This is a genomic window from Arthrobacter sp. ov118, assembly GCF_900116495.1.
In the GTDB taxonomy this organism is placed as follows: Bacteria; Actinomycetota; Actinomycetes; order Actinomycetales; family Micrococcaceae; genus Arthrobacter.
In genome coordinates, this window is record NZ_FPAY01000002.1 from 230,687 (window position 1) to 344,270 (window position 113,584).

Annotated in this window: 104 protein-coding genes, 1 pseudogene and 1 riboswitch (1 of these 106 only partly in view); of the genes and pseudogenes, 51 read left to right on the forward strand and 54 right to left on the reverse strand. The window is 66.1% G+C overall.

The features are described 5' to 3' along the window. Window positions 1–164: 164 nt before the first annotated feature. The 3 genes from BM372_RS06490 (at window position 165) to BM372_RS06500 (ending at window position 4,461) form a co-directional block, all read left to right on the forward strand. Window positions 165–1,769 (forward strand): LGFP repeat-containing protein, encoded by a 1,605-nt coding sequence (locus BM372_RS06490; RefSeq protein ID WP_090953355.1) that lies wholly within the window; start codon window positions 165–167, stop codon window positions 1,767–1,769. Between the two features lie 169 nt (window positions 1,770–1,938). Then, the gene (locus BM372_RS06495; RefSeq protein ID WP_090953357.1) at window positions 1,939–3,123 is read left to right on the forward strand and encodes a class I SAM-dependent methyltransferase; all 1,185 of its coding nucleotides are present in this window, start codon (window positions 1,939–1,941) and stop codon (window positions 3,121–3,123) included. A gap of 135 nt (window positions 3,124–3,258) precedes the next feature. Beyond that, on the forward strand, window positions 3,259–4,461 hold the full coding sequence (locus BM372_RS06500; protein WP_090953359.1) for an ROK family transcriptional regulator: 1,203 nt from the start codon (window positions 3,259–3,261) through the stop codon (window positions 4,459–4,461). 42 nt (window positions 4,462–4,503) lie between these two features. Here BM372_RS06500 and BM372_RS06505 read toward each other — a convergent pair whose 3' ends face one another. Next, window positions 4,504–4,701 (reverse strand): hypothetical protein, encoded by a 198-nt coding sequence (locus BM372_RS06505; protein WP_090953757.1) that lies wholly within the window; start codon window positions 4,699–4,701, stop codon window positions 4,504–4,506. 426 nt (window positions 4,702–5,127) lie between these two features. Here BM372_RS06505 and BM372_RS06510 point away from each other — a divergent pair, with 426 nt between their 5' ends. Both BM372_RS06510 and metE read left to right on the forward strand, forming a co-directional pair. Then, the gene (locus BM372_RS06510) at window positions 5,128–6,126 is read left to right on the forward strand and encodes a methylenetetrahydrofolate reductase (protein WP_090953361.1); all 999 of its coding nucleotides are present in this window, start codon (window positions 5,128–5,130) and stop codon (window positions 6,124–6,126) included. 49 nt (window positions 6,127–6,175) lie between these two features. Continuing rightward, the gene (metE, locus tag BM372_RS06515) at window positions 6,176–8,539 is read left to right on the forward strand and encodes a 5-methyltetrahydropteroyltriglutamate--homocysteine S-methyltransferase (RefSeq protein ID WP_090953363.1); all 2,364 of its coding nucleotides are present in this window, start codon (window positions 6,176–6,178) and stop codon (window positions 8,537–8,539) included. 171 nt (window positions 8,540–8,710) lie between these two features. On the opposite strand, the gene BM372_RS06520 is transcribed toward metE, so the two are convergent. The 3 genes from BM372_RS06520 to BM372_RS06530 form a co-directional block, all read right to left on the reverse strand. Further along, on the reverse strand, window positions 8,711–9,217 hold the full coding sequence (locus BM372_RS06520) for a DUF2004 domain-containing protein (RefSeq protein WP_090953759.1): 507 nt from the start codon (window positions 9,215–9,217) through the stop codon (window positions 8,711–8,713). Between the two features lie 113 nt (window positions 9,218–9,330). Further along, a complete protein-coding gene (locus BM372_RS06525) occupies window positions 9,331–9,552 on the reverse strand; it encodes a hypothetical protein (RefSeq protein WP_090953365.1) in 222 nt (73 codons plus the stop codon). Between the two features lie 85 nt (window positions 9,553–9,637). Then, the gene (locus tag BM372_RS06530) at window positions 9,638–10,558 is read right to left on the reverse strand and encodes a LysR family transcriptional regulator (RefSeq protein WP_090953367.1); all 921 of its coding nucleotides are present in this window, start codon (window positions 10,556–10,558) and stop codon (window positions 9,638–9,640) included. A 197-nt stretch (window positions 10,559–10,755) separates the two neighbouring features. Between BM372_RS06530 and BM372_RS06535 the strand changes: the two genes are divergently transcribed. The 9 genes from BM372_RS06535 (at window position 10,756) to nrdF (ending at window position 20,215) form a co-directional block, all read left to right on the forward strand. Next, window positions 10,756–12,168 carry an NAD(P)/FAD-dependent oxidoreductase gene (locus tag BM372_RS06535; protein ID WP_090953369.1) on the forward strand — a complete coding sequence of 471 codons (1,413 nt, stop codon included), beginning with the start codon at window positions 10,756–10,758 and terminating at the stop codon, window positions 12,166–12,168. Continuing rightward, on the forward strand, window positions 12,165–12,908 hold the full coding sequence (locus tag BM372_RS06540) for a DUF1365 domain-containing protein (RefSeq protein ID WP_090953371.1): 744 nt from the start codon (window positions 12,165–12,167) through the stop codon (window positions 12,906–12,908). The genes BM372_RS06535 and BM372_RS06540 overlap by 4 nt, the downstream gene beginning before the upstream one ends. Window positions 12,909–12,910: 2 nt before the next feature. After that, complete coding sequence (locus tag BM372_RS06545) at window positions 12,911–14,425, forward strand: class I SAM-dependent methyltransferase (protein WP_256214103.1); 1,515 nt, start codon at window positions 12,911–12,913, stop codon at window positions 14,423–14,425. Beyond that, on the forward strand, window positions 14,422–15,540 hold the full coding sequence (locus BM372_RS06550) for an SAM-dependent methyltransferase (protein WP_371261706.1): 1,119 nt from the start codon (window positions 14,422–14,424) through the stop codon (window positions 15,538–15,540). The genes BM372_RS06545 and BM372_RS06550 overlap by 4 nt, the downstream gene beginning before the upstream one ends. Further along, the gene (locus tag BM372_RS21230; protein WP_371261707.1) at window positions 15,537–15,659 is read left to right on the forward strand and encodes a hypothetical protein; all 123 of its coding nucleotides are present in this window, start codon (window positions 15,537–15,539) and stop codon (window positions 15,657–15,659) included. Before BM372_RS06550 ends, BM372_RS21230 begins: the two co-directional genes overlap by 4 nt. Window positions 15,660–16,107: 448 nt before the next feature. After that, the gene (nrdH, locus tag BM372_RS06555; protein WP_018773329.1) at window positions 16,108–16,353 is read left to right on the forward strand and encodes a glutaredoxin-like protein NrdH; all 246 of its coding nucleotides are present in this window, start codon (window positions 16,108–16,110) and stop codon (window positions 16,351–16,353) included. A gap of 74 nt (window positions 16,354–16,427) precedes the next feature. Beyond that, window positions 16,428–16,961, forward strand: coding sequence for a class Ib ribonucleoside-diphosphate reductase assembly flavoprotein NrdI (nrdI, locus tag BM372_RS06560; protein WP_177235918.1), 534 nt, complete (start codon window positions 16,428–16,430; stop codon window positions 16,959–16,961). Window positions 16,962–17,029: 68 nt separating this feature from the next. Beyond that, entirely contained in the window at window positions 17,030–19,150 is a 2,121-nt protein-coding gene (gene nrdE, locus BM372_RS06565; protein ID WP_090953763.1) for a class 1b ribonucleoside-diphosphate reductase subunit alpha, read from the forward strand. Window positions 19,151–19,240: 90 nt separating this feature from the next. Next, window positions 19,241–20,215, forward strand: a complete 975-nt coding sequence (nrdF, locus tag BM372_RS06570; RefSeq protein ID WP_090953373.1) for a class 1b ribonucleoside-diphosphate reductase subunit beta — start codon at window positions 19,241–19,243, stop codon at window positions 20,213–20,215. Window positions 20,216–20,356: 141 nt separating this feature from the next. Here the strand turns inward: nrdF and BM372_RS06575 are convergent, their stop codons facing one another. Further along, window positions 20,357–20,830: a DUF4230 domain-containing protein gene (locus tag BM372_RS06575; RefSeq protein ID WP_090953375.1), complete on the reverse strand. Its 474-nt coding sequence runs from the start codon at window positions 20,828–20,830 to the stop codon at window positions 20,357–20,359. A 691-nt stretch (window positions 20,831–21,521) separates the two neighbouring features. Here BM372_RS06575 and BM372_RS06580 point away from each other — a divergent pair. Further along, entirely contained in the window at window positions 21,522–22,274 is a 753-nt protein-coding gene (locus tag BM372_RS06580) for a CPBP family intramembrane glutamic endopeptidase (RefSeq protein WP_090953379.1), read from the forward strand. 60 nt (window positions 22,275–22,334) lie between these two features. Here BM372_RS06580 and BM372_RS06585 read toward each other — a convergent pair whose 3' ends face one another. Further along, complete coding sequence (locus BM372_RS06585) at window positions 22,335–23,399, reverse strand: spore photoproduct lyase family protein (protein ID WP_090953381.1); 1,065 nt, start codon at window positions 23,397–23,399, stop codon at window positions 22,335–22,337. A 330-nt stretch (window positions 23,400–23,729) separates the two neighbouring features. Between BM372_RS06585 and BM372_RS06590 the strand changes: the two genes are divergently transcribed. Beyond that, window positions 23,730–24,830, forward strand: a complete 1,101-nt coding sequence (locus BM372_RS06590) for a protein kinase family protein (RefSeq protein ID WP_090953383.1) — start codon at window positions 23,730–23,732, stop codon at window positions 24,828–24,830. A gap of 23 nt (window positions 24,831–24,853) precedes the next feature. Here the strand turns inward: BM372_RS06590 and BM372_RS06595 are convergent, their stop codons facing one another. Continuing rightward, window positions 24,854–24,991: a DUF2087 domain-containing protein gene (locus BM372_RS06595; protein ID WP_090953385.1), complete on the reverse strand. Its 138-nt coding sequence runs from the start codon at window positions 24,989–24,991 to the stop codon at window positions 24,854–24,856. Window positions 24,992–25,093: 102 nt separating this feature from the next. On the opposite strand from BM372_RS06595, the gene BM372_RS06600 reads away from it, so the two are divergent. Beyond that, window positions 25,094–26,149, forward strand: coding sequence for a DNA polymerase IV (locus tag BM372_RS06600; RefSeq protein ID WP_090953388.1), 1,056 nt, complete (start codon window positions 25,094–25,096; stop codon window positions 26,147–26,149). Between the two features lie 105 nt (window positions 26,150–26,254). On the opposite strand, the gene BM372_RS06605 is transcribed toward BM372_RS06600, so the two are convergent. The 3 genes from BM372_RS06605 to BM372_RS06615 all read right to left on the reverse strand — a co-directional run bounded on the left by BM372_RS06605 (window position 26,255) and on the right by BM372_RS06615 (window position 29,324). Beyond that, a complete protein-coding gene (locus BM372_RS06605; RefSeq protein ID WP_090953390.1) occupies window positions 26,255–26,713 on the reverse strand; it encodes a hypothetical protein in 459 nt (152 codons plus the stop codon). Window positions 26,714–26,872: 159 nt separating this feature from the next. Further along, window positions 26,873–28,114: an NAD(P)/FAD-dependent oxidoreductase gene (locus tag BM372_RS06610; protein WP_090953392.1), complete on the reverse strand. Its 1,242-nt coding sequence runs from the start codon at window positions 28,112–28,114 to the stop codon at window positions 26,873–26,875. Between the two features lie 124 nt (window positions 28,115–28,238). Further along, on the reverse strand, window positions 28,239–29,324 hold the full coding sequence (locus tag BM372_RS06615) for an SDR family oxidoreductase (protein WP_090953394.1): 1,086 nt from the start codon (window positions 29,322–29,324) through the stop codon (window positions 28,239–28,241). A 329-nt stretch (window positions 29,325–29,653) separates the two neighbouring features. Here BM372_RS06615 and ggt point away from each other — a divergent pair, with 329 nt between their 5' ends. Then, on the forward strand, window positions 29,654–31,483 hold the full coding sequence (ggt, locus tag BM372_RS06620; RefSeq protein WP_090953397.1) for a gamma-glutamyltransferase: 1,830 nt from the start codon (window positions 29,654–29,656) through the stop codon (window positions 31,481–31,483). A gap of 120 nt (window positions 31,484–31,603) precedes the next feature. Here the strand turns inward: ggt and BM372_RS06625 are convergent, their stop codons facing one another. The 5 genes from BM372_RS06625 to BM372_RS06645 all read right to left on the reverse strand — a co-directional run bounded on the left by BM372_RS06625 (window position 31,604) and on the right by BM372_RS06645 (window position 36,523). Next, on the reverse strand, window positions 31,604–31,975 hold the full coding sequence (locus BM372_RS06625; RefSeq protein ID WP_090953399.1) for a hypothetical protein: 372 nt from the start codon (window positions 31,973–31,975) through the stop codon (window positions 31,604–31,606). Between the two features lie 452 nt (window positions 31,976–32,427). Beyond that, window positions 32,428–34,131, reverse strand: coding sequence for an HNH endonuclease signature motif containing protein (locus BM372_RS06630; RefSeq protein ID WP_256214077.1), 1,704 nt, complete (start codon window positions 34,129–34,131; stop codon window positions 32,428–32,430). Window positions 34,132–34,316: 185 nt separating this feature from the next. Beyond that, window positions 34,317–35,084, reverse strand: coding sequence for a DUF2182 domain-containing protein (locus tag BM372_RS06635; protein WP_090953403.1), 768 nt, complete (start codon window positions 35,082–35,084; stop codon window positions 34,317–34,319). Between the two features lies 1 nt (window position 35,085). After that, window positions 35,086–35,691, reverse strand: a complete 606-nt coding sequence (locus tag BM372_RS06640) for a DUF1326 domain-containing protein (RefSeq protein ID WP_090953405.1) — start codon at window positions 35,689–35,691, stop codon at window positions 35,086–35,088. Between the two features lie 307 nt (window positions 35,692–35,998). Beyond that, the gene (locus BM372_RS06645) at window positions 35,999–36,523 is read right to left on the reverse strand and encodes a DUF2087 domain-containing protein (RefSeq protein ID WP_090953407.1); all 525 of its coding nucleotides are present in this window, start codon (window positions 36,521–36,523) and stop codon (window positions 35,999–36,001) included. Window positions 36,524–36,644: 121 nt separating this feature from the next. On the opposite strand from BM372_RS06645, the gene BM372_RS06650 reads away from it, so the two are divergent. Next, complete coding sequence (locus tag BM372_RS06650) at window positions 36,645–38,582, forward strand: alpha-amylase family glycosyl hydrolase (RefSeq protein WP_218160852.1); 1,938 nt, start codon at window positions 36,645–36,647, stop codon at window positions 38,580–38,582. A 30-nt stretch (window positions 38,583–38,612) separates the two neighbouring features. On the opposite strand, the gene BM372_RS06655 is transcribed toward BM372_RS06650, so the two are convergent. The 3 genes from BM372_RS06655 to BM372_RS06665 form a co-directional block, all read right to left on the reverse strand. Beyond that, window positions 38,613–40,085 carry a M1 family metallopeptidase gene (locus tag BM372_RS06655; protein WP_256214078.1) on the reverse strand — a complete coding sequence of 491 codons (1,473 nt, stop codon included), beginning with the start codon at window positions 40,083–40,085 and terminating at the stop codon, window positions 38,613–38,615. A 138-nt stretch (window positions 40,086–40,223) separates the two neighbouring features. Continuing rightward, complete coding sequence (locus BM372_RS06660) at window positions 40,224–40,772, reverse strand: hypothetical protein (RefSeq protein ID WP_090953411.1); 549 nt, start codon at window positions 40,770–40,772, stop codon at window positions 40,224–40,226. 2 nt (window positions 40,773–40,774) lie between these two features. Continuing rightward, window positions 40,775–41,332 (reverse strand): hypothetical protein, encoded by a 558-nt coding sequence (locus tag BM372_RS06665; RefSeq protein WP_090953413.1) that lies wholly within the window; start codon window positions 41,330–41,332, stop codon window positions 40,775–40,777. Between the two features lie 131 nt (window positions 41,333–41,463). Here BM372_RS06665 and BM372_RS06670 point away from each other — a divergent pair, with 131 nt between their 5' ends. Continuing rightward, on the forward strand, window positions 41,464–42,414 hold the full coding sequence (locus BM372_RS06670) for a 5'-3' exonuclease (protein WP_177235919.1): 951 nt from the start codon (window positions 41,464–41,466) through the stop codon (window positions 42,412–42,414). A gap of 69 nt (window positions 42,415–42,483) precedes the next feature. Here BM372_RS06670 and BM372_RS06675 read toward each other — a convergent pair whose 3' ends face one another. The 7 genes from BM372_RS06675 to BM372_RS06705 form a co-directional block, all read right to left on the reverse strand. After that, window positions 42,484–43,068: a DinB family protein gene (locus BM372_RS06675; RefSeq protein WP_090953415.1), complete on the reverse strand. Its 585-nt coding sequence runs from the start codon at window positions 43,066–43,068 to the stop codon at window positions 42,484–42,486. A 79-nt stretch (window positions 43,069–43,147) separates the two neighbouring features. After that, entirely contained in the window at window positions 43,148–43,990 is an 843-nt protein-coding gene (locus BM372_RS06680) for a phosphatase PAP2 family protein (protein ID WP_090953416.1), read from the reverse strand. 221 nt (window positions 43,991–44,211) lie between these two features. After that, window positions 44,212–45,207 (reverse strand): DMT family transporter, encoded by a 996-nt coding sequence (locus BM372_RS06685; protein WP_090953418.1) that lies wholly within the window; start codon window positions 45,205–45,207, stop codon window positions 44,212–44,214. Continuing rightward, window positions 45,204–45,797 (reverse strand): TetR/AcrR family transcriptional regulator, encoded by a 594-nt coding sequence (locus BM372_RS06690; RefSeq protein WP_090953420.1) that lies wholly within the window; start codon window positions 45,795–45,797, stop codon window positions 45,204–45,206. The genes BM372_RS06685 and BM372_RS06690 overlap by 4 nt, the downstream gene beginning before the upstream one ends. Window positions 45,798–45,929: 132 nt before the next feature. Continuing rightward, entirely contained in the window at window positions 45,930–46,739 is an 810-nt protein-coding gene (locus BM372_RS06695) for a MetQ/NlpA family ABC transporter substrate-binding protein (protein ID WP_090953421.1), read from the reverse strand. A gap of 60 nt (window positions 46,740–46,799) precedes the next feature. Further along, window positions 46,800–47,501 (reverse strand): methionine ABC transporter permease, encoded by a 702-nt coding sequence (locus tag BM372_RS06700; RefSeq protein ID WP_090953423.1) that lies wholly within the window; start codon window positions 47,499–47,501, stop codon window positions 46,800–46,802. Then, on the reverse strand, window positions 47,498–48,478 hold the full coding sequence (locus BM372_RS06705; protein ID WP_090953425.1) for a methionine ABC transporter ATP-binding protein: 981 nt from the start codon (window positions 48,476–48,478) through the stop codon (window positions 47,498–47,500). The genes BM372_RS06700 and BM372_RS06705 overlap by 4 nt, the downstream gene beginning before the upstream one ends. Window positions 48,479–48,879: 401 nt before the next feature. Between BM372_RS06705 and BM372_RS06710 the strand changes: the two genes are divergently transcribed. From BM372_RS06710 to BM372_RS06760, 11 genes are all read left to right on the forward strand, one after another. Continuing rightward, window positions 48,880–49,944, forward strand: a complete 1,065-nt coding sequence (locus BM372_RS06710) for a hypothetical protein (RefSeq protein ID WP_090953426.1) — start codon at window positions 48,880–48,882, stop codon at window positions 49,942–49,944. 132 nt (window positions 49,945–50,076) lie between these two features. Continuing rightward, complete coding sequence (locus BM372_RS06715; protein WP_090953428.1) at window positions 50,077–51,231, forward strand: S1C family serine protease; 1,155 nt, start codon at window positions 50,077–50,079, stop codon at window positions 51,229–51,231. A gap of 209 nt (window positions 51,232–51,440) precedes the next feature. Further along, window positions 51,441–51,761 (forward strand): cupredoxin domain-containing protein, encoded by a 321-nt coding sequence (locus BM372_RS06720; protein ID WP_218160853.1) that lies wholly within the window; start codon window positions 51,441–51,443, stop codon window positions 51,759–51,761. 122 nt (window positions 51,762–51,883) lie between these two features. Next, window positions 51,884–53,218 (forward strand): choice-of-anchor Q domain-containing protein, encoded by a 1,335-nt coding sequence (locus BM372_RS06725; RefSeq protein ID WP_177235920.1) that lies wholly within the window; start codon window positions 51,884–51,886, stop codon window positions 53,216–53,218. Between the two features lie 140 nt (window positions 53,219–53,358). After that, complete coding sequence (locus BM372_RS06730) at window positions 53,359–53,865, forward strand: mycothiol transferase (protein WP_090953433.1); 507 nt, start codon at window positions 53,359–53,361, stop codon at window positions 53,863–53,865. A gap of 16 nt (window positions 53,866–53,881) precedes the next feature. Then, the gene (locus BM372_RS06735) at window positions 53,882–55,000 is read left to right on the forward strand and encodes an aminotransferase class V-fold PLP-dependent enzyme (protein WP_090953435.1); all 1,119 of its coding nucleotides are present in this window, start codon (window positions 53,882–53,884) and stop codon (window positions 54,998–55,000) included. A 133-nt stretch (window positions 55,001–55,133) separates the two neighbouring features. Continuing rightward, the gene (locus BM372_RS06740) at window positions 55,134–55,805 is read left to right on the forward strand and encodes a DedA family protein (protein WP_090953436.1); all 672 of its coding nucleotides are present in this window, start codon (window positions 55,134–55,136) and stop codon (window positions 55,803–55,805) included. 322 nt (window positions 55,806–56,127) lie between these two features. Next, a complete protein-coding gene (locus BM372_RS06745; protein WP_177235921.1) occupies window positions 56,128–59,649 on the forward strand; it encodes a choice-of-anchor D domain-containing protein in 3,522 nt (1,173 codons plus the stop codon). Window positions 59,650–59,772: 123 nt separating this feature from the next. Beyond that, window positions 59,773–60,201 carry a nuclear transport factor 2 family protein gene (locus tag BM372_RS06750; RefSeq protein ID WP_090953440.1) on the forward strand — a complete coding sequence of 143 codons (429 nt, stop codon included), beginning with the start codon at window positions 59,773–59,775 and terminating at the stop codon, window positions 60,199–60,201. A 123-nt stretch (window positions 60,202–60,324) separates the two neighbouring features. After that, entirely contained in the window at window positions 60,325–61,302 is a 978-nt protein-coding gene (locus BM372_RS06755; RefSeq protein ID WP_090953442.1) for a dienelactone hydrolase family protein, read from the forward strand. 54 nt (window positions 61,303–61,356) lie between these two features. Further along, window positions 61,357–62,118, forward strand: coding sequence for a glycoside hydrolase family 16 protein (locus BM372_RS06760; protein ID WP_090953444.1), 762 nt, complete (start codon window positions 61,357–61,359; stop codon window positions 62,116–62,118). A gap of 25 nt (window positions 62,119–62,143) precedes the next feature. Here BM372_RS06760 and BM372_RS06765 read toward each other — a convergent pair whose 3' ends face one another. Then, window positions 62,144–62,464 (reverse strand): hypothetical protein, encoded by a 321-nt coding sequence (locus BM372_RS06765; protein WP_090953446.1) that lies wholly within the window; start codon window positions 62,462–62,464, stop codon window positions 62,144–62,146. 273 nt (window positions 62,465–62,737) lie between these two features. Continuing rightward, entirely contained in the window at window positions 62,738–63,583 is an 846-nt protein-coding gene (locus BM372_RS06770; protein WP_256214079.1) for a glycoside hydrolase family 16 protein, read from the reverse strand. A gap of 19 nt (window positions 63,584–63,602) precedes the next feature. Here BM372_RS06770 and BM372_RS20980 point away from each other — a divergent pair, with 19 nt between their 5' ends. Further along, window positions 63,603–63,740 carry a hypothetical protein gene (locus tag BM372_RS20980; protein ID WP_256214080.1) on the forward strand — a complete coding sequence of 46 codons (138 nt, stop codon included), beginning with the start codon at window positions 63,603–63,605 and terminating at the stop codon, window positions 63,738–63,740. Between the two features lie 398 nt (window positions 63,741–64,138). Further along, complete coding sequence (locus tag BM372_RS06775) at window positions 64,139–64,840, forward strand: DNA alkylation repair protein (RefSeq protein ID WP_090953447.1); 702 nt, start codon at window positions 64,139–64,141, stop codon at window positions 64,838–64,840. Between the two features lie 4 nt (window positions 64,841–64,844). Here the strand turns inward: BM372_RS06775 and BM372_RS06780 are convergent, their stop codons facing one another. Together BM372_RS06780 and BM372_RS06785 are read right to left on the reverse strand one after the other, a co-directional pair. Then, a complete protein-coding gene (locus tag BM372_RS06780; RefSeq protein WP_090953449.1) occupies window positions 64,845–66,083 on the reverse strand; it encodes a cation:proton antiporter in 1,239 nt (412 codons plus the stop codon). A 7-nt stretch (window positions 66,084–66,090) separates the two neighbouring features. Then, window positions 66,091–66,345, reverse strand: a complete 255-nt coding sequence (locus tag BM372_RS06785; protein WP_090953451.1) for a hypothetical protein — start codon at window positions 66,343–66,345, stop codon at window positions 66,091–66,093. Window positions 66,346–66,519: 174 nt separating this feature from the next. Then, a riboswitch (cyclic di-AMP (ydaO/yuaA leader) is annotated at window positions 66,520–66,720 on the forward strand. Between the two features lie 3 nt (window positions 66,721–66,723). Between BM372_RS06785 and BM372_RS06790 the strand changes: the two genes are divergently transcribed. After that, complete coding sequence (locus BM372_RS06790; protein WP_090953453.1) at window positions 66,724–67,422, forward strand: hypothetical protein; 699 nt, start codon at window positions 66,724–66,726, stop codon at window positions 67,420–67,422. A 148-nt stretch (window positions 67,423–67,570) separates the two neighbouring features. On the opposite strand, the gene BM372_RS06795 is transcribed toward BM372_RS06790, so the two are convergent. Next, window positions 67,571–68,128, reverse strand: coding sequence for a dihydrofolate reductase family protein (locus BM372_RS06795; protein ID WP_090953455.1), 558 nt, complete (start codon window positions 68,126–68,128; stop codon window positions 67,571–67,573). A 285-nt stretch (window positions 68,129–68,413) separates the two neighbouring features. On the opposite strand from BM372_RS06795, the gene BM372_RS06800 reads away from it, so the two are divergent. Continuing rightward, window positions 68,414–69,457, forward strand: coding sequence for a serine hydrolase (locus tag BM372_RS06800; protein WP_090953457.1), 1,044 nt, complete (start codon window positions 68,414–68,416; stop codon window positions 69,455–69,457). A 31-nt stretch (window positions 69,458–69,488) separates the two neighbouring features. On the opposite strand, the gene BM372_RS06805 is transcribed toward BM372_RS06800, so the two are convergent. From BM372_RS06805 to BM372_RS06820, 4 genes are read right to left on the reverse strand one after another with little or no spacing between them, the layout of a single operon-like run. Beyond that, entirely contained in the window at window positions 69,489–70,421 is a 933-nt protein-coding gene (locus BM372_RS06805; RefSeq protein WP_256214081.1) for a hypothetical protein, read from the reverse strand. Between the two features lie 43 nt (window positions 70,422–70,464). Beyond that, window positions 70,465–73,611 carry an efflux RND transporter permease subunit gene (locus BM372_RS06810; protein WP_256214082.1) on the reverse strand — a complete coding sequence of 1,049 codons (3,147 nt, stop codon included), beginning with the start codon at window positions 73,609–73,611 and terminating at the stop codon, window positions 70,465–70,467. Next, entirely contained in the window at window positions 73,608–74,090 is a 483-nt protein-coding gene (locus BM372_RS06815; RefSeq protein WP_090953459.1) for an efflux RND transporter periplasmic adaptor subunit, read from the reverse strand. Before BM372_RS06815 ends, BM372_RS06810 begins: the two co-directional genes overlap by 4 nt. Beyond that, window positions 74,087–77,269, reverse strand: a complete 3,183-nt coding sequence (locus tag BM372_RS06820; RefSeq protein WP_256214083.1) for an efflux RND transporter permease subunit — start codon at window positions 77,267–77,269, stop codon at window positions 74,087–74,089. The genes BM372_RS06815 and BM372_RS06820 overlap by 4 nt, the downstream gene beginning before the upstream one ends. Window positions 77,270–77,567: 298 nt before the next feature. Here BM372_RS06820 and BM372_RS06825 point away from each other — a divergent pair, with 298 nt between their 5' ends. Continuing rightward, window positions 77,568–77,762, forward strand: a complete 195-nt coding sequence (locus BM372_RS06825; protein ID WP_090953779.1) for a DUF1918 domain-containing protein — start codon at window positions 77,568–77,570, stop codon at window positions 77,760–77,762. A 67-nt stretch (window positions 77,763–77,829) separates the two neighbouring features. Continuing rightward, the gene (locus BM372_RS06830; protein ID WP_090953461.1) at window positions 77,830–78,297 is read left to right on the forward strand and encodes an SRPBCC family protein; all 468 of its coding nucleotides are present in this window, start codon (window positions 77,830–77,832) and stop codon (window positions 78,295–78,297) included. Between the two features lie 56 nt (window positions 78,298–78,353). On the opposite strand, the gene BM372_RS06835 is transcribed toward BM372_RS06830, so the two are convergent. Continuing rightward, window positions 78,354–79,388: an isopenicillin N synthase family dioxygenase gene (locus BM372_RS06835; protein ID WP_090953463.1), complete on the reverse strand. Its 1,035-nt coding sequence runs from the start codon at window positions 79,386–79,388 to the stop codon at window positions 78,354–78,356. Between the two features lie 264 nt (window positions 79,389–79,652). Between BM372_RS06835 and BM372_RS06840 the strand changes: the two genes are divergently transcribed. Continuing rightward, window positions 79,653–80,795 (forward strand): alkaline phosphatase family protein, encoded by a 1,143-nt coding sequence (locus BM372_RS06840; protein ID WP_256214084.1) that lies wholly within the window; start codon window positions 79,653–79,655, stop codon window positions 80,793–80,795. Between the two features lie 68 nt (window positions 80,796–80,863). Here BM372_RS06840 and BM372_RS06845 read toward each other — a convergent pair whose 3' ends face one another. The 6 genes from BM372_RS06845 to BM372_RS06870 all read right to left on the reverse strand — a co-directional run bounded on the left by BM372_RS06845 (window position 80,864) and on the right by BM372_RS06870 (window position 87,017). Then, the gene (locus tag BM372_RS06845) at window positions 80,864–81,580 is read right to left on the reverse strand and encodes an endonuclease/exonuclease/phosphatase family protein (RefSeq protein ID WP_090953465.1); all 717 of its coding nucleotides are present in this window, start codon (window positions 81,578–81,580) and stop codon (window positions 80,864–80,866) included. Window positions 81,581–81,766: 186 nt separating this feature from the next. Further along, window positions 81,767–83,335, reverse strand: coding sequence for a carbohydrate-binding domain-containing protein (locus BM372_RS06850; protein ID WP_090953467.1), 1,569 nt, complete (start codon window positions 83,333–83,335; stop codon window positions 81,767–81,769). Window positions 83,336–83,466: 131 nt separating this feature from the next. Then, a complete protein-coding gene (locus tag BM372_RS06855; RefSeq protein ID WP_090953469.1) occupies window positions 83,467–84,249 on the reverse strand; it encodes a polyphosphate polymerase domain-containing protein in 783 nt (260 codons plus the stop codon). Further along, complete coding sequence (locus BM372_RS06860; RefSeq protein ID WP_090953471.1) at window positions 84,246–84,890, reverse strand: DUF4956 domain-containing protein; 645 nt, start codon at window positions 84,888–84,890, stop codon at window positions 84,246–84,248. Before BM372_RS06860 ends, BM372_RS06855 begins: the two co-directional genes overlap by 4 nt. 33 nt (window positions 84,891–84,923) lie before the next feature. Beyond that, a complete protein-coding gene (locus BM372_RS06865) occupies window positions 84,924–86,042 on the reverse strand; it encodes a glycosyltransferase (RefSeq protein ID WP_090953473.1) in 1,119 nt (372 codons plus the stop codon). Window positions 86,043–86,051: 9 nt separating this feature from the next. Next, a complete protein-coding gene (locus BM372_RS06870) occupies window positions 86,052–87,017 on the reverse strand; it encodes a phosphodiester glycosidase family protein (protein ID WP_090953475.1) in 966 nt (321 codons plus the stop codon). 130 nt (window positions 87,018–87,147) lie between these two features. On the opposite strand from BM372_RS06870, the gene BM372_RS06875 reads away from it, so the two are divergent. After that, window positions 87,148–87,951: a thioesterase family protein gene (locus BM372_RS06875; RefSeq protein WP_090953477.1), complete on the forward strand. Its 804-nt coding sequence runs from the start codon at window positions 87,148–87,150 to the stop codon at window positions 87,949–87,951. 269 nt (window positions 87,952–88,220) lie between these two features. Further along, window positions 88,221–89,008 (forward strand): annotated as a pseudogene (locus BM372_RS06880) (helix-turn-helix transcriptional regulator). A gap of 29 nt (window positions 89,009–89,037) precedes the next feature. Here the strand turns inward: BM372_RS06880 and BM372_RS06885 are convergent. Beyond that, on the reverse strand, window positions 89,038–89,421 hold the full coding sequence (locus BM372_RS06885) for a DUF2177 family protein (RefSeq protein ID WP_090953479.1): 384 nt from the start codon (window positions 89,419–89,421) through the stop codon (window positions 89,038–89,040). Window positions 89,422–89,437: 16 nt separating this feature from the next. Between BM372_RS06885 and BM372_RS06890 the strand changes: the two genes are divergently transcribed. Next, window positions 89,438–90,196: a lipoate--protein ligase family protein gene (locus tag BM372_RS06890; RefSeq protein ID WP_090953481.1), complete on the forward strand. Its 759-nt coding sequence runs from the start codon at window positions 89,438–89,440 to the stop codon at window positions 90,194–90,196. Here BM372_RS06890 and BM372_RS06895 read toward each other — a convergent pair. The 3 genes from BM372_RS06895 to BM372_RS06905 form a co-directional block, all read right to left on the reverse strand. Then, complete coding sequence (locus BM372_RS06895) at window positions 90,193–91,746, reverse strand: carboxyl transferase domain-containing protein (protein ID WP_090953483.1); 1,554 nt, start codon at window positions 91,744–91,746, stop codon at window positions 90,193–90,195. The genes BM372_RS06890 and BM372_RS06895 overlap by 4 nt on opposite strands. Before the next feature lie 2 nt (window positions 91,747–91,748). Continuing rightward, entirely contained in the window at window positions 91,749–92,984 is a 1,236-nt protein-coding gene (locus tag BM372_RS06900) for a CaiB/BaiF CoA transferase family protein (RefSeq protein ID WP_090953484.1), read from the reverse strand. A gap of 86 nt (window positions 92,985–93,070) precedes the next feature. Continuing rightward, window positions 93,071–94,462 (reverse strand): SLC13 family permease, encoded by a 1,392-nt coding sequence (locus BM372_RS06905; RefSeq protein ID WP_090953486.1) that lies wholly within the window; start codon window positions 94,460–94,462, stop codon window positions 93,071–93,073. 133 nt (window positions 94,463–94,595) lie between these two features. On the opposite strand from BM372_RS06905, the gene BM372_RS06910 reads away from it, so the two are divergent. The 4 genes from BM372_RS06910 to BM372_RS06925 all read left to right on the forward strand — a co-directional run bounded on the left by BM372_RS06910 (window position 94,596) and on the right by BM372_RS06925 (window position 97,731). Beyond that, window positions 94,596–95,303 (forward strand): FadR/GntR family transcriptional regulator, encoded by a 708-nt coding sequence (locus BM372_RS06910; RefSeq protein WP_090953488.1) that lies wholly within the window; start codon window positions 94,596–94,598, stop codon window positions 95,301–95,303. Between the two features lie 5 nt (window positions 95,304–95,308). Further along, complete coding sequence (locus BM372_RS06915; protein WP_090953490.1) at window positions 95,309–96,658, forward strand: carboxylesterase family protein; 1,350 nt, start codon at window positions 95,309–95,311, stop codon at window positions 96,656–96,658. A 96-nt stretch (window positions 96,659–96,754) separates the two neighbouring features. After that, entirely contained in the window at window positions 96,755–97,315 is a 561-nt protein-coding gene (locus BM372_RS06920) for a GNAT family N-acetyltransferase (RefSeq protein WP_090953492.1), read from the forward strand. Between the two features lie 131 nt (window positions 97,316–97,446). Continuing rightward, on the forward strand, window positions 97,447–97,731 hold the full coding sequence (locus BM372_RS06925; RefSeq protein ID WP_090953494.1) for a DUF1540 domain-containing protein: 285 nt from the start codon (window positions 97,447–97,449) through the stop codon (window positions 97,729–97,731). Window positions 97,732–97,750: 19 nt separating this feature from the next. On the opposite strand, the gene efeB is transcribed toward BM372_RS06925, so the two are convergent. Together efeB and efeO are read right to left on the reverse strand one after the other, a co-directional pair. Then, the gene (gene efeB, locus BM372_RS06930; RefSeq protein ID WP_090953496.1) at window positions 97,751–99,127 is read right to left on the reverse strand and encodes an iron uptake transporter deferrochelatase/peroxidase subunit; all 1,377 of its coding nucleotides are present in this window, start codon (window positions 99,125–99,127) and stop codon (window positions 97,751–97,753) included. After that, complete coding sequence (efeO, locus tag BM372_RS06935) at window positions 99,124–100,056, reverse strand: iron uptake system protein EfeO (protein ID WP_256214086.1); 933 nt, start codon at window positions 100,054–100,056, stop codon at window positions 99,124–99,126. The genes efeB and efeO overlap by 4 nt, the downstream gene beginning before the upstream one ends. A 209-nt stretch (window positions 100,057–100,265) precedes the next feature. Here efeO and BM372_RS06940 point away from each other — a divergent pair, with 209 nt between their 5' ends. Then, the gene (locus BM372_RS06940) at window positions 100,266–102,806 is read left to right on the forward strand and encodes an AMP-binding protein (RefSeq protein WP_256214087.1); all 2,541 of its coding nucleotides are present in this window, start codon (window positions 100,266–100,268) and stop codon (window positions 102,804–102,806) included. Here the strand turns inward: BM372_RS06940 and BM372_RS20395 are convergent. After that, window positions 102,766–103,266 (reverse strand): hypothetical protein, encoded by a 501-nt coding sequence (locus BM372_RS20395; RefSeq protein WP_143111441.1) that lies wholly within the window; start codon window positions 103,264–103,266, stop codon window positions 102,766–102,768. The two genes, BM372_RS06940 and BM372_RS20395, sit on opposite strands and share 41 nt — an antisense overlap. A gap of 124 nt (window positions 103,267–103,390) precedes the next feature. Between BM372_RS20395 and BM372_RS06945 the strand changes: the two genes are divergently transcribed. Then, window positions 103,391–104,197, forward strand: coding sequence for a class I SAM-dependent methyltransferase (locus BM372_RS06945; protein ID WP_218160854.1), 807 nt, complete (start codon window positions 103,391–103,393; stop codon window positions 104,195–104,197). A gap of 80 nt (window positions 104,198–104,277) precedes the next feature. Next, window positions 104,278–104,712, forward strand: coding sequence for a hypothetical protein (locus BM372_RS06950; RefSeq protein WP_143111442.1), 435 nt, complete (start codon window positions 104,278–104,280; stop codon window positions 104,710–104,712). Between the two features lie 116 nt (window positions 104,713–104,828). Here the strand turns inward: BM372_RS06950 and BM372_RS06955 are convergent, their stop codons facing one another. Continuing rightward, the gene (locus BM372_RS06955) at window positions 104,829–106,307 is read right to left on the reverse strand and encodes an AAA family ATPase (protein WP_090953502.1); all 1,479 of its coding nucleotides are present in this window, start codon (window positions 106,305–106,307) and stop codon (window positions 104,829–104,831) included. Between the two features lie 123 nt (window positions 106,308–106,430). Between BM372_RS06955 and BM372_RS06960 the strand changes: the two genes are divergently transcribed. Further along, window positions 106,431–108,233 carry an HNH endonuclease signature motif containing protein gene (locus BM372_RS06960; RefSeq protein ID WP_090953504.1) on the forward strand — a complete coding sequence of 601 codons (1,803 nt, stop codon included), beginning with the start codon at window positions 106,431–106,433 and terminating at the stop codon, window positions 108,231–108,233. 50 nt (window positions 108,234–108,283) lie between these two features. Here BM372_RS06960 and BM372_RS06965 read toward each other — a convergent pair whose 3' ends face one another. Continuing rightward, window positions 108,284–109,210 carry a threonine/serine dehydratase gene (locus tag BM372_RS06965; protein ID WP_090953506.1) on the reverse strand — a complete coding sequence of 309 codons (927 nt, stop codon included), beginning with the start codon at window positions 109,208–109,210 and terminating at the stop codon, window positions 108,284–108,286. Between the two features lie 126 nt (window positions 109,211–109,336). Here BM372_RS06965 and BM372_RS06970 point away from each other — a divergent pair, with 126 nt between their 5' ends. Then, window positions 109,337–109,771: a GNAT family N-acetyltransferase gene (locus BM372_RS06970; RefSeq protein ID WP_090953508.1), complete on the forward strand. Its 435-nt coding sequence runs from the start codon at window positions 109,337–109,339 to the stop codon at window positions 109,769–109,771. A 293-nt stretch (window positions 109,772–110,064) separates the two neighbouring features. Here BM372_RS06970 and BM372_RS06975 read toward each other — a convergent pair whose 3' ends face one another. The 4 genes from BM372_RS06975 to BM372_RS06990 form a co-directional block, all read right to left on the reverse strand. Beyond that, complete coding sequence (locus tag BM372_RS06975) at window positions 110,065–110,559, reverse strand: DinB family protein (RefSeq protein ID WP_090953510.1); 495 nt, start codon at window positions 110,557–110,559, stop codon at window positions 110,065–110,067. 89 nt (window positions 110,560–110,648) lie between these two features. Next, entirely contained in the window at window positions 110,649–111,308 is a 660-nt protein-coding gene (locus tag BM372_RS06980) for an MBL fold metallo-hydrolase (RefSeq protein WP_090953511.1), read from the reverse strand. Then, window positions 111,305–112,390, reverse strand: a complete 1,086-nt coding sequence (locus tag BM372_RS06985; RefSeq protein ID WP_090953513.1) for an S-(hydroxymethyl)mycothiol dehydrogenase — start codon at window positions 112,388–112,390, stop codon at window positions 111,305–111,307. Before BM372_RS06985 ends, BM372_RS06980 begins: the two co-directional genes overlap by 4 nt. A gap of 134 nt (window positions 112,391–112,524) precedes the next feature. Beyond that, window positions 112,525–112,782, reverse strand: coding sequence for a mycoredoxin (locus BM372_RS06990; protein WP_090953515.1), 258 nt, complete (start codon window positions 112,780–112,782; stop codon window positions 112,525–112,527). A 156-nt stretch (window positions 112,783–112,938) separates the two neighbouring features. On the opposite strand from BM372_RS06990, the gene BM372_RS06995 reads away from it, so the two are divergent. Next, window positions 112,939–113,584, forward strand: the 5' portion of a protein-coding gene (locus BM372_RS06995; RefSeq protein ID WP_090953517.1) for an SOS response-associated peptidase. The gene runs 101 nt beyond the window's last position; the window shows 646 of its 747 coding nt (coding positions 1–646); it begins with the start codon at window positions 112,939–112,941; the stop codon falls past the right edge of the window.

Here is a 113,584-nt window from a genome sequence, read left to right on the forward strand (position 1 = left end):
TGGCCGATGCTTCGGTGTGAGGGCATCGGTGGGTAAGCCCCCAATGGTGCGGGCTCCGGGGTTGCGGTCCAAGCAGGGTAGCCCACGCACTATTCAGCATTGGGGATGGCGCCGCCTGTATACCGGGAGCTGAACAACAGATCAGGACACGGGAGGGCAGATCAATGAGAAGACTTTTTCGACTGTTTCTGGCAATTGCGCTCGGCATACCGCTGGCGGGTTCGATCGCTTTCGACGGCGTGCCGGCTGTAGCAGCGCCCGCCGCCTGCGCATCGGGCACCCCCGCGCCCGCCGATCCCTATCCCGGGACCACGGCGGCTGCCACGAATTTTGAGTCGGGTACCCTGTCGCCGTTCGTCCCGTTCACCGCGGTCACCGGTACAGTGTCGGTCTCCTCGGATTTTGCGCACTCTCCGGGCTGCTCGGCATATCTGCATGCCACCCAGGACAATGGCTCAATCGCCAACATGTCCGTCGGGCTGGCGTCCGGGATGAAGGAGGCTTACGCGGACGGCTGGTTCAATATCACCAAGCAGGGTGTGGCGGGGAACAACGTTCCGTATTTCCGCTTCTTCTTCAGCGGTATCAGGTATGCCGATGTCTTCCGGGACAATGCGACCCATGAACTGGTGCTCCGGACGACGGGCCCGCAGGGGTTCGTCTACTCCACCTTGGTGCCAACTGTTGCTTTGGGCACCTGGCATCATCTGGTGGTGCACGTCGTCCCCAAAGGGGCGGCCACCGGGGTGCAGATTTGGTGGGACGACAAGTCGGTGTTTGCCCAAACGGTCAACATCAGTGCAACCCGATTCGACAAAGTACAGCTCGGGGCTGAACACGATGAGCAGATGGGCGACATTTATGTCGACGATGTGATCGTCAACAGCGGCTCCGAAACTCCGGGACCGGTACCGGGTGCGCTCCCGGGCGCTGGTGGGGGCGGCGGGGGCGGGACGGTCCCGCCGGCGGCCACTACGGCGATCAAGGCAGCGGCGGCCGCGCAACCTGCCCTCGGATCGTCCACATCAGCAATCATTTGCGGCCTGGTCAAGGATGGCTGCTATCAGAGATTCCAGGCCGGCGCTGTTCACTACGCCCCGGGCGTCGGGGCGTTCGCCACCTGGGGAGGCATACGGACCGCGTGGCGCGCGGTGGGCACCGAGAACGGCAAACTCGGCTACCCCACCGGGAAGGAAGTCTGCGGCCTGGTTAAAGGTGGCTGCTATCAGAGGTTCCAGGGCGGCACTATCCACTATGCCCCGGGCGTCGGGGCGTTCCCCACCTGGGGCGGCATACGGACCGCGTGGCGCGCGGTGGGCACCGAGAACGGCAAACTCGGGTATCCGGTGGGCAAGGAAATCTGCGGGTTGCGCGACGGCGGCTGCTACCAGGGATTCCAGGGCGGCACTATCCACTACGCCCCGGGCGTAGGGGCGTTCGCCACCTGGGGAGGCATCCGGACCGCTTGGGGGGCGGTGGGCTACGAACACGGCAAGCTCGGGTACCCGGTTGGCAAGGAAAACTGCGGGTTGCGCAACGGCGGTTGCTACCAGAGGTTCCAGGGCGGCACTATCCATTACGCCCCGGGCGTTGGAGCATTCGCCACCTGGGGAGGAATCCGCACCGCCTGGGGCGCTCAAGGCTACGAAAACGGACGGCTCGGCTACCCCACCAGCAACGAGTTCCCCATCGGCGGCGGCAGCGTCGCCCAGAACTATCAGGGAGGACGGATCACCTGGTCCGCGGCAGCCGGCACTAAAATCACCTAGCCCACAGTGCCGCCCGGCCCGCCGTTGCGGGAATCGCTGCACGGTTGGCCGGTTCGGGATAACGTAAAGCGTTGCGTGCAGCACCCAGTGACGGACAAACCCGCCTCACAACCGTCCTGCACGCCCTGCTAATTACCGAAGCCTGAGAAGAAACGGCGGCACATCGCGCGTGGCGGACACCAACTTCGAATCACTCTTTGCCCGGCTGAGACGATTCCCGGACGTTGAGGCCGCCAACCTCCAGGCCTGGGACGCCACAGACAAACTCCTGCTGGACACTGCCCTTGAGTCGCACGCGGCCGGCTTGCTCCAGCCCGGAGGACGGCTCGCGGTGGTGGGGGACCGGTACGGGGCACTAACACTCGGTGCCCTGACGCTTGGGGCGTCCGCCGTCCGGGTCCACCAGGACCTGGTGACGGGGGAGCGGGCGCTTAGGGCCAACGCCCAAAGACTGGTCAACGCCAAAGCCCTGGCCATCGACGCAGGGTTTGAACAGCTCCCCTTGGGCGCGGCACTCTTGGAGGGTGCTTCCCTGGTACTGCTGCAGCTGCCCCGGTCCCTCGCCGAGCTGGAGGAAATCGCCGACGCCGTGGCCCGGTACGCGGCACCCGACGTCGTGCTGCTGGCCGGCGGACGGGTCAAACATATGAGCCTTGGCATGAACGCCGTCCTGGCGCGGTATTTCAACGACGTCCAACCCCAGCTCGCCCGGCAGAAATCACGGCTCCTGCTGGCCCGGCGGCCCAAGCCGGTCCCCGCGACGCCACCGTTCCCTGTCACTGAGTTCAACGAGGAGCTCGGCCTGACGGTCTGCGCCCGCGGCGCCGTCTTCGCCGGCACCGCGCTGGACATCGGGACCCGGTTCCTGCTGGAGTTCTTGCCGCACATGCCCCACGCCGCCCGCGCCGTCGACCTGGGCTGCGGCACCGGAATCCTGGCCGCCATGTACGCGCGCAACAACCCCGCCGCCCGGGTCACCGCCACGGACCGGTCCGCCGCCGCCGTCGTCTCAGCCCTCGCCACGGCACAGGCCAACGGGCTCGCCGGTCGGATCGACGTCCTGCAGGACGACGCCATGAGCACACTGCCCGAGGGGAGCGCGGAGCTGATCCTGCTCAACCCGCCCTTCCATCTGGAGGCCGCCGTCCACGCCGGGGCGGGAATCAAGTTGTTCGAAGCAGCCGGCCGGGTCCTGGCCCCCGGCGGGGAGCTCTGGACGGTTTTCAACAGCCACCTGCACTACCGGTCGGCACTGGAACGGCTGATCGGGCCCACCCGCGAGGTCGGCAGGAACCCGAAATTCACCGTGACGGCCAGCACCCGGCGCCCGCGGACCGGTCCTGCATCCAGGTGAAGCCCGGGTGTGTCTGAACCAGGTTGCGCGTAACGTAACATTCTGAGATCAACTGTGCGCGGCCGAAGACGTTTAGAGGTAGCAGTGACCGAGATCCGGCAACCTTCGCCAAGGCGAGGGACCAACCTGCCCAGGATGGGCGACTTCAACCTCACCGTCATTCTTGATGCCATCAGGCGGGCACCGGGCGGCCTCAGCCGGGTGGAGCTGGCCCAAATCGTCGGGCTATCCCCGCAGACAATCTCCAATATCTCGCGCCGCCTCCTGGACCAGAACCTGATTGTCGAGGCCGGCAAGGAAGGCAGCGGTCCGGGCAAGCCGCGGACCATGCTGCGCCTCAACGCCTCCGGCATGTACGCAGTCGGCGTCCACCTGGACCCCGCCGTGACCACGTTCGTCGTCCTGGACCTCGTGGGCTCGGTGGTCAAGCACACGAGCACCATGACGCCCTCCGGTGCGGACCCCGGCGCCGTCATCGACACCATCGCCGCCCAAATCACACGGCTCGTCGCCGACTCAGGAGTGGACCCGGCCCGGGTCGCCGGGATTGGCGTCGCATCGCCGGGCCCGATCGACCTCGAGGCAGGCACAGTGGTGGACCCGCCACTGCTGCCCGGCTGGGACCGCGTCCCGCTGCGCGACGCCCTGGCGCGCGCCACCGGACTTTTCGTCCTGGTGGACAAGGACGTCACCAGCGCCGCCGTCGCCGAAACCTGGGCCGGCGGCCCGAGCGGCGCCGGCAGTTTCATCTTCATGTACATGGGTACGGGCATCGGCTGCGGCATCGTTCTCAACGATGAGGTGGTGCGCGGCACGTCCGGAAACGCCGGCGAAATCGGGCACATCGTGGTGGACCCGGGAGGGGCACCGTGCGACTGCGGCCTTACCGGCTGCGTGAAGTCCACCTGCATCCCGCAGGTCCTCGTCGCGCAAGCAGTGGAAGCGGGGGTGCTCGACGGGTCGCACCAGGACACCAATGGCCCCGCGGTCCAGGACAGCTTTAACAAACTCTGCGCCCTCGCCTACGACGGCGACGACCGCGCCACCAGAATCCTCGACCGCTCGGCCGTGCTGGTGGCCCGGGCCGTTTCGGTCATTATCAACGCCCTCGACGTGGACCGCGTCGTCTTCGGCGGACCGTTCTGGAGCGGCCTGTCGGGACGGTACCTGAAACTGGTTCCCGGCATCGTCCGCGAGAACAGTGCCACCCGGCAGATCCACCCGATCGACGTCGTCGGCACCGGCGTGGGTGAGGACGTCGGCGCCATCGGGGCGGCCAGCCTGGTTCTGGAGCACACCCTGGCTCCGCGCTCGCAGCGGCTCTTGCTCGAGGGCTAGCCTTTTGCTCACGGGCTGCCCGGCTGCCCTGCTGGCGTGCCGTTAGTCGATATCCTCCACCACAGTCCCATAGGGAATGCTGTCATCCAGGTGGGCCTGGTGGTCGTGCGGATGGAAGACCACCCGGACCCCGTGCAACCGGTCGGCAGCAGACTGCATGAGGACCGGCCGGATGGCGTTGATGAAACTCTCGCTCTTGCCGGCGAGGTACTCCTGGTAACTGGCTGGAAGCTGAATCATGGCAACAGAATAGTCCTGAGCCGGCGTAAGGGGGAGGGGCCGTGCCGGTCCACCCTCAGGAAGTTCGATAATGAAAACGGCCGCCTCGGCGAACATTATTCTGCCGACACCTGCAAAAAGCCGTAAAGATGCGTCTTAATTTGGCGGCCGACTTGAAGGCCCCGGGCGCAGAGCCTTAGAGTCTTATACAAGTTACCTCAGTAACGTGTCAGCGATCCTCCGCTGAAGGCCGTCCCCGGGACGGTCCAGGAGGGTGTGGGTGCCCCCATGTGGGCCTGACATTTGCTCACGGACAACTTTGGATCAGGCGTAACAGTCGCGGCTGCGCCCTGATGAAGTTCCCTCCGTGTTCCCCAAACTCAATTCATTGACGGCTCTTTCGCATTTCCGGTTTAAAGACGTCAGTGTTCACAGCCAAGGACGCAAATGTCACCACCAAGCCTTATCGACGCCCATCCCAACCTTGCCGGCGCGGCTCCCGTTGCGCTGTCCTACGAGCTGTTTCCGCCACGGTCGCCCGCGGCCGCCGAATCACTCTGGACCACTATCGGGGAACTTGAAGCCACGGACCCGGACTATGTCTCCGTGACCTACGGCTCCAGCGGATCCAACCACGGCACCGCCATCGAGCTCATCAACCGGCTCGTGCAGGAAACCACGCTCCGGCCCTTGGCCCACCTGACCTGCGTCGGGAACTCTCCGCAGGAACTGGCGGAGATCATCGGCGAGCTGCTCGACGTCGGGGTGCGCGGCATCCTGGCCCTGCGCGGCGACCAGCCCAAGGACGGCGGCGCGCCGCCGGAAGGTTCGCTGCGGTATGCACAGGACCTGATCGAACTGATCCGCCGCGTGGAGCAGCGCCGCTCGGCCCTGCTGTGCGCCGGTAAAGTCGCCGTCGGCGTCGCCGCCTACCCGACCCGACACCCGGAATCGCCGAGTGAGGCGCACGACGTCGAGGTCCTGATGGCCAAGCAGCGCTCAGGCGCCGACTTCGCCATCACCCAGGTCTTCTTCCACACCGAACAGTACGCCGACCTCCTGACCCGGGCACGACGGGCAGGTGTGACCATACCGATCATCCCCGGCGTCATGCCCCTGACCAGCCTCCGCCGGCTGGCCCGCCTGGCCGAACTGACCGGCGTGGAACCGCAACCGGAACTCATCGAACGCCTCGCGGCCGCCGATACCGACGCCGAACGCATCCGGATCGGCGTCAGCGCCACCGTAGATCTGGCAAACGCCGCCCTGGACGCCGGCGCCCCCGGCCTACACCTCTACACGTTCAATGAGCACGCCGCTGCCCTGGACGTGCTGGACAAGCTCGCCCTGCCCCGGCCGCGAACCGGCAGGCATAGCGGCAACCGGAACAGCGGTGCCCGCATCGACGCCTCCCGGCACGCAGCCACCGGCCAGCTCGCCAGCTGACCCATCACCTCACTTCGCCTTCTGTCAACGACAACTTCAAGGACTTCCCATGACTGACCAGCTCACTTCCCCCAGCAGCAGCGCTTTCCCGTCCGCCTCGATCCTGGGCTACCCGCGCATCGGCCGTCGCCGCGAACTCAAGAAGGCCGTCGAGGCCTACTGGGCGGGCAAGATCGACGCCGCAGCCCTGGACGCTGCCGCCAAGGAGATCCAGCTCGGCACCGCCAAGCGCCTCCAGGGCCTGGGCCTGACCGAGGCTGCCGCCGTTCCCGGCACCTTCTCCTACTACGACCAGGTGCTCGACGCCGCTGCCCACCTCGGCGCCGTGCCGGCCCGCTTCGGTAACCTCCTGAACGCCGAGGGCCAGCTGGACATCGACGGCTACTTCACCCTCGCCCGCGGCAACAAGGACCAGCAGCCGCTGGAAATGACCAAGTGGTTCGACACCAACTACCACTACCTGGTGCCGGAAATCGGCCCGGAGACCAACTTCGCCCTGACCTCCAACCGCATTGTCGAGGAATTCGAGTACGCCCTGGCCAACGGTGTGCAGACCCGCCCATACATCGTCGGTCCGGTCACCTTCCTCCTGCTGAGCAAGGCCTCGGACGACGCCCCGGCCGGCTTCAGCCCGCTGTCCCGCCTCGAGGACATCCTTCCCGTCTACACCGCACTGCTGCAGAAGCTGGCCGCCGCCGGTGCCGGCTGGGTGCAGCTCGACGAGCCCGCCCTCGTCGTGGACCAGGAAACCTCCGTGCAGGAGATCCAGGCCGCCGTCGCCCGCTCCTACGAAGTCCTCTCCGCCGCGGCCCCGCGCCCGCAGCTGTTTGTCTCCACCCCCTACGGTGCGCTCGACGGACTGCTCGGCACCCTGGCCGCCACCGGCATCGACGCCCTGCACTTGGACGTCTTCAAGGGCGCGGTTCCCTCCGCCGCGGCCCTGGTCGCGCTCGGCAACAAGACCCTCGTCGCCGGCGTCGTGGACGGCCACAACATCTGGCGCAACGACCTCGCGGCCTCCGCGAAGAAGATCGCCGAGCTGCAGAAGTCCGTGGCTACGCTCGCCATCAGCACCTCCACCTCCACACAGCACGTCCCGCACGACGTTGACGAGGAGGTCCAGCTGTCCGAGCAGCTGCGCAGCTGGCTGGCTTTCGCCGACCAGAAGACCGTTGAGGTTGTCACCCTGGCCGGGCTTCTGACCGACGCCGCGACTGGTGTTCAGTCAAGGGATGTCCAGCCTGCCATCGACGAGGCCAGCCGCATCATCGCCTCCCGCGCTGAAGCCGAGGGTGTCCGCCGCGCCGAGGTCCGCGCCCGCATCGAGGTCCTGACCCCGGCCGACTTCAACCGCTCCGAGTACTCGGTCCGCGAAGCCGCCCAAGAAGCAGCGCTGCACCTGCCGCCGCTGCCCACCACCACCATCGGCTCCTTCCCGCAGACCGCCGAAATCCGTTCGGCCCGCGCCCGCAACAACAAGGGCGACCTGACCAACGAGCAGTACGAGCAGCTCATGAAGGACGAGATCAAGCGCGTTGTGGAGCTCCAGGAAGAGCTCGGCTACGACGTTCTGGTGCACGGCGAGCCCGAGCGCAACGACATGGTCCAGTACTTCGCCGAGAACCTGGAAGGCTTCGACGTCACGGTCCACGGCTGGGTCCAGTCCTATGGCTCCCGCTGCACCCGCCCGTCGATCCTCTGGGGCGACGTCACCCGCAGCGCGCCGATCACGGTGGAATGGGCCAAGTACGCCCAGTCACTGACCAACAAGCCGATGAAGGGCATGCTCACCGGTCCGGTCACCATCCTGGCCTGGTCCTTCGTGCGCGATGACCAACCCCTCGGCGAGACGGCCAACCAGGTGGGCCTGGCGCTGCGCGACGAGATCGCCGACCTCGAAGCTGCCGGCATCAAAATCATCCAGGTTGACGAGCCGGCCCTGCGCGAACTGCTTCCGCTGCGCAAGGCCGACCAGGCCGCGTACCTGGACTGGTCCGTCAACTCCTTCCGCCTGGCCACCGCCGGTGCAGCTGACGCCACACAGATCCACACCCACCTGTGCTACTCAGAGTTCGGCGTGATCATCGACGCGATCGACGGCCTCGACGCCGACGTGACCTCGATCGAGGCCGCCCGCTCCCGCATGGAGGTTGTCCACGACCTCGAGTCCCACGGCTTCGGCCGCGGCGTTGGTCCGGGCGTGTACGACATCCACTCGCCGCGCGTGCCGGGTGAGCAGGAAGTCACGGAGCTGCTCAGCACCGCGGTCAAGCACGTCCCGTCCCGCCAGCTCTGGGTCAACCCGGACTGCGGCCTGAAGACCCGAGGCTACGCCGAGACCGAAGAGTCCCTGCGCAACCTGGTCACGGCCACCAAGACGGTCCGCGCCGGACTGCTGCAGGAAGCCAAGTAATACGTGCCTAAATAAGAGAGCTCGCAGAGGCTTAAGGGCTGGCGCGGTCTACCGCGCCGGCCCTGAGAAGCGAGTGAAACTGCGAAGCGAGCGAACGGGCGGCCGGTCACCTGATGGTGACCGCCGCCCGTCGACGTTAATGCGGGCCGCAACGGAGCACCCGCTGGGGTGTTAGGACTCCCAGAGGATTTCGTCGTCGACGACGCCGTCCTCATCCGCGGAGGCGACCAGGACCTCGTCGGTGAAGTGCTGGCCCAGCGTGAAGTCCAGGACGAAGTAGCGTTCGGGCTGGCCGGGGTAGATGCCCACGTGGCCCAGTTTGAGGGCCTTGAGGAAGACCTCGTCGGTGAGCTGGCTCTTGTCCTCGACGCCGAAGACCTTCCTGAGGTGTTCGTTCTTGATCGCGTTGCAATGGAAGTGCCGGTATTCCTGCGGGCTGGTGCCTTCCTGCTCCAGTTCCTCGGCGATCATTTCGCGGACCTGGTCCACGAGTTCGGGCAGGAAGCGCAATCGGTAGTCAACCTTATGCATGGCCGCTTCGTCGAAATGGTCATGCGCATTGACATTGAGGTCAAGCTCCACGGTCTGGCCCGCCAGTTCATGGGTGGCGGTGAGATTATGGTCTCTTCCGTGGTTGAGCTCGACTTCGCCGAAGTGCTTGCTCGCTACCTTGTTCATATCTTCAACATAGTCCTGAAAACCGGACCATTCCAGCATTGGCAAGGTTTTCTCCGGCTTCGCCGGCGCCAGCACCGGTCGCCAGCGATGACGGCGTCGGCGGTCGGCCGGTGCTAGCCGGCCTCAGCGCCTTCCCAGTCGACGTTAACCCACCGTTGGCCTTCATCGTCCCAGGACTCCGAGTGGCCCAGCTGGGCGAGCTCGTCAAAACTGACGTCGATCCCGTGGCTGTGAAGCGTTTCGCGGAGTTCCTCGGTGGCGGCGCGGACGGCGGCGTCGATGACGTCCCTGCGGTCAGAGGCGACGGGTCGGGAAGCTGAATAGGTTGCTCTCATGGGGACCATCCTTATCGATCGCGCTCGGCATGGGAACCCCGCCGCCGTACCAGTTCCCCAGCCCTGTCGGCTCGGCGTTTCCGCCTCAGTCCTTCCGCGCGGTCCCGAGCCGGTGCATCGTCTCGGCCAGCAGATCCACGAAGAGCTGGACCTGAGCCGTCCGCTTCTCGTTGATCAGCAGGGCAAAAACATTCCGGGCCAGCCGGATCTCCGGGACATCGAGCACCACTACGCCGGCCGGCCGGTGCAGCAGGGCGAGCTCGGGGACCAGGGCGGCGCCGAGCCCGGCGGCCGCCATCTCCAGGCTCGCGTGGAAGTCGTCGCTGTAGGCCACCACGCGGGGGTGCAAGTTGCAGCTGGCGAAGAGCCGTTCGATCACGGTGGCGTCGGACGTGCCCGGGTGGTGCATGATCCAGGGCATGTCGGACAGATGCGTCGCGGCGATCTTGGAATCCGTACGGATACCCCAAGCCGCCGGCAGCACCACCCGGAAGTTGTCGTCACCGATCCATTGCCGGTCCACGGTGTGCGGCCACGCGAGGCCGGACTGCCCCACCTGATACACGAGAGCCACATCCAGCTCGCCCCCGGTCCGCAGGCCCATGATGGTCTGGGCCGGTTCCGCGACCGAGACCCGCAGGTCGATCCCGAGCTTCTTCCACGCCGGATTCTGCAGGATCGGCGGGAGCACATAGGTGGCCAGACTCGGGAAGATGCCAAGCCGCAGTTCCTGGCTGGTGCTGTCCTCCGCCCGTGAGGCGGCGGCCATGAGCGCTTCAATGTCGGTGAGCACCTTGGCCGCGTGCCGCGTCATGACGACGGCGGCTTCCGTCGGCTGGATGCTGCGGGCCGCCCGCTGGAACAAGGTGACGCCCGTGTCACGTTCCAGCGCCGACATTTGCTGGGAGACGGCCGAGGCCGTGTAGCCCAGGCGCGCCGCTGCGGCCGCAAACGATCCGAGCCGGATGACTTCCACGAGGGTCCGCAGATGAACGGGGTTGATCAAGGGCTGCCCTTCGCCTGGTAGCTGGTCCGCCGGAGGGGGACCGGAAATCCCGCTTCATTCTGGCATATCCGCCGGCACAGATCGCCACAGCTGCCCAAGCAGCCGATCTGAAGAATGCCGAAGTCTTACTCATCCGGCGGCCCGGCGGCTTCGAATCGCCCATAAGACGTTTTGGGCGAGGCAACAGGAGCAGATCAGTGTCGCAAGCAGCAGGGATTCCGGCGGGCCGGCGCGTGGCCGTCATTGGCAGTGGTGTGGCGGGGCTGACCGCCGCGTACGTGCTGAACCGGGAGGACCGGGTAACCCTCTTCGAGGCGGACTCCCGGCTTGGCGGCCACGCCCATACTCACGACGTTCCACAGGACGGCGGCCCCACCCTGGGTGTGGACACCGGCTTCATCGTTCACAACGAACGGACCTACCCCACGCTGCTGCGCCTGTTCGCGGAACTCGGCGTCGAAACCCAGGACTCGGAAATGAGCATGTCCGTCCGCTGCGACGGCTGCGGCCTGGAATACGCCGGCGCCCGGCCCAACGCGAGCGGCATCATTCCCCGGCCGTCCACCTTGCTGCGCGGCCGCTACCTGCGGATGCTGCTGGAAGTCGCCCGGTTCCACCGCCGGGCCCGGGCCCTGCTCGCGGAGGGCGCGCCCGGCGAAGATCTCACCCTGGGGGAGTTCCTGGCCCGGGAGAGGTTCAGCAGCTACTTCATCGCGCACTTCATGACCCCCGTGGTCAGCGCCGTCTGGTCCTGCGATCCCACCACCGCGCTGGCCTATCCCGCCCGCTACCTGTTCACATTCCTGGGCCACCATGGCCTGCTTGGCGTCAAGGGCTCGCCGCAGTGGCGCACGGTTACCGGCGGCTCGCGCACCTACGTCGACAAGGTTGCCGGAACGCTGCCGGACATCCGGCTCGCCAGCCCCGTCACCGAGGTGCACCGGCACGCCGACGGCGTCGACGTCACGTCCGCCCGGGGTACGTCCGCCCCGGGTACGCCTGCACGGGGTGCCGTGACGCTCACGGAGACCTTCGACGCCGTCGTGATTGCCACCCACCCCGAGCAAGCCCTGCGCATGCTCGCCGATGCCTCGCCCGCCGAAGAGGACGCACTGGGCGGCATGCCGTACTCGGTCAACCACACGATCTTCCATCGGGACCCCGCCCTGCTGCCCGCCAGCCCCAACGCCCAGGCCTCCTGGAATTACCGGCTGCCCTCCTGCGACGCGCGCCCGGACAAGGTCCTGGTCAGCTACGACATGACCCGGCTGCAGCGGCTGGAGCCCGTGGACGGGGGCCGGTACATCGTCAGCCTCGGCGAATCGGAACTGATTGGCGACGCCGCCGTTCTGGACCGGATGGTCTACGAGCACCCCCAGTACACGCCGGAGTCGCTGAAGGCCCAGGAACGGATCCTCGGGCTCGGCGACGGGCGGCTGGCCTTCGCAGGCGCCTACCACGGCTGGGGATTCCACGAGGACGGCGCCTTGTCCGGCCTCAAAGCTGCCGCCCGGCTGGGACGCGACTGGGACCGGCTCACGGCCGCCAGCGGCCCTGCCTCAGGATCCGGCCCCCAGGACCTCCAGCCCGCCGCCGCGGAGGTACCATGAGCGCCGCCGCCCCAGTCCCCGCGGCCATCTACCGCACGTCGATCTCCCATGTGCGGCGCACTCCGCTGCGCAACGCCTTCACCTATCGGAGCTACAGCTGGTATGTCGACGTCGACCGGCTCCCGCAGCTGCCGCGCCCGCTCCGGCCGCTGGCCGGCTTCCGGGTGGAGGACCACCTCGGCGACCCGGACGGCACCCTGCGCGGCAACGTGGAACGCTACCTTGACCTCCAGGGAATCGGGCTCGACGGCGGACGCATCACCATGCTCGCCAGCGCCCGGGTGTTCGGGCACGTCTTCAACCCGCTCAGCGTGTTCTGGTGCCATGACGCCGCGGGGAACCTGCGCTGTGTCATCGCGGAGGTCCACAACACCTACGGGCAGCGGCACTGCTATCTCCTTGAAACGGACAGCGCCGGCCGGGCGAGCGTTTCGAAGGAGTTTTACGTCTCGCCGTTCAACGACGTCGACGGCCAGTACCGCATGAAACTCCCCGAACCCGGGGAACGGCTGGCCGTATCGATTGTCCTGGAGCGGGAGGGGCACCAGCCCTTCATCGCCACCATGGACGGCGTCCGCCGGGAAGCGACCCCACGGAACATCGCGTCCGCGGCGCTCGCGGTACCCCTCGCCCCGCTGCGCGTCGCGGCGCAGATCCGCTGGCAGGGCATCAGGCTGTGGGCGCGCCGCCTGCCCATCATCAAGAGACCACACCACCCTTCACAGGAGGCAGTTCAGTGACAATGACCGAAGCGACCGGATCCGGTACGGGACGGGCCCAGGGCACCACCGATGTCAGCACTGATGTCAGCCCAGATGTCAGCACAATGCCGTTCACAGTTCCCTGCACTGTTCCCTATACAGTTCCGGGGCCACCCGTCACCATCGACGCGGCCATCTGGCCCAGCGTCGCGGCCGTGCCGTCGAGCCTTAAGGCCCGCGTAGCCGGACGCGTCGCAGACGCCATCTTCAGGGCCGCCGTCCGGAGCCTGCCGCTGGCCGTCCGCTACCCGGACGGCACGGTCCTGGGCAAAGCAGCCGTGGGCAACGCAACGTTGGGCAGAGAAGCGTCGGACCTGGCTCCCGCGGGCACCGCCTACCCCGTCATGACCATCAACCGGCCAGAAGCGTTCGCCGCCCGGCTCGGCGATGGCGGACTGATCGGCCTGGGTGAGTCCTTCATGGCCGGCGACTGGGACGCCGATGACATCACCGCCGTCATGGAGGTTTTCGCCGCGCGGGTGGGGACGCTCGTGCCGGAGCCGCTGCAGAAACTGCGCGCCCTGTACCTGCCGCGCCAGCCACGCAGGGAACGCAACACCGAAAAGAACACCCGCTCCAACATCTCGAGGCACTACGACCTCTCCAACGAGCTCTTCGCCACCTTCCTTGACAGCACCATGACGTACTCCAGCGCCCTCTTCCCGGAAAGCGGCGACGCGCTCCGGACCGTGGCCTGGGACGGCCTGGCCGACGCCCAGCAGGCCAAGATCGACCGTCTGCTGGACAAGGCGGGCGTCAGGGAAGGCACCCGCGTCCTGGAAATCGGCACCGGCTGGGGGGAGCTGGCTTTGCGCGCCGCCGCCCGCGGCGCCACGGTCTACTCAGTGACCCTCTCCAGCGAGCAGCAGGAATTGGCCCGGCAGCGCGTGGCCGACGCCGGCTACGCGGACGCCGTCACCATCGAGCTCAAGGACTACCGCGCCGTCGAGGGCGAGTATGACGCCATCGTCTCGGTCGAAATGATCGAGGCGGTCGGCTTCGAATACTGGGCCACGTACTTCCAGACCATCGAGCGCGTCCTGGCCCCCGGCGGCAAGGTGGCCATCCAGGCCATCACGATCTCCCACGACCGGCTGATGGCCACCCGTACCGGCTACACCTGGGTGCACAAGTACATCTTCCCCGGCGGGCTCATTCCCTCTGTCCGGGCCATCGAGGACGTCACCGAGAAGCAGACCGGACTGCGTGTCCGCGAACGCCTCGCCATGGGCGAGCACTACGCCCAGACCCTGCGGCTCTGGGAGGAACGGTTCATGGGCCGCGCGGACGAGGTCGGGGCCATGGGCTTTGACGCCGTCTTCCAGCGGATGTGGCTGTTCTACCTCTGCTACTGCCGGGCCGGATTCGAGACCGGCTACCTCGACGTGCAACAGATCGTGCTCGACCACGCTTTTCCGAAGAGTGCCGCCGCCAACGGCGTCGCCGCCAACAGCACCGTCGCCAACAGCACCGCCGCCGAGGGGGCAAGCGCGTGACGGCGGCGCTCGCGGACACCATTGCCGACGTCCTGCGGCCCGTCGTCGGCGGGGAGCTGCCCGTGCGGCTGCTCGCTTGGGACGGCAGCGAGGCGGGACCGTCCGGCGCGCCGGTGGTGCGCCTGAACTCGCCGGACGCCATCCGCCGCCTGCTCTGGGCGCCGGGGGAGCTGGGCGCCGCCCAGGCCTACGTCACCGGTGAGCTCGACGTCGACGGCGACCTCAACTCCACCCTGCAGCACCTGTGGAAAGTGGTCCGGGACCGCGGCCTCACCGGCATCCGCCCCACGCCCGCACTGCTGGCCGGCGTCGCGCGGATCGCCAAGGATGCCGGGGCCCTGGGCGCCCCGCCCCAGCCGCCGGCCAGCCAGGCGCGGGTGAAGGGCCGGCTGCACAGCCTGCTCCGGGACCGGGCGGCCATCAGCCACCACTACGATCTCAGCAACGACTTCTACGCCCTGATCCTGGACCCGCAAATGGCCTACTCCAGCGGCTACTGGACCGACTCCGCTCCCGGCTACGGGCTCGAGGACGCGCAGCGGGACAAGCTGGACCTGGTCTGCCAGAAGATCGGACTGGTGCCCGGCATGCGGATGCTCGACGTCGGCTGCGGCTGGGGTTCGCTGAGCCTGCACGCGGCGCAGCACTACGGCGTCGACGTCGTCGGGGTCACCCTCTCCGCGGAGCAGAAGGCCTTCATCGATGCCCGCATCAAGCAGCGCGGACTCGAGGGCCGGGTGGAGATCCGGGTCCAGGACTACCGCGAGATCCCGGACGGACCGTTCGACGCTGTCGCCTCCCTGGAGATGGGCGAGCACGTCGGCCAGCGCAACTATCCCGTCTACACGGCAGCTCTCTTCCACAACGTCAGGCCCGGCGGCCGGGTCCTGGTCCAGCAGATGTCCCGCCACGGCAAACACCCCGGCGGCGGCCCGTTCATTGAGTCCTTCATCGCCCCGGACATGCACATGCGCCCGGTGGGGGAGACGCTGGGCTTCCTTGAAGGCGCCGGCTTCGAGATCGAGGGGGTGCAGGGCATGCGCCGGGACTACGTCCGCACGCTAGAGGCCTGGTACGGCCGGTTCGAGGAGAACCACGACGCCGCGTTGCGATGATGGGTCAGGAAATCGTCCGCGTGTGGCGGCTGTACCTCGCGGGCGCGCTGCGCAGTTTCGCCGAGGCCCGCATGGGCGTGGACCAGATCCTGTGCAACCGGCCGACCCCCTTCAACTAGGCCCCCTTCAACTGCGCCCCCTTCAACTAGGGGTGTAAGACCAATCACGATCGATTGAGGCGGACACCGCGGTGTCCGCCTCTTTCGTGTGCCCCTTCGTGCGCCCGGACACCAGATGTAGTGTCCCGCGCCACGATCAGGCCCCTGCGCGGGAGGGCACGACACGCCGTCCAAGGTGCGACACGCGGGAGTGATTAATGTGGCTAACTACTCCACAGGGTGTGGATTTCGTCCGCGAAAATGGCTGAAATCCGGACATTTGGAGGGCGCCTTCCTGTGGATTAACGGTGCATGAAATGACATACTTGTAATACATCATCTTGGGGTCCGCGTGAGGCTCTTGCACTACATGTAGTATCGACATACAGTTCCAGCAGAGCATCAGCGCGGGACGGTCGGAGCCGGGGAAGCGCTCCGAAGAGAACTTTCAACAAAGGGGACTAGGACCATGACCGTTACGGTTTACACGAAGCCGGCCTGCGTTCAGTGCAACGCGACCTACCGCGCGCTGGACAAGAAGGGCATCGCCTACCAGAGCGTTGACATCTCCCAGGATGCAGAGGCCCTTGAGCGCCTGAAGTCCCTGGGCTACATGCAGGCCCCCGTTGTCGTCACCGACCAGGATCACTGGTCCGGTTTCCGCCCGGACAAGATCGAAGAACTGGCGCAGGCCGCCGCCGTCGCTGTGGCCTGAAACGCGCTGCAGTCTGCAACGCTCAGGACGCCGCTACCAGGCAGGATTTCACGGTAGATGAGGTGACCACTCCCATGGCCCTACTGGCAATGGCGGACGCACCGCCGGCCGCAGGAAACGGCAGCGCGGCAGCAGCCGCGACGCCCGCCGCCAAGGCGCCGGTCAACACAACGCCGCCTATCAACACAACAAACTGCCGCCTCATCTACTTTTCCTCCACCTCCGAAAACACGGCACGCTTCGTTGCGAAGCTGGGAATCGACGCCGCCAGGCTCCCGCTCTACCCGAGGGACGAGCCGCTGGTGGCCCGGGAGCCCTACGTGCTGGTGGTGCCGACCTATGGCGGCACCGGGGGAGAGGGATCTGTTCCCAAACAGGTCATCAGGTTCTTGAACCACCCCGGCAACCGGAGGCTGATCCGAGGTGTGATCGGCGCAGGCAACACGAATTTCGGGGACAACTACTGCATGGCTGGGGAGATCATCGCCGCAAAATGCAGCGTCCCCCACCTATACAGGTTCGAACTCATGGGCACGCCGGAAGACGTCTCCCGTGTACAAGAAGGATTGGAAAAGTTTTGGACACGACTGTCGCAGACACCGCAGTAACTGAGGGCGCAGGCTTGCACACCGGCACTGGCACGGCTGCCGCCGTCGAACTTAAGAAGAAGCCCGAGATGCCCGCCGCCTACAAGGGCCTGGGCTACCACGAGCTCAACGCGATGCTGAACCTGTATGGTCCCAGCGGCGAGATCCAGTTCGAGGCCGACCGCGAGGCCGCGCACCAGTACTTCCTGCAGCACGTGAACAACAACACCGTGTTCTTCCACGACCTCGAGGAAAAACTCGACTACCTCGTGAAGAACGAGTACTACGAGCGGGAAACCCTCGACCAGTACACGATGAACTTCATCCGCGAGCTCTTCAACCGCGCATACAAGAAGAAGTTCCGCTTCGAGACCTTCCTGGGCGCGTTCAAGTTTTACACCTCCTACACCCTTAAGACGTTCGACGGAAAGCGCTTCCTGGAGCGCTACGAGGACCGCGTCTGCATGGTGGCCCTGCACCTGGCCCGCGGTGACGAGAAGCTCGCCACGCAGATGGTGGACGAGATCATCGAGGGCCGCTTCCAGCCGGCCACCCCGACGTTCCTGAACGCCGGCAAGAAGCAGCGCGGCGAGCTGGTCTCCTGCTTCCTGCTCCGCATCGAAGACAACATGGAGTCGATCGGCCGGTCCATCAACTCCGCCCTGCAGCTGTCCAAGCGCGGCGGCGGCGTGGCCTTCGCGCTGACCAACATCCGCGAGGTCGGCGCCCCGATCAAGCAGATCGAGAACCAGTCCTCCGGCGTCATCCCCGTGATGAAGCTCCTCGAAGACAGCTTCTCCTACGCCAACCAGCTCGGTGCCCGCCAGGGCGCCGGTGCCGTGTACCTGCACGCGCACCACCCGGACATCTACCGCTTCCTGGACACCAAGCGCGAGAACGCGGACGAGAAGATCCGCATCAAAACCCTCTCGCTCGGCGTCGTGATCCCGGACATCACCTTCGAGCTCGCCAAGCGGGACGAGGACATGTACCTCTTCTCCCCGTACGACGTCGAAAAGGTCTACGGCATGCCGTTCTCCGACGTTTCGGTCACCGAGAAGTACTACGAGATGGTGGACGATTCCCGGATCAAGAAGACCAAGATCAAGGCCCGCGAGTTCTTCCAGACCCTCGCCGAGATCCAGTTCGAATCCGGCTACCCGTACATCATGTTCGAGGACACCGTGAACCGGGAAAACCCGATCGACGGCAAGATCATCATGTCCAACCTGTGCTCGGAGATCCTCCAGGTCAGCCAGCCCACCACGTACCACGATGACCTGTCCTACGACCAGACCGGCAAGGACATCTCCTGCAACCTGGGCTCGCTGAACATTGCCAAGACCATGGACTCGCCGGACTTCGGCCTGACCATCGAGACAGCCATCCGGTCCCTCTCGGCCGTCTCGGACATGTCCAACATCACCTCGGTGCCCTCGATCGCCCGCGGCAACGACCAGAGCCACGCGATCGGCCTCGGCCAGATGAACCTGCACGGCTACCTTGCCCGCGAGCGGGTCCACTACGGCTCCGAAGAGGGCCTGGACTTCACCAACATCTACTTCTACTCGGTGGTGTTCCACGCCGTCCGCGCCTCCAACCTGCTGGCCATCCAGACCGGCCAGACGTTCGGCGGCTTCGAGAAGTCCAAGTACGCTTCCGGCGAGTTCTTCGACAAGTACACCGAGCAGGAATGGGTGCCGCAGACCGCCAAGGTCGCGGAGCTGTTCAAGAACATCCACATCCCCACCCAGGATGACTGGCGCGAGCTCAAGGCTTCGGTCATGGAGCACGGCATCTACAACCAGAACCTGCAGGCTGTTCCGCCGACCGGTTCGATCTCCTACATCAACAACTCCACCTCCTCGATCCACCCGGTGGCGTCCAAGATCGAGATTCGCAAGGAAGGCAAGCTGGGCCGCGTGTACTACCCGGCGCCGTACCTGACGAACGACAACCTGGAGTACTACCAGGACGCGTACGAGATCGGCTACGAGAAGGTCATCGACACCTACGCCGCCGCCACGCAGCACGTGGACCAGGGTCTGTCCCTGACGCTGTTCTTCAAGGACACCGCCACCACCCGCGACATCAACAAGGCCCAGATCTACGCCTGGAAGAAGGGCATCAAGACCATCTACTACATCCGTCTCCGCCAGCTCGCGCTGGAAGGGACCGAGGTAGAGGGCTGCGTCAGCTGCATGCTGTAGCTTCAACTAAATCGTGACAGTACGACGGCGGGCGCCCGCCCGCCGTCGTACGCTTTAACTAAGAACCAACCCAAACTTTTAGGGGATGACATGACCGAAAAGGTCAAGCTGCTGAGCCACGTCGAGGCGATCAACTGGAACCGCATCCAGGACGACAAGGACGTGGATGTCTGGAACCGCCTGGTCAACAACTTCTGGCTGCCGGAGAAGGTGCCGCTGTCCAACGACGTGCAGTCGTGGAACACCCTGACGCCGGCCGAACAGCAGCTCACCATGCGCGTGTTCACCGGCCTGACCCTGCTGGACACCATCCAGGGCACCGTCGGCGCCGTCTCGCTGATCCCGGACGCGCTGACCCCGCACGAAGAGGCCGTCTACACGAACATCGCCTTCATGGAGTCCGTGCACGCCAAGAGCTACTCCTCCATCTTCTCCACGCTGGCCTCCACCAAGGAGATCGACGAGGCGTTCCGCTGGTCCACCGAAAACGAGAACCTTCAGAAGAAGGCCCAGATCGTCATGGACTACTACCAGGGCGATGATCCCCTGAAGCGCAAGGTGGCTTCCACCCTGCTGGAGAGCTTCCTGTTCTACTCCGGCTTCTACCTGCCGATGTACTGGTCCTCGCGGGCCAAGCTGACGAACACGGCCGACCTGATCCGCCTGATCATCCGCGACGAGGCCGTGCACGGCTACTACATCGGCTACAAGTTCCAGAAAGGCCTGGAGAGGGTCACCGAGGAGCGCCGCCAGGAAATCAAGGACTACACCTTCGAGCTGCTCTTCGAGCTGTACGAGAACGAGGTCCAGTACACGCACGACCTGTACGACGGCGTCGGCCTGGCTGAGGACGTCAAGAAGTTCCTGCACTACAACGCCAACAAGGCCCTGATGAACCTAGGCTATGAGGCAATGTTCCCGGCCTCCGTGACCGACGTGAACCCGGCGATCCTGTCGGCCCTGTCGCCCAATGCGGATGAGAACCACGACTTCTTCTCGGGGTCCGGTTCGAGCTACGTGATTGGCAAGGCGGTTAATACTGAGGATGAGGACTGGGACTTCTAGTCCGCCGTCACGTGTTCAACTAAAACGACCCCGCACGCAGGAGCGTGCGGGGTCGTTTCGTGTCGGCCAGCATCCCGCCCGGATGTCTGCCGAGGCGGCTGCGCCTTCTGTCTGCGCAGATAGTGCCCTGATTCGTGCGCCCTAGTCGCGGAAAGTGACCTGGAGTCCGAGTCTGCCGCACAAGCTGGTCAAAAATGCCTTGGTGTTCTCGGTGGCCTGCTTACGGAGCTCTGACTCCGCCGCCGCGGCGGCAAACTTCGTCTCGGCGAGCTTGTAGAGTTTTGCCTGATCCGGTGCCTCGAACGCGTCGGCGATCCGGTCGAAGATGCCGCGGTCCTGATCGAAAGTATAGGATCGGCCAAAGTCGAGGCTGGGTTTTTCGAGCTGAGACTCGGGCAGCCGAACCGTTACCGACTTGCCGTCCGGTAACAGCTCTAGGTCTTTGTCGGCAAGGCCGGACAGGTCAACATAGGCATTCACTGTGTCCGCTGCGACAAAAAGCGTCCGCCGGCTAGCGCCACCAGTGCGCCAAGCACCAAAAGCGCGATGCCTTTCAACAAAGAATTCTTCCGGTCGGGTGCCGGCGGTGGTGCAGAAACCGGAGTCGCATTGCATGTTTCGTAGATAGTCATTTCCCCATTTTTCGTTTTGTTGTTGCGACCGCCTGATGGCGGAAACATTGGTGCGCTTAGGGCGTTCTGAACACGGTCTGCACCGGTGGCATTTGCTACCCGTTCGCCATCATTTTGGTCGAACGGTGGCGGGCCAAGAACGCATACCTGTACGGCCTGTACGGCTGGGAGCTTCAGTTCGTCGGCGCCGGATGCGGCATTTTCGGCCTGTGAGTCAAAATGGCTGCTTCACGCCCTAGATGGACTGGGCTGGGACGACTCGTCAGCATTCGTTTTCGCTGCGGCTCGCCGCCTTTCGGCGAAGCGGTCGCGCGGGTGCGCTATCCGGATGCTCAGACATGATCCCCCATCACGCCGGCTTCACGGTGCCAGCATTTCCGCCATGACACTAGCGGATCGACCGATTCTCTGAGGCGAGCGACCCGAGCATGTCTTAGGCGCCACTGTCATTGCGGTCGCGGACCGGGCGGATGGGTAAAGGCGGAGCGGGTCGTCGAGGCAAGGTGGCCTCGACCGTGACACGGAAGGCCGGTGTCGAGGATATAAGTGGCGACGAATGGAAATCGGGTGCAAGCATCGCCGCCCTGTCCAACTACAGGCAGCCGCCGCGGACACGAGGGCGGCGTTCCCCTTAGTTGGAGCCGGTCTGAGGCGCTGGCCCATACAATCGCGGTGTGACCCTCACCGTCCGAGCACCATTCCGCTCACGCCCCCCACTGAACCTGCGCACGGGCATCCTGCTGCTCACCCTTTTCGGGCTCGTGCGAGTGGCCCTCGTGCTGCAGGCGAACGTGACCGGCAGCTACGAGGTTGTGAGTCTCGTGTTCGTGGCCATGATCGCGCTGCCGTTCATCCTTCTGACGCGGGAAGGGCGCAACCGCATCGGGCTGGTTCGACCGTCAAGGCGGCGCTGGCTAATACCGGCAGTACTTGCCGGCGTCGCAATGGCTCTCGGGGTGCACGTCGGCGCCACTGCGCTGTGGGGCCACACTGTTTCCAACCCGTTCGCTTATATCGCCCGTTCGTACTCGAGCCTGCCGGCGGCACTGTCGGAGGACGACCGACTCATTTACTTCATCATCTTCGCGGCCATCGGGATGCTCTTCAGCCCGCTCGGGGAAGAGTTCCTGTACCGCGGCGTCGCACACGAGAGCTTCGCGTCTCAACTCGGTGACCGGCGGGCAGCGCTCATCGACGCGGCAGCGTTCGCCGTCACCCATCTGGCCCACTACGGCGTGGTGTTTGTGGCCGGAGCTTGGGCGTTCCTGCCGCTGCCGGCGCTGTTCTGGGTGACGGCCATGTTCCTGGCGTCGCTGGCCTTCTACGGATTCCGGAAGCTCACAGGATCACTCGCGGGAGCGGTGGCCGCGCACGCCGGATTCAATCTCGCCATGAACTGGGCCATCATTTACGCCATCCTCCCTTAGCGCCGGCTCCGCCGGAGGGCGAGCCCACCGAAGGCCACCGAACCCGCTGCACAGGAAAGCTCAAAACGCGTAGCGGACGCGGCAGTAAGGCGCGATCTCCTCAATAAGCGCGGTCAGTTGCCGCACATAGCCCGCCTTGGCTCCTGAACGGTACCGGACGTTGGTGAAGCCGTTGGACGAGACCTTCGGTTCCTGGAGGTCCGGGCGCCACAGCACGTTCTCCGCCTGCGGATGCCACCCCAAGTTGACCTCGTGGAGCCGCTCGTTGTGGGTCAGGAAGATCACTTCCGCCGCGAGCTGCTCCTTTGCGGCGGCTGTCAGAGTCGCATCGAGTTGGCGCAGCAGCTCCTCCCAATCGCTGAGCCAGGTGTCCGTGATGATGACGGGGGAGAAGTTCACGTGCACCTCGTACCCGGCATCGACGAAGTCGTTGATTGCAGCCATGCGTTCAGCCACCGGCGAGGTCCGAACGTCAATCGACTTCGCCAAGTCCGAGGGCATGAGGGAAAAGCGGATCCTGGTGTGACCGCCGTGGTCCCAGCCGAGCATTGCCCGGTTCACGTACTTGGTGGCAAACGACAGCTTGGCGGTGGGCAAGTCGCGGAAGAGCGTGACGAGGTCTTCCACGTTGTCGCTGGTCAGCGCGTCGACGGAGCAGTCGCTGTTTTCACCGATGTCGTAGACCCAAAGTTCCGGGTCGCACTGGTTGGGCTCCAGCTTCATGCCCTGGCGTGTGGCGTGCCGCTCAAGCGCCCCGGCAATCTGGTCGATGTTCGCGAACACGGTTACCGGGTTGCTGTAACCCTTGTGCCGGGGCACGTAGCAGTAGGCGCATGCCATGGCGCAGCCGTTCGCACTTGAAGGTGCAATGAAGTCCGCGGAACGGCCGTTCGGCTTGATGGTCAGCGCTTTCTTGACGCCAAGGACCAGCGCCTCCGTCTTGATCCGGGACCAGCGCGGCACGTTCGTTTCATCACCGTGCACCTCCGGGATGTTCCAGTGGTTGTCGACGAGCACGATCTCTGCGTCAGGCCAGCGTCCGATGATCTCATTGCCCCTGGGAAGCTCCAGTGCAGCGGGCTGCGCATAGATGCGCCGGATCTGCAGCAGCCGGTTGAAATCCATGACTCCATTCTTCCAAGTCGCCAAAGATACTGCAGCCGGTTACGCCCAGGGCATCTTGACCCGAACTGCCTCGAGAGTGGCTCGACCGGCTGCTATCCGCGGCGCTACCGCTGAAGTGGTGTGTGTATTCGAAGAGCCCCGCCCATCCCGGTATGCAGCGGGGCACTTCGTCGCCCGAAAGGCTGAGATCTCCCGCACCTCAGGTAGGGCGATCCGACGTCGCCCCATTCATGAGGGTTCCTTAATGCGCCTTTCATCTGGACCTCATGGTCTTCCGTCATGCTGGGTCACACAGTCTGAAGTGGCACTTCCACCGCTGGAGCTGATCCGATGAGTTGGTACCTGCCCGGCCTGGAATACGCCGACGAAGCTACGGGCACAACCTGGCGCGTCAACCGGGCCTGGTTCGACAGGAGGCCGGGAGACTACGTGCTTGAAGTCCAGGACCAGGGCCAGGCCGGCGCCGTCCGTGGAGGTTACCTGCGTCACGGGCGCTTTGAACTTGTGCCGCTCGACGATCCTGAACTGCCCGCCTTGCGGGCGGAAGCCGAGCAAGGCGAACTCGTTGCGTATCGGCCCCACAGGCGGGCCGTGGTCCGGGCGGGGGGCTGTTACATCAAGATCTTCCGGCCAGGGCAGGCCATCGCCTCCGCCGAACGCTGCGCGCACGTGGACATTCTCCTGGGCGCAGTCGGTACCTTCACGACCCCTAGCATCCTTCACAGCTCCGAGGATGTCATCGTTTTCAGCACAGTCCAGGGACCGACCTTGTACGAGCTGTGCGTGGATGACTCCACGGCCAGCGATGAATCGTTCGGGTGTGCATGGGAGAAATGGTCGCGCTCGTGGGTCGCTCAGCTGAGCGCCCCACACGACGGCGCCGCCCGGAGCGTTCTGAACAGCCTGCCGCTCCGCTCAGCAGAGGTGGAAGCAGCAGATCTGTGGCGCTGCGTGAACCGCTGGCTGCGTCACTTTGAAAACGTGCCGGAGATGTCGCGTCAATGCAGCGCCTTGCGGGCCGCGGCAGAGGATGTGACGAAGAATTTGCTTCGGACGGCCCCGGATCCGCTAGCCTGGTCCCACGGAGACCTGCACGGCAAGCAGATCATCGCAGCCGAGGACCGGTCCCCGCTCGGATTGCTGGATTTTGACGAAGGAGCCCAAGCAGAGGCGGCCCTCGATCTGGCCAACATGGACGTGCGCTTGGAAGTGCACCGGCGACGGAACCAGATGTCGTCGGCACGTTACCGTACGGCTCACAATCAGGTCTTGGCCGTAGCCAAGGAACTGCATGTCAGTCCGGACCGGTTCCATGCCTACACTGACACCCTCTGGCTCCGTGAGGCGTTGACCCCGCTCCCTGGGCGCCTAGCCAGGGCCACCGCCATTCTCGACGAACGGGCAAAGCGGTATCAGACCACTGAGGCATAGCTTCCGCCAACAGTATTCAAAGCCTATGTTTCGTGGTGCCGCGAGTAGGTGGAGCCTGACGGCGTCCGCTCCAATAGTCCAAAGTCGACCATGTAGCGGCGCAGCATCACGACGTCGTCGGCACAGGTGCGGTGTAGGTCGTCTGCGGCGCTGGAATTCAAAGAGGGTCAGGAGGCAGCAGGGCCGGCGGCCAGGCTCGGTGGAGAGCCGGTGCTTGCCAGGGCTGTTTAGGGCAGACTGGTGGCGTGAGCGGAATCCAGTGGGTGCTGCACGTTGATCTCGACCAGTTCATCGCGGCGGTCGAAGTGCTCCGGCGGCCGGAGCTTGCGGGCAGGCCGATCATTGTCGGCGGCCGGGGCGACCCCAAGGAACGGGCCGTGGTGTCCACCGCATCCTACGAAGCCAGGGCGTTCGGTGTGGGTTCCGGAATGCCCTTGCGCATAGCGGCCCGGAAAGTGCCAGACGCCGTGATCCTGCCCGTCGATCACGAGGCCTACCTCGCGGCGTCTGAAACGGTGATGGCTACCCTGCGCGCGCAGCCCGGCGCCACTGTGCAGGTGCTGGGTTGGGATGAGGCCTTTGTCGGCACGGAGACAGAGAATCCGGAAGCCTACGCCCGGCAGGTGCAGGCGGCTGTGCTGGAGCAGACGCAGCTGCATTGCAGCGTGGGCATCGGCGACACCCTGGTCCGGGCCAAGGTCGCCACCGGTTTCGGCAAGCCGGCCGGCGTCTTCCGTCTCACTGCCGGGAACTGGCTCGACGTCATGGGCAGTCGGCCCACCAGGGACCTGTGGGGCGTCGGAACCAAAGTGTCGGGCCGGCTGGCCAGACTCGGCATCAACACAGTCGCCGAGCTCGCCGCGGCCGATCCCCAAGACCTGGTCCCGGAGTTCGGCCCCAGGATGGGTCCTTGGTACGCGGAGCTCGGACGCGGGGACGGCGCCAGCGTTGTGGACGACACCCCGTGGGTTGCCCGCGGGCATAGCCGGGAGACCACCTTCCAGCGCGACCTGACCGAGCCTGCCCAGGTGGACGACGCCGTGAGGGAGCTGACAGCGCGCGTCCTTGAGGATGTTGTGGCGGAAGGACGGCCCGTGGTGGGGCTGACCCTCAAGGTCCGGTACGCGCCGTTCTTCACCACGACCCACGCTAGGAAGATTCCTCAGACATTCGACCGGAACGAAATCCTCGCGCGGGCCTTGGACCTCGCAGCCGGAATCGAAGCGGGCCGTCCGATCCGACTCCTGGGCCTGCGGGCCGAAATGGCCATGCCCGACGACGCCCGAAAGGGACATACGCCAACGCGCGGCGGTTGGTGACGGCGTCGCTCCCTTCGGTCAATACCTGGGTGTAGGACCTAGAGCTATGGCGTTGCGACTTGTTCAGGTGAATTTCAAGGATCCGTGGGCCTGAGCGCAGACGTGCTATCCGTCGTCGCCGGTTTCGGTGTCGCTCGTACCGGTGTCGCTCGTACCGGTCTCGCTCTTACCGGTATCGAAGGGCTTGCCTGTGGTCGGCTGCTCGCCGCCCGCGAGACGGTCCGACTCTCGGGCCCCCACTACGGACTGGGCGCCGCCGGATCCGGCTTTGGCAGGTGAAGGCCCCGGCGGCAGCGTCCCGTCTGTCTTGTCTGAGCCGCTCGCGGTCCGCTGCCCCTGCGTCATCGCGGGGTCGTTGAACACCTGCTCCACGGGCGCCTCGCCTGACTTGGCCCGCTCCGGATGCGAGTGGTCCCCCTGCGCCTTGGTGCCCGACTCCGCGACGTCGACCGCTTCGCCCACATCAGCACCGCTGCGGGACTCATCGCCCTGATTGTTGGCATCCGGCGCGGGATGCCCGGCCGGCGCCGCAGCGTCTTGGCCGCCGTGCGAATTCTCGGTCATCGGCTTACCCTCTGCAATTGGTCTCTGCCGCTTTTCGGTGGTGAGCCAGCTTACCTCCCGTCGGGCAGCCAGTCGAGGGCAACGGGCCCCCGACGGCGGACCGGAAGTTCTGCCTCATGGCGTCAGACACGTGACTCTGAGTTAGCCCCGGCAGGGGCCTCAGTCCGGCCTGCCGACAACCACCTGCGACGGGCTGTGCGTCACGTAGCCGGCGGCCCAAGAGGAGAGTGCCCGGGCCTTCTGCTGGAAACCCGGAAGCAAGGCGAGGTGAACCCCCAGCCAGGAGACGAACGCCAGCGGGCCCTGCAGCTGGATGCGCTTGCGGCCGAGTTCGGCTACTGCGGCTCCACGGCCGACCATGGCCATGTAGCCCTTGTCCCAATAAGCGAACGGTCGGCGGGTGCCGCCGGTCAGGTCAGCGTATATGTTGCGGGCGGCCCATTTTCCGGACTGCTGCGCCACCGAACCGAGTTGCGGCAGTTTGGCGCCCGCGGCATCGGTGATGTTGGCTGCGTCTCCCAGTACGTAGACACCATCGACTCCGGGCGCGGTGAGATCCGGCAGCACGTCGATGCGCCCGCCTTTCCCCTGGGGGAGGCCAGACTCGGTGATGATTTTTCCGGCCTGCAGGCCGCCGGCCCATACCACGATCCGCGCCGGAATGACCGTCCCGTCCGCCAGCGTGACGCCGTCGGCGCGCACGTCAGTGACCCCCTGGCCCATGTGCAGCTGAACTCCAAGTTTCCCGAGCCGGTCCCGGGTGTACTCCTGTGACTTGGCAGAGAACGCCATCAGCACGCGCGGCACCATATCCACCAGATGGACGTGGCACCGGGCCGCCAGCTCTGGCGAAAAGTACTTCGGCACCAGGTACTTGACGTTCTCCGCCAAGGCGCCGGCGGTCTCCACTCCGGTGGGTCCGCCGCCAACCACGACGACGTCCGCGTTGCCCGCCTGCCCGCGGTCCGCCGTATCCAGGACGCCGGTGAGGGCAGCGCTCAGGCGCGTGGCATCGGCCACCGAGTACAGCGGGTAGGCATGTTCCTCCGCGCCCGGGGTGTTGAAGAAGTTGGGGACGGCGCCTGCGGCAATGACAAGGATGCGTGCCTGGTAACGGGAGCCGTCGGCTGTGGTGACAGCGCGGGCGGCGGCATCGATCGCCGTCACCTCGGCGGTGAGGACGCGCACCCCTTTAATGCCGCGGAACACGGAACGCAGTGGTCGGGCCACCGCCGAAACGCCGATTTGCGACGCCGCCACCTGGTACAGGAGGGGCTGGAACTGGTGGTAGTTGTTCGCGTCGATCAGGAGTACCTGGATGCCCTTGCGGCCGAGTTCCTCGGCCGCGGTCATGCCAGCAAACCCGCCGCCAACCACGATGACCTGAGATGTATCGTCCATTCAAGCAACATACCGCTCAGGACCGCTGCGCAACACCCGGTCGAGGGGATGCTGTCAACGATGTTGGGGAAGACGATGTCCAGCGGTCAACGCGCGTGCCGCTGCCTTTTGGAAGCGCCCTCGGTCAGGCGGGGATCACACGCTCGTCGCGCAGGGTGTCGAACAGGATGGCGAAGGCGGTGAGGGTGTCGGCGTAGCCGGTGAACCCGGCGTTGCGGCTGCGGGTCATGTCGGTGAAGCACTCGACGGGGCGATTGAGATCGCTGTCAGTGTGCCACCAGGACGCCACACGGGCGAGGTCGGGTTCGACGAGACCCTCCCGTTCGGCCAGCTCGCGCCACATGCCGGCTTTACCCGCCATCTGCTCCTCCAAGGGGCGCGGATGGCGGGCGTAGCCCCCGGGTTCGACGCCGAGCAGCTGCGCGAGCCGCGGCCACATCCAGCGCCAGCGGAAGACATCTCCGTTCGCCGTGTTGTAGGCCTGGCTGGGCAGGCCTGGGGTGGTGGCCGCCCAAATCATCTGGCGGGCGAGTAGTCCGGTGTCTGTCATGTCCGTGATCCCGTTCCATTGCACCTCGTTGCCGGGGAACACGAAGGGCAGGCCTTCGGCGCGGCACAGGGCCGCCTGCGCGGCCAAAGTCTGGCCGAGGTTCATGGCATTGCCGACGGCGCGCCCGATCATGGTGTGCGAGCGGTGCACGCTCCAGGCGAACCCGTAGTGCTCGGCGGCCTGCCACAGCTCGTCTTCTTGGGCGTAGTAGAAGTTCGGGGCGTCCAGTCGCGGCTCGTCCTCGTGGAAGGGGGTGTCGCGTGTCGCGCCGGTGCCATAGGCCTCAAAGGGGCCCAGGTAGTGCTTGAGGCCGGTGACGAGTGCGACGTGCCGCAGGTTCCCGGACGGACCGGTCGTGTCCAGGACGTTCCGGACCATGGCGGCGTTGACGGCGATGTTCTCCGCTTCCGTAGGCCTGCGGCTCCAAGCGGTAAAGAAAACGTCTGAGGGGTTGAGCCCGGCCAGGGCCGTCTGTACAGACTGCGGATCAGTCAGGTCGGCGCGGACCGTCTTGACGCCGTTCTGGGGGGCGGCCTGGCGCCGGGACAGACTGGTGGTCTGCCACCCCTGGGCGGCGAGTTCCCGGCACAGGGCACGGCCGGCGATCCCGGTTCCCCCGACCACTAGCGCACTGCGCCGAGGGGTTGTCGTTGCGTTCATCATGTCTCTCCTTGCTGGGCTCGGTGCGGTTCTGCGGCGTGTGGAACCAGCGATTGCCGGTGTTGCGGCGGACACCGGGCACTCTGCACGCCGCGGAATGTGAGCATCCCTGCCTCATCAGTTGAACATACAGGGGAAGCTTCTCAGCCAAGCACTGGCCCCATTTCCGTGAACGGCGTGTAAAGCGTCCCGCAAATCAGTACATCGGCATCTTCTCGGGGCTGCCGAAATGGCATCTCCTACTGTTGGGGCAGGTATTGAGTGTCACAGGCATGCGGAGTAGCGTGACAATAACTGTCAACAGGCGTCACTCGGACCCGGGAGCGATCATGGCAAATCTGACAAGTGGCTTGGTGGCCTTCACGGCGGCTCTGGCATTGAGCGTGACGGGCGGCGCTGTCGCCGGCCCGGCGTTCGCCGATCCGCGGGAGACGGAAAAGACCTCGACGGCCACTGGCTACGGCGGCGCTGTGAGCACGGTGGACCCGGAGGCGTCCGCAGCGGCGATCGAGGTTCTCCGCAAGGGCGGCAACGCGGCGGATGCCGCCGTGGCCGCAGCCGCGACCCTCGGTGTGACCGAGCCCTACAGCTCCGGCATTGGCGGTGGCGGCTACTTCGTGTTCTACGACGCGGAGACCGGCAAAGTCGGCACAATCGACGGCCGCGAGACGGCACCGGCAAAGATGCCGCACGACGCGTTCATCGACCCGGCGACCAAACAGCCCTACCGCTTCACCCCAGAACTCGTTACGAGCGGCATCTCCGTAGGCGTCCCCGGCACGCCGGCCACCTGGGAGCGTGCCCTCGACAGGTGGGGCACTCTCAGCCTTGGCGATGCCCTCAAGCCCGCCATCAAAGTGGCGACCCGGGGCTTTGTGGTCGACAAGACGTTCCGCCAGCAGACCCTCGACAACAAGCTCCGGTTTGAGGCGTTCACCTCAACGAGCAAGCTTTTCCTCCCGGGCGGTGACGCTCCCGCCGTCGGCAGTGTCTTCCAAAACCACGACCTCGCCGAGACCTACCGGCTCCTCGCGAAGAACGGCACGGAAAGCTTCTACGGTGGCGCGCTCGCGGCCGAGATCGCGGCCACCGTAAAGGCTCCACCCAAGAGTGCCGGCACAACGCTGCCGGTTCCGGTAGGCCATATGACGACGGCGGACCTCGCCGCATACCGCGCCATGGATCAGGCGCCTACGCGCGTGGACTACCGCGACCTGGACGTCTACGGCATGGCCCCGTCCAGCAGCGGCGGCACTACGGTCGGCGAGGCGCTGAACATCCTGGAGCCCTCCAATCTGTCCGCGATGTCCACGCCCGGGGCCCTGCATCACTACCTCGAGGCGAGCGCGCTTGCATTCGCTGACCGTGGCAAGTACGTGGGTGACCCCGCCTTTGTCCGCGTCCCCACCGCGGCGCTCACCGATCCGATCTTCGGCAAGGAGCGTGCCTGCCAGATCGACCCGCTGCACGCGGCGGCGAAGCCGGTTGCGCCGGGGGACGTGTCCTCGTACGACGGCGCGTGCCCGGCTGCCGCCGTGGCGCCCGCCGATGAGAAGGACACGGAGAACGTCTCGACGACCAATCTGACGGTCGCGGACAAGTGGGGAAACGTGGTCGACTACACCCTCACGATCGAACAGACCGGCGGGTCCGGCATCGTGGTCCCCGGCCGCGGCTTCCTGCTCAACAACGAGCTGACCGACTTCACGACCGTCTACGACCAGGCCGACCCGAACCGGATCGAGCCGGGGAAGCGCCCGCGCTCGTCCATGTCGCCGACCATCATCCTCAAGGAGGACAAGCCGTTCCTCGCTCTTGGCTCGCCCGGCGGATCGACCATCATCACCACCGTCCTGCAGACGATCTTGAATCGGGTGGACCTGGGCATGACCATTTCCGAGGCGATCGCTGCACCGCGTGCCTCGCAACGCAACACAGCCAAGGTGACGGCCGAGCCGGAGTTCATCGCCGCGTACGGCAGTCAGTTGACACCGTTTGGCCATCAGTTCACGCCGTCGGGGGACGCGTTCACCTCGGCAGCGGAGATCGGCGCCGCAACCGCCATCGAATTCCGGGACGACGGTCGCATGGTCGCAGCCGCCGAGCCCGTCAGACGCGGCGGCGGATCCGCGATGGCACTCAAGCAGTCGCCGAGGTAGGGCCGCGCCGTCTAGGCCGCGGTGCTGCAGGGGCCGGGAGAAGAGCACGCGGGCTGTATCGGATTTCAGAACAGGCAGCGCGTCGTTCTGGCAAGGGCATGGCCCCGGGGTGCGACCCTTCTAGACGTCGCCTATCGCTGTGTTGATTCCCTGCTTGGCCAGATTGGTGATCCGCCATCGCTTTTCCTTAGAGGCATAGCTCACTGTATGGGTCACATTTAAGGTCTTGGCGAGCCGTCGAGCGTCGTCTAAGGCCACGATCAGTTCAAGGCGTGCTTGGCGGGCCGCCGCCATGTTTGCCGACTTGATCCTGTCGGGAAACAGGCCCTTTGCAGTCCAGTTGAATTCGACAAGCAATTCGTATCCCGTTGCGGCTACGAGCTGAGCCAGGACACGGTGTGATTGGGTCCCCGTTCCGACGCTGATCTTCTGAACTCGCTCGGCTGCAACCAAATCCCCGGCCGACGTCACAAGCCAAGCATCCGACATCATTGTCCCTTTCGTTATTCGAACTGTGGCCGTATTCAGTGTCGGCGGACCTCTAAGTTACGAATACCCGCCGAGAATACCGGTTGCCGAGTGAGCGTACGCAGGCCTCCGGGCCATGGCAAGGGCCCCATGCCCTGTCCGGTCGTGTCCGGCGTGTCACTGGAGGCCGCCTACGCTGCGCCTAGGCGCCCGGGCGCCTGGACGCCTGGGCGCCTGGACGCCTGAGCGCCTGGACCGGGACCGGGACCGGGACCGGGGCCGGGACAAACGGCCCCCTCGCACACCAATGACATCAGCGCCGGGTTATGGAGTAGACCGTCACGAACGTTGCCCGCGTGGACCGGGTTTACTGAGTAGTAGGGTCCTCCAATCAGACCCGCGGACGTCCCAGGGCTTGCTTTGTAGCGCTCAGACGGCAGGAACCAACTGACTAGCTTGCTTGGATAGCCGCGCTGCTATGGCACGCTGCTGGTTGGTAAGGCATCTTGCAGCAGGAGGCTATCCGGGAAGGGGTCGTTGTCGTGCGCCCCCGACCCATAGGGATCGAACATCTCTCCCGCCGGCGGTGATTGCGCGGCCACAAATTGGTGCCAGTCCGGGAACGGGTCCGCGGGCAATCCGGGTTCCGGACCGGGAACGTCGCCGGGATCCTGGGCAGGATCTTGGCCGGGGTCCTGGGCGGGCAGGGACTGGGGTGGCCAGTGGGGTGGTTCCCAGTCCTGGTGTTCGCTGGGGTAGTGCCGTCCGGACGGTGAGGTCCATCCGGGCGGGTGGTCCTTGCTGGCGCCGGTGGGTGTCCAGGCGGAGCGGTGTTTGAGGCGGTGGTGTTTCGGGCAGGGCTGGCCCAGGTTGGAGATGCCGGTGCTGCCGCCGTCGGCCCAGGCGAGCAGGTGGTCCGCTTCGTTGTCCAGGGAGTGGTTGTTGCAGCCGGGGAACGGGCACTTGCCGTCGCGGAGCCGGAGCCATCGGCGCTGGGCTGTGGTGAGACGGTAGCTGGTCCGGCCGATCTCCAGCGGTGTGCCGTCGCGGGGGTCGGTCAGGACACGGTAGAAGGAGTCGGCGCCGTCGGTGACCAGACGGCGGGCCATCGACGGCGGGATCGGCCCGTACCCGTCCAGGACGGCGGGTTCGTCGGTGGCGCCCAGCAGGGACAGGACCGGGACGGTGACCAGGACCTGCGCCCGCGGGGACGGCACCTCCCCGGCCCAACCCGCACCCCCACCAGATGTGCCGGTGCCGGGCGTGCGACCCTGGAGCCTTCCGGCGCCGGTGCCGGTGTTGTGGCTGCCGCCGGTCAGGAGCCAGGCGGCGGTGGTGTCGGCGCGGAGCTGGGCGAGGGTCCGGGCCTCGTCCGGGCCCTGGAGGGCGCGGGCCGCGGCGGTGCACCGGTCCCAGATCCCCGCGGCGGTGTCGGCGCGAAGGTATGCGGAGAGCCAGGCCATGCCGTCCCGGTCCGGGACGTACTCGACCCGCCGGTCCGCGGCGCTGTTGGCGTGGCGTGTTTCGATGCTGAGCGGGTGGTGGCGTTCCCGCCACGCCCGGGCCTTGGCGCGGAACCGGGACGCCACGAGGTCCCCGGCCCGGCATCCGCGGGCCGGGTCCGGCGCGTCGGGGTCCAGGAAGTGGGCCTCCAGTGCGGCCGCTCCGGCCCGGTCCAGGCCGGTGGTTTCATCGACGATGATCCGGGCGTGTTGCCATGAGATCTCCCCGGCCTGCAGGGCCGACAGGGTCAGCGGCAGCGCCGCCGTCAATGCCTGTCCGTCTGACAGGAGCGCCCCGGCGGTGCGTTCCCCCACGGTCAGGACACACGCGACCTCGGCGACCGCGGCCATCTGCTGCGCGGCGCGGTCCTGCGGGGACGCCGCGCAGGGCACCAGCGCCCCGGCCGCGTGCACGTAGTCGGTGGACAGTCTCACCTTCAACGCGGCCAGCCCGGACTCCAACCGCGCCAACTCGGCCAGCCCGTCCAGGCAAGCATCCGCGAAGGCCCGCAACGGATCAGCATCCCGCAGCGAATCGGTGCCGGGCTGACCAGTTTCGAACGCATCGGTGCCGGGCTGACCAGCGCCTGGCTGACCAGCGCCGGCCGGATCGGAGCGGTCCACCCCGACGCCGGCGAGGTCAGCCAGCGCCGCAGCCGACGCGAAGACTGCCTCCAAGGCCGCCCTGCTCTCGGCGCTCCAGGTTCCCCCGGTCCGAGTTTCCCCGGACCCAGTTCCCCCGGTTGAAGCCGCTCTGCTTTCCATACCCCCAGCATCTCAAGAGGCACCGACATTCTAGGGCGACAGCGTTAGTTAGAGTGACTGGTCGCGGAAACCAAACGCTGGGCGGTGGGTCATCGGCCTCACATGGCCGGGCTCATGTAAAGTCCGGGCAACAGCCATGGGTGCGCGGGCACGAAGAACGCGAAAACTATCAGCGACGCCCCGGTAAACCGACTGAAAGCGCCGCCGTGTTTCCAGGTCTTCTCCAGCAGGATGGTCGCCGTGAGCACCGCCATCCACGCTAGGTTCATCACGCCCACAGCAACGAGAACGATCATCAGTCCCCAGCAGCAGCCGATGCAATACAGCCCGTGGTAAAGGCCGACTCGCACATCGCGAAACCGCCCCTTGTATCCGGACACGTGCAGCAGGAACGCCATCGGGGAGCGGCAGTGTCCTAGACAAAAATCCTTGGCTGGGGTGAGCTGGTAAACCCCAGCTGCAAGTATCAGTCCGGCGCCGACCCAAGAAGCGATATCCGGCGCGTCCGCGGCCAGCATCGTGGAGAAAACAGAAGCCACGTAGGCAAAGACGCCGAACCCGATCCACGTCGCAAGGTAGCCGCAAAGTAATGCCACCGTGCGGACCGCCCTCACCCTGCTGCTGGGCACTGCGCTAATGGACCTGAGGTACATTGACGTGAGCGGGGCCAGCGCGGGCAACATCATGGCCACCATCATCAGCGTCCATGCCGCGAGAAACCCCGCCAGGCCGACTACCATCGACCCCTGGCCTGCAGGCATGCCGGCGAAGCCCGCGATCGTGAAATACCAGGCGAGGAGGGCGCACCCTACCAAGGCGAATAGCGAGGCGCGGTGGCTCGCCGCGAGATACGTGCGCCCCGACACTTTATGCCGACCAGGCAAACGGGGCCGAGAACGAGTTCTTCCCCGTGTAGTCCCAGGTCATTCCAAATACATCGCCGCGCGAAGCAACGGACCGGCCAGCCGCCAAAGTGTCCGCCGGGAATCCAACACCGCTGACGCGCACCCCGCGTTCTGTGGCGTCCAGCGGCGAAAGGAAGTCCTCCACAGTCATGTCCACGACCTTGCCGATCCGGACCTGATGCCGCCTCCCGTCGTCGGAGTAGGCCACGTCCAATGAGTCCATCCCGACCATTTCGCCAATCAGCGGTCCCAGCCCCTGCATCGGGCCGCCGAGTTGGCCGCCGAATACCGCACCAAGCGCCTCGGCCTGCCCGGCTGACGCGGCCGAATCCATCAAAACGCCGACCTTCCAGCCGCCATCGCTCATCACGGCCGGTGTATCCGCAACGACGCAAACCGTCAGACCGCCGACGTCGACGCCGTTCACGTCACCGGTATCAACATGGAACGCCAAGACCACGAGACAACGGTCATTGTCCGCCGATGCCGTCATCCCGGAGGTCGTGCAAGGGCAAATCATGTCGCAATTACAGTTCTCGAAATATGTACCTTCAATATGCCAGGCCATCTAAGGCTCCTTCCAAAAGAGCCCCCCACAATGTGAAGTTTCCTCCCGCCTCCGGCCACTGTCCAGACCGCAGGGATAGGCCCGAAAATCGCCACCTTACGGCGCGCATATGAAGCAGCCGACGCCGGGAGCGGACGGTTCTGTTAGAGCACCATGTTGCTCGCGTCACCGGCTTAGGCAGCCGCTGCGGCGACGTCTGCGCGGATGTCCGGCGAATCCAGCGGCAGGAAAAGCCACCCCGCACCTTCTGCGTTGAGGCGGCGCTCGGACGGGACTGGACACGCTGTGCCAACGTCCGCTTCGGAACCTATGTTTCGTCGTGCCGCGAGTAGGAGGAGCCGGAGGGCGTTCGTACCAATAGTCCGAAGTCGATCATGTAGCGGCGCAGCATCACGACGTCGTCGGCATAACTGAGGAGCCGTTCATTGACCTGCTTTTCCGTTAGGTGTTCGCCCGGCTCGATGGCTTCGCTGACGATCCAGGCCAGCAGCTCCCGCCGTTCCGCCATGTTGGCTGGATACCTCTCGATCCTGCCGAGGCGCATGAAGCGGGCCAGTCCGGTTTGCGCCTGCCGCCGGGGTTGCTGGGTGAGCAGGTCGCGGAAGATCGCCTCAGACGCCTCAAGTTCATTGGCAGCATTCCGTTCGACGAGCCCGGACTCGAGCAGGACGGCGATGGCCCGGTTTCGCCGGTGGTCATTCAGATCAGCAGCCACGTCGAGGAGTCTGGCGCCGAGCACTATTTGCGCGTAGGCGGTCCGCGCGTCGTTATTGGCGAGCGCTGCCATCACTCGCCGCCAGTGCGGACCGCTCAGCCTTGTCCCTCCGGTCATAGCGCATCCCTCGCTCTCATCTGTCCCCGCTTGTGCGGATCACGGGGTGCTTGGCCCACAGGCAGAATCGTAGTCCCAAGGCCCCTTCCGCGCTCCGGCGGAGTTCCCCATACTTGGCTCATTGTGCAGTTCGACGGTCTTTCGAATATCGGACGAGAACCTGAAGAAGGACACCATGATCTCGATCAACGACATCCCGTGGGTGCAGCTCCTCAAGCAGAACCACTACCACGCTTCACCCCGCGACTGGTCGGACCAGGTGATCTACTTCCTTCTGATCGACCGGTTCTCCGACGGTAACGAAGACGGCTACAAGGACGTTGCCGGCCAAATCATCCACGGCACCACCCAGCGGTTTTCACCGGGGGACGCGGGCAACGCCGTGCAGACCCAGGCTGACATACAGAATTGGCAGTCCGCCGGCGCTCAGTGGCTTGGCGGAACCCTTAAAGGCATCCAATCCAAAATCGGCTACCTGAAGAGGCTCGGTGTGACATCACTCTGGATCAGCCCCGTACTCCGCCAGCGACCCGGGGTGGACGATTACCACGGCTACGGCACGCAGAACTTCCTCGAAGTGGACCCGCACTTCGGCACGGCGCAGGACTTCAAAGACCTGGTGGATGCCGCCCACGCGGCCGGGCTGAACGTCATCCTCGACGTGATCCTCAACCATTCCGCCGACGTCTTCCAATACGACACCGTCGATCCGAACACCGGACGATTTTACGAGCCCATGTGGAACGGTGACACGTTTCCGGTGGCGGGCTGGCGGGACGGAAGTGGCGTCCCCAGCCTCCCGTTCCCCACGCCGGTCAATCCAGCCGACACGGACGCGGCCGTCTGGCCGAAAGAACTGCAGGCCGACGGAGTCTTCACCCGTAAGGGGAAGATCGGCAATTGGGACCACGTGCCGGAGACCACTGAAGGGGACTTCGAGGGGCTCAAAGACATCCATCAGGGAACCGGGCCGGTGGATGACTACACGCCGTCGGCGGCAATGCAGGTCCTGACCGAGGCATACCAATACTGGATTGCGTACGCGGACGTGGACGGCTTCCGGGTGGACACCGTCAAACACATGGACCGCGGCGCCATGCGTTACTTTGCTTCCGCCATTCATGAGTTCTCCCAGACTCTTGGCAAGGACTCATTTCTTCTGGTCGGAGAGATCACCGGCAGCCGGGAGGACGCCGTCGAGATACGGGACGAAACCGGGCTCGACGCGGCCTTGGGCCTGGCAGACGTTCAGGGACAAATGGTTGACACAGTGAAGGGGTGGACCAATCCCCAAAACTACTTCGACCTCTTCCGCAACTCCTACCAGGTCGATAAGGCATCCCACACCTGGTTCCGCAACCACGTCGTCACCAACTTTGATGACCACGACCTGGTGCGCATGGGCAGAAGCTACAAGGCGCGCTTCGCCTCGGACCAGGAGGGGAGTGCACTGGAGCTCGCCGTGCTAGCCATGAACGCGACGACGCTCGGCATCCCTTGCATCTATTACGGCAGCGAACAGCGGTTCGACGGAAAGTTCCCGACGGCGGCTGATCCGCACCCTGCCACCGACTTCAAGGCGGACCGGTACATACGCGAAGCAATGTTCGGCGGTAACTTCGGCTCATTCCGGAGCCGCGGCCGGCACTTCTTTGACGAGTCGGCGGAGGTGTACATGCAGCTCGCCAACATTCTGGCCATACGGAGAAACGATCTCGCGCTCCGCCGCGGCCGGCAGTACCTGCGCCCCATCTCCGAGGACGGAATCAGCTTTTGGTATCCAACCCGCATCGGCCCGGGACGTATGACATCCGTCGTGGCCTGGAGCCGGATCATCGCGAACCGGGAGGTCGTCTGTGCCATGAACACCGACGTCGTGTCCCGCAGAGCAGCCTGGGTGACCATCGACGCCGGCCTGCACTCCATAGGTGACAAGTTCCAGTGCGCCTATTCGACCGAGCAGGGCCAGCAGGGATCAGAGGTGGCCGCTGAGGGACGGAACGGTCTGGCGATCAGCATCGACGTCGGTCCGGCCGGCTTCGTCATCATGGCGCCGTAACCGGCTGCCAGGCAAGGGCGCGCTGCCCCGCTACGGCATCGTCGGGCGGTCGCCCTCGCGCAGCCAGTCGTCGAAGAAAGCGTCAAGCTGCCGGCCAGAGGCCTTTTCCATGACCTCCTCGAAGTCTTCCGTCGTCGCCGTCGAGTCGTTGTAGCGGCTCAGCCACGACCGGGCGCCCGCGAAGAACGCCGCGTCGCCGATCTTCACGCGCAACGCGTGGAGAGCAGCGGCACCGCGGAAATAAACCTGGGCCTCGAACAAGTTGCCGCGACCCGGGTCAGCAATGTTGAGCGCCCAGCGGTTGTTCGCATCCAGGTATGCCACGGCGTCCGCGAACTGCCCCGACATCGTTGCCGTGCCTTGGTGCTCGGCCCACAGCCACTCGACGTAGGTCGCCCACCCCTCGTTTAGCCAGATGTCCTGCCAGTCGGACGCGCTGACCGCATCGCCGAACCACTGGTGCGCCAGTTCGTGCACCACTGAGGCGTCATCCGCGACCAGCGAATACACCGGCCGCGTCTGCGTCTCCAGCGCGTAGTCGACGCCGTCGTCGTCGACAATCGCTCCAAAAGCCTCGAACGGGTAGCGCCGGAACACGCCCTCCAAGAAGGCGATCATCTTCGGCTGCAGCGCGAGGGAGGCCTTCGTCTGGTCCAAAGCCGCGCCCGTCACGCCCGCGTCGATTGCGTTGATGATCGGCAGGCCGCGCGGACCGACGTCGTACGACAGGGCAAAGTCGCCGACGCTCGCCGTCGACAGGTAGCTGGCCATCGGGTCCGACGCCTTCCACGTCCACGTCGTCCACCCGGCCTTGGTCGCCGGCCGGCCAACAGGCAGGCCGTTCGCGACGGCAGTCTTGCCTGCCGGCACCGTGATGCGGAAGGTGTAGGTTGCCTTGTCTTCCGGGTCGTCGTTCACCGGATACCAGGTCGCTGCGCCCTCGGGCTCGTTGACCACCATCGCGCCGTCAGCGCTGGTGACCCACCCGTACAGCGCACCCGAGGTGTCGAGCGGTCTGCCGGTGGACCCGCTGTACTCGACGGCAATCGTCGTCGTCCGCCCGGCCTTCAGCTTTGGCCGCAGCCCGATGGTGAGTTCCCAGATGCGGTTCGCGTCGTCCTGCACCTGGGACCATTTGGCGTCCTTGCCGTCGTCCCGGACCGACGTGACGCCTAGGCCGCGCAGGTCCAAGTTGAGCGACTTCAGGTCCTGCTTCGCGCGGAGGGTGATCGTAGCCACGCCGCGGAGCTGGCCCGCGAGCACCGCCGGATTGGCTGGCGGCGTGTAGCGGAGGGCGAGGTCGTAATGCAGGACGTCGTACCCGCCGTTGCCGGCGAACGGGAAGTATTCATCGCCGCTGCCGGGAGCGCCCGCCGAGTAGCGGGGCTCGTCTTCGTCGGGGGCGGCCTGCGCCGTCCCGCTGATTGCGCCGGCACTCGCTGCCGCCAGTGCGACGGCGACCGCTGTTCGACGCAGGGGACCGTGGAAATGTTGCCCAATCACCGGTGTCCTCCCGCCGTCTGATCGAAGCGGCCATTCGTTCCGCCGCCGGAATTTTGTATTCGATCATCATGGGGCCTTTCTTGGTTATCAATGTCGACGACCAATATGCCAATGACCGATGCTCCTGGAGCCCAGGTGCTAGGAGGGATTTGCCCTCGTGGTACCGGAGCCTGGTCCGATGGCCGCGGCTACCAGGCGGTCGAAACTCGCGGTCCCGTTCTCCGGAGGGACCACAGTGAGGACCGCAAGCCACCTCTCCGGAGAATTCTTCCCGGCCATTGCCACCCGTTCCATATGAAGGTTCAACCCGGGCACGCCGCTGACGAGGAGCGGAAGCTGCTCACCGCTTTTGACCATGCGGCGGAATTCCTTGACGGACAACTGGTCGGCCGGGGTGTTGGTCACCTCGGCGACGGTGTCGTTCACCCGCTTGGTTAGCCCCTGCATGAGCCTTCGCTGGTCCGAGACTGTAGGAATCGTCATAAGGGTCGCGAAGAAGACCGTGAACAACACGACAGCACCGAAACTGCGGAGAATGGGTATGAACATCATCAGGATCAGGCACAAGGCAAAAACGCCGATAAAGAACACGACGAACCTTGTTACGGGGTTGTCGCCGGGTTTCGTTGTCCAACGCACAAGGGCGACCTTGTTCTTGCGGGGCTCGTGGATTGGTGAACTTCCCATGATTAGTAGCCCTTCACTTCCATCAGCGCTTCGGCCAGAATGACTGCCTCGCGTGCTTCCTTGAGATCGCCCAGCAGGCCCATGTCTGGAAGGGCCGAGGGGGCAACGGTTGAACCGGAAAGTGCAGAAAAGATGCTGCCCAACTTTTCGCGGTCCTGCGACAGCATTCGGGAAGCATTCAGCTTGATTTTGCTCAATTCAAGCTCCAGGAGTGACTTGTCGATGGCCTCGCGACGCGCCTGCATCACCGCGAGCTGTTCTTTCAGGCGCTCGACCCGGCCCCGGAACATCGATTCCATCTTTCCTGCCACGACGTGGAGCTCGCACAGCGCGGTGTAGGACTGCGGTGACCCGGAGTGCGCGGCGAGCCGGCCATTCACGTAGAGGCGCCGCCGTTCCCATTGCCGGACGGCAGATTCATACGGTTCCAAGAGCAAAGTGACCCCCGCCAAAGCCTTGTCCAGCGACCCGGCCCGGGCGCTCAGGCTGGATGTGGCGGCGTCCAGCCTCGACAGGAAGGCGTCGTAATTGTCCTGCGGCCGGGCGCTATCGGTATTCACGAGCCGCCCGCGCGCGCTGGCGCGATTCCTCTCGTTGGATATTGCTCCCATCTGTCATGGCAAGAGAATAGGGGCTCCGGGCCCGATGGGATAGGGTGCCGGCCGCGGGCACATCTGTGTCAGGATCAGTTATGACCCAGCGACTGATGCTGCTCGACACCGCGTCTCTGTACTTTCGCGCCTTTTATGGCGTGCCGGACACGATCCGCCGCGCCGACGGGACGCCGGTGAACGCCGTCCGCGGCCTGCTCGACATGATCGCGCGGCTTGTCACCGACTACCACGCGACGGATCTCGTGGCGTGCTGGGACGATGACTGGCGTCCGCAGTGGCGCGTCGACCTCATCCCGACCTACAAGTCGCATCGAGTCGCAGCAACGGTTGCCGGTGCCCCTGACGTGGAAGTCGTGCCGGACGCCCTTGAAGCGCAGATTCCGATGATCCGCACCGTGCTCGACCTCGCCGGCATCGCCGTCGTCGGGGCCGCCGAACACGAGGCGGACGACGTCGTGGGCAGTTACGCCAGCCATGCCGAGCTTCCGGTCGACGTGGTCACGGGCGACCGCGATCTGTTCCAGATCGTCGACGACGCCCGCCAGGTGCGGGTGATTTACACCGCCCGCGGCATGAGGAACCTCGAAGTGGTGACCGACGCAGTCATAGTCGGAAAGTACCGCGTGCTGCCCCAGCAGTATGCCGACTACGCGACCCTCCGCGGCGACACGTCCGACGGGCTGCCCGGCGTGGCCGGCATCGGCGAGAAGTCCGCCGCCGCGCTGCTGGGAGAATACGGCACCCTCGACTGGCTGCTGGAGGCAGCGGCGGATGCAGACGGCGGTCTGTCCGCAGCGGCGCGGTCCAAGCTCGCCGCCGCCGCGGACTACCTCAAGGTCGCGCCCGCCGTCGTGAGGGTGGTGCGCGACCTCGAACTGCCGACACTCCAGGAGGCTGGCGCGCAGCTGCACCCAGTCGCCGGTGATTCGAGGGCGGAGCTTGAGCGCCTCGCCAGCGAGTGGAACCTCGGCGGTTCGGTCAGGCGGCTCCTCGAAGCCCTTGACCTCAAGTCAGGGCGGGACCGGTAAGACCGACTGGACGGCGACGACGACGGCGACGGCTCGGCGACGGCTCAACCGGCGGTCCGCAACGGACCGTCAGTTCGACGGCGGGCTGCCGCCCAGGAACTGGCGATGCGCATAAAGGTCCCGGAGCAGTGCGATCTCGGCCAGGTGGTGGATCATCTCCCGGTTGATGTGCAGCACCAGCGCAGCCATCGGGGCATCGGCGTACGGACCTTCGGCCGGCCCGCACGCAGCTGCCAAACCGTCCTCGCCAAGCCCTTTCACGCCCTGGATCCACCGGAGGTAGGCCTCATCGAGCCGTGCAAGTGCCTCCGCAGCCGTCCCGGAGTAGGCGAAGGTCTGGTAATCCACGGCAGGACCGCCGAAGTGCGAGGCCGTACGCGCCCCCAGGACGCCGACCAGGATGTGACTGAGCCGCCAGGCAATCGTCGTTACCGGGGCTGGCACCGGCTCCGGGTAGCTGAAGTCAATGGTGAAATCACCCGCGCCCGGGGCGTCCGGCATGCGTGACTCGCCCCTGCGCCGGACACTCCAGCCGGGAACGGGTTCCCAGAAATACTCCTCGTCCGTCAGCCCGTCCAGCCGCGGCCGTGCCTGATGGGAGAAATGCCAGTCGAGCTGGTCCACCAGCTCATGGTTCCAGCTAAGATCCGGCATGGCGTCCCTCCTTGGCCTCCATGCTAGAGGGCGCCATTGCTCCGGCCAACCCTCTATTTCCGGCGGATCGTCGGCCGCTTTAAGACGGTATCGAGTTGGCCACCACGGCGGCGCGTTGTTTCCTGACCGTCAGGTACAGGCGGTGTGCCGTGATGATGAGTGTGAGCCAGGCAGCGCCGAGGGTCCAGGCGGCGAGCACGTCGGTCAGCCAATGGTGCCCGAGATACACCCTGCTCAGGCCCATGGTTAAGGCGAAAACGGCAGCGGCTGCCGCGGTCAGGATCCGGGCCCTGGTTGTCTTGAGCCGCAGAATCACCAGATACGCGACGATCCCGGCGATGACTATCGAGTTCAGGGAGTGTCCGCTGGGAAACGAGGCGGAGTATTCGTACGGCGGAACGGCGTCGGTGAGGTCCGGACGCGTCCGGCCGATGAGCCGTTTGCCAGCGATGGTCATCAGCAGCGAACCGGCCCCGGCCGCGACGATGAGAATGGCAGGGGTCCATGAGCGGCGGCGAACAGACAGCACCACTGCGGCAGCCACGGCGAGTATCGGCATGCCGATCGTGCCGCCGACGTCGGTGTAGGCCGTGACGAGGACGTCGAGGCCGGGGGAGCGGAGACTTTTGCCGGCGGCGAGCATCGGATGATCCAGCCCCGCTACTCCGTCGGCTTCCGTCACCGCTTCATAGACCTGAGCCGAGAGCGCCGTGAGGCAGGCAGCGAGGACAGCACCGAACACCAGCGTCAGGATCAGCGCCCCGTGCGGGCCGAGGAGGCTGCTGGCCCGGTGCATGGCGCTCGCCAGGAAATGTCCGGCCCGGTTGTTCCATCGCGTCAGGTCCTGGTCGCCGACGAACCGGTCCTGTTGAAGTTCGCCTCGCACACCGTCGTTGGCCGGGAGCGATTGCTGGTCGGTCATGTGTGGTCCCATCTCCAGTCGAAGCCCGCAGGAAGCCTACCAATAGTAAGCAACCTTAGTGCATCGTTCCGGGCAGGGGCGCGCAGGCCGGTTCTCTTGGCTGGGCTCGGTTTGCTTCGGCGGCGGCGTCCGGCGTCCCGGGCGCGTCGGTGAGAGCTTGCCAACTGCCGGTTCCCAGGAAGGCCGCCATCGCCATGGCGGCCAACGCCGGCCTGAATGCGCTAACCCCGGGAGTCTGCCGCGCCGGGCCGGCTCGCGGGGCCGGCGAGCAGGGCATCTTCCGGGACGTCAGCGGGCGTTGCGGGACGGCGCCCCACAACGCGTGGACGCGTGACGTTCGTCGGAGCGAAGGCCAACACCGCGAGTGCCGCGGCGAGGATCGCCATCCCGCTCCAGCCCATGATCCCAAGCCGTTCACCCACAACGACGACCGCTAGGATCGCGGCGACCGCTGGTTCCGTCAGGGTCAGGGTGGTCGCCGTGCTCGGGCGGACCCGGGCGAGTCCGACGCCGAACAGGAAATACCCCAAAAACATCGGCACGAGGGCCATATAGGCTGCGACGGCGAACGACTGCGCGGATGCGACCAGCGGCGCCCCGGTGACCAGTAGGACGGGCATCAGGAGCGCCCCGCCGGCCCCGAAGACCGCCCCCATCGACGCCCCGCGCCCCACCTGGTGGTGCATCAGCCGGTGAACCACCCATGAATACAGGGCATAGGTGGTTCCTGCCAGCAACCCGAGCCCGACGCCGGCCAGGGTCGCCGTCGCGGAGACCGCCGGCTCGCCGGCCCGCGACAGACACAGCAGGACGCTGCCGAGGACGCCGAGGAACGCGGCCAGCATCCACCAGCGGCTCAGCGGCCTGCGCTCGATGACCCGTTCCAGGATGCCTGAAGCCAGCGGCGCCGACGCAAGCGAAACGACCGTGCCGATTGCGACCCCGCCCAGGTGCATCGCACTGTAAAACGCCAGCGGGTAGATCGCCACGGCCAGCGCCCCGATGGCCACCAGTCCGGCATGCGCGCGCAGCGCCTGACGCGCGCGGGCCAAGGAGGGAAGAGCGATGACCGCTTGCAGCAGCCCACCAACACCAAGGGCGGCCGCTCCGATGGCCAGCGGGCCGGCGTCGGGAGCAAAGGTCGCGGCGGTTCCCGTCGTGCCCCACAAGAACGAGGTGACCAGGATGGCGGCTACTCCGCCGGTGGCCCGTTTCACAGCGCGGCCAGCATCTCGGCGGCGAAGTCCCGGGCATGGAGCAACCGCGTGGGCTCGCCCTCCAGTCCCGCACGTGCCATCGCCCCCTCCAGCAGGAAGCTGAGCCGTTCCGCCAACCGCTGCGCCGCAAGCGGGTCGGTCAAAGTCGTCAGGTGTGCGATGAGCAGACGCTCAACGTGCTCCTTGTGGTTGCGGACCGCAGTCCGCCCCGGGTCATCCGCGCCGAGTTCAGCCGCGGCATTCAGGAGGCCGCAGCCGCGGAAACCGTGGCTGTAGGCGGCCGCGGCGTGGTCAATGTACGCATCGAAAACGGCCAGGACGGCCTCCTGCGCCGTGGCAGCGTCCGCGAGCCGGGCCTGATAGAGGCCCAGCCATTCCTCGTGGCGGGCATCGATGTACGCCTCGACGAGTGCGGCCTTGGACGCGAAATTGTTGTACAGGCTCATCTTCGCCACACCCGCCGATGCGGTGATCACGTCGATCCCGGTCGCGGCAATGCCATCGGCGTAGAAATGCTGCGCCGCAGCATTCAGGATCCGCGCCCGTGCAGGGGACTGGCGGCGGCCATCATTTTCGGTGCGTGTGGTCATGGAACCCTCCCTTACTAGGTAGACCAGTCTACCTAGTAAGCCGATTCTCCGGCAACCACCCGCTCAGCAGCCCGGCCCCGCACGCGGGCGCGTGCGGGGCCGTTCAGCACCAGTATTGGGTCGGTCGACCGGTCAGCTTGCCGGGATCACGAGGCCCTTGAACTTGGTCTGGATGAAATCCTTCATGTCCTGCGAGGTCAGGATCTTGTACAGCTTCTGGACGCGGGGATCATCCTTCATCTCCGCCTTCACGGCCAGGACGTTGTAGTAGGCGCTGTCCTTGCCCTCGACCAGCAGTTGCTTGTCGGCGCTTAGGCCGGCGGGAAGGGCAAACGCCAGCGTCACGATAGCAGCGTCCTTGTCGTTAAGGGCCTGCGGCAGGCTGGCGTTTTCGATCTCCGTGAACTTGAGGTTCTTCGGGTTGGCCTTGACGTCCTTGAGGGTGACCGGGTTGTCGCTGACCTCGAGGAGTCCCTTGGACGCCAGCAGCTTCAGGGCGCGGGACTCATTGGTGGGGTCGTTGGGGATGGCTACCGAGGCGCCGTCGGGAAGCGCCCCCAGGTTGGCCACGTTGTTGGAGTACAGAGCCATCGGCGGCAGGTAAACCTTGCCCACGCTGACGAGGTTCTTGCCCGAGGCCTTGTTGTAGGTCTCCATGAAGGTGGTGTTCTGGAACAGGTTGGCGTCGATGTCGCCGTCGCTCACAGCCGGGTTGGGCGTGTTGTAGTCGCTGAATTCCTTGTACTCGACGTTCAGGCCCTCCTTGGGAGCGAGCTCCCGCTGGACCTGCTTCAGCATGTCGCCGGCCGGCACCGCCAGCGCGCCCACCTTGATGGTCTCGGTGGCCCCGGCCGAGGTGGAGGTGCTAGCGCCGCAGGCGGACAGGGCGAGGATGGCGGCCACGCCGGTAACGGCGGTCTTCAGGATGTGTGCACGGAACATTGGAACTCTTTCGCAGAATGGAAGGTGATACAGGGAAGGAATTGCGGCGGGGGCGGGCGGCTACCGGTGGGACAGGCGCCGCGCCGCGAAGTTGCCGAGGGACTGGAACACCTGGACCAGCAGGACCAGGAGAATAACGACGCCGAACATGTACTCCGGGCTGTAGCGCTGGTAGCCGTAGCGGAAAGCGACGTCCCCGAGGCCGCCGCCGCCCACGGCGCCCACCATGGCCGAGTAGCCGATGAGGCCCACGACGGTGGTGGAGAGCCCGAGCGCCAGCGCCGGGACTGCCTCGGCGACCATCACCTTGGTCAGGATGGTCCACCGGGTGGCGCCCAGCGACTGGGCAGCTTCGACGAGCCCCACGGGAACTTCGCGGATGCCGATTTCCACGAGGCGGGCGAAGAAGGGGATGCCGGCGATGGTCAGCGGGACAATCGCAGCGGTAGGTCCGATGAAGGAGCCGACCAGCAGGCGGGTGAACGGTATGAGCAGGATCATGAGGATGATGAACGGGACGGACCTGCCGATGTTCACCACAACGTCCAGGACCCGGTTCACGCAGAACCCGAGCGCCCGGCTGCCGAAGAGCTTCGAGAGCAGGCCGCCGGACTCGGTGGTCACGAGCAGGACGCCGGCCGCCAGACCGAAAACGACGGTGAACAGCAGGCTCAGGCCCACGGTGTAGAACGTCTCGCCCGCGCTCTTGAGGATCGTGTCCAGGAGGTCAGACCAGAAGTACGGATCATTGCGGTCGATCACTTGATGACCTCCACGAATAGGCCCTGGGAGCGCAGATCCGCGACGGCGGCAGCCACAGTCTGCTGGTCGCCGGGCAGCTCGAGGCGCGTGCGTCCCGTCTGGAGCCCGCGGATCGTTTCAACCGCGGCGCCCAGGATTCCGACGTCGATATGGTGCTTGCGCGCCAGTTGGGCGATCACCGGCCGGTCCGTCTTGACTCCGTTGAACGTGATCTCGACGACGGCGCTGGAGGTCTCCGGGATTTCTCCCAGGGGGAACAGGGCCTGGCCCAGCAGGGATTTCTCTGTGGTCAGGAGGTCTTCCACGGGCCCTTGCTCCAGGATCCGGCCGCCGCTCATGACGGCGGCGGAATCACAGATCCTCTTCACGACATCCATCTCGTGCGTGATGAGCAGAACCGTCAGTCCCAGATCCTTGCTGAGCTGGCGGATGAGATCAAGAATCTGCGTCGTGGTCTCCGGATCCAGCGCCGAGGTGGCCTCGTCGCTGAGCAGCACTGTTGGGTTGGATGCCAACGCACGGGCAATGCCGACGCGCTGTTTCTGCCCGCCGGACAACTGCGCGGGATAGGCGGCCGCCTTGCCGTGGAGGCCCACCAGTTCGAGGATCTCGAGAGCCCGCGTCCGCCTCGCCGCGCGGCCCACGCCCGTGATCTCGAGGGAGAGCTCCACATTCGCCTGCACGGTCCTGCTGCTCAGCAGGTTGAAGTGCTGGAAGATCATGCCGATGTTGTGACGTGCCTGGCGCAACTCGGTGCCAGCCAGGGTGGTCATCTCACGGCCGTCGACCGTGACGCTTCCCGAATCCGGCCGCTCCAGCGAATTGATCGTTCGGATCAACGTGCTTTTCCCGGCGCCGCTTTGGCCGACGACGCCGAATATCTCGCCTCGGGCGACGGACAGCGAGACGTCGTCAAGGGCCAGGACCGCCGTGGTCCCGGAGCCGTAGCTCTTCGAGACCCGGCTGACGGAAATCATGGATGGTGCTCCCTGTGGTGGCTGGAAATCTTCACGGAAGCGCTCCCGCGAAATGGTGCACAAACGTCGTCCGCACACAAGTCACAAATTCTGCCAAGAAGGGGATAGGGGCACAAAATCCGAATATGTGGGCCAGCCACAGGTTCTCGCGGCCCAAATAATTCTTCAAATGCTGCGGCTTTGAGACGGTAGCAGCCGCGGTGCCCAGAGATGTCCGACCGATCGGGCGGTGGGGCAGTTCCGCCCTGCGACTGAGAGATTCATCACGTACTAGCCGTGGCCCGTCGTCGGGTCCAAGCTTTAACCTGTCGGCGCAGCCGCCTGCCGGGCAATCCCGCGAGCAATCCCGCAAACGCCGTCGTCGGCGTTGACGCCCAGTGGGGAGTGCGAGGAGAACGATCATGGTCGAGACAGCACCACGGACCCGCAGGGCGGGCGCACGCCGAGACCTCGTGACGGAGCTGCTCGGAATCTGGCTCCTCCTCGCGGTCTTCCTGGACGGCTGGGCTCACCTGCACCTTCCCGGGCTGGAGACGTTCTTCACCCCGTGGCACGCGGCCCTCTATTCGGGCCTCCTGGCCACGGCCGGGTGGACGGCCGCCGTGATTTGGCGGAACCGGGAGCCCGGGCAGCCTATCTCCGCCGCGATCCCGGCCGGATACCGCGGTACGGTCCTCGGCGTCGTCCTCTTCGGCGTCGCGGGCGTCCTGGACCTGGCGTGGCACGAGATCCTGGGCATCGAAGTTTCACTTGACGCGCTGGTGAGCCCAACCCATCTGCTTCTCGGGTTCAGCCTCGCCCTGATCCTCGGCACCGGCATTCGCAGCGCACAGGCCGCCAGCCGCCCAGCCGCATTTGAATGGACCGCTCCGGCAGTCTTGGCGATTGTCCTGATGACCGGGTTGGGCGCCTTCTTCCTCATTTATTGTTCGGCTTTCGTCCGGGCCGCCCCGGCCGTCCCGTATCTGCCAACGCCGATCGGAAGCCCCGAGCACACGCAGGCGGAGGTGCAGCCGGCCCTCGGACTGGCCAGCTATCTGGTGACCACGGCGCTGATCACAGTCCCCTTCCTCTACGCGGTCTCTGCATCCCGTCGGCCGCCCCGGGGCATCGTGACCTTGCTCGTGGCCGTGGTTGCCTGGCTGCCTTTGGCCATGTCGGGGTTCCGCCCGACGGCCGTCGCCGGCGCGGCAGGCGCTACGGTCGCCGCCGTCGTGGTTGACGCCTTGCTCTTCCGAATGCCATTGAACTGGCTGCGGCGCCGGATGCCGGCGGTCACGGCGGTGGCGGTGGCACTGATCTGGACGGGTCAGCTGATCGGCATTGCCCTGGCAACAGGGATCGGGTGGCCGGTGTCGATGTGGCTGGGAGCCGTTGGGTTGAGCGCCGGCGTGGCAGCGGGCCTGGCCTGCATCAGCTCGTGGAACCGGGCCGGGGCCCCGAACGGGCCGGGGGACTCGAGATAAGGCACATGCTCAATTCCGGAATTTCCCCTCACAGTCCGTTCACAGCCGCGCGATAGGCGGGCGATAGGCCCGAATCACAGGATGGGGTTACGGCTTCGAACTCATCGGAAGCGGAACTGAAGGAGCACCACCATGAACACTGGCGTAACGGCAACCGGTCCAACAGCCAGGAGAAGGGTTGGGGCTGGAGCCTTTCTCGCCTGCCTGCTCGGTGCAGGCGTGCTCGCCGGGGGCGCGGTGGCGGGAGTGACCGCGGTCATGCCGGATAGCGTCCACGCGGAATCTGCACCTGCCCAAACCGCTCAGTACACGCCCGTGATCGTCAACAATCTGGACAGCGTCAACGCGGTCACTGCGGCCGCGCAGAAAGCAACGGCCAGCGTGGTGACCATCAGCGCAAGTGCTGGCAGTTCCGGAGGTACTGGATCGGGGATCATCTTGGATGCCTCGGGCCATATTCTGACCAACATGCACGTGGTCACCCTGGACGGTCAGGCTGCGAACGCGGACATCGAGGTCCGCACGAATGACGGCAGCGTGTATCCGGGGACCATTGTCGGCACGGATCCGCTGGCGGACCTGGCAATCGTCCAGATCACGGCCGACGGGCTGGTACCGGCGACCTTGGGCGACTCAGACAAGGTCAATGTTGGTGACACGGCCATCGCCATCGGAGCCCCTTTGGGACTGAGCGGCACGGTCACGAATGGCATCGTCTCTGCAGCAAACCGCACGATTGAGACCGCGTCCTCGGCATCCGGTTCCAGCACCAGCAGTACCCAGGATTCCATCAGCATCAACGTCATCCAGACGGACGCCGCTATCAACCCGGGCAACTCCGGCGGTGCCCTCGTAAACGCGCAAGGCGAGATCATCGGCGTCAATGTGGCGATCGCCTCGGCCGGAGCGTCATCCTCCGACGCCCAGTCCGGCAACATCGGCGTCGGCTTCTCCATCCCGATCAACGACGCGAAGCGCGTCGGCGAGGAAATCATCGCCACCGGGAAGGCCACGCACGGTCAACTCGGTGTCTCCGTCACGGACAACAGCGCGGGCAGCGCATCCGGGTTCACCACTGGAGCCGAGATTTCCGCGGTGACTCCTGGATCCGCGGCGGCCGAAGCCGGGCTGGAAGCCGGCGATGTGATCACCGAACTCGGTGGCCGCAGCGTCACCGACGCAACCGAGCTGACGGCCGCAACGCGGGAACAGGCGGCCGGAGCTAAAGTGGCGGTCTCCTTCGTCCGGTCCGGCCAGCAACAAGGCGTAGACGTGACCCTGGGGTGACGAATTGCCCGTGCTTTTGACTGGCGGCGGGCGCAGAATTAAGGAGCCCGGGCGGATTCCCCCGCCTCCTTCACAGCCGAGGACGGCATGCCATGACAAACACGAGGACACGGACTGCACTGGTACTGGCTGCGGTCTTGATCGGTGCGAGCGGGTGCGGGGGAACGCCGCCGTCGGCCCCCGCCACAACGGCAGGTGGCTCTGCCAGCATGTCGATGGAACCGTCATCGCCGGCGGGCTCAACCGGTATGGGCTCGGAAAGCGGTACGGCGAGCGCCGCCGCGGTGGCCATCACGATCAGCAACTTCGAGTACAAGGTCCCCACGTCGGTCGCTCCCGGCGCGGAGGTGACCGTCACCAACATGGACACCGCCGAGCACACGGTGACCGCCGACGACGGATCCTCCTTCGATGTAGAAGTCAAGGAAAACGGCGGAACGGCAACGTTCGCGGCCCCTTCGCAACCGGGCACGTACGCCTTCCACTGCAAGTACCACTCCAACATGCACGGAACACTGACGGTCAAGTGAGATCCGGCGCAGCCCAGTTCAGTACGTCCAGGCAGTGCAGTAAGTCCGGGCAGCGCAGTAAGTCCGACAGCCACCAGTAGCTCCCACAGCTTTTTGCAACCTGCCCTCACTAGATTCGGCGGATGAGCCAAAAACGGGTTTCGGTCCATGCCCTCAGCGCAACGGTAGTCGCCACCCTCCTCGCCGTCGGATTGACGGCCGGACTCCCGTCGCCGGCCCAGGCGGCGGGTACCACGTACTTCATCAGTGCTGCCGGGAGCGACAGCAATTCGGGCACTTCAAGCTCAACGCCTTGGAAGTCGCTGGCCAAGATCAACGCCACCGTCCTCAAACCCGGCGACACCGTCAGTCTCCGTCGGGGCGACACCTGGACCGGAGGCGTTGTGACCGGCCAGAGCGGCACCGCTGCCGCTCCCATCACCCTGAACAGCTACGGAAGCGGCAGTGCCCCGACGGTCACCGGCGGCAAATCAGGGAACTGCATCAGGATCAACGGCGACTACACCATTGTTGACGGGCTCCGCGGCGTGTCCTGCGGCTATGCGGGCATCAGCATCACCGGCGACCACGACACCGTCCGGAACTCCAGCGCCTCCAACAACGCCGTGGGCATCAAGGCAGGATCCGGGTCTGACTTCGGGAAGTACACCGGCAACGTGCTGACGAACAACTCCATCATGAACGTCTTGACGCGGGGCACGAACTGCGGAACGGCCCAGGCAGTGAACTGCAATGACGACTCCGGCGCTTCCGGCGTGCTGATCAACGGCAACGACAACGAGTTTTCGGGCAATACCATCAGCGGCTCCAACGCATTTTCCTACGACTACGCCCGCGACGGCAGTTCCTTCGAAATCTACAACGGCAACCGGAACAACATTCATCACAATGTGGCCGTGGACAACAACAACTTCTCCGAAATCGGAAGGTCCACTGGAACTGCGGACGGCAACACTTACCGCTACAACCTGGTCCGTGCCACCTGCGGCGCCAACTGCACCCAGGCCAAGGGGCTGATTGCCCGCGGACCTGGGACCTCATTTGGACCCACGAACGGCACTGTTTTCGAGTTCAACACCGTTTATCTGAACGGTTCCCAGTCCCAGGCCGTCGTCTGCCACGCGAGCTGCCCTTCGTCGACGGTGATCCGCGGCAACATCCTGGTAGGCGTGAAGAACTCGCTGTGGATCAACGGCTCGGGCTGGACCGAACGGCAGAATGTCCTCAATGGTCCGGTCAACGTCGTGCTGAACAGCACCTCCACTACTGCACCGGCACGCTTCCTGAACGCACCCTCCGATCTCCACCTGACCGGCAGCAGTCCGGCAATCGACCGGGCGGGAACGAGCCCGACAGCCTTCGACCTGGCCGGCGTCGCCGTACCCCAGGACGGGGACTGCAACGGGACGGCCGCTGCCGATTCTGGGGCCTACGAGTTTGACTCGCCCAACTGCTGATCCGGCAACTACTTGGGGCAGGAGACCAGGCCACGGATGCTAGTTCTATCCGCCGGCGCTGCCACCGTGACAGCATGGGGGGCAGCAACCATGCCCAGCGAGACGATGCCAAGCGAGACGATGCCCAGTGAGGAGACTCGATGAAATCCAACGAACTGCTGCTGGATGCCTTCGGCCGGATCCATGAGACCGTGGCCGCCGTGCTGAAAGGGGCCGACGGAGAGGCCCTGGCCCGCCGGCCCGCGGGCAACGGAAATTCGATGGCGTGGTTGGTCTGGCACCTGAGCCGGGTCGAAGACGCGCAGCTCGCCTCCGCCGCCGGGCTGCAAGAGGTCTGGACCTCGCAGGGATTCGCCGCCCGCTTCGACCTGCCGCTGTCCGAACACGACACCGGCTACGGCCATTCGAGCAAGCAAGTTGACGCGGTGCAGGCACCGCCGGAGCTGTTGTTCGAGTACTACGACGCCGTTCACCGGCAGAGCGTCGAATTTCTGAAGACGCTGAGTGACGGGGACCTCGACCGCGTTGTCGACACCCGCTGGGACCCGCCGGTCACGCTCGGGGTGCGGCTGGTCAGCATGATTGCCGATTGCCTGCAGCACGTGGGGCAGGCCGCCTACGCCAAGGGATTGCATCCCGGCGGCTGATCAGGGACTGATACATATGGATGCTGCCGAGCTCCGCCGGCTCTTCCCCGGACTCAAGGACACCATCTACCTCAACACCGCGTCTATGAATGTTGGCTGCGCGCCCGCCAGGGCGGCGTATGAGCTGGCGGTCCAGCGCTGGTCAAGCGGCCGGTTCGACTGGATGGAGGCCGAGCGGGCGGGGGAGGACGCACGGGCCATGTTCGCGGACATCGTCGGCGGCACGGCCGCTGAGATCGCCATCGTTCCGGCTGTGAGCACCGCGGCAGGGATTGTGGCCGCCAACCTGCCGCCCGCGAAGCATGGCGAGAACATCGTGGTCGCCGGGAACGAGTTCAGCTCGAACTACTTCCCTTGGCTGCTGCTCCGGGAGCGCGGTTATGAGGTCCGTGCGGTGGCGCCGGGCGGCGACGGCGCGTCGGCGTCGGCGTTCGGCCACGCGGCCGACGGCGGGACGCGCCTGATCGCGGTGAGCGCCGTGCACTCAGCCACCGGCTACCGGGCAGACCTGCCGGCGCTCAGCCGGGTGGCTGCCCGCTCCGGCGCGTGGTTCTTCGTCGACGCCTGCCAGGCGGCCGGCGCGGTGCCGCTGGACGTGGTGCGCGACGGCGTCGATTTCCTGGCGGCCGCCAGCCACAAGTTCCTGCTCGGCTCGAGGGGGATGGGCTACCTCTACGTCCGTCACGGGCTGCTTGACCGCCTGCGCCCGATCGTGCCCGGCTGGAAAGCGGCCCGCAATCCGACCGAAAGTTTCTACGGACCGGACATGGACCTGTCGCCCACCGCGTCGAAGCTCGATGCGTCATTGGCGTGGTTTCCGGCCCTGGCCGAGCAGGCAGCGCTCGCCGTCTTCGGCCGCTTTGGGATCACGGACTTGCTGGACCGCAACGCCCGGCTCACCGAGCGCCTGGTGGAAGCGCTGGCGGCGCAGGACTCCGCCTTCCGGCCCTTCCCCGTGGAGCACCGCTCCACCATCATCTCCGTGCCGGTGACCGAAACGGAGGCGGTCCTGGCGCGGCTCCGCCAGGCCAACGTGGTGGCGTCGGTCCGTGAGGGCAGGATCCGGTTGGCGGTCCATTTCTACAATTTCGAAGAAGAGCTCGATCTCGTAGCAGAACTGATCGGGCAGAACTGATCGGACGCGGCTGATCGGACGCGGCTGAGGGCTCTTGACGAGGCCGGGCCACAAGCGTAGACAGGGGCCATCCCGGTGTCGTTGCGGGGCCACGACCAGGGGCCGATCACGGGCAGCACAGGCGAGGTGAGTCATGGCCGGAGCAAGCGCGTTCCGCACCTTGGCGTTCGGCTGGGCCGTCCTCGCCGCCGCGGAGACAGACGTGGCGGACCATTGGGCGTACTACTTCGGGGTGCTCGTGATCGTGCTGGCCCAGTGCGCCGGTGTACCGCTTCCCGCCGTTGCCGTGCTGCTCGGGGCTTACACCGCGGCTCGCCAGGGAGGTCTTAACCTTGCGGCCGTGATCGCCTTCGGCAGCGTGGGCGCGATCCTCGGCAGCACCATCGGCTACGTTCTGGGGCGGGTAGGTGGGCGTCCGTTGATGCTCAAGCTCGCCAAACGCTTCCATGCTGACGAACACCGCATTGAACAGTTGGAATCGTTTTTCGAACGGCACGGCGGGACGGCTTTGTTCTTCGGCCGCTGGGTCATTGTCGTCCGGCTGTGGGGTGCCATCGCCGCGGGAGCTGCCCAGATGCCCTGGCCGAAGTTCTTGCTGTGGACCATCCCGGGGTGTATCGCCTGGGTCGCAAGTCTCAGCGTTCTCGCCTATGTGGCCGGGGCTGTGGCACAGACACTCGGTGATGCTCTGGACATCGGCGGCTGGGTGCTGCTCCCCGTCGTCGTCCTTGGCCTGGTGGTCGTCTGGCGGCGGCGCAGACGGCGGAAGCTCCGTTCGGGGAAGGCAACACCCGACGCCGGGTAAGGCGGGGGAATTATCCGAACCCCTGCAACGCATCGCAAGGGTCAAACGCGGCGCTTGCTGGCAGCGGTTTGCACAGGGAATCAAGTAAGCACCTGTGTTCGCCCACGCACCGGCCAAGTAGCGCCAGCGAAAAAGCGAGGGCCGCCCCCCAAAAAGACGAGTGGTCCCCACTCGGGCGCCCGTATTTCCCCGCTCCTACGCTCCTGAGTACTGGGTTTAAGTAAGTCAATTTAATGGTCAGGAACGGGTCTCAACCATGCGTGATCACACAAAACAACGGGTATTTTCCGGCCATTTTCTTGGCCGTCTGCGCAATCAACGCATGGGTGGGGCAGCCCCCTTCCGGCTCGAACGATCGGCCTGGGCCGCCCTCCTGACGACGTCGCTCGCATTCGCCGGGCTGTCGGTCAGCGGGATGGCCTCAGCCGATGTGGGGACCATCGCCCACGATTCGCTGCGGACAGGATGGGACAACAACGAGACCGCGCTTTCGCCGTCATCGGTTGCCTCCTCGAACTTCGGCAAGCTGTTTTCCGCCGCGGTGGACGGGCAGGTCTACGCCCAGCCGCTCGTGGTCGGTGGCGCGGTGATTGCTGCGACGGAGAACAATAACGTTTATGCGCTGGACGGGGCGACGGGCGCGAAGAAGTGGACGCGCAACCTTGGACCGGCCTGGCCGGTGTCAACGGTTGGCTGCGGCGACCTCACACCAAACATCGGCATCACATCGACGCCGGTCTACGACGCGGCGACGAAGAGCGTCTTCCTGATGGCGAAGACCAATGACGGAGCGACTGCCCGGCTCCCGCACTGGTACATGCATTCCCTCGATGTGGCCACAGGCGCGGAGAGGCCCGGCTTCCCCGTTGTCATCGACGGTGCGCCGACGAACGACCCCACCCGCCCGTTCAATGCCATGACTGCAATGCAGCGGCCCGGGCTGTTGCTCCTAAATGGGGTCGTGTACGCGGGCTTCGCCAGCCACTGTGACTACACCCCCTTCGTCGGATATGTCGTCGGCGTGTCCACTGCCGGCCGGCAGACAACCATGTGGGCCACGGAGTCCGGCAACGCCAGCGCCGAAGGCGGTATCTGGCAGTCAGGCGGAGGGTTGGTGTCTGACGGTGCGGGTCAGATTCTGTTGACCACCGGGAACGGCATCTCACCGAAGCCAAGCCCGGGCAATACGCCTCCCACCACCCTGGCCGAGTCGGTGGTCCGGCTGAAGGTCGGTGCAGACGGCAACCTCAAGCCCACCGACTTCTTCAGCCCTACCAACAACGCCAAGCTGGACCGGGAAGACGCCGATCTGGGGTCGGGGGCCCCGGTGGGGATTCCGGACGGTTACGGCACCGCTGCACACCCGCACCTGCTGGCGCAAGTCGGCAAGGACGGCACAGTTTACTTGCTGGACCGGGATAATCTGGGCGGCATGGCGCAAGGGCCTGGCGCAACCGATGCCGTGCTCGACAAAGCCGGTCCGTACAACGGAGTGTGGGGAAAGCCCGCTTTTCTCGGGACCACTAACGGTGGATACATCTACGTCGTCGAGAGCAACGGATACCTTCGCGCCTTCAAGCTCGTGCCGAGCGCTTCGGGCGGGGTCAGCCTCGCCGCCGTCGGGACCTCCGCCGGCACGTTCGGATTCAGCTCCGGCTCGCCGGTGGTGACCTCGAACGGCAAGGACGGGTCCTCCGCCCTTGTCTGGGTGGTCTACACCACCGGAGGGACCGGGGCCGGGGCGGAATTGCGAGCTTACCGCGCGCTTCCGGACGGCACAGGCCAGCTCAAAGAAGTGTTCAGCGCCCCTATTGGTATAGCCGCCAAGTTCGTCACGGTAGCGACCGATAATGGTCGGGTGTACGTCGGCACCCGCGACGGGCACGTGATCGGCTTCGGTATTCCGACAACCTCGGCGGTCGGGGCGACGAACACCGACCTGGGCACAGCACCGGTCGGCGCTACGCGCACCGGCAGCGTGACACTCACCGCTTCCCGGGCGGTGACGGTCAGTGCCATCACAGGAACTGCCCCGTTCGGCATTGGAGCAATGGCCCTGCCTCGGACGCTGGCTAAAGGCGGCAGCATGACCGTCCCCGTGACTTTCGCGCCGACGGTTCCCGGACAGGCTGACGGGACGCTGACAGTCAAGACAAGCGACGGCGAGACCGACCTCGTCGGTGTCCACGGCGTGGGCACCAAGGACGGACTGGGCGCAACACCCGCCTCGCTTGAGTTCACCGACGTGCCGACCCAGACGGGCAGCCGGCAGACTGTCAACATCGTCAACACCGGTACCACCGTCGCCAAAATCACCGGCGTCACCTTGCCGGTCAACGCAACGCTCAAAGTCGACCCGAGCACCGTGCCGGCGGTGGGACAGACCATCCAACCCCAGGCATCGGTTCCCGTGTCTCTGACTTTCAGTCCCACAACGGCGAATCCGGTCACCGACAAGCTGGTTATCCAGAGCGACCGCGGCTCATTGACCGTGCCGGTGACCGCGACCGCTGTTTCCGGAACGGCGCACCTGCAGGTGCCGTCCGCCCTGGACTTCGGTGCCGTCCCCGTGGGCACATCAGCAACGAGAGATTTCACGATCTCAAACACCGGAAACATCCCCATGACCATCACCAAGGCGAAGGCCCCGCAGGGCGTCTTCACCACCACCGCTCCGATCTCCGAAGGCCTGGTGATCCCTGCGGGTGAATCCGCTTATCAGAGCGTGACCTTCACACCGACAGCCGTCGGGCAGGCCGGGACGTCGGAAACGTTTTACCTGCTGACGGCCAATGACGGCCAGGGCGCGCTGAAGGTGATGCTCACCGGGACCGGAACCGACGACCCGATCGCTGCCTACGCTTGGAAGACCGGCGCCGGTGACCCGCGTTCGACACTCGGCCGCTCGCTGACCCTGGAGTACGACGTAGCGGGAGGGAAGTGCCAGGACTACGTCAGAGGGGTGATCTGCTGGTCGCCCAAGACCGGGGCGCATGCGGTCACCGGGGGGATCTACGGCCTGTACAAGGCCGCGGGTGGCGCCGGGGGCAGTCTGGGCTTCCCGACCACTGACGAGAAGGGGTCGCCGGATAAGGTTGGGCGGTACAACCACTTCTCGGGCTCGGGCGGGTCCTCGATCTACTGGTCGCCGGCTACCGGGGCGCACTCGGTATCGGGTGCGATCCGTGACAAGTGGGCGTCGCTTGGCTGGGAGACGGGCAAGCTGGGCTATCCGACCACGGACACTAAAACGTCCCCGGACAAGGTGGGTGCCTACAACCACTTCTCCGGATCGGGTGGAAACTCGATCTACTGGTCGCCGGCTACCGGGGCGCACTTCGTCCTGGGCGGGATACGGGCTAAGTGGGCGGCAACGGGCTGGGAGACGGGCCCGTTGGGCTACCCGACCACGGATGAGAAGGGCACCCCGGACAAGGTGGGGCGATACAACCACTTCTCGGGTACGGGCGGGTCTTCGATCTACTACACGCCGTCCACCGGAGCGCACTTCGTCCTGGGCGGGATACGGGCCAAGTGGGCGGCAAAGGGCTGGGAAACGGGCCCGCTGGGCTATCCGACCACGGATGAGAAGGCTACACCGGACAACGTGGGGCGGTACAACCACTTCTCGGGTTCGGGCGGCGCCTCGATCTACTACAGTCCGTCGACCGGAGCCCACGATGTCGAGGGGGCGATCCGGACCAAGTGGGCGTCCCTGGGCTGGGAGAAGAGCCGGCTGGGCTATCCGACCAGCGACGAATACTCGGTTTCCGAAGGACGGAGATCGGACTTCCGAAACGGGCGGTTGACCTGGAACAAGTCGACAGGGCAGGTGACCGGATAGCCGCGGCCCCGGGGCGACAGCCCGTCCCGGGGCGCTTGGCGGTCCCAGCCGCTCGCCGTGAAGCTCGGGCCAAGGATGGCCGGGCTGTTGAAGCCCGGTTCTGAGCACCAGATGGAGTGAAAGATGAGCGAAGTTATCCAACGCCTGCTCGCCGCGGTCAATGCGCACGACCTCGAGGCAGCGGCCGCATTGTTCCATGGATCGTATCGAAGCGTGCAGCCCGCCCATCCGGCCAGGGCATTCGTAGGACGAGCCCAAATGCACTCGAACTGGACCGCAATGTTCGCAGGAGTTCCCGACTTTCATGCCGCGGTGGTGCACTCCGTGGATGACGGGAACACCACGTGGAGTGAATGGAACTGGGCCGGCACCCGCACTGATGGGCAGCCCTTCGAGATGCGCGGCGTCACAATTTTCGAAATCACGGACGGCCTCATCACCGACGGACGGCTCTTCATGGAAGAGCTGGAACGGCAACATGGCGGTATTGCAGAGGCGGTACAGGCGCTCTCAGGGCACCGCCCGCAGGACCCGACGGACCAAGATCGCTGACTTTTGAGTGCAGGTGCCCGCGCGGTCGGGGAAACCAGGACGAAGATGCCCGGGCCTGGAGCTTTCGCCCTTGCCGGGCGGCACGATTCGGAGGAGGATGTTCGGCAACTTCGGGAGGCTCGGATGACGCAGCTTGGCAAGTTTGAAAAGTACCTGATCGAGGAATTCTTCGACGACTACCGCGCCGGAGCCATGACGCAGCACACCTTCACGCGGCGCGTTGCGTTCATCATGGGGAGCATGGGGGCAGCGTCGGCGGCGATGCTGCTGGTCGGGTGCACGCCCGATGAAGTTCCCCGCGCCACGGACCCCATGCCGACGCCGACGCTTTCCTCGACGTCGCCGGCGTCGGGCAGCGCGTCGTCGGGTGCAGTGCCGGGCGCCAAGAGCCCGCTGTCCGTCCCCGAGGGGGCGGCCGGACTCACGACGGCGACGGTGCGGTTCCCGTCCGGCGGCACCGAGATCAGCGGCTATCTGGCCCGGCCGGAGAATGGCCCGGCCGGGCCGGCAGTGCTGGTCTGCCACGAGAACCGCGGCCTGACCGCGCACATCCAGGACGTGGCCCGCCGGTTCGCTAAAGCCGGATACGCGGCCCTGGCCCTGGACCTGTTGAGCAGGGAGGGAGGCACGGCAAGCCTGGACCCGGATGCCGTCCCAGGAGCGTTGACGCAGGCCGGAGCCCCACGACACGTCGCCGACTTCGCCGCGGGATTCGACTACCTGCGGGCACAGGATTTCGTGGATCATGGGCGGATCGCCATGAATGGCTTCTGCTTTGGCGGCGGCATCACCTGGCAGGCGGCGACGGCGCTCCCTGGGCTGAAGGCCACATCGGCGTTCTACGGGCCGGCGCCTGATCTCGATAAAGTTCGGGCCATCAAGGCGGCGGTCTTTGGGGTCTACGCCGAACTGGACCAGCGGATCACCGGCGCCATGCCGGCGTTCAAGGATGCCCTGGACGCGACCGACGTGCGACACGAGCTCAAGGTCTACCCCGGCGTGGACCACGCCTTCCACAACGACACGGGGGAGCGCTACAACCAGGAGCAAGCCACCGCTGCCTGGAACGACACCTTGGCCTGGTTTGGCAAGTACGTCTGACAGCGGAGACATGTCGACGGATCAGGCCAAAGCGGTCCCGGAACAGGAATTGTCATGTTCGCACATCGCATCGCGGCCGCTGTGACCGCGGCGGGCGCGTTGGGCCTTGCAGGGTGCGGAGCCGGCCCCGGACTTGACCGGCTGGGCGTTGCAGCATCCGCAGCGGACGGGACGCAGGCCGCCGTCGTGCACGGATGGGGCCCAGTGGTGGCCGGAGACGAATTCAACTACTCTGGCCCGCCTGACCCCGCGAAGTGGAAAGCCTACGACGGACGAGGGCACGCGGGCAAGGGCATTCGGAGCCCGAAGGCCCTTGCTGTCGGCGGCGGCGCCGTCACGGTCAGCGGTGACTCTGCGGGCACCACGGGAGGCATGTCTGCCCGTTTTGCCCGGCAGCGGTACGGCCGCTGGGAGGCCCGAATGAAAACCAGCGCACGGGACTCCCAATATCATCCAGCCCTGCTCCTGTGGCCGAACAACAACGTATCGCCCACCTGTGCGGAAATTGACTATGCCGAAGGCACTGCGGACATCACCAAGATCAAGTTCAACCTGCACTACGCCTGCCACGGCCCGAACTTCCAGACCCGTGCCGCGCGGTCGGTGGACACGACGCAATGGCACAACTATGCCGTGGAGTGGACGCCAGGCGGGATCACCGGATACCTCGACGGGTCGGTGTGGTTTGCCGATGCGAACCCGGCCCATCAGCCAACCGTGGGGATGCATCAAGCGGTGCAGCTTGACTGGTTTCCCGCCGGGACACCTACCAGACCGACCCAGTTGCACGTCGCGTGGATCCGCGTCTATAAGTGAGCTTCCGCGGGCCGGCTTAACGTCTTCACGCTCCGGAGGTGCCGTCCGGCCCGGGGAGCTCGGCAGCCTCGAAGGACCCGTCGACAGGTCCGGCCACCGCTTTCATCGCGGCGAGGTGTTCCACGAGTGCCAGTTCCGGGCGTCCGGGATGCGCAGCAACCTGCCGGTGAAGCAGTTCCCGGGCACGGCCGTGCTCCGGCGCGGTGTCGGCGAGGACGGCTTCGATGATGCGTGCGGCCTGGTGTCGGATTCCAACGGCATTGGCGGCATGCTCAGCGCCGGTGGCCAGATCATCGGGATCCTGGCTGCCGGGGCGTTTTGGGAGGGATGACGGCTCCACCGACACGGGCTATTCCTTTGGTTAACGTTCCGGCTGAGCCCGGAACCGGCCTGCCGCCTTCCCCCCATCCCGGGCGTAGGTTCCCGGTTCTGAAGGCGGCCCACCGTGACACACCCTATATCGGCGCCAGGCGCCGAACCTTCAACGGAAGCGAAGTTTTCGCCAAGATGATGCGCAGGTTTCGGTGCTGATGCCCTGAGGGGCCAACGGCACAGTGAAGCCCCGCGCCTTGCTTGGCACGGGGCTTCACTCGATGTGCCGGCCTGGATGGGGCCGCTCTTACTTATAAACGCGGACCCAGTCGACCTGCATCTGCGACGGTTTGGTGGCCGAGCCGTCCGGGAACCAGTCCAGCTGCAGCGTCTGGTGCATGCCCACTGTGGGCAGGTGCGCCGGGTTCGTGTCGGAGAAGGTCTTGACGCCGTCGATGTAACCTGTGATGCCAGCCGGAGTCCACTCCACGGCGTAGTTGTGCCACTGCGTGGTGTCGATGGTCTTGGCCGCGGTCGTCTGGAAGCTCGAGCCGCCGCAGGCATAGTGCAGGAAGAACTTGATCTGGGCAGTGTTGGTGCTTCCCTCGGCGTAGTCGATCTCGGCGCAGTTGGGGGAAGTGTTGTTGTTGGGCCACAGAATCAGGACGGGGTGGTACTTCGGATCCCTGGCGTTGGTCCTCATCCGCGTTTCCCACTTGCCGTACTTTTGCTGGGCGAACTTGGCTGACATGCCGCCCGTGGTTCCGGCCGAGTTTCCGCTGACCGTCGCCACGCCGTTGGCTACAGACCACGCCTGGGGGCTCCGCACGCCTTTTCCGGCGTGGCCGGTTCCCTTGAATACACTCCACTTAGTCGAATCCGGGGCGCCGGTCTTGGAGAACTCATCACCTGCAACAACCGCACCCCAGCCGCGGACGGTGGCCGCCTGCGACCCATTGCCGGTCGCGGCCACAGCGGCTTGCGCGGATACGGGAGCGGGGGCCGGTGCGGCGACAGCCGGGGTTGTGCCCGTGGCGGCTGCCGCTGCGGCAGTACCCTTTGCCGCCGGTTCGACGGCGGCGACAGGCGCGGCTTCGGCAGCGGTGGGGGCCGCGGCGGTCCCGCCCGTCCTGCCGATGGGTGCGGTGTCCAACTCGTCAGGGACGACAGCCGTGCCCGTGGCTGTCGCCTTTGGCGTTGGTGTAGCCTTTGGCGTCGCCGCGGCCTTCGGCGATGCGGCAGCCTTTGGCAATGCGGCGGCCTTTGGCGATGCCACAGCCTCCGGAGCGGCGGCAGAGCGTACGGCCTGACCGGACGAAGGGGCTGCGGCGCCTACGGTAGATGCGACGCCGCACCCGGTCAGGGACAAGGCGCCCATGGCCACCGCAATGGCTACTTTGTTGAGACGGCTTGTCTTGGACTGTGTCTTCTGGAACAACGGACCCCTCCGGGCTTTGTGACTGGCACACACAACCGTCGCTACCAAGGCGGCGGCGAGTGCGGGAAGCTTCCTCCGGCCCTGCCGCAGGGCACCGGCGAGCAGACGCCCAACGGCGTAACGGCGCCCGGCGACGCGGGCTATCCGGGGCCCTGCATTCGGGCCAGGCCTTCACGGCCAGGTGGCAACGTTACCGGACCGTTACCGTGGGCGGCAAACCTCACTTTGCGATGCGCCGCGTTTTCCGGCCTCAGGGGAAAGAATGAACACATGAGTGATGCTGGCGAATTCATTGACCTCGCGCTGCAGCGGGAAGGTTCCTGGAGCCGCGCAGAGGAGCTGGCGACCCGGCTGGGAAAGGATCCAGGCGGTCGTGGCCTCCGGTTCTACGGCGCCTCCGTGGGTGCAATACGCGGGACCGTCCGGGACGCAGGGCGGCGCTACGCCGGGCTCTCGCACGACGAGATCACCGCGCTTAGCTCCGAACTGTGGGAGGTGCCGGTTTTTGAGCGGCGCCTGGCCGCGGTGGTGCTGTTGCAGGCCAATGTGAAGGTGTTGACCAACTCCGATCTCACCCGGCTGGAGGGCTTCATCCGGGAGGCACGGATGCGGGACCTCGTGGATCCGCTCGCCGTCGACGTCGTCGGACCCCTCGTGGATGGTCTCGACATTCTGGGCCGGGTGCGGGCGGACAGCGTGCTGGACCGGTGGGTGCGCGGACCCGATGCCTGGCTGCGCCGGGCAGCGCTGCTCTCACCGCTGCTGGCGCTGCGGGCCGGGGCGGGGGACTGGGACCGGTTCGTCCGCCATGCCCGAGCAGTGCTCGACGAGTCCGCATGGCGCTCTCGTGACGCCGACGCCGGCGCCGGAGGCACTGCCGGTGCCGCCGCGGCCCGGGAGGCGCTTTCCCGGGTCCTGGCGGAGGTGGCAAAGACGAGACCGGAGTTGCAGTTCACCCCCGCCGCGGGGTGAGCAACTAACTTCGGTCCTTGGGATCGACGGGTTCACCAGGTCCACCGGGATCGCCTGGTCCGACGGCGCTGCCGGCATCGCCGGGTCCGCCGGGTCCGCCGTGGATTTTCGGCGGAAGTGCGAACGTCCGGGCTCCCCACGACCCGGCCGCCGCGCTCGCGGCAATGGTGACCAGCGCACCCACCAGCAAAGCTGCTGCCTCGCCGGGGAGCAGCACTTGAAGCTGCGTGCCGATGCTCGCCGCCGCCACCGGCACGCCGAGCTGGGCCGCAGACAACACACCGAGCGGCAGCGGAAGTCCCAGGAACGTCAGGCCCGCGTGTGTCAGGAGCGTCCCCGCCCCGAGGGCCAGGCCCAGGCCAATCATGTCCGGATGCCCAGCCAGATCCTTAAGCGTGAGGGAGGCACCAAGCCAGACGAAGAAGACCGGGCCCAGGAAGCCGTCGCTGAGGCCGAACAATTGCCGGGCCAGGCGCCGCGGTTCGCCAACAGCCGCCATGACCAGGCCGAAGGAAAAGCCGGCCATCATCACCGATACACTGCTGAACGTCGCCACACCGGCCAAGGCAAAAAGCACCGCCAGCTGGACCCTCAATTCCAGGGCGAACTTGCGCGCTTCCGAGAGCCGGTGCACGCGGCCGCGGATGCCGCTGCGCTCCAGGTAGCGCAGCACGATAAAGAGCGCGACGGAGCAGCCCGTCACCACGAGCAGGCCCAGTGCCGCCCGTCCCGCGTGCGGCGGATCCACCATGAGCGGCAGCGCCAGAATGCAGGCGATGTCGGCGAGCGCCACCTGCGCGATCATGGCGACCACATCGGGTCCGCCCAGGCGCAAGGAGTCAACGATCGGCAGGACCAGGGCAGCTGACGATGACGCCAAGAGCACGACGTACAGGGGAGCATGTCCCGTCCCGAAAAGCAGACCGATCCCGGTTCCGACAGCCACTGCTGCCGCTGTTGCAGCCGCGGCCCGGCGGGCGCCATGGCCGAGCGCGGAACGGATCAGCGGATCCCTCACCGGAACATGGCTTCCGGCGACAAACATCATCAGCGCAAACCCGATGTTGGCCAGCAGGCTGAACGTCGGATCTGCCGGATCCACGAGGCCCAGCCCAGTCCGCCCGATCAGGATCCCGGCCAGCAGTTCGCCCAGCACCACCGGCAGCCGCCAGCGCACCGGCAGTGCCAGCAGGGGACCGGCCAGTGCGGCGACGGAGATCAGTGCCAGGGACAGGAACGTCACGGCGCGCCTAGCCTACTGACCGCCGTTCCACCACCGCATACGCTCTGCCGTCCAGGAAGGCCCAGTCGTTGACCACCATGAACCCGAGCGCGTCCACCCGGTCGTTCAGGACGTGCTCGTCGAAGCCACCGTCGCGCGGTTCCGCATCCCAGGTGGCGACGTGTACGTCTTGGCCGTCCAGAATCAGCAGTTCGGTGTTGACGTCGAAATCCTCCTGGGGCTGGCTGCTCAACTGGCAGATGGCGACGCAGTGGGTTCTCATCTCGGGCCTCCGCTTCGAGGTGGTGCTGATGGCATCATCCTACGTTCGGAAACCCTGCCGCCCTATGGGCACTTACCTGCCGGAGTGTGGCCTTCGTTACCTGAATGTGACATTTGGTTGAACCTCGGGTTACCGTGGATATGTGCCCAGTTGATTCCGAGACGGGCGCCCCCCAGCCGATTGCCTAACTCTGCCGCGGCCCGGGGGTAACTCGCATCGACGACCGGCAGAGACGGGGAAACCACTTTTGACCTGCTGATCACGCAGGTCTTGGGGTGAAGCCGCACAGTGCCCGCTATGACGGGCCGGGGAGTGCGGCCGGGTGCCTCCCATCCGAATCCGACAGCTCACCTCGCAGGCATTGGGAGAGGGACATTCTTGTCTTCAATCAATACTTTTGCGCGCCATGCCGCCGTTCTCGCCGCCGCATCCGGCCTCGTTCTGACCACCGGAATGGCGGCCAACGCGGCCACAGCACCTGTGCAGCGTGACTCCGCAGCGGCGTCCCATGTGGACGTCAAGGGACTCATCAGCGCGCCGCTCACGGCCGATTCAAACGTTTCGATCAGCTTCGACCGCCCCGCGGTTGCTTCCGTCGCCGCGCCGGTCATCGAACAGCCCAAGCCGGCTGCCGCCGTTCCTGCCGCAGCTCCCGCAGTGGCGCCTGCGTCGAAGCCTGTGGCGCCTAAGGCAACCGTGCACGTCCAGGCCGCTCCGGCCGCGGCGCCCGCTGCCAAAGCTCCGGCCGCGGCGCCCGCTGCCGGTCGCAACGCCATCATGCTTGCTGCCGCCTACCGCCAGGTGGGCATCACGCAGGACTGCACCGCAATGGTGGAAAAGGCCCTGGGCGCGGCGGGTAAGCCCGTCGGGGACATCGGTCCGCGTGCCTTCCTTGGCCTCGGAACCCGCGTCGCGACCCCGATCCCCGGCGACATAGTGGTCCAGTCCGGCCACGTGGGCATCTACGCCGGCAACGGCCAGGTGGTCAGCGGCGGCATGAACGGCAAGAACCAGACGATGGTTCACCCCATGTCCTGGCTCACCGCGACCGGCGGCGTGACCTTCGTCCGCGCCTAGGCCGTAGGGTTCCCTGGCCGGAACGCTTCCGGGCCCGAACAGACCGGGCCTGTCAGTCCGGAAAGACCGGCGATCGACTGCCTTTGGGGGCAGGCGATCGCCGGTCTTTCCTGTGCCGTCATCCCTGCCCCCAATCCGGGTCCGCAGCCTAGGCGGCGTAACGCAGCAGGGTCACCCCGTTGCTGAAGGACCGTGTCTCCAGGAAGCGAAGCTGGGCAATGCTGTCCGAAGACTTAAACAACGGATTGCCCCGCCCGACCAGGACCGGATGGATGTACAGCCAGTATTCGTCGATCAGCCCGTACCGCCGGAACGTGTCGGCGAGGTTCGCCCCGCCAAGGGCCAAGTCGCCGCCCGGCTGCGACTTCAGCGCCAGGACCTCCTCGACCACTACCTCCGGGACCACGGTGGTGTTCCAGCCGGCCGTCGCCAGGGTCCGGGAGTACACGATTTTGGGCATGTCGCGCCAGATGCGGGCGAACTCGGCCATCGAAGCGGGGCTGTTGGGGTCCGAGTCCGCCGTCGGCCAGAACTCAGCCATCAGCTCGTACGTGACCCTCCCGTCCAGGAAGGCGCCCATGGCGGCGAGCTGTTCGTTGAAATGGCGGTGGAGTTCGTCGTCGACCATATGCCAGCTCAGGTCCTGGTTTGGGCCCTCGAAGAACCCGTCGAGGGACACCTGCATGGAAAGGATAACTTTGCGCATCGCCGCTCCTTGCCCTTTCACAGCGCCTTTCACGAGCGCCTTCTACGAGCGCGTCTTTCACCAGCGTACGCTTCTGCAGAATCCTGCCGATGAAGAAGTGAGGATTTGAAGAAGTGAAGCAGCGCTGCAGGGGGAACGCAAGCTTAATCAAAGGCGGGGCTCTTGTGCCTGGAGTTGCTAGAGGGAAGAATGCGAAAGACTTTGGTGTCCAGCCCCGGTCAGCCGCTTACGGAGGAAGACAGATGCCCGCGAAAGTTTTCGAGCACAGATCCGGCGGAGAATCGGATGGCTGAGCCGGCGCGCCACTATGGGTCAGGCGCGCACCGGGCCGATGGATCCAAGCCGGGACCGGGGCCGCTGGCCTCGCGGCTCACGAGAATCCGGCCGCGGCACCTGACCGCCGCCGCCGTCGCAGTTGCCCTTGTGGCGGCCGGCGGCGTCTACGCGATCGGCCAGACTGGTCTGCAGGCCGAGCCACCGCCCGCCGCCGCGGCCGAGCCGTCCGCAACCGCCGTCGCATCACCGCTGACGGCGACCCCGACGTCGGCGGCAGCGGCGGGCAGCGCCGCACCCACCGCCAGTGCTGAAGCGGCCGCCACGCAACCAGCTGCAAAGCCAGTCCCCGCCGCGGCGGTCCCGGCCATCGGCCCCGAGTTGGACAACCAGATCCGCGCGATCATCGCCGCCAATGGTGCGTACGCAGTGGGGGTGTCGTTGATCGATCTCTCTGACGGCGTGGTCCATGGCTACGGGGACCAAAGCAAGTTTGTGGCCGCCAGTACGGCCAAGATTCTCGCAGCTTCGGCCTACTACCACTTGGTGGAGACCGGCCGCGCCTCGCTGTCGACCCGGCTGGGAGCCTCGACGGCGGGGGCCCAGATCCGGCAGATGGTCCAGCAAAGCAACAACGATTCATGGGCACTGATCCTGCGCGCTGTCGGCCAGCGCGGGATAACAAACTATGCCGCGTCGATCGGGATCGCCTACGACCGCACGGTGAATTTGCTGACCCCGGCCGAGATGGCCCGGACGCTCCAGCTGCTCTACACCGGACAGCTGCTCAACGCGCAGCACACTGCCCAGCTGTTGTCGTACATGCAGAACACCAACTACGAGACGCTGATCCCGCCCGCGGTTCCGCCCGGGGTAGGGGTCTATCACAAGTATGGGCTGCTCTTTGGCAACCTGCATGACGCGGCCGTGCTGGTCAAGGACGGCCGGGCCTTCGCGTTCGTCGTCTACACCCGCGGCAAAAATTACTCGGACATGGACGCGCGGGCCCGGATCATCCAGCAGCTCACCAGAACCGTGACGGCCGCGCTGTTCTGACGGCCGCCGTTCCGGCTGTCGGTATCGGCTGTCAGTTGCAGCTGTGATCGACCTTGGCCCGTTCTGTGGTGCCGTAGACGCCGGGGCTGACGGCATAGCCGTGCCGGTCCTGCGCCAACGCCCGCTTGTTGGCGGCGGCCAGTGCGGCGTCATCGAGCATCGTGGTCGAGTGGAGGTCCAGGAACTCCTGGCTGTCCCCGCTGGAGGCCGTGACTTTGAAACTTCCCAGTCCGGCCCGGTAATACTTCTGCTGATGGCCGGCGGAGGACCCTTCGAGGGGGTTGAACTCGTCGATCTTCAGGGTCTTGGCCGCCTTGCTGGCCACCTGGCCGCAGTCCAGGAAATCAATCGCGGGCGCTGACGCCTGGGTATAGGGGCCGGATCCTTTCGACGGGTGCGCCAGCATGGCGATGCCGGCGCGGGCTTTGTCCACTCCTGCGATGAACGTGTTGGGGGCGCCGGCAAACTTTCCGCCCTCGAACTCCTCCGGGTACTCACCCAACAACCAGACCGCGCCCTTCTCCGTCTGCGCAAAGAATGCCAGCTCGGATTCTTCCAGGACTCCGTCGTTGTAGTCCCGGTCCCACAGGACAACCGTGCGGACTCCGTGGACCATCTTGGTCAGCCCCGTCACTATGGACACCACCCGGTGCGCGTGGACCTCTGGCGGGTTGGTGGTGAGGTCGGTGACGCGGCCAGTGAACTCGGAGCGCGTGCCCGGTTTCATGGGGAGCCAGGTGTTGTCCACCTCCGGCTTGTCGGGGAAGTTGCGCGCCCTGAAAGCGGGGAGCGAGCCAGCGCCGCAGTCTGTTGCGGGACCGGCCTGGGGTGCGGCCCCGGCGGAATTTGTTGGGGCGGAACCCGTTGGGGCCGGACCGGTGCCAGCCTGCGCAGCCACGGACGTGAAGAGCGACAATGGCAAGGCCACGAGGCAACTGACTAGGGCAAGGTGCTTGCGGAACATCGGATCTTTCCTTTGCGGGTTCCAGCGGGGCTTGTGGCCGGGCTCAGACGGTCGCTGTCCCGTCTGCGGCGCGTTCCCGTTCGAGCGACTTCCTGGACTTGGCGAACCGGAGATAGAGGGAGGGAACGATGAACAGGTTCAGCAGCGTGGAAGTCACCAGGCCGCCCAAAATGACGACGGCCATGGGGTGCTCGATCTCATGGCCCGGGACATTGCCCATGACCACAAGGGGCACCAGAGCCAGCGCTGTGGCCAGGGTGGTCATGAGGATCGGCGAAAGCCGCTCCGAGGCCCCCCGCATGACCAGGGGCCGCCCGAAGCGCTCGCCCTCATTCCGTTCCAGGTGCTGGCAGTGGTTGATGAGCAGGATGCCGTTGCGCGCGGCGATCCCCATCACAGTGAGGAACCCGACAACCGAGCCCAGTGACAGGACTCCGCCGGAAATGAATGCCGCGATGACTCCACCCACCAGCGCTACCGGCAGCGTCAGCAGCGACAACACGGCCAGCCGCCAGCTACGGAAGGATGTCTGCAGCAGCAACAGGATCAGGGCGAGGGCCGCAGCGGCGAAGATCATGAGCCGGTTCGTGGCTGCCTCGCGTTCGGTGTACTCGCCAAGCAGCTGCACGCTGTATCCGGCTGGCAGATCCAGCTTCTCCAGCCGTGCCTTCAGCTCGCCGACAACCTCTCCAAGATCCGCACCCTGCGCGAGGAGCGAGCCGACTTCCACCCGACGGGATCCGTTGGTCCGGTCGATCTGGTTCGGCACTGCCTGCAGGCTGACGGCCGCGACGTCGGCGAGGCGGACGCGCTGGCCACTGGGCGTATCGATGGGCAGGTCTTCGATGCTGGTGACGCTGGAACGGGTTGCGGGCGTGCTCCAGACCTGGACGTCGTAGGCGCGGCCATCCCGGAAGACGTCCCCCACCTCTTCGCCGGCCACAAGCGTCGCGGCTGCCCGTCGGACGTCCCCGGGTTTGAGTCCGTACTTCTGCGCCTTGGCGAGGTCGACGGTCACGGCAATTTGTGGGACCTCCACTTCGAGGGACACGTGTGGGTCTTCGGTGCCCTGGATGTCCTCCAGAATGGTCTTGACCCGTTGGGCCTGTTCCCGCAGCGTGGGGAGATCATCCCCATACACCCGGACCAGAATGGGTTCACTGGCGCCTGTCAGGACCTCTTCGATCCGTTCCTTGAGATAGGTCTGGACGTCCCGGAACAGGCCGGGATAGCCGTCCACAACTTCCTGGACGTCGGCCAGGGTCTTCTCATAGTCCGCGTGGCGGTCGATGCTGATCCAGTGTTCGCCGGCATTGACGCCGACGATCTCGTCCGCGGCGAACGCCTGGCCGATGTGCGTGCCGCAGTTCAGGACGCCGGGCACCTGGAGGAATTCCGCGCAGCCGCGCTGCGAGATCCGGTACTCCTCCTCCGCAGAGGTGCCAGGCTGCGAGATCCAGTGCATCAGGAAGTCACGTTCCTTGAAGGTGGGGAACAGCGACTGGCCCATCAGGGGAACGATCGCCAGGCCCACCAACGCCAGGACGCCGAAGCCTGCGTAGCCGTAGCGGGGCCGGTTCATGAAGCGGGTCAGGATGGCGTGGTAGCCGCGCTTGAGCACGCGGACCAGGGGAGCGTCGCGTTGGTCCAGTTTGGCGTTGCCCAGCAGAATCAAAGCCAGGGCGGGCGTGACGGTCAAGGCCACCAGCATGGAGGCGAGGACCGCCAGGGTGTAGGTGATGGCCAGCGGGCGGAAGAAGACGCCGGTCAGTCCTTCGAGGAAGAAGATCGGTACGGCGGCGACCACAATGATCAGCGTTGCGTACACAATCGGGCTGCGCATCTCGAGCGAGGCTTTCAGGACCACAGACGCGGCAGACTCGGTGCTGCCCTGGGCCCGCTGCTGCCGCAGCCGGCGCATGATGTTTTCGACGTCGATGATTGCGTCATCGACCACCACACCTACCGCGATGACCAGCCCAGCCAGGACCATCGTATTGATCGAACTGGACGTGTAATACAGCACCAGCGCGGCCGTGAGCAGGGACAACGGAATGGCGACAAGGCTGATCAGGGCTGTGCGCCATTGGAAGAGGAAGGCGACGAGGATCATGACGACGAGCAGGCAGCCAAGCAGCAGTGCGGTGCTGAGGTTGGAGATCGACTCCTCGACAAAGCTGGCCGGCCGGAAGATGGTGGTGTCGAAGGTGATGCCGCTCAGGCCGGGCTGCAGCTCGTGGAGGGCCTCCTCAACGCCTTTGGTCACGTCCAGGGTGTTGCCCCACGGCAGCTTCTCAACGATCAGCATGAGCCCGTGCCCGTTATTGATCACGGCATCACCAATGAGCGGCTGGTGGTCCTCCACGACCCGGGCCACATCTCCCAGATGCAGCGCCACGCCGTCCTTCTCCCGAATGGTCACCCGGGCCAGGTCCGCGGGAGTCTGGATCGGCTGGACGTGCCTGATCCCCATTCTCTGGGTGGGACTTTCGATGAAGCCGCCCGTGCCGATGAAACGCCCCGGTGAGTATTGCAGCAGGCCAGCGTCGAGGGCGCCGGCGGTGACTTCCATGACCTGGTTGAGCGAGACTTTTTGCGCCTTAAGCTTCTCCGGTTCCACCTGGACCTGCAGCATCTGGAGCCGCTCACCCCAGATGGCGACATTAGCCACGCCTGGAACCCGCAACAGCCGGGCCCGGATGGTCCAGTAGGACAGCATGGACATCTCAATGAGCGAGTGCTGGGACGAGGTCATCCCGATCTTCATCACGCGGCTTGTTGCGGACAACGGTTGCAGCATCACCGGCGGAGCGGCCCAGGTGGGTAGCGCCGTGGTCACCGAGGACATCCGCTCCGAGACCTGCTGTCGGGCGTTAAGCAGGTCCGTGCCCTGGTGGAAGACCAGAACGATCGAGGACAACTGCGGTACGGACTTAGCCCGCAGCTCGTCCAGGCCCGGCATGCCGCTCAAAGCGGCCTCAATCGGCACGCTCACCAGCTCTTCGACCTCCTGGGCGGTCAGGCCCAGGCACGCGGTCTGGATTTCCACCCGGGGCGGCGCAAATTCCGGGAAAACGTCCACTGAAGCCGCGCCCAGCTGCAGGGAACCGAGCAGCATCACGGCGCAGGCGAAGGCGACGACGACGGTCCTGAACCGCAGGCTGATCCCGATGAGCCAGCGCATCGTCATTCACCCACATCGAATTCGGCGCCCAAGAGTTCCTCGGCGCCGGTCGTGACGACGGTGGTGCCGGCGCGGGGGCCGCTCTTCAGCACGGCAACCTGGCCGTTGATCCGCTCCACCGTGATGGACTGGCGGACGTAGACCTGGGGCTCCGGGTTGGTGTAGACCCACGTCTCGCCGGCGCTGTCATAAATGATGGCCCCGTAGGGGACGGTGAGCTTGTGCGTCTTGGGATCCAGGGCCGTCGAGGCCGTCTGGATTCCGGTGCGTTCGACGGCGCGCTCGGTCAGCGTGAGCCGGTGGAGGTCGGTGCCGGGTATTTCGGCAACGACCGCCGGGCTGTCGCCAGTGGGGGCAGTGTCCGCTGTCTCGGCACAGCCGGCCAGGCTGAATGCCGTGAGCACGGCCACGAACGACGCAGGGACGACTACCGCGGCCCTCTTGCGCTGCGGCGGACGTGTGGAGGGCGAAGGTGTGGAGTTCATGACGCATCCTGACTTTCAGTGCGTGCAGCGGTGCCTTCGCCCGTCCGCGCGTCGGGTGCTTGCTTCGGCTCGAACCGAAGCAGCGTGGCGGGCACAACAAACAGGGTGAAGAAGATGGTCGTCAGCAGCCCGCCCCAGATGATCACGGCGAACGGCAGGATAATTTCCGTTCCTACGACCCCCCCGAAGAGGACCAGGGGCAACAGCGCCACGGCCGTGACCAGGGTCGAGGCCAGGACGGGCGCCAGCCGCTGCCGGGCCCCGCGGGTGATCAGTGCGGGCCACGGCGCCGCGGCGTCCCCGGCACGCAGGGTACGCACGTGGCCGACCAGCAGGAGGGTGCCACGGACGGCGATCCCGAGGACGGCGGCGAAGGCGACCAAGGCGACCAGCGAGTTGATCCCGCCTGTGGCCTGGGCGGCCAGCACGCCGCCGGACAGCGCCAGGATCAGGCCCAGGAAGAGCAGGCCCGCGAGCCGCCAGCTCCCCGTCGCCGTCTGCAGCAGTACCAGGATGCCCGCCGCGGCGACCGCTGCCAGCAGCCAGAGCCAGGCGTAGTTGCTTTCCTGCTGGGCATACCGGGTCAGGATCTCCGCGTGGTAGGACATCGGGAACTGCATCTGCTGCAGGCTGGCGTTGATGTCACGTTCAATGTCGCCCAGCGGACGGCCTTGGATGTCGGCCTTGACGTCGATGCGCCGCGAGGTGTCGTCATGCAGGATCACGGACTCGTTACCGACCATGGTTACCTGGGCTACGTCGCCCAGGCGGGTGTGGCGGCCGTTGGGGGTGTCGATGATCAGGTTTCGGACGCTGTCCAGGCTGCTCCGCGTGGCCGCAGCCCCCTTTACGATAACCGAGAAGACCTTCTGCTCTTCATAGAGGTTCCCGACTTCAATGCCTTGCAGCAGTGCGGCGGCTGCCCGCCGCACGTCGCCCGGGACGACTCCGGCCCTTTGGGCCGCGGCGAGGTCCACCTTGACTTCGGCGATCGGTTGTTCGGCCGGCAGGTCCATGTGGGGATTGGCAACTCCGGCCGTGTGCTCGAGGACTTGCTGTACCTCCGCCGCTTTCTGCCGCAGGATCGTCGGGTCTAGCCCAAAGACGCGGACGGCAAAGCCGGAGTCGGCTTCTTCCCGAATCTGGTCGATGCGCTCCTGCGGGTAGGTGGAGACTTTGCTGGTCAGGCCCGGATAGCCGGCAATGACCCGCTCGACCGAGGCGGCTGTGTCGGCATAGGCCGCGTCGGCGGCCACCGTGACCCACAGTTCGCCGGAGCTGACGTCGCCGACCTGATCCGAGGTGATTGCCCGTCCAACATGTCCTCCGACGTTGGCGACACCCGGCAGGGCACGCAGCTCCTGGGCAGCGGCCTCGGTGACCCGGCCCATCTCCTGGTCGGAGGTGCCGGCGATCGCACTCCAGTGCACCACCAGGGTTTTGTCAGCTAGGACTGGCACAACGGGCTGGTTGGCGGCCAGGAAGGGAACGAGGGCGAGTCCGGCCAGCGCCACCACCGCGCCGGCGGCGAACACCCAGCGCGTCTTGCCGGCAAGGCGCGTCACGGCCCTGCCGTACGAGCCTTGAAGCCGCCGCAGGGACCGGCGTCCCGTCGCGGCGGAGCCCACAGGGAGGTAGTAGGCCAGTGCGGCCGTGACGGTCAGCGCGACGATCATGGAGACAACCAGGGCGAGCAGGTAGCTCTGGACAAGCGGGCCGAAGAGGGCCTCGTTCTCGCCAGCGATGAAGAGGGCGGGCAGGACGGCCAACGCCATGATCAGCAGCGAGTAGAGCATCGGGGTGCGGGCCGCGCGCAAAGCCTCCGGGATCAGCGCCTCGCGTTCCTCGCGCGTCTCCTGCCGGCCGACGTCGCCGGTCGCCTGGGCTGATCCGGCCGCTGCGCGACGGGCCCGGGCGATGCCGTTGAGGTCCTCGGCGACATCCCCCACGATGACGGCCAGGGCCAGCACCATACCGGCCAGGACCATGGCGTTCATCCCCGTGCCCCGCGCTTGGAGCACCAGCGCCGCCGCGGTCAGCGACACCGGAATGGTGATGAGGCTGATCAATGCCGTGCGCCAGGAGCGGAAGAAGGCGCCAAACATGCCAACGATCACCAACAGCGTGACCAACAGGGCGATGCCGAGCGTCCCGACCTCCTCGTCGATGAATGACGCCTGCCGGTAGACGCTGGTGTCGATCGTGACGCCGGGCAGGCCAGGCTGGAGTGCGCGGAGTTCCTCGTCAACGCCCCGGGTCACGTCCATCGTGTTCGTTTCCGGGAACTTTTCGATCACCAGCAACAACTCGGGATCCTTGCCCAGCAGGGCGTCGCCGATCAGCGGCTGGTGGTCGGTGGCCACCGTGGCCACGTCCTTGAGCAGCAGCTTCCCTGGCGACCCTTCGATCGGGACCTGGCCCAGATCCTGCGGGGTGGTAATCGGCAGGACGTGCTGGACACCGATCCGCTGGTGGCCCGTCTCAAAGAACCCGCCGGTGCCCGGTGTGGATGCCTCCAGGAAGCTCAAGGGCGAAACCCACACGGAATTGCCGGCGGTCTTGATGACTTCGTCCAGCGTCACGCCCTTGGCTTCGAGCTGCGCCGGGTCCACCAGGACTTGAAGTTGCTGGTCGCGCTGGCCCCAGATAGACACGTTGGCCACGCCCGGTACGGCCAGGAGCCCGGGCTTCATGGTCCAGCGGGCCAGCACGGACATATCGATGGCCGACATGTCCTTCGAGGTCAGCCGGACCATCATGACCCGGCTGGTCGAGGACAGCGGCTGCATCAACACGGGCGCCGCGGACACGTTGGGCAGGGCGCGGGCCTGTGTCAGCCGTTCCGAGACCAGCTGGCGTGCGCGGAAAAGATCGGTCCCGGGCTTGAAAACCATCTGGATCGACGAAAGACCCGGCACCGACTTGGACCGGATCGCCTCCACCCAGGCCACACCGTTGAGCAGATCGGCCTCCATGGGTGAAGTGATGAGCTGCTCAACCTCGGCAGCCGAGAGTCCCAGCGCTTCAGTCTGGATCTCGACCTGGGGAGGGGCGAATTCCGGAAAGGCATCCACGGACATGCTCGGCAGGCTCGTAAGCCCAAAGGCCAGAATGCCTGCCGCAACGGCCAGGACCAAGAGCCGGAACTGCATAACCAGCCGGAGGATTGCGGCCATCATGGCCCGAACCCCGCTGGTCCTGCAGCGCTGCGCGGGTCAAAGCAATCACCCCCGCGGCTTCGACGTCGTCGGTAGCCCGGATGGCACCGTCCGTTCAATGCAGGGAGCATGCCGTTGCTCGGTCCTGCCGCGAAATCGGCTTTCGGGCAAAGGCCAGCGATCCCTTTTACGGGTGTGCAAAGTGATTGGGTGCTATTCACGGCAAGGCTCCTCATCCAAGGCCATAGCGCCCCCCAGCCGTCAATTGCAATAATGATCTTCGGGCACAGAAGCGTCAAGAGAAATGCAGGTGACCGTCATGAAGGCAGCCGCAGGGGACCGCATCACCATCAGGGGGACCACGGTCGAGTCCACGGACCGGCACGGTCTGATCCTTGAGGTAAAGGGGACCGACGGTGCGCCGCCGTACCACGTCAGGTTCGACGACGGCCACGAGACCATCATTTTTCCCGGTGGGGACTTCGTCGTCGAACGGAACGAAGGCGGCCCGTAAAGAAGGCCTGCCAGCGGCAACAGCACGGCGACGAGGGCTATGCGCGTGGTTCCCCTAGGATTGCGGCATGTCAACCTATGAAGTTACTCGCAGCGCTGTCATTCCCGCACCGGCCGAGGATATCTATCCGCTGGTCAACAGCTTCCACGAATGGACCAAGTGGTCTCCGTGGGAGGCGGTTGACCCTGCCATGGAACGGAGCTATTCCGGCAGCGACTCCGGCGCGGGGGCCAGGTACGCCTGGAGCGGCAACCGCAAGGCCGGCTCCGGGACGATGGAAATTGTCGACACGGCTGAGCCGCGCAGCATCAAGATCCGCCTGGAGTTCACCAAGCCCTTCAAAGCGGTCAACCCGACCAGTTTCACGTTCACCCCCTCGGCCAGCGGCACCGAGGTCACGTGGACCATGACCGGTGAGAACAAGGGCATCGGCAAAGTCTTCGCCCTGTTCATGAACATGGACAAGATGGTCGGTGCCGACTTCGAGAGGGGCCTGGCCGCGCTCGCGGGCGCCGTCGCACAGCGCAAAGCTTAAGACAGCGCAGAGCCTGAGCAGAACGCCGGACAGTCCTGGGAGGCGGGCCGGCCGGACTACTCGTTGGTGCGGATGAGTTCGGGATGATGGATCCGGGCGACCTCCGGATGCGCCCGCAGCCACCCTTTCAGCACGTTGGCGCCGTAGGAGGCGAGCATTGGATTGTGCGGATCATCGGAGATTCCCCGGGACCACGCTGCGAGGGCGGGCGGCAGGGGCACCGGATCGATGACCGCATCAAGGCGGGATGACCAGAAGAAGGGGACCGTGTAGCGGTCGACGCCGGGCGGGGGAGCCTCCACCCGGTGGATCGTGGCCGCCAGGTAGCCCTGGGTAGCAACTTCGAGCATTTCACCGAGATTGACCACCAGGGCCCCCGGAATAGGCTCCACAGGAATCCAGGTGTCGCTGCCCGGCGGGAGCACCTCCAGGCCGCCGACCTGATCCTGGAGCAACAACGTGACGAATCCGTAGTCGGCGTGCGCACCGACGCCCTGCCGGCCGGCATCGGCGACGACGCCGCCGACATAGTGGACAAGCTTGGCCATCCAGGCAGGGGAGCCTTGGAACGGTTCGGCGAAGTAGTCTTCCGGCAGTTCCAGCGACACGGCAATGGCGGCCAGCAATTCCGCGCCGACGCGGGACATCCGCTCCGCCCAGGCCATGCATACGGGCCGCAGCTCAGGCAAAGCCTGGTCCGGCAGCAGGTTGGGCCCTTGTACCAGCCAATAGGGTTGATCCGGAGGGTAGTGGTCGACGGCGGGGCGTTCCGGTCCGAAATCAAGCTGCTCGCGGGCGTCGGGCCGGCCCCTTGTGACTTCGTGGCCCAAGCGTGTGTAGCCGCGGAAATGTGGTGACAGCCGGTTGTCCAGCTCCAGCCTGGATTCCAGCGGGAGTTCGAAGAACCGCCGGGTGACATCAAAAAGTTGGTCCACCTCGGCCATATCGGCCCCGTAGCCAGTCAGCTGGAAGAAGCCCACGCGGTGCGACGCGTCGCGTAAGGCCTCCACAAAGCCGGGGTCAAAGGCTCCGTCCTGGCGCCTGGCTGCGCTGAGATCCAGAAGCGGAATGGCATCCGGTGCTGCGTTCATGACTGCAAACTACCACCACCGCTTTCACTACTGAACTGTCTACTGCGTGAACGGCCTACTGGGTGAACGGCCTACTGGGCGTTTTACTGACCGGTCCAGTGAACAGTCCGCCGGTTCCGGTTCTTCCAACGGTGCGAAAACATCCGGGCCTTTTCCCAGCCACTCTCTAGGCCGTTCACCGGTTTTCCGGATGACGGTGTGTAAGAGTTCAACCACTGGAGCCACCAATGCCATGCTGATCGGGTCAATCAGAAAGCTGGAACCATGAGCTGCTGCAACGCTACGAAGACGGCGCGTCGAATCACCAAGGGGCTGCTTGTCGCAGCGCTCCTGCTCGTCTCGGCTGCAGCGTGCGTGCCCGTGCCGCCTGGCGGCGGTCCAGGCCCCACGGCCGGGGGCAGCGCGGGCCCAACGGCCGGCGGCGGCGCTGGCGGGCAGGCCGCCGCCAAGCCGGGGCACGTGTTCGTGATCAACCTTGAGAACAAGGGCTACAACGAAGTGTGGGGCGCCGATTCCCGGGCCACGTACCTTTCGCAGACGCTCCGCAGCCAGGGCGTCCTGTTGTCCCAGTACTACGGGATCGCCCACAACTCCAACCCGAACTACCTCGCCCAAATCTCCGGGCAGGCTTCCAATGCCATGACCCGGCGCGACTGCCCCACCTACGCCGCATTCCGGCAAACAGGGACTGCCGCGTTGGGACAGGTGGAGGGAACCGGCTGTGTTTATCCGGAATCGGTCCCCACGGTTGCCGGGCAACTCAGTGCGGCCGGCAAGACCTGGAAGGCCTACATGGAGGACATGGGAATGTCATGCCGGCATCCCGAACTTGGCGCGAAGGACGGCAGCCAGGGCGCCAAGGTGGGCGACGAGTACGCTACGCGGCATAATCCGTTCGTGTACTTCGAGTCCATCACCTCGTCGCCGGACTGCCAAAGCAACGTGGTGGACTATGGCGAACTCGCCGGTGACCTCCGCTCCGTGGAGACCACACCGAATCTGTCCTATATCTCGCCGAACCTCTGTAATGACGGCCACGACAACCCCTGTGTCGATGGCAGCCCCGGGGGTCTGACGGCAGCCGACAGCTGGCTGAGCCGGCAAATCCCGGCGATCCTGGACTCCCCGGCCTTCAGGCGGGACGGGATGCTGGTCATCACCTTTGATGAAGCCGAGGGCAAGACAGTGGGACCATCAGAGCTGGTGCCCGGCGGGACTGCCGGCGGCAGGATCGGGGCACTGGTCCTCTCGCCATTCACCCGTGGCGGCACGACGGCGGACCGGCCTTACAACCATTTCAGCCTCCTGGCCAGCATCGAAGACGCGTTTTCGCTGCCGCGCCTCGGGTACGCCGGCGCGCCAGGCCTGGACAGCTTCGGCACGGACGTCTTCAACGGCCGCCCCTGACGATCCGGGACGGACACCATCACGGAACCCATAGGGACCCGGTGACGTAACCCCACAACAGGACTCCGCTATGGTGCCGCCACGGAACCGTGTCCGTTTCCGTTTCCGGTCGCCTCCTGGCCGTATTCGGCCGAGATCAGGATGGGGAGGTGGTCCGAGGCCCCACGGGGCAGGGTCTCCACACTTTCGATTTCCAGTCCCAGGGACGTGGCGAAGTCGAAGTGGCCCTTGAAGACCTTGTACCGGGTGTAGGTCCTGCGGTCGCTGAGCGAAAGCTCGTAGCCGGCGTCCTTCATCTGCTCTGTCAGCGACTTGGTGAAAAACGGATAGTTGAAGTCACCGACCATCAGCGACATCAGGCCGTCGCCCATGCTGAGCAGCTCGCCGTGGGCTGCATGGATTTGGTTCCGCCGCAGCGAGTTCGACGCCGTCAGCGGTGCGGCGTGGAAGGAGGCGATGACGAGCTCGTGGTCCGTCTCGTTGTCCGTTACCCGGGTTCCGATGAGCCGCTCATGTGCAGGGGCCAGGACCCGGTCATGGAGGGACTTCTTCAGGGCGAAGGTTTGGGTGTCGTGAGCGGTGAAGCGGTCCTTGCGATAGTAGATCGCCAGGCCGAGCCGGTTTCCCCGGGTGGAGTCCGCGAGGTGCAGGTCGCCGATAGTGGCCGGCAGGTCCTCGGTATCGCACTCTTGGAGGCACAACGCATCAATCTCGAAATCGCGGGCCAAATCAACCAGCTCGCCACTGGCCGCGTGCTTGCGGAGGTTGTAACTGATGACTCGAATCAGGAGAGCACCTCTTCGGAGGATAGTTGCGGACCGTCAGTCCGAGTCTACCCAGTCCCGCCGATCGCGAAGCAACAGCGGCAGCGCGCGTCGGCCGCGACCGTGGCGGACCCGGCCACCGGATTGTGCGCCTGGCGGCCGGCGTGAAACTACGCCGGCCGCCGGGCGCATACGGGTCCGCTGTGGCTACGGGTGGCTGCCGGGACCACGCCCTGCCGTGTACTCACCGGCTGTCACAGTGCCCTGCTGCTGCGCGCCGTCGAGGGTTCCCTCGCCAAGTCCCGCCGTCACCTGCGCCGTTCCGCCCGTGTAGACGCTGTACTCCTCGCCGGCCTTTATCGCGGCGGAGGAAAACACCAGAGACTGCGTCTGTTTTGCGGTCACGAACGTTGCCACCACCTGTCCGCTGGAATCGGCCAGCTGGATGGCGGTGCCGGCCGGTACAGCGGTGCCGAGGGTCACCTGGGCGCCGGACTGCGACGACGAGGTTCCCGGCGTCACCACCATGCCGGCGCTTCCGGCCGCCGCGACGGTGCCTCCGCTGACGGCGATCTCGCCGTTGACGTCCAGTGCGCCGTTGCCCTGGCCGCTTGGTCCGTTGACGACGACGGTGCCGCCGCTGATGCTTGCGTTGCCGTTGGAGTCCAGGCCGTCGCCCTCGGAGTTGATGGTCACCTCGCCGCCGCTGATGTCCACGGAGTAGTCGCCGACACTTTCGCCCCCACCCATGCCGCCCGCTTGCCCGCCGGCCTGTCCGCCGGTCTGGGCGGTGCTGGAGCTGCCGCCGGCGGCGTTCACGCCGTCGTCGTTGGCGGTGACATTCACCGTGCCGCCGCTGACGGCGATGTGGGCGGATTCCAAGCCCTCTTCGGATTCGGTAACCGTGACGGAACCGCCCGCGACGGTCAGCTGGCTGAAGGCCTTGACGCCGTCGTCGCCTGCCTTGACCGTCAGGGTTCCGCCGTTGACCAGCAGCCAGCCGCGCCCCTCGTCCACGTCGTTATCCGCCTTCATGCCGTCGCCGCCGGCCGTGACGGTGTACGCGCCGTCCAGCAGCACTGTGTAGTCCTTGCCCCGGATGCCGTCGTCCGTGGCCTGCACGCTGACGGTGCCTGCTGCGAGCACCAGGCCGTCCTTGGAGACAATGCCGTCGTTGTACTTGCCGTTGACAGTCAATGAACCGGTGCCGGCGATGGTGAGGTCGGCCATGGAGTAGAGGGCGGCGCTGGGAGAGTCCGTTCCCTGGTCGGCATAGTTCGAGGCGTCTTCGATGGTGTTTGTGGTGCCGTCCTCAAGGTAGACGATGGCCTCGTTGGCGCTCTGGACGACGAACGGAGACCCTGTGGAACTGCCGAGGTGTGCCCCGTCGAGGATGATGCGAACCACGTCCTCCTCGCTGGCGGCGATGACCACCTGGCCGTCGGACAGGCTGCCGGAGAGCCGGTACGTGCCGGCAGCGCTGATGGTCACCGTATTGCCGTCGACCTTGACGGCGTCCGACGTCGAACCCGCGGCAACGGTGCTGGCACCATCGGCCAGGGTCACGGCCACTTCCTTGGTGGCGTCCCAGCTAAGGTCATCGGAATCAAAGTGCGTGTCCTCCTCCACCGAGGCGACCGTCACTGCGGCTGGTGCTCCCGAAGCGGCGGTGCCGGCCTGGCCGGTGGAGGAAGCAGTACCGGCCGCCGCGCAGCCGCTCAGCGAGACGGCAAGTGCCAGGGCGGCGATGGACATGTAGTTGCGGAACTTGTTCATGGGCGAAGGTCCTGTCTAATGAAGAATGTCTGTTGAAAAACGTCTAATGAAGTACCGGGTCTGCGCAGCGCGAGTCTGCCCACCTGCCCGGGACGTACGGAGAGAGATCGGGTGTGCCGGAGGCGGGCGGGTCAGGCCGCTGCTGCCGGGGTGAGGCGCATACTGCGCCGAAGCGTGCTGTGCCAGCGGTTGGCCGGCAGTTCCGGACGCAGGGCGGCCATGCCGGTGGCGAACTTGGAGATGCGGCTGGGCCTGATGCCGCCGGCCCACAGATGGCGGTCCAGCGGGCCTGCGGTCGAGCCGGACTTCGTCTCCAGCACCACCGCCCCATCGAGGAGCCAGGAGCTCCGGCCCGGTCGCTGCCAGGTGACCGCTTCGTCCAACGTGGCGCGGCTGTCCGATCCGGGCAGGAACAGCGTGGTGCGCCGGTAGCGGGTTTCCAGCACGGGTTCCAGCGGGCCGGACGGAACCTCGCCGATGGTGGCCGCGAGCGTGTCGCTGACGTAGGCGAGTCCTTCGGCCGTGATCCGGCTCCGGTCAGTGAGGTTGTAGGGGATGCGGTCCTTGACGGTCGCTTCCCGGCTGCCTTCCGTTTTCACTTCCAGAAAGCTCACGGCGCTGTCCACGTAGGTCCGGGTGCGGATCTTGAACCGCCGCCGCCGACCCCTGGCCGCCAGCATGTAGCTGTCCAGCTGCGGGGTGTCGAAGTACACCGAGTCGTAGTCGAAGGTCCGGTTTCCGTCCATCTCCAGAATCCGAAGGTCCGCCTCGAACATCGCCAGCAGTTGCTTGGCCCGAAGGGCCGGGACGACGTATTTGCGGTCCACCCTGGTCTGCAGCGCCGCGGCGGCGTTCAGTTCCTCCAGCCCGATTGCGGGCAGGTGCCGGAGGTTGCCTGCAATGCCGGCGCTCATGCCGCACCGGCCGTGGCGGGAGCAAACTCGTGCCGCGGCAGTTCCTCACCGACGTCCCCGGCGCCAGCGGCGGTCCCGAAGCTGCTGTGTGCTGCGCCCGCGAGATAGGCATAACGGACATCGACGATGGTCTTGTCGTTGACAAGATCAAGTTCCTGCACAGTGGCCGAGTGGACCGTGCCGTGCAGGACCTCCTCGAGGCGGGCGAAGAGTTCCGCCTCGGCCGCGATGGCGCGGTCCAGGACCACCGTCTGGTGGCGGTAGGCCGGCAGGACACGCGGGTGGTCTCCCACGAACATCACCAGCAGGATCATGGCCATCAGGGCCAGGGGCAGCCAGACCGGCTCGATCCCAAGGCCTGAGATGAGACCGAGGGCCAAGGCCGAGAAGTAGTAGGCCACCTCGTGCTGGGCTAGCTCCGTGGAGCGGAGGCGGATGATGGAGAGGACACCGAAGAGACCCAGGCCGAGCCCGATGCCCGCCGCCGAACCGGACAGGGCGGCCGCCACGGCCAGAACGCCCACGTTCATGCCCAGGTAGGACACCACGAGGTCGCGGCGCCGGTGCCGGCGCAGGTACAGGGCGAAAGTCAGGATGCTGATCGCGGCCAGGTCGGCGGCGATGAGAATAATGGGTGTCATGGGAGTCTCCGGAATTAGTGGGTGGATTGATCTCTACGTTTCCCGCTGAGGCTGTGCGAGAACTGTGCCGGGACCATGGCGGGAATATGAGTCGGTCTTTCTGCGGCGGCCGGCAGACCGGTTTGCGGCCGGCCGTTCCCGGGCGAACAGGAACCGCTGCTGTACGGAGTAGCTGACGGCGAGCAGTGCCGCTTCCACCAGGAGCTTGGCTGGAACGGCCGCGACGGCCAACTGGTCCAGCGCCGATATCAGGGTCAGGTTGGCGGCCAGGAGGGTCAGGACCAGGGCGAAGTACCGGGCACCAGTGCGCGTGGCGCTGCGCTCGCGGCCATGGCGGAACACCATGTGCCGGTTGATGAGGAAGTTCACGCCGGAGCTGATGCCCCGAGCGCCGACGACGGCGAGCAGGACCGAATCGGTGACCGCACTGAGGACGAGAAATGCGGCGGTGTCGATCACGAAGGCGGTCAGGGAGGAGGCCAGGAACTTCAGCAGGGGTGCATAAATCCGCACAGAGTCCGCGAATGGCCGAAAGTGGGAACCGGAGTTGTGGTCAAGGTAGACGGTAGCGATCCCGACCGTCCGGATTGCGTAACCGGCCTGCTTGGCTTCGAGCAGGAGGTTGAGCTCATATTCGTAGCGCTCGCCGGAGACGGCCCGGAGCCATGGGAGCATCGCGGCCGGGTATGCCCGCAACCCGGTCTGCGTGTCGGGTATGTGTTCTCCGGTGGCCAGCCGGAACAGCCACCGGGTGGCGGTGTTGCCAACCTTGCTCCGGGCGGGGACGTTGCCGCTGAAACTACGGACGCCCAGGACCATCGCGTCCGAGGCCGCGGGCAACCGTCCCGCAACCCGGAGTATGTCTTCCACGCGGTGCTGGCCGTCGCTGTCCGCGCAGACCACGTCCCGGCCAGGGAAATTATCCGCGACGAAGCCGAATCCGGCCTTCAGTGCGTGGCCCTTGCCCCGGTTGCCGGCGTAGCCAATGACGGTGCACCCGAGCCAGGCGACGGCGTCGAAGATGGGCCGGTAGCCCGGTCCGCTGCCATCGTCCACCACCACAATGGTGAGCCGAGGAGTCGCGGTGAGAAGTGAGCGGATGAGGCGGAGCAGCTGTTGGTCCGGCTCGTAGGCCGGGATCAGGACGATCATGGTTGCGGCTCACTGCCCGATATAGAGGATGTCGGAAGTGCCGCGCTCCTTGCCCTGGCCCAGCGGGTTGTTGACGAGTTGACCGTTGAAATACATGGTGGAGGATCCGCCGCCGTCGAGGTTGTAGGCCGTGGTGGCGCCGACGTCCTGCATGATTTCCGCGAGCCCGGTCATGGTCACACCGGCGCTGTAGCCGGGGCTGCGTCCGTCCACCACGACGAAGACGAGGTGATTGGTGCCGATGATTCCCACGGCCGTCCGCGGCTGCTCGCCCTGGATCGAGTGGTTGCCGACGTTCGTGTCCACCTCCATGTCCTCGATGCCGTCCACCACCTGGCCGTCCTCAAGGACGGCCGGTCCGAAGGACAGGGTGTTCCAGACGCCGTCGGCCACGAGCTGCTCCGCCGTCGTGCTGGTTTCGTCGTAGACCTTGACGGTGCCGTCCCGGTAGAAGGCCAGGCCCTGGCGGGCGCCCTCGTCGCGGTAGACAACGCCGTTGCGGATGACGATGCCGGTGTCCCGGAAACCGTAGTAGTCGCCGTTGATGGCGAAGACGGCGTTGTGGTCAGCCGCCGTCTCCGAGGTGGTTTCCGTGATGTTCTCGCCAAAGCTGTTGTTGGCGAAGGCGGACTGTAGGACGGTGGCGTCGCTCAGGACGACGTCGGCCACATAGTACGTGACGGTGCTGTCGCCGCTGCCGGTCACAACGGTGGAGACGTTGATGCTTGAGTCGGCCGAGGTGTACGAAGTGGCCGTGGTTTTGGCAGTGGTGTCCGTCGTGTCCGCAACGCCGGACGTCACGCCCTGGTTGGCCTCGTAGGCTGCGACGTCGGAGATTTCGACGTGCTCGACAACGAAGCGGTCCAGCGCCCAGGCGGTGGCGCCCCCGGCGGAGAGCGTCAGGGCCAGGGCTCCGGCCAGCACGGCGCGCCGCACGCGGCTGCTCTTACGGTGGGTGGTCTTCTCAGGAGTCATGCACTATTTCTAGGCGCCGGACTTATACCGGCCATGAGCCCTTCTTTAGCAGGAGCTGTGAAAGCGCGAGCGCCCTGCGCCCGAGGGGATAGTGTGTTCTGAAATCACCAGCTGCATGAAAGGGCGGACGTTGGCTGCTGCACTACCGGAACTTGCCGAGGGCAATTTTTACTATGAGGTGCTGGGGGACGGGCGATTCCGCTCCACCATTCATGCCCAGGGTGCCTGGAATGAACATGAGCAGCACATGGCCCCGGCCTCCGGCATCATGGCCGACTGCCTTGCCCGGCACGAGCCCCGCGAGGACATGCGCATGGCCCGGCTCAGCTACGAGATCCTCGGCCTGATTCCCGGCGGCGACTTCGAGGTGGTGACCACGACGCTGCGCCCGGGCCGCACCATTGAGCTGGTGCAGGCCGAGCTCGTGGCCGGCGGACGCACCGCCATCCGCGCCACCGCATGGCGGATGATCACCTCCGACACGTCGGCCATCGCCGCGTTCGAAGACCCGAAAATCCCGGCCCCGGAGGACTGCAAACCCTACGACGCCGCGAGCGTCTGGCCCGGCGGCTACATCGCCTCACTGGAGATGCGGATCGCCGAGGGCCACCGGGCGGGCTCGGGAACGGTGTGGCTGCACACGGAGCATCCGTTGACAGACCGGGCGGACAGCAGCGACCTCGCCCGCCTCGTCGGCCTCGTGGACACGGCCAACGGGATTGCCGCCCGCGTTCCGCCGGGCAAGGGCAGCTACGCCTTTCCCAATCTGGACTTGCAGATCCACATGTACCGGCAGCCGGAGGGGGAGTGGCTCGGGCTGGACAACGAGGTCTCCTTCGGCACCGACGGGATCGGCCTGACCTCCACCGTGCTGCATGACCTGACCGGGCCCTTCGGTCGGGCCGAACAGATCCTGACGCTGCGCAGGACGTAGGGCTCACCCTGAGTCCTTGCAGGATCGGGAAATTGAACTCATTCAAGAAAACCAGCCATCTAGTGTGCGCGGGAGTGCCTGCCGTGCGGTGTACTGCCAGTTCCTGTTAGGCCGCCCCGGTGCGCCGTACCGTAGAAGCCATGGACAACAGCAAGGACGTCCGCGAGTTCCTCATGAACCGGCGGTCACGCATCACTCCCGCCCAGGCCGGCCTGCCCGCCTACGGCGGGACGAGGAGGGTGGCCGGCCTCAAACGCGAGGAAGTGGCCATGCTGACCGGCGTAAGCACCGAATACTACGCCCGGCTCGAACGCGGGAACCTCCGGGGAGCATCCGAGAGTGTCCTCGAGTCCCTCGCCGGTGCCCTCCAGCTCGACGAGGCTGAACGGGCCCACCTGCTCGATCTGGCCAAGGCCGCCGCACCGTCCCGGGCACCAGGTGCACGCCGGGTCCGGGCAGAAGTGCGCCCCAGCGTTGAGCGGATCCTGGCCGGCATGACAGGCACGCCCGCCTACATCCGCAACTCACGGATGGACATCGTGGCCGCCAACAGCCTCTGCTTCGCCCTCTACGGGGGCATCCTCAGCGCCGACACCCTGCCGCTGAACCTCGCACGGTTCATGTTCCTGGACCCGCGGTCCCAAGATTTCTTTCTCGAATGGAACACCCTCGCAGATGACCTTGCCGCCGCGCTCCGCACCGAAGCAGGCCGCAACCCGCGCGATAGAACAGCCTCATTGGTGACCTTGCCACCGGAAGCACGGAATTCTCGACACGCTGGGCACGGCACAACGTCCGCTTCCACCGCTCCGCCCGCAAGACACTGCACAACCCGCTCATCGGAGACATCGAACTCACCGGTGATTCACTCGAACTCCCCGGAGAGGGCCTGACCCTCATCGCCTACACCGCCGAACCCGGAAGCCAGGCTCAGCAACAACTCGACTTCCTCACCAGCTGGAGTACAACCGGAAAACGTCCGGCCGGACCGCTTCCAGCCAACGCGAACACCGCGACGACCACGCCACCCGAAAGCGAGTCGCAGGACCGATCATGAGCGTCACGTAACGCTGCGAAAAACGCGAGTTAATGGAACACCAGCCAGCCGGCAAGGCTTGCCAGTCCGGTCAGGACGGCGCCCCACACGATGTCCGCCACCACGATCGAGAGCGGCCAGTCCTTGAGCGTGGCAGCGTTGGTCAGGTCATAGGTGGCGTAAGCGAACGTGCCCAGCGCGGCACCGTAGCCGAGCGCGGTGAGCCAGGTGCCGCGCTCGAGCGCGGGCGTCAGGGCGAAGAAGAGGATCCCTGCGATGTACAGCACGTAGAAGGCGACGGCGTACCCTAGATGGGGCTTGTCCGCCATGAGGTGGCCCAGATGGTTCCGGTAAAACTTGCTCATTGATTTGAGCCAGACCGCATCTAGGATGGCGAAGGTGGCGGCGACGACCAGGAACTGCAAGATGAGCATAAGGGAGCATAACAACATGCCGCAGGCCGAAGCCGGACCCCGGACACTGGCGGTCGTCCGGCAGGAGGAAACGCTGGGTGCCGCCGCGGACCTGGATTTCGCCCTGGATCTGCTGCAGCGGGTCAAGGCCGGGACCGTGGGTCCGACGCTGCGGCTGTACCGGCCCGAACCCACCGTGGCCTTCGGCCAGCGCGACACCCATCTGCCGGGCTTCGATGCTGCCGTCCAGGCCTGCCGGGATCTGGGGTTCGAACCTCTGGTCCGGAAGGCCGGCGGCCGGGCCGCCGCCTATCACCAGGGGACGCTGGTGATCGACCACATCGAGCCGCACGCCGATGCCATCGCCGGAGCCAAGGGACGGTTCTCCCTGTTCGGTGAACTGCTCGCCGGGGCACTGCGCGATGCCGGCGTGGACGCCGGCGTCGGCGAGATTCCCGGGGAGTACTGCCCCGGCGAGTTCAGCGTGCACGGCAGCGGCCCGCAGGACCCCGGCCGCCGGATCAAACTGGTCGGCACCGCCCAGCGGGTCGTCGCCGGCGGCTGGCTCTTCAGCTCCGTGATTGTGGTGGAGAACTCCGCCCCGATCCGCGCCGTCCTCGAAGCCAGTTACGCCGCCCTCGGCCTGGCCTGGGACCCGACGACGGCGGGCGCCGCCGATGACCTCGTGCCGGGGCTCGACGTCGACGCCGTCGAGGCCGCGGTGATCGCCGCCTACGGCCGTTACGCCGCGCTCAGCCGGGCGGAGTTCTCCAGCTTGCGCCAGGTGTACAGCTAGGCCTGCCCGCCAATGCTGCCCAGGTTGCGGTATTTCGCGAGCCGCCGGCCGAGCAACTCGGTGATCCCGGTGCCGGCAAGGGTGGCGAGCTCGTATTCGATGGCCTGGCCGACGCGCTGGCAGAAGGCCCTTCCTTCGAGCGCGGCATCGCCGCGCTCGTCCACGATGTGATCCACGAGGCCGCCGGCAAACAGCGAGGCGACATTGACGCCCTGGGCTTCGGACATGGCCGGGGCAAAGTCCGTGGTGCGGTGGACAATGGCGCTCGCGCCTTCGGGCGGCAGCGGGGACAGCCAGGCGTGCTGGGCCGCGATGGTCCGGTCGGCCGGCAGCAGAGCCAGGGCGCCTCCGCCGGCTCCCTGGCCGAGCAGCACCGAGACAGCGGGCGAATTCAGGCCGATGAGGTCATGCAGCGACCGGGCAATTTCGCCGGCGAGCCCACCTTCCTCAGCCTCCTTCGACAGCGCGGCGCCGCCCGTGTCGATCACCGTGACCAGCGGCAGGCCGAGCTCCTCGGCCAGCCGCATTCCGCGGCGTGCCTCCCGCAGCGACGCCGGCCCCATCGCCGTCTGCTGCGAGGGCCGCGGCCGGGTGTGGCCGATCACCACGCAGGACTTCTGGCCGAAGCGGGCCAGCGCCAGCAGGAGGCCCGGGTCCTTCTCGCCCTGCCCTGTGCCGTTGAGCGGGAGAACGTCGCGGGCGCCGTAGGCGAGCAGTTGCCGCAGGTCCGGCCGGCGCGGATTCCGGGAAATTTCGATCGACTCCCAGGCCCCGGCGTCGGAGGGTTTAACGGCGAGCGTCCGGGGCGGATTCACGCGGGCGGCCGGGCCGGTGACCAGGATGCTCAGGGCGCGGTCGACGACGTCGGACAGCTGCCAAGGCGGGACGACGGCGTCGATGAGCCCCTTGTCGAAGAGGTTTTCGGCCACCTGGACGTTCTCCGGAAAGGGGCTGCCATAGAGCGACTCGTAAACCCGAGGGCCCAGGAAGCCAAGCAACGCCCCCGGCTCGGCCACGGTGATGTGCCCGAGTGAACCCCAGGACGCCATCACGCCGCCGGTGGTGGGGTGGCGCAGGTAGACGAGGTAGGGCAGCCCGGCCTGGCGGTGTGCCCGCACGGCCGCGCTGATTTTCACCATGGACAGGAAGGCGATGGTGCCTTCCTGCATGCGTGTGCCCCCGGACGCCGGGCCGGCCAGGAGCGGAAGTCCCTCCCGGGTTGCCCGTTCGACGGCGTTCACGATCCGTTCCGCCGCGGCGAGCCCGATGGAGCCTGCCAGGAAGCGGAACTCGCTGACGATCACGGCCACCCGGCGGCCCCGGATGAGGCCTTCCCCGGTCAGGACTGATTCGTCCACGCCGGTCTTTGCCCGCGCGGCGGCGAGTTCCTCCCGGTAGGCGGCATCCGGTGCCGGGTCGGTCACCGCGGTATCCCAGCTGCGATAGGAGCCCGGATCCAGCACGGCTGCGATGAGTTCGGTGGCGTCCAAGTGCCGGACCTTTTGTTCCGACCGTCGCTTTTCCGGCCGGAGTTTCTCTTCTACTTGCATGCTCACTGGCCTTCCGCTCCGCGGCTGGATCCGGCGGCTGCGGCGGAGAGCCCCAGCCATTGCCGGATCTGGTCCCCGTCCTGGTTCAGCAGCGGGGGCGCGGTGTGCGCCTTGAGCGTGGTTTCGGCGGTGTCAGCGGCGGTGAAGAACCGCAGCGGCGGCCCGGGCAGGCTCACGTTGCCGAGGATCTTATGGTCCACGTCTATCACCAGGCCCTGGGAGTGCACCTGCTCCCATTCGTACACTTCGTCCAGGGTACGGACCTTGCCGGCCGGGATCCCGGCGTCGTTGAGCTTGGCCAACAGCGGTGCGGCCTCAAACTCGGAGAACACCCGCTCCACCTCTTCGATGACCTTCTCCCGGTTCCGGACGCGGTCGGCGTTGGTGGCGAACTCGGGCCGCGTGTTGTCGATGCCGAAGGTGGAGGCGAAGGTTGCCCAGAGCTTCTCGCTGCCGACGCTGATCTGCACCCGGCCCTGCCGGCAGTGGAACAGCCCGTAGGGGGCAATCGAGGGGTGGTGGTTTCCCTGGGCCTTCGGGACTTCGCCCGCCACGGTGGCGCGCGTGCCCTGGAAGGCATGGACCCCGATCAGGGCTGCCAGCAGGGACGTGCGGACGATCTGCCCCTGGCCGGTCCGCTCCCGCTGCAGCAGCGCCGCGAGCGTGCCGAACGCGCCATACATGCCGGAGAGCAGATCGGCGATGGGCACCCCAACACGCTGGGGGTCGTCCGGCCCGGACCCGGTGAGGGACATCAGTCCGGCTTCGCCTTGGAGGATCTGGTCGTAGCCGCTGCGCCGGGATTCAGGCCCGTCGTGGCCGAAGCCGGTGATGGACAGGATAACCAGCGCGGGGTTCAGGGCATGCATCTGCGCGGCCGAGAACCCGAGCCGGTCCAGGACGCCGGGCCGGAAATTTTCGATCACGACGTCAGCGCGTTCCAGCAGTTCACGCAGTACCGTCTGCCCGTCGTCGCTCTTCAGGTCCAGGGCGATGGATTCCTTGTTGCGGTTGCAGGAGAGGAAGTACGTGGCCTGCGGATCGTCCTCGGGGCCCACGAACGGCGGACCCCAGCCTCGGGTATCGTCCCCGGTGCCCGGGTTCTCCACTTTGATGACCCGTGCTCCGAGGTCCGCCAGCATCATTCCGGCGTGCGGACCGGCGAGGGCACGGCTCAGGTCCACCACGAGGTAGCCCGAGAGCGGGCCTTCTGCTTGGGGCGTTGGTTCAGTGCTCATGGCTGTTCCTTTTCTTGCTGGATTTGGCTGTTAACGCCTGCCGCCGGCGGGATTCAGTTGCGGCGTTGATTGCGGTGGCTGGCCGGCTACATCCAGCCGGGCATCACCATGACCAGCCAAGCGATGGCGGGACCGACGACGACGACGATGCCGCTGTAGGCCAGGATCTGCTTGTAGAACTTGTCCTTGTCCACGTCTTCCGGGGCATTGGCGAGCACCAGCGCGCCGTTGGTGGAGAACGGGGAGACGTCAACGATCGTGGCGGCAACGGCCAGGGCGGCGATCACTCCGACGGCGCCGACTTCGCCGGTGGACAGGAAGGGGACAGCCAGTGGGATGAGGGCGGCGAGGATGGCGGTGGAGGAGGCGAAGGCCGAGACCACGGCGCCGATGTAACAAATCAGCAGGGCCGCGAGCAGGGGCATCCCCAGATGGGCTACGCCATCGGAAACGAACTTGATGGTGCCGGCTTCCTCCAGGACGCCCACGAACGTGAGCATGCCGCAAATGAGCAGGACGGTGGACCAGCTGATCTTGTTCACGGCGCCCTTCTGGGCGGCCGGGGAGACGAGGGCCAGGATGATCGCGATGGTGATGGAGACGAACCCGACGTCCACCTTGAAACCGAGCGAGATGACGGCCAGGGCGATCAGGCCTGCGATGGTGACCAGTTGCGGAACGGTCGCGCGGGCAGCGCTGGCGTCGGCGGCGGTGGAACCGGCTGAGGCGGAACCGGAGGTTCCCTTCGCCGAGACGCCGGCGGGCGAAATGTCAGACCCGGAGCCCCGCAAGGTAGCGCCGGCTGCACGGGCGCCCACGCTGACAGTCATCCGGGTTTCGGCGGCCTGCTCCACCAGCTGGCCAGCCTTCGTGGAGCGGAACCTGTTGCCGCCCAAGACGATGGACAGCACCACGGCAATGGCGAGGTTGAAGATGAAGCTGGCCAGGAAAATGGCCATCGGGCTGGCTTCCAGGTCTGTCTTGGCGATGATGCCGTTGACCGTGACGCCGTAGACGGCGATGGGGGAGAAGCCGCCGGCCTGCGCGCCATGGATGACCATCATGCCCATCAGCAGCGGGTTGATCTTGTGCTTGGCGGCGAAGCTCAGTGCGATCGGCGCGATAATGGCGACGGCGGCGGGAGACAGGGCGCCTACAGCGGTGATGAGCGCGGTGATGGCGAACATCACCCAAGGGATGAGCGCGACTTTATTGCCCACCAGCCGGACAGCGCCGCGGACCAGCAGGTCGATCGTTCCGTTGTTTTGGGCGATGGCGAAGAGATAAGTGACACCGACGATGGTCAGGAACAACCCGCCAGGGAAATTGGCGAGGATGTCATTCGTGGACATGCCGAGCACGACCGAGCCCAGCAGGAATGCGCCCACGAAGGCAAGGGCGCCCATGTTGAGGGGCAGCACCGTGGCGAGCAGGAACATCACCGCCAGGATGATGATGGAGAGTACGGGAGCGGACATCGTTGTTCCTCCGGATCGAGAGATAGATGTGATGTGGCTTACTGGCTTAGTGGCCTAGCCTCCTAGACACTAGGTGTCTTTGTCAATAGTTCTCCGGTACGCTTGGGTTTCAGGACAGGCTGGAAGGACGCGCATGGCAAAGCAGTCGGCAACGCACCAGATTTCCCGCGTCTCGCGGCCCCGGCTCTACGAGCAGCTGGTGGAGCAGATCATGGACTTCGTCGAGGCCGCCCAGCTGGGTCCCGGGGACACGCTGCCGGCCGAGCGGGAGCTTGCCGAGAAGCTGGGCGTCTCGCGGGCAACCCTGGCGCAGGCCCTGGTGGCCCTCGAGGTGCTCGGCGTCATCGACGTCCAGCACGGCACGGGAGCGGTGCTCGTCTACCGGCCCAACGTTCCGTCCGTGATCAAGGGCCTCCGTGAGCACCGCAGCCGGTTGCCCGAGATCGTGGAGGCGCGGAGCACGCTGGAGGTCAAGCTGGCGGAACTTGCTGCGGCCCGGCGGACCGAGGCGGACATGCAAGCGATCGACCAGGCGCTCGACGCGATGGCGGACGAGGTCTCCTCGGGGGCCAAGGGCGCGCACGGCGACGAGCTGTTCCACCAGGCAGTGACCGCCGCGGCGCATTCGGCAGTGCTGGCCCAGCTGATGACGTTCATTGCCGGAATGGTCTTGGAAACGCGCCTCGAATCGCTCGGGCAGCCCGGCCGTCCGGAGCAGTCACTTGCCTCCCACCGCCGGATTGCGGAGGCCATCAGGGCCAAGGACTCCGCCGCGGCGGCGGCGGCAATGCTGGAGCACATTGAGCTTGTCTCCGATGTGGCCCTGCTGAAAAACGGGTAGATCGCATGGACGTGAATCTGGCCGCGAACCTTGCCGTGAACCTTGCCTTTGCGCCGCCGTGTGGTCCGGTCACCGGGTGGCGCGACGGCGACGTCGTGCGGGCAACCGGTATTCCGTACGCCGCCGCCGGCCGGTTCCAGCCGCCCGCCCCCGCGCCCGACTGGTCCGATGTGCTCATGGCGACCACCCTGTCCCCGGCGTGCCCGCAGGGGCCGGTGCCGTTCCTGGATGACGTGCTGGGCACCCGCTACGGGGAACTTCCCGGCGACGAACATTGCCAGCGCCTCTCGATCACGCTGCCTGCTGGTACCGACGTTGGCGCACGCCTGCCCGTGATGGTGTGGCTGCACGGCGGCTCCTACACCTCCGGCTCGGGTGACCTGGCCATCTTCGACCCCGCATCGCTGGTTGCCGAAAATCACGTCATCGTTGTCTCGGTGACGTACCGGCTCGGCCTCTTCGGTTATCTGGCCACCGGCACCGGCCGGCCCGCCAACCTGGGCTTGCTGGACCAGCTCGAGGCGTTCCGCTGGGTGCAGCGCAATATCGCCGCCTTTGGCGGCGATCCTGGCCGGGTGACCGCCTTCGGGCAATCCGCAGGAGGCGACGCCGTCGCGCACCTGATGGCGACGCCGGAGGCGGCATCACTGTTCCAGCGGGCCATCATCCAAAGCGCGCCCTTGGGCATCTCCCGGGGACGGGAAAAGATGAACGCCGCCATGGGCGCCGCCGCGGAAGCTGTCACGGAAAGCACGTCGGCCATGGAGGTGGTGGCCGCCGAAGAGGATGTTGCCCGGACGGCACGTAAATTCGGGCTGGTGGCTGCCATGCCGTTTGGTACCCAGTACGGTCACGCGCCCCTGCCCCAGGAATCCGAGATCGACCGGGCCTGGAATGCTGCCGCGCCGGGAATCGATGTCCTAATCGGCCATACCGCGGAGGAGGTCCGCCTGTTCCTGCCGCAGAGCCGCCGCCTGGGCCGCGTGGGGAGGATCCCCGTCGTCGGCGAAACAGTCCTGAAAGCCATCACGTGGGCGGTCACCGAACTGGTCTATGGCAAGTCGGCCCGGCAGTTTGCCAGGCGGCATGTGCGTGCCGGCGGACGCGCCCACAGCTACGTCCTGTCCTGGCGTGCGCCCGGGAATCCTTACGGTGCCGCGCACACCGTTGATCTGCCGCTGCTGTTCGGTCACCAAGGGACGTGGGAGGCCGCCGGGCTGCTGGCAGGCGCCAGTTGGGACGACATCAACGCCCACGGCCGCGCGATCCGGGCACTCTGGGCGAAGTTCGCCCATGGCGACAGCCTGGGGACTCGAGGCGAGATTCCCGGCTCACTCCGGTACCGCTCGGTCTGAACCCCGAGTTGGTCAGTGCCATCGTCATCATCTACCTCGCCCGCCGCCTCGTATACGCCGCACGTACCCGGTGACCCTGTTGATAGATTCGGGGTCATGACCGTTCCGAACGTCACCGTCAGGACAGCGACCGAACACGACGCCGCCCGGCTGGCCGAAGTTCACATCGCGGCGTGGCGGGCCACTTACCGTGGAGTCATGACCGATGAGTACCTTGACGGTCTCGACGTCGGGCGGGCGTCTCTTGCTTGGCGTCGAAAGGTCCTTGAGCCCAAGGACGGGACGGTTCATCTCGTAGTCCAAAGCCGCGATTGTGTTGTGGGATTCGCTGTTCTCGGTGCGGCCCCCGGGGACTCCGGCGCCGGAACCGGCCAGCTCTACGCGATCAATCTGCATCCGGACTGGTGGGGCCAGGGCCTTGGCTCCGTGCTGTTTGCCGCTGCCGAACAAAATTTCATCGAACTCGGTTACGACCGGGCCTTTCTCTGGGTGGAGCGCGGCAACAATCGGGCAATCAGCTTCTACACCAACCGTGGCTGGCTCGACGACGGCGGAACCGTGGAAGATACCCGGTTCGATCCTCCGGTCTCGGAGCGGCGGCACAGCAAGGCATTCGCGCCGCGCGTGGTTCGGCAGGGCCGGCTCGTCTCCCGGTGATCCTTCGTGGAAACCACGAGGGCAGCCGGCTATTAGGTCAAACTATTGGGTCTTTTTGATCGAGCAGGGCTGGCCTACCGTGGACAGGAGTCGCCGCCCGTCCGGACGGCCGAGAACGCGAAGGGTTTGCCATGACAACGCACGTCGCGGACTGCAGCGTAGCCAACTGTTCCTTCAACGACCATTCGGCCTGCAATGCTGCCGCCATCACAGTCGGAGGCAGCGAAGACCATGCTTCCTGCGCCACCTTCATCGACACCGGCTCTCACGGTGGCCTGCCCAAGGTCCTGGCCGACGTCGGAGCATGCCAGCGCTCGGAATGCGCCCACAACGACCACCTGATGTGCCGGGCCCCCGAAGTCCATGTGGGCCCGGGTGCCGACAATGCCGACTGCCTGACCTACACGCACAGGTAGGTCAGAGCCTGCGGCGGCGTCAGGTGAAGAGCCCTTCGCCAATGAAGCCTCCGGCCTTGGTTCCCGGAGGAACCGCGAAGAGACCCGAGCCCGTGTGCTTGAGGTATTCCAGGGCCAGCGTGTCCTCCTTCGCCATGGCCCGCTGCATGGGCACGTAGTGGGTCCTGGGATCGGTGACGAAGGCGATGAAGAAGAGGCCTGCGTCCAGGTGCCCCAGGCCGTCCGAGCCGTCGGTGTAGTTGTAGCCGCGCCGGAGCATCTTGACGCCGTCGTTCCGGCTGGGGTGCGCGAGCCGGACGTGGGCGTCCAGCGGGATCAGCGGCTCCCCGGTGTGCCCGGTAGTGTCGAAATCAGGGGCCGTGAACTCGTCGCCACCGGACAGCGGTGCTCCGACGCCCTTGGTGCGGCCGATCAGGCCTTCTTGTTCGCGCAGCGAGGTGCGGTCCCAGATTTCTATGTGCATCCGGATCCGGCGCGCGACGAGGTAGGTGCCGCCGGCCATCCATGCCTCCCCGGGACGTGTTCCCGGGCCAGCCCAGACGTGCTTCTCCAGCAGGGCGGTGTCCTCGGCCTTGAGGTTGTTGGTACCGTCCTTGAAGCCAAAGAGATTCCGTGGGGTGGTCTGGGACCGCGACGTCGAGGAGGTTCGGCCGAAGCCCAATTGAGACCAACGGACGCGAGTTTGCCCAAATCCGATGCGCGCGAGGTTGCGGATCGCGTGGACCGCCACCTGCGGGTCATCGGCGCAGGCCTGGACCACAATGTCGCCGCCGGTGCGTCCGGGCTGGAGGTCGTCACCGGGAAAGTGGGGGAGGTCGATCAGGGCGTCCGGGCGACGCCCGTCGAGATCGAACCGGGCTTTGCCATCCTTCGCGAACAAGCCAGGTCCGAACCCAAAGGTGAGCGTGAGCCGTCCAGCCCCCAGGTCCAAGGTTTCTCCGGTGTCCTCGGGCGGTGCGTCGTAGGGCCCGTTGACGGCGCCCGTGCCGCCCGTACCGCGCCCGGCGGTCATTGCCTCGGCGGCGGCGGTCCAATCCTTGAGGAGCTGAATCAGCGCTGCCCGGTCCTCGGTGACGACGTCGAAGGCTGCAATGTGGAGGCGGTCCTGGGCCGATGTGGTGATGCCGGCCTGCCGGTCGCCATGGAAGGGGATGACGTCGCCGTCAAGCAGCACCGGCGCGGCCGCGGCCGTTACGGCGTCGTGGCTGAGGAAACCTGCGGCCAGGCCTGCCACAGCCCCGGCCCCTCCTGCCCCCGCGAGCGACAGGAGACCGCGGCGGGAAAGCCTGCGCTTTCCCTCGCCGGTGCCGGCCGGAGCTGCCGGGGCGGCGGCGTCTCCCGGAGCGCCGCCGTCGGGCGTCTGGCCGGAGTTGCCGCTGAAGGGGCATCCGCTCACTGGACGACGGCCGAAGTGAGCTTGGCGAGCGGCTCTCCGAGGGCGTCGACCAGGGCGGCGAGCTGCTGGACTTCGCTCTGGCTGAGCTCGTTGTAATAGGTGAAGCCATCGCCCTTGGTGTGCTTCTTGAGCCCGTCCTGCAAGGCTGCGAACTTCACCTCGAGGGCCTCGGCCAAGGCAGGGTCCCTCCGCTGCAGCGCAGGCTTCAGGCTTTCAAAGGCGGTCCGGGCGCCGTCCACATTGGCCTGGAAGTCCCAGAGATCGGTGTGGGACCAGATTTCTTCCTCTCCAGTGACCTTACCGGTGGCTACTTCGTCCAGGAGTTCCTTGGCGCCGTTGCCGATCTTGTCGGTGGAGAGCTCCACGCTGCCGGTCCGCTGAGCCAGGTCTTCGGTGTCTGCGACAAGCTGCGTGGCGAGGGCTGTCCGTTCGGCCGCCATGAGCGGGGCGAAGCCGGCAGGCGGGAACAGGTCCTTTTCGGCCCGGTGCCAGCCGGTCCATTCCTGCCCTGGTTCGAGATCCGCTTCACGGGCGTCGAGCTTGGGATCGAGGTCTGCGAAGGACTCCGCCACCGGCTCGATGCGCTCCCAGTGCATCCGGGTGGCGGCATAGAGGCCCCGGGCCTTCGCTGCGTCACCGGCGGCATAGGCCTCCGCGAACGCCTTCGTGCCGGTCACCAGCTGATCGGTCTGGTCCTTCACATACGCGGAATATTGCCGGGTGCCGGTGTCCAGGACATCCCGCAGGTCCGCGTCAACGGCGGGGCTGACCTGGACGGATCCGGTGGAGGCACCCGGGGTGGGCGAGCTGGCCATGCAGCCGGTTAGGGCGAGCGGTGCCGCGGTCGCGGCCGCTACCAGGGCAAGCGTCTTGCGGAACCGTGACGCGGTTTTGGGAAGGGCGGTTTTGGGCATGAGGTTACTGGGCATGGGTGTTTTCCTTAGGGGGTGGGCGGAACGTTCGGTCGGATGTTCGGACGCGTCTGTAGGGATCGGGAGGGGTTGGACTGCCTAGCGACGCCGCGGAAGAACCCCCTGTTAGGTGGACCTAAGTAAGGAGGATACCCACTTGGCGAGATTACGCAAACCTTTTGTACCGTAATTTTGTTTAGGTAAGCCTTATCTAATAACGTGGTCCGGTGACCACGCAGCTTGACTTCATGCGGGTCCCCTTTGCCGCCGATCTTGCGAGCTACGGGGACAGACCTGCCATATTCACCGACACCCGCACGTTGAGCTACCGGGAGTTGGCGGAGCGCGTCGATGACCTGGCGGCGCGGCTCGGTGCCGAGCGGCGCCTCGTCGCCCTGGCTGCCGCCAACGACGTCGACTCGCTGGTCGCCTATCTGGCGGCCCTGGTCGGCGGGCACCCGCTGATCCTCTTGCCGGAGGACAAGCCGGCGGCACTGGAATCCCTGATCGCGGCTTATGATCCCGACGTTGTTCTGCGCTCCGGGAGCGGACGGACCGCGCTCCAGGAGCGTCGGCCCGGCACGCGGCACGAACTGCATCCGGATCTGGCGCTCCTCCTCAGCACGTCCGGATCCACGGGCTCGCCAAAGCTCGTTCGCCTCTCGCATGCCAACCTGCAGTCAAATGCCGAGTCGATTTCCGAGTACCTGAACATCAGTCCTGGGGACCGCGCCGCGACGACCCTGCCGATGTCTTACTGCTACGGGTTGTCGGTCATTAACAGCCACCTGCTCCGCGGAGCCGGGCTGGTCCTCACGGACCTTTCCGTGGTTGATCCGTGTTTTTGGGATCTCTTTCGACGGCGTGGGGTCACTGCCTTTGCGGCTGTTCCGTACACTTTTGAGCTGCTGGAGCGGGTCGGGTTCGCGGACATGGACCTGCCGGGGCTGCGCTACGTCACCCAGGCCGGCGGCCGGATGGCGCCGGAAGCCGTGAGGAAATACGCCGAGATGGGCCGGCTGAACGGCTGGGAGTTCTTCGTCATGTACGGCCAGACCGAGGCGACGGCCCGGATGGCGTACCTTCCGCCGGAATTGGCAGCCGAAGTTCCTGGCGCGGTTGGCATCCCGGTGCCCGGCGGCTCGTTCCGCATCGATTCTGTGCCGGGGCTGGAGCATGGCGAACTCGTCTACACCGGCCCGAACGTGATGCTCGGCTATGCCGGGAGCCCGGCGGACCTCGCCGCGGGCCGGACCGTCTCCGAGCTCCGCACCGGCGACCTTGCCCGGAAACACCCGGTTGGTGTCTACGAAGTGGTGGGCCGGCGCAGCCGGTTCGTCAAGATCGTGGGGCTGCGTGTGGACCTGGGACAGGTGGAGCGGCTCCTGGCGGACCTCGGCGTGCAGGCGGCCAGTGCGGGGACGGACGACGGCGTCGTGGTCGCCGTTGAAGGCGCCCACGACACGCAGCTGCTGGCCAAGGTCCTCGCCCAGGGCGTGGGACTGCCTCGGGCCGCTCTCGGGGTACACGCCGTCGAGCACCTCCCGCGCCTGGCCACCGGCAAACTGGACTACCAGGCTGTCCTGGCCCTGTCCCGACCGGACCCTGCGCCGGGGGCGGAAGCTGCGGCGGGAACTGCTGGACGGGACTGTGTCGGGGACAACAGCGTCCGGAAAATCTTCGAGGACGCCCTGGAGTGCGGCGAGATCGCCGACGGCGACACCTTCGTTTCCCTTGGCGGGGACTCGCTGTCATATGTGGCAGCGTCGGTCAGGTTGGAACAGGCCCTGGGCTACCTCCCGCCGGATTGGCATGTGACCCCGGTCCGGGACCTTGAACCGCGGACCCGCACCGCACCGGTCCGGAAGCTGGGACGGCTCTTCGCGCGGGTCGAAACGAGCATCGTGCTGCGGGCCGTGGGGATCGTGCTGATCGTCAGCACGCACGTAGGTCTGCTCAACTGGCAGGGTGCGGCCCACGTGCTCATGGCCGTGGCCGGGTTCAATTTCGCCCGTTTCCAGCTCTCCGGAGAGCGGGTCCCGCGCCTGCGGCGGCAGCTGGCCAGCGTGGGCAGAATCGCGGTGCCGAGCATGGCATTCATCGCGGTTGCCTACCTGATCACCGACCACTACGCACCGGCCAATATCTTGCTGCTCAATGCTGTCCTCGGGCCGGAGGCGGTGACCACGCAGTGGCACTTCTGGTTTATCGAAGTCCTTGTCTACCTGGTGGTCGGAGCAACGGCGCTGCTGGCTGTTCCGTGGGCGGACCGCGCCGAGAGGCGCTTCCCCCTGCTCTTTCCGCTGGCACTGACCAGCGCCGGGCTTTTGACCCGGTACGAGCTGGTGAACCCCGGGCTGCCGCATACGGCGCCGGCCCTCTGGCTCTTCGCGCTCGGCTGGGCCATTTCCCGGGTCCGGACCATAGCCCAGCGCTGCGTTGTCTCTGCCATTGCGGTACTGACCGTCCCGGGCTTCTTCGACAACACAAGCCGGGAATGCACGCTCCTCGTCGGAATACTGCTGCTCATCTGGCTGCCCAGCCTCCCGGTGCCAAAGGCGCTCCGCCGTGTGACGGTGGTGCTGGCCAGTGCCTCCCTTTATGCATACCTGGTCCACTGGGTGGTTTACCCGCCGCTGGCCGGGATAAGCCCCGTCCTGGCCGTCACGGTCTCGCTCGCCGCGGGAGCTGCCTACTGGGCCCTCTGCCTGCGCGCGGCGCGCGCAATCAGCCGGTGGCGGGCTGCCTCACCGGGAGCTGGAGAATGATGGGCGGCGTTGCCATCTGACCGCCACATTGCTCTGAGCCGCCCACCCTGGTCCATTCCAGATGGGAATGCTGCTGGGCGATCAGGGTGCCGTCTTTGGCGGACACGTGAGTCGTTACTTCGTCGGGCAAAGGGCCGCTGACGGTGAACAACCAGGTATTGATCGATGCTTTGGAGGCTATGAAGGGGGAAGGAGCCAGTGAACGGTCGTCCGCGGAGCTGGGGACCGCTGATTTCGGCGATGCGTTCTGTGGGGAGGTCGGATTGGTGACGGAGCAGCCCTCGGGCGTGCATAGCTGAACATCATTCACAGCCGTGAGGTCGCCTTCCAGTCTCACCGTGATGGTGGTGACCCACCCAACAGCCGGGCAGACGACGTCGTTCACGCCGCACGCGGTCACCTGCAGGGCAGCTGCCATGAGCACAACGGCTGACCGAAGAATCCCCCAATTCCACCTCATGCCGCCAGCCTAGACAGATTCGCGCCAGACCGTGCAATGTGATGAGAAGGCGACTTCGCCCAATCTCGGTCCTTGCTGAAGGGAAGGCCTGCACTTGGGGATAGACGTAGGTGGTTTCACGCCCTTGGAAGAGACGGCGTTATTGACCTTGTACGCCCGGGCGCTGGACAGCCGTGCACCGCAGCCGATCCTCGGCGACGGCGGCTCCGAGCAAATCGCGGCCGGCATCGATTACGACTTTGCCGGCCTTGGCCTAGTGACCAGCGTCGTCTGCCAGACGGCGTTGCGCACCAAGATGCTCGACGACAGGGTGCGCCTGTTCACCGCCGCCCATCCGGACGCCGTCGTGGTGGATCTCGGAGCCGGCTTGGACGACGGCATGTTCCGCGTGGAGCCGCCGGCGGCCGTCGACTGGTACAGCGTTGACCTCCCGGCGGTGATCGCGCTTCGCGACCGGCTTCTTCCCGCACGGGCGCGGGCCTACTCCGTGCCTGGATCGCTGACCGACGAACGTTGGCTGGAAGCGATCCCCGCGGAGCGCCCGGTGATCCTGACCGCCAATGGTTTGCTGGCCTTCCTGAATGAGCAGGAGATCATCTCGCTATTCCGGCAAGTGACCGGCCACTTTCAGGCAGGTGAGCTGGCCTTCAATGATTACGGCCGGATCGGCTGGGTGAGTCGGGCGGCGGTGAAGCTGGCTCCACAGCGGATGTTCAAGGCCGTCTCTCACCAATGGAGTGGTTATCCCGGGTTCAAGGACGCCCGTTGGCCGGAGGTGTGGAACCCGCGGTTGAAACTCGTCGAGGAGACCAGCCTGGCCCACGCCCCGGAGGTGGAGCTTTTCCCGACGTGGCTCCGCGTGGCCACCCGGCTCTCCGGACGCATCCCGAGCATGGCCCGCAAGGCGCGTATCTTGCGCTACAGCTTCTAGCCGGCCGGTTGGGCATCGTCTGCAGAGTCACTGATGAACGGCGCGGTATTGTCAGCGTCATGTGCGAACCAGGGGCTGGCTTGAAGAGTGCGCGGAACCGATTTTTGTTCATCGCCGCACTCATGGTGCTGTCGCTGGTGTCGCTGGTGGGGTGCGGGCAGGACCCGACGCAGCCGGATCTGGCCACGCGCCAGGCGTTCGCGAGAAGCGTCGTGGCCGCTGCCGCGTCGGCGTCCGTGGAACGCGTCGAGAAGCTCGTGCCCGAGGTCTTCGTCGATGTCCGTCCGGACGCGCAGCAACTGGTTGAGTTCGCCCGGGGCTGGGATCCGGCGACCGTCCAGCTCAGATTCAGTAACGACTTCCCGGAAATCGCACGGGTCGAGGCACTGAGACCGGGCGGCGCAGCGGGTCTCAAATTCACCATTTCCTGGGGTGGTGGGCACTGGACCTTGGTGATGGGGACCTCGAGCTACGTGCCCACCGGCAACGCAGTGCCTGGTACGCCCGGCAGCTGAACGCCAAAGTAATCGACCCGCGCAGGGCTCCTGCTGTGGCGAAAACGATCAAGTGTTGGTTCCGCAGGGCACTTTCGCCGGCTGGTTGCGCCACCGCACTCCTAGCACCCTCGTTCCTAGCCCCCGAAGTGGAAGGTTCCCGGCGGCCCGGCGAACGGCCCGGGGAACGCGCCGGGAAACGCGCCGCCATGGCCGTCGGCATCGCCGTCGGTCCCGCTGCCGCTCCCGCTGCCGAGGAGGCTTCGGGTCAGGGCGGCGCTGTCGGCCATCAAGTCATCCACCGCCTTCCCCAAATGACTGTCCGCGACCGGGATGTGCTCCAACGCGGCCGCTACGACCGCGCGGCGGATGAGCTCGCGGGCGAAAGAGGCTGTGGTGCCTTCGGTGCGTGCTGCCGCATCCTCGAGTGCCTCCGGGCTGAAGGAAATGCCGCGGGCATAGAGCCTGAGCAGGGAGACACGTTCCGCCTGGGCGGGAAGGGGAATTTCCACGGCCAGGTCCACACGTCCTGGGCGCTGTGCCAGTGCGCGTTCCAGCATATCGACGCGGTTAGTGGTGAGGACGAATGCAACGTCCGCGTCGTTGGCCAAGCCGTCCATGGCGTCCAGCACCTCGAACAGCAGCGGCTGAGGTCCGTGACCGAAGCTCCGATCCTCGGCGATGAGGTCGCAGTCTTCCAGGACGACGATGGAGGGCTGCAGGGCCCTGGCCATGGTGGCGGCCTCTGAAATCCTGGCCAGGGATCCTCCGGAAAGGAGGATTGCTGTGGCACCCTCACCGCGGCTCAGCAGATACCGCACCGTGTGGGTCTTGCCGGTCCCCGGCCGGCCGTAGAGCAGGACGCCGCGTTTGAGGTGCTGACCGTACTTCTTAAGAGAGTCCCGGTGCTCACCAATGCCCAAGGCGTGGTCCGAAACCTTTTCCAGCAGGCCACCGGGCAGGATGACATCCTCCGCGGCCAACGTAGGCCGGGCGTGGAAGGTGACTCCGGCCGCGCTGGGACCGTATTCACCCATCACCAGGGAAATAATCTGGCCCTTGAGGACACTGCGGTGCTGCATCCGCCGTCGGAACTCCGAGAGGAAGCGCCCGGAGTGGTCCGTGGCGCCGGCCAGGACTTCCAGTGAAGCTGATTGCCGGCCGTACCTGGGGTTGGCGTCCCTTTGCAGCACCGCGATTGGACTTCCTCCGTGGCTGAACAGCCACAGTCCCAGCGCCACTACCTGCCGCTGCTCGTCCGGACCGACGGCGAGGTTGGTGTAGTCGGGCTGGGACAGGGGGAAGTGGGGGAACATCTGCGACTGCTGCAGCATGTCGCTCAGCGACTGATGGTGGCGTTGGTCGCCGCCGCCGATGCCCACGAGCCGGTACCCAGGGTCTTCGCCGGCGAGCTCTGCCATGAGGATGTCGGCGTCCACGAACCGGTGCGGCGGAATCTCCTCCACCACTACAGACACGGATTCTGCCGGGACCGCCAAATGCTCGGTTAGGGTTGCCAAAAGCTGGGTTCCCGCCTGCACCCGATGCCGGCCGGACTGCGCAAGCTCTACCAGTTGTGCGAAATTGTCGATGAACTTCCCCAAATTTTCATCCATGCGCTGACCCTACCAGCGCCGTGTGCCGGCACTGAGGCTTTGTCCGGCGTCTTTTGGCCGGTCCTTCGCCGCTGAGATCCCACTTTCATCATCACTGTCGTACCCCTTTGGGAGAGTTGAGTCATGGAAGCTGTTGGAGCGTTCGTCCCGGATGAGGCCGACCGGCCGGGGTCCGGGATGCCCGTCCGGTTTCCGCAACAGGCAGCCGTTCCCGGTGCCGCGGCTGATTCGGTGGACGGTGCTGTAGCCGTGGCTCTGGCGTTGCTTCGGGCATCCACTGAGACAGCGGCAGAGGACGTTGCCCGGTTGGACTTCTTCCAGGCGTCGGACTTCGCCGAGGGCGTGGAGGACCTGTCCCGCGTTGTCGAGTATCTGCAGATCATCGGTGCCGCCCGTGTGGACCGTGCGCGCCGCGAGGCGGCCGCGGTGGAGAAGGCACCCCGCGGGTGGGGCTCGGAACCGGCGGCTGGAACAACCGGCGGCTGGCTGACGGGGTGGAACCAGGAACCCGGTGAAGACGAGGCCGGGGGAGACGAGGCCGGGGGAGACGCGCCGCCCGGGGACGAATCAGATGGCGTGAACGGCGCCGGGGCCGAAGGCGGCGCGGCCCCGCACGGAAGTCCGGCTGGGCCTTGGGGAACGTCCGGCGCCGCCGTGTCTGCTTTGGCCGCGGCCGCGGTGGTGGATGACGGGTACCGGAACTCGGCGGAGTTCCTGCGGGCGCGGCTGCGCATCAGCGCACCGGAGGCCAAGCGCCGGCTAAGCCTTGGCGGCGGGCTGTTGCCCCGGACCGGCATTGCGGGCCGGAGCCTCCCGCCGGCGCGGCAGGAACTCGCGGCAGCCGTGGCCGAAGGGACCATCGCCTCCCGCACCGCCACGCTGATCGCGATGTCCTTGGACCGGGTCGGGCGGGTGGCCCCGCCGGAGGCTGTTGATGACATGGAGCATGCCCTGACGATGACGGCGGTCGAGAACGACCCCGATTTCCTGGCCCGGGTCGCCCGGCGCTGGGTCGAGGCCCTGGACCAGGACGGCACCGAGCCCTCGGAGGAGTCGCTGCGCCGGCTCCAGGGCGTCTTCATCCGCAAACCCCGGCACGGGCTGCATCATCTGGAAATCTTCGCCACCACGGACCAGTTCGAGGACCTGGCCACGGTGATGAATGTGGCCACCAATCCGCGCCTGGGAACCGCAGCCAATCCGGGCGCCGCCGCCGACGACGGGGCTGCCGCGGCCGGGAACGGGGCCGACCCGGCCGAGGCCCGCCTGGACCGCCGAACACGGCCGCAGAAACTCCTCGACGGACTCGTCGGCGGCTGCAAGGCCGCCCTGGCTTCAGGACACCTGTCTGCGGCGGGAGGGCTCCGCCCCCAGATCATGGCAACCATCAACTACCGGGACCTGCTGGAAGGGCTCGACGCCAGCGAACCCCAGACGAATCAAACCCAGGCCAATCAATCCTGGGCCAGCGGAGCTTCCGGCACCGCAGCTCACAGCACGGGCGGGGCCGGATCCTTGGTGTTCACCGGCCCGGTCACGGCGTCGACCGTGCGCAAGATCGCCTGCGACGCCGACATCATCCCGGTCCTGCTCGGCGGCGAGGGCAGGGTTCTGGACATCGGCCGGGCCTCAAGGGTCTTTCCGCCGCACATCCGCAAGGCCATCACGGCCCGGGACCAGGGGTGTTCATTCCCGCAATGCACCATCCCCGCGCCATGGTGCGAAGCCCACCACGTCACGTACTGGTCCCGGGGCGGCAGCACCGGAACAGACAACGGAACACTGCTGTGTTCACACCACCACCGCCTGATCCACAAGGAACAGTGGACCATCCAGATGCGCAGCGGCATTCCCTGGTTCATCCCGCCGCCGCATGTGGATCCGGGCCAAACACCGCGCCGGAACAGATACTTCCGCCTCGACTAACCCTCGATCCTCCGTACCAGAAGCGCCGCGTCGCGGTTCGTTGTTTGTCTCTAGAGCGTGCGCACATCGGTGTTGGCACCGCAGACGATGACTGCGACGCGTTCGTCCTTGCCGGGCGCGTACGCTCCGGAAGTGAGGGCAGCGAGGGCCGCCGCCGCACCGTACTCGGCGGGGATGCGGTACTCACTCCACAACTGCGACCGGGCACTGACAATGGCTGCATCGTCCACGAGCACCGACACCGGTGGGACGCGGGAAGCCATGCTGAAAGCGATCTCGCCGACCCGCCGGGCACCTAGGGAATCGGCGGCGATCCCGGAAACGGGGACATCGACCGGATGGCCGGCCTCGAGGGCCGCGTGCAAGGTGGGGATATTGAAGGGTTCGACCGCGACGACGCGTGCCCGGCCCCCGGCAGCCGCGGCGACGCCCGCGAACAGTCCGCCCCCGCCGACGGCGACAACAATGGTGTCGATGCCGGGCTCGTCCTGAAAGATCTCTTCGGCGAGCGTGCCGGCGCCTGCAGCGATCTCCAGCTGGTCGTACGCGTGGCAGAAGAGCGCACCGCTCGTTTCGACATACTGCATTGCGGCCGCATAGGCCTCCGCGTACTCCGCGCCGACCTGACGGACCGTTGCCTTGTACCCGAGCAGGCGCTCGACTTTGACCCGAGGGGCGGTCTCCGGCACAAACACCGTTGCCGGAACCCCGAGTACCGCCGCTGCATACGCATTAGCCAGGCCCGCATTGCCCCCAGAAGCCGCCACTACCCCAATCTTTGGGTCGAGTTCCCCGCGCTCCCGGGCAGCCAGGATGCGGTTGAAGGCGCCCCGTGCTTTAAATACTCCGGTGTGCTGCAGGAACTCGCACTTGAACCAAAGCGGAGCGGCCGCCGTGCCGCCGCGGAGCAAGGGCGTACGCCGCACATAGCCCCTGATGCGCCTCTCGGCCTCGAGCACGTCGCCCCGGATGATCACGGATTCTCCTCAGTTTGCCATCTTGCTACGACCGCAAGACTAGCGCCCGGCGGCGGTTGATCGGGACCGGACCGCAGGAGGCCCGCGTGACACCAAAGGCTCGAGCCGTTGTGCGACACTGGGCCGATGCCACCGTTCAGCATCTCCACCGTCAGCGAGGTTCCCCAGGCCGAGTTGGTCGACTTGTACGAGTCTGTCGGATGGTCCGCGTATACCCGCCAGCCCGAGGTGTTGACCCAGGCGGTCCGCAACTCGTCGTTCGTTGTTGCCGCCCGCGATGACGGTGGCGAACTGGTCGGACTGGCCCGGGCAATCTCTGATGATTCGACTATTTGCTATGTGCAGGACGTACTTGTCCGGCCCTCCCGGCAGGGCACCGGCATCGGCCGCGCGATGCTGGCAAGCATCACCGCGAAGTACGGACATGTGCGGCAAACCGTGCTGATTACCGACGACGAGCCGGCCCAGCGGGCCTTTTACCAAGCCTTGGGCTTTACGGAAGGGCGTGACTTCCGTCCGGAACCCGTGCGCGTTTTTGCCCGTTTTCACCAGCCAGGGTGATTCTGGAGCGCGGCAGCGGAGGCGTCACAGCTACCTGCCGCTTGCGAGGTAGGGGCATCTGGAACGCTCAGCTTTTGTCGCGGACCCAGGCCGCAATGACAGATCGGAGCGCCGCCTTCTTCGCTTCGAAATCGTCGCCTCGACGAACCAAGCGGCCCGGGACACTTCACCGTCACCCTCCAACAAACCCGAATCATCCTGGATGGACGCACCCTGCTGAAACATCAGCGTGACGTTTTTCTTGGCCTTGGGGAAGAACGATGCAATAGCGGCCGCCCGCGGTGGCGCGGCAGCTAGGGGCGGGCTGCGAGGATTTGCTCGCGCAGGATATCCGCGTGGCCGCAGTGCTGGGCCAGTTCCCGGAGCATATGCAGGTAGACCCACCGCAGGGGCAACGGACCGCGCCGGTTGCCCCGGACAAGGTCATCAAGAGCCAGGGGAGCGGCCCGGCGGCGCGACTCCTCGCAGGCCTGGCTGTAGGCGGCCTGGAGGCTCAGGATGGTGTCGCAGTCCTCCAGGATGAACGATTCATCGGGGGTGGCCGGAATGCCGATCTCCTGGCGGGTCCTGCATGCGATGGCCTCGTCAAACCAGACCTTTTCCACAAACGTGGCGTGCTTGACCAGCCCCAGGAGCGTGGTCCGGGACGGGAGCAGGGATGCCCGGGCCTCCTGCTCCGTCAGCCCGTCCAGACAGCCGTGCAATGCCGCACGGTGCTCATCGAGGAACTCGTCAAACTGGGTCCGGATGTCCGCGGTCCAGGTGGCTGGATCCATGCTTGGGCTCATGGCCCCACATCCTATGGCTGGCAGGCCCGGTCCAGAAATCCGGACCGGGCCTGTCGGCAGTGGCCTCAAGGCCGGGACGAGGGCGGCGGTCAGTGCCCCCGCGCGATCCATTCCTCAAGGTGCGGCGCTTCGGCGCCAATCGTCGTCGGATCCCCGTGGCCGGTGCGTACCACCGTCTCCGCGGGAAGTGGCAGGAGCCGGTTCCGGATGGAGGTGATGATGGTGGGGAAGTCGCTGAAGGAGCGGCCGGTAGCGCCCGGGCCGCCCTGGAACAGCGTGTCACCGCTGAACACAGTGCTTTCAGACCCAGTGCTTTCAGACCCAGCGCTTTCGCCCTCGAGCAGGAAGCAAACGGACCCGGGCGAGTGGCCGGGGGTGTGCAGTGCCACGAGGCTGGTCCCCGCGACGTCGAACGTGTCGCCGTCGGCGATGTCGTGGTCCGGTTCGGTGCCGGGGAAGACCTGTTCCCAGAGCATCCAGTCGTTCCGGTTCAGGTACACGGGCGCGTTCACGAGCGTGCGGACCTCGCCGACGGCGCGGATGTGGTCGTCGTGGCCGTGCGTGAGCAGAATGGCCGTGACCTTCCGGCCTTCGACGGCGGCGGCCACGGCGGCGGGATCGTGGGCCGGGTCGATGATGACGCATTCGGCGTCGTCCCCGACGATCCACACATTGTTGTCAACGTCCCAGGTCCCGCCGTCGAGCGAAAACGTCCCGGAAGTGACCAGCCGATCGATCCGGATGCTCACAGCTCCACCACCGAGCGCAGCACCGCGCCGGCGTGCATCTTGTCGAAGGCTTCATCGATCTGGTCGATCCTGATCCGCTCCGTCACGAAGGCGTCCAGATCCAGCTTGCCCTGCCGGTAGAGGCTGATGAGCATGGGGAAGTCGCGCGAGGGCAGGCAGTCGCCGTACCAGGAGGACTTGAGGGAGCCGCCGCGGCCGAACACGTCCAGCAGCGGCAGTTCAAGGGTCATCTCCGGACTCGGCACGCCCACCAGGACCACTGTGCCAGCGAGGTCGCGCGCGTAGAAGGCCTGCTTGTAGGTCTCCGGGCGGCCGACGGCGTCAATCACCACATCGGCGCCGAAGCCGCCGGTCAGTTCGCGGATCGCTTCCACGGGGTCGACGGCGGAGGAGTCCACCGTGTGGGTGGCACCGAGGTCCTGGGCGCGCTGGAGCTTCTTGGGGTCAATGTCGACGGCGATCACGGTGGTGGCGCCTGCAAGGGCCGCGCCGGCGACAGCTGCCACGCCCACCCCGCCGCAGCCGATCACGGCAACCGAATCGCCGCGCTGGACGTTTCCGGTGTTGATCGCGGCGCCTATGCCGGCCATGACGCCGCAGCCGAGCAGTCCGACGGCGGCGGGGTCGGCGTCGGGGTCTACTTTGGTGCACTGTCCCGCGGCCACGAGGGTCTTTTCGGCGAAGGCGCCGATGCCCAAGGCAGGGCTCAGTTCCGTGCCGTCTTCCAGTGTCATTTTCTGGGTGGCGTTGTGGGTGTTGAAGCAGTACTGGGGTTCACCGCGGCGGCAGGCGCGGCACTCGCCGCAGACGGCGCGCCAGTTCAGCACCACGCGGTCACCGGGGGCAACGTCCGTGACGTCCGGGCCCACGGCGCTGACCACGCCGGTGGCCTCGTGGCCGAGCAGGAAGGGGAAATCGTCATTGATGGCTCCCTGCTTGTAGTGCAGATCCGTGTGGCAGACGCCGCAGGTGAGGATGTCCACGAGGGCCTCGCCGGGGCCGGGATCCGGGACCAGGATCGTCTCCAGGGTGACGTCGGCATTCTTGGAACGGACTACTGCGGCTTTGACCTTATGAACCATGGAACAAGCTCCTCTGCTCTGATGGCGGGATACCCGCACAACGTACTGGCACAACGGGCGACGGCGCGGCCCTTGGGAGGCCGCGCCGTCGTGGTTTGGTGTCGCTTTTTGATGGCCTTCGGATGATGGAAGGGCTAAGCGGCGAGCCGGCTCTTGACCTCGGCCGCGGAGGGGTTGGTGGCCGCGGTGCCGTCCGGGAAGAGGACGGTGGGGACGGTGCGGTTGCCGCCGTTGAGCTGCTCCACGAGGTCGGCGGTGCCTTCGACTTCTTCGATGTTGATCTCGGTGTAACCGATGCCCTGTGCATCGAGCTGCTTCTTCAGGCGGTTACAGTAGCCGCACCAGGTGGTCGAAAACATGGTGATGGTGCCGGAATCGGGAGTGAAGTCCACTAAGTTCTCCTCAAGCTGGTGGTTGGGACCGGCGTGTAGGGCCGGGTGCCCACGGAAGTCTTGCCTCACTGCCAACAACCGTACCGTGCACCCCACTATTCCCGCACGGTGTTTCCGCCAGTGGCCCGGAACGCCCCTCGGTGGCATGCTGGGACCATGTGTGGACGCTACGTGATGGCCCGGGCCGTCGGAGACCTGCTGGCTGAATTCGACGCGGAGCTCGAAGACGAGATCGCGATCCCGCCGTCCTGGAATGTTGCCCCTACGGCCGACGTGCCCATTTTGCTGGAACGGCTGGTGGATGGGGAACCGGTCCGCCAGCTCCATGTCGCGCGCTGGGGCTTGGTGCCTTCCTGGGCCAAGGACCCGGGAATCGGGTCGAAGATGATCAATGCGCGCAGTGAGAGCGTGCTGGAGAAGCCCGCTTTCCGAAAGGCGACCCGCTCCCGGCGCTGTGCTGTCCCGGCGGACGGCTATTACGAGTGGAAGGGCGAGGGCCGCGGCAAGAAGCCCTACTACGTGCATCCAAAGGACGGAAAGCCCATCGTGTTCGCCGGACTCTATGAATGGTGGAAGGACCCGTCCAAAGCTGAGGGCGACCCGGAACGCTGGATGCTCTCGACGTCGATCATCACCACCGACTCCCCGCCGGAGGGGTACGCCGGGGGAATGCTGGCCGAGCTGACCGCGCTGCACGACCGCGTCCCGTTGCCAATGGACCGCGACACCATGCAGACGTGGCTGGACCCGCAGGCCGACGACGCGGCTGGGCTCGTGGACCTGGTCCGGGCCGGGGCCCACG

Bases quoted from the DNA above. Each gene is read 5' to 3' on its own strand.
- BM372_RS06730 (WP_090953433.1), top strand. From the start codon at position 53,359: ATGAAATCCAACGAACTGCTGCTGGATGCCTTCGGCCGGATCCATGAG.
- BM372_RS06750 (WP_090953440.1), top strand. From the start codon at position 59,773: ATGAGCGAAGTTATCCAACGCCTGCTCGCCGCGGTCAATGCGCACGAC.
- BM372_RS06545 (WP_256214103.1), top strand. From the start codon at position 12,911: ATGACCGAAGCGACCGGATCCGGTACGGGACGGGCCCAGGGCACCACC.
- BM372_RS06520 (WP_090953759.1), bottom strand. From the start codon at position 9,217: ATGAACAAGGTAGCGAGCAAGCACTTCGGCGAAGTCGAGCTCAACCAC.
- BM372_RS06760 (WP_090953444.1), top strand. From the start codon at position 61,357: ATGTTCGCACATCGCATCGCGGCCGCTGTGACCGCGGCGGGCGCGTTG.
- efeO (WP_256214086.1), bottom strand. From the start codon at position 100,056: ATGCCCAGTAACCTCATGCCCAAAACCGCCCTTCCCAAAACCGCGTCA.
- nrdI (WP_177235918.1), top strand. From the start codon at position 16,428: ATGGCCCTACTGGCAATGGCGGACGCACCGCCGGCCGCAGGAAACGGC.
- BM372_RS06725 (WP_177235920.1), top strand. From the start codon at position 51,884: ATGAGCCAAAAACGGGTTTCGGTCCATGCCCTCAGCGCAACGGTAGTC.
- BM372_RS06970 (WP_090953508.1), top strand. From the start codon at position 109,337: ATGCCACCGTTCAGCATCTCCACCGTCAGCGAGGTTCCCCAGGCCGAG.
- BM372_RS06660 (WP_090953411.1), bottom strand. From the start codon at position 40,772: ATGGGAAGTTCACCAATCCACGAGCCCCGCAAGAACAAGGTCGCCCTT.
- ggt (WP_090953397.1), top strand. From the start codon at position 29,654: ATGGCAAATCTGACAAGTGGCTTGGTGGCCTTCACGGCGGCTCTGGCA.
- BM372_RS06890 (WP_090953481.1), top strand. From the start codon at position 89,438: ATGCCGCAGGCCGAAGCCGGACCCCGGACACTGGCGGTCGTCCGGCAG.
- BM372_RS06850 (WP_090953467.1), bottom strand. From the start codon at position 83,335: ATGAACAAGTTCCGCAACTACATGTCCATCGCCGCCCTGGCACTTGCC.
- BM372_RS06740 (WP_090953436.1), top strand. From the start codon at position 55,134: ATGGCCGGAGCAAGCGCGTTCCGCACCTTGGCGTTCGGCTGGGCCGTC.
- BM372_RS06625 (WP_090953399.1), bottom strand. From the start codon at position 31,975: ATGATGTCGGATGCTTGGCTTGTGACGTCGGCCGGGGATTTGGTTGCA.
- BM372_RS06855 (WP_090953469.1), bottom strand. From the start codon at position 84,249: ATGAGCGCCGGCATTGCAGGCAACCTCCGGCACCTGCCCGCAATCGGG.
- BM372_RS06800 (WP_090953457.1), top strand. From the start codon at position 68,414: ATGGCTGAGCCGGCGCGCCACTATGGGTCAGGCGCGCACCGGGCCGAT.
- BM372_RS06540 (WP_090953371.1), top strand. From the start codon at position 12,165: ATGAGCGCCGCCGCCCCAGTCCCCGCGGCCATCTACCGCACGTCGATC.
- BM372_RS06860 (WP_090953471.1), bottom strand. From the start codon at position 84,890: ATGACACCCATTATTCTCATCGCCGCCGACCTGGCCGCGATCAGCATC.
- BM372_RS21230 (WP_371261707.1), top strand. From the start codon at position 15,537: ATGATGGGTCAGGAAATCGTCCGCGTGTGGCGGCTGTACCTCGCGGGC.
- BM372_RS06785 (WP_090953451.1), bottom strand. From the start codon at position 66,345: ATGAGAACCCACTGCGTCGCCATCTGCCAGTTGAGCAGCCAGCCCCAG.
- BM372_RS06640 (WP_090953405.1), bottom strand. From the start codon at position 35,691: ATGGCCTGGCATATTGAAGGTACATATTTCGAGAACTGTAATTGCGAC.
- BM372_RS06925 (WP_090953494.1), top strand. From the start codon at position 97,447: ATGACAACGCACGTCGCGGACTGCAGCGTAGCCAACTGTTCCTTCAAC.
- BM372_RS06920 (WP_090953492.1), top strand. From the start codon at position 96,755: ATGACCGTTCCGAACGTCACCGTCAGGACAGCGACCGAACACGACGCC.
- BM372_RS06775 (WP_090953447.1), top strand. From the start codon at position 64,139: ATGAGTGATGCTGGCGAATTCATTGACCTCGCGCTGCAGCGGGAAGGT.
- BM372_RS06710 (WP_090953426.1), top strand. From the start codon at position 48,880: ATGGTCGAGACAGCACCACGGACCCGCAGGGCGGGCGCACGCCGAGAC.
- nrdE (WP_090953763.1), top strand. From the start codon at position 17,030: ATGCCCGCCGCCTACAAGGGCCTGGGCTACCACGAGCTCAACGCGATG.
- BM372_RS06915 (WP_090953490.1), top strand. From the start codon at position 95,309: ATGGACGTGAATCTGGCCGCGAACCTTGCCGTGAACCTTGCCTTTGCG.
- BM372_RS06955 (WP_090953502.1), bottom strand. From the start codon at position 106,307: ATGGATGAAAATTTGGGGAAGTTCATCGACAATTTCGCACAACTGGTA.
- BM372_RS06605 (WP_090953390.1), bottom strand. From the start codon at position 26,713: ATGACCGAGAATTCGCACGGCGGCCAAGACGCTGCGGCGCCGGCCGGG.
- nrdF (WP_090953373.1), top strand. From the start codon at position 19,241: ATGACCGAAAAGGTCAAGCTGCTGAGCCACGTCGAGGCGATCAACTGG.
- BM372_RS06810 (WP_256214082.1), bottom strand. From the start codon at position 73,611: ATGACGATGCGCTGGCTCATCGGGATCAGCCTGCGGTTCAGGACCGTC.
- BM372_RS06910 (WP_090953488.1), top strand. From the start codon at position 94,596: ATGGCAAAGCAGTCGGCAACGCACCAGATTTCCCGCGTCTCGCGGCCC.
- BM372_RS06715 (WP_090953428.1), top strand. From the start codon at position 50,077: ATGAACACTGGCGTAACGGCAACCGGTCCAACAGCCAGGAGAAGGGTT.
- BM372_RS06675 (WP_090953415.1), bottom strand. From the start codon at position 43,068: ATGCCGGATCTTAGCTGGAACCATGAGCTGGTGGACCAGCTCGACTGG.
- BM372_RS06680 (WP_090953416.1), bottom strand. From the start codon at position 43,990: ATGACCGACCAGCAATCGCTCCCGGCCAACGACGGTGTGCGAGGCGAA.
- BM372_RS06900 (WP_090953484.1), bottom strand. From the start codon at position 92,984: ATGAGCACTGAACCAACGCCCCAAGCAGAAGGCCCGCTCTCGGGCTAC.
- BM372_RS06585 (WP_090953381.1), bottom strand. From the start codon at position 23,399: ATGGATTTCAACCGGCTGCTGCAGATCCGGCGCATCTATGCGCAGCCC.
- BM372_RS06610 (WP_090953392.1), bottom strand. From the start codon at position 28,114: ATGGACGATACATCTCAGGTCATCGTGGTTGGCGGCGGGTTTGCTGGC.
- BM372_RS06985 (WP_090953513.1), bottom strand. From the start codon at position 112,390: ATGGTTCATAAGGTCAAAGCCGCAGTAGTCCGTTCCAAGAATGCCGAC.
- BM372_RS06805 (WP_256214081.1), bottom strand. From the start codon at position 70,421: ATGTTCCGCAAGCACCTTGCCCTAGTCAGTTGCCTCGTGGCCTTGCCA.
- BM372_RS06755 (WP_090953442.1), top strand. From the start codon at position 60,325: ATGACGCAGCTTGGCAAGTTTGAAAAGTACCTGATCGAGGAATTCTTC.
- BM372_RS06735 (WP_090953435.1), top strand. From the start codon at position 53,882: ATGGATGCTGCCGAGCTCCGCCGGCTCTTCCCCGGACTCAAGGACACC.
- BM372_RS20395 (WP_143111441.1), bottom strand. From the start codon at position 103,266: ATGAGGTGGAATTGGGGGATTCTTCGGTCAGCCGTTGTGCTCATGGCA.
- BM372_RS06645 (WP_090953407.1), bottom strand. From the start codon at position 36,523: ATGACCGGAGGGACAAGGCTGAGCGGTCCGCACTGGCGGCGAGTGATG.
- BM372_RS06830 (WP_090953461.1), top strand. From the start codon at position 77,830: ATGTCAACCTATGAAGTTACTCGCAGCGCTGTCATTCCCGCACCGGCC.
- BM372_RS06840 (WP_256214084.1), top strand. From the start codon at position 79,653: ATGAGCTGCTGCAACGCTACGAAGACGGCGCGTCGAATCACCAAGGGG.
- metE (WP_090953363.1), top strand. From the start codon at position 6,176: ATGACTGACCAGCTCACTTCCCCCAGCAGCAGCGCTTTCCCGTCCGCC.
- BM372_RS06975 (WP_090953510.1), bottom strand. From the start codon at position 110,559: ATGAGCCCAAGCATGGATCCAGCCACCTGGACCGCGGACATCCGGACC.
- BM372_RS06705 (WP_090953425.1), bottom strand. From the start codon at position 48,478: ATGATTTCCGTCAGCCGGGTCTCGAAGAGCTACGGCTCCGGGACCACG.
- BM372_RS06525 (WP_090953365.1), bottom strand. From the start codon at position 9,552: ATGAGAGCAACCTATTCAGCTTCCCGACCCGTCGCCTCTGACCGCAGG.
- BM372_RS06825 (WP_090953779.1), top strand. From the start codon at position 77,568: ATGAAGGCAGCCGCAGGGGACCGCATCACCATCAGGGGGACCACGGTC.
- BM372_RS06720 (WP_218160853.1), top strand. From the start codon at position 51,441: ATGTCGATGGAACCGTCATCGCCGGCGGGCTCAACCGGTATGGGCTCG.
- BM372_RS06820 (WP_256214083.1), bottom strand. From the start codon at position 77,269: ATGATGGCCGCAATCCTCCGGCTGGTTATGCAGTTCCGGCTCTTGGTC.
- BM372_RS06865 (WP_090953473.1), bottom strand. From the start codon at position 86,042: ATGATCGTCCTGATCCCGGCCTACGAGCCGGACCAACAGCTGCTCCGC.
- BM372_RS06690 (WP_090953420.1), bottom strand. From the start codon at position 45,797: ATGACCACACGCACCGAAAATGATGGCCGCCGCCAGTCCCCTGCACGG.
- BM372_RS06490 (WP_090953355.1), top strand. From the start codon at position 165: ATGAGAAGACTTTTTCGACTGTTTCTGGCAATTGCGCTCGGCATACCG.
- BM372_RS06670 (WP_177235919.1), top strand. From the start codon at position 41,464: ATGACCCAGCGACTGATGCTGCTCGACACCGCGTCTCTGTACTTTCGC.
- BM372_RS06575 (WP_090953375.1), bottom strand. From the start codon at position 20,830: ATGCAATGCGACTCCGGTTTCTGCACCACCGCCGGCACCCGACCGGAA.
- BM372_RS06835 (WP_090953463.1), bottom strand. From the start codon at position 79,388: ATGAACGCAGCACCGGATGCCATTCCGCTTCTGGATCTCAGCGCAGCC.
- BM372_RS06815 (WP_090953459.1), bottom strand. From the start codon at position 74,090: ATGAACTCCACACCTTCGCCCTCCACACGTCCGCCGCAGCGCAAGAGG.
- BM372_RS06500 (WP_090953359.1), top strand. From the start codon at position 3,259: ATGGGCGACTTCAACCTCACCGTCATTCTTGATGCCATCAGGCGGGCA.
- BM372_RS06695 (WP_090953421.1), bottom strand. From the start codon at position 46,739: ATGTTCCGTGCACACATCCTGAAGACCGCCGTTACCGGCGTGGCCGCC.
- BM372_RS06745 (WP_177235921.1), top strand. From the start codon at position 56,128: ATGGGTGGGGCAGCCCCCTTCCGGCTCGAACGATCGGCCTGGGCCGCC.
- BM372_RS06510 (WP_090953361.1), top strand. From the start codon at position 5,128: ATGTCACCACCAAGCCTTATCGACGCCCATCCCAACCTTGCCGGCGCG.
- BM372_RS06795 (WP_090953455.1), bottom strand. From the start codon at position 68,128: ATGCGCAAAGTTATCCTTTCCATGCAGGTGTCCCTCGACGGGTTCTTC.
- BM372_RS06505 (WP_090953757.1), bottom strand. From the start codon at position 4,701: ATGATTCAGCTTCCAGCCAGTTACCAGGAGTACCTCGCCGGCAAGAGC.
- BM372_RS06870 (WP_090953475.1), bottom strand. From the start codon at position 87,017: ATGACTCCTGAGAAGACCACCCACCGTAAGAGCAGCCGCGTGCGGCGC.
- BM372_RS06615 (WP_090953394.1), bottom strand. From the start codon at position 29,324: ATGAACGCAACGACAACCCCTCGGCGCAGTGCGCTAGTGGTCGGGGGA.
- BM372_RS06960 (WP_090953504.1), top strand. From the start codon at position 106,431: ATGGAAGCTGTTGGAGCGTTCGTCCCGGATGAGGCCGACCGGCCGGGG.
- BM372_RS06590 (WP_090953383.1), top strand. From the start codon at position 23,730: ATGAGTTGGTACCTGCCCGGCCTGGAATACGCCGACGAAGCTACGGGC.
- nrdH (WP_018773329.1), top strand. From the start codon at position 16,108: ATGACCGTTACGGTTTACACGAAGCCGGCCTGCGTTCAGTGCAACGCG.
- BM372_RS06895 (WP_090953483.1), bottom strand. From the start codon at position 91,746: ATGCAAGTAGAAGAGAAACTCCGGCCGGAAAAGCGACGGTCGGAACAA.
- BM372_RS06905 (WP_090953486.1), bottom strand. From the start codon at position 94,462: ATGTCCGCTCCCGTACTCTCCATCATCATCCTGGCGGTGATGTTCCTG.
- BM372_RS06885 (WP_090953479.1), bottom strand. From the start codon at position 89,421: ATGCTCATCTTGCAGTTCCTGGTCGTCGCCGCCACCTTCGCCATCCTA.